This window comes from Streptomyces sp. NBC_00647, assembly GCF_045207245.1.
Lineage (GTDB): Bacteria > Actinomycetota > Actinomycetes > Streptomycetales > Streptomycetaceae > Streptomyces.
The window spans coordinates 4,530,012-4,645,354 of the sequence record NZ_CP109040.1 but is presented as its reverse complement, the minus strand read 5'-3'; the positions used below and the strand labels follow the sequence as shown (position 1 = coordinate 4,645,354).

The following is a 115,343-nucleotide window of genomic DNA, read 5'->3' as shown; positions in this document are numbered from 1 at the left end:
GTCCTGACCGAGCCCGAAGCGCTGCTGGGCCTCGTTGGTGAGCGAGTCGACCTTCACCTCGTCGGCGTAGTTCACGAACGCCGTGTTGCACGAGCGCGCGAAGCTGTCGGAGAGTGTGGCGTTCTCCTGCGGCTTCATGCCCGTGAGGTTGTGGAAGGTCTGGCTCTGCCACACCCCGGTGTCCGTGCAGGGAGCGGGACCGTTCGCCGTCGTGATGCCGTTGTCGATGAGGGTCGCCGCGCTGATGATCTTCATCGTGGAGCCGGGCGCGAGCTTGCCGAGGAAGGCCGCGTTGAAGCCGTCCTGACGGTGGTTGGCGACGGCCAGCACCTCGCCGGTGCTGGGCTTCACCGCCACCACGGAGGACTCGGCGTATCCCGTGACCGCCTTCTCGGCGGCGGCCTGCGCGCTCGCGCTGAGTGTCGTACGGACCTTGCCCGCCCGCCCCTTGGCGAGGGTGACCAGCGTCGTGTCGCCGTTTTCCTCGCCCCCGTGCCGGATCGCCAGCTCGATGCCGGGGGAGCCGCCCGCCGTGTCGCCGTACTTCTCGCGGAGCGCGTCCAGGATCGGCCCCAGCGACGGATACTTCGCCTTCGTCAGGACAACGTTGTTCCGGTCCACGGCCTCGATCGCCGGACTCGACGACTCGCCCGTGACCAGGGTGTCCCCGTCCTTCAGCTCCGGGTGGAGGACGGACGGCTTCCAGGCGACCAGCGCCTTCCCGGTGGTCTCTCCCCGAACGACGGTCAGTTCGGAGTCGTACGAGAAGGGCTTGCTCTTCCCGTCGTAGGAGACCTCGGCCTTGACGGAGAACGGCACGGTCGCCCCGGACGGCGTGCCCGGAGTGATCCTCACGTGGGTGAGGTGCGCGTCGTCGCGGTAACCGGTGAGCAGTTGCTCGGCGTTCGACGCGTAGTTCGTCCGGGCCGCGGCGTCGGCCGCGTCGCCCTTCTCCCAAGCCGCGAAGAACGCGCGGCTGGTCTCCTTGATCTCGGTGCCGCTCGGCGGTCCGGTCTCCACCGGAGCGGGCCCGTCGGCGCGACCGCCGCCGTCCCCGCTGATCGAGGTCACCACGTTGTAGGCGCCGTACCCGGCACCGCCCACCATCACTGCGAACACACTGCCGATGACGGCAGCTTTTGCCCCCTTGCGCATCGCGCGATCCCTCCCCGTGAACCCTTCTCCGAACTTCTGAACGCGTTCAGAAAAGCCGGTCCACCCCGCACTGTAGGCGCGCGTGGGGCTCATGGTGCAGACCTTCGCCGAATTGTTAGCCCCATGCATCGAGTCACATACGTGAAAATCATTCACCGATGAGTGTCGCGGCTCTTCGTGACCCTCCGTCCCGCCCCGGGCGGTGATCGCGTACCCGGATGCGGCCCTTGCGGGGAGCGCTCAGCATGAAGACGTGAACGAGCCGGTGGCCGTGGTCCGCCGAGCACGGCGAGCGCAGACGGGAGAGACATCGTGGCCAAGCCCGACGCAGTCTTCATCTACATCGGCACCTATCCGAGCGAAGCGGCGGCGCGAGCCGACTACGACATCGTCAAGGACCTTCACTCGGCCGGTGCGGTCGGCACCTACGACGCCTCCGTGGTCACCAAGGACGAAGCCGGCAAGGTCCATGTGAACAAGGACGAGACGGCCACGCGGCACGGGGCGTGGGGCGGAGCCGCCGCCGGAGCGGTCGTCGGCCTGCTCTTCCCGCCGGCGGTCATCGGCACCGCCCTCGTCGGCGCGGCCGCGGGAGGTGTGGGCGGCCACCTGTGGCGTGGCATGTCGCGCTCGGACGTCAAGGAGTTCGGCGAGATCATCGACGAGGGAGAAGCCGCCCTCGTCATCGTCGGCGCGAGCACACTCTCGCACGCCCTCGAGAAGGCCGAACTGAAGGCCGAGAAGCAGATCGCCAAGGAACTCGACGTGAGCCCGAGCGACATCGACAAGGCCGTCCAGCAGGCAGCCGGCGAGGTCGCCTGACCGCGGCATCGGCAGCCGCCGCCGGGCCGAGGGCGGCTCTACCGGTTGGTCAGGTCCACGAGGAGATCGCAGTGCGGGTCGTCCGGGGCCGGCCGTCGGTACTGCTCTTCCCCGAGGAGGGAAGGCACGGAGGCGATCAGCGCGGTGTGCGGTGTCTCGGTCAGGCGGATGTCCGCGCCGATGATGCCGGGCCGGTCGGGACGCTGCACGTACAGGCGCAACAGCCCGTCGCCGTGCATCAGGAAGCCGATCAGGAAGGGGTTCTCGTCGTCGCCGGGGTCGGACAGGGCGCGCACGACGGTGAGTGCCCGGCCCTGTTCGGGTTCCGGGTCCGGGGTGATCCCCTCCGGGCGGAGGCGGATGAGCGTCATCCCCATGACCTCGTCGACATCACTACTGCTGTAAATCTGGGGCCCGGTCAGGACAGTACGCAGCAGGCCGGGGATCCAGTAAGGGGTCACCGTGTCGTTGGGAATCTCGTAGAGCAGGTTCATGACGTGCTCGCCCTCTCCGGCACGGATGGCGATCCGTACGGCGCCGGGCGCGGGCAGGACACCGAGCAGGCGGCAATGTTCTGCGATCGGGGCATTCAGGTGGTACAGAAGTTGGCGGGTGACATCCGCCTGCTGCGCTCGGTCTTCCGGATCTGTCACGGATGCATCCATAGGCACCTGCTGTTTTAGCTATGGGCGAGGATCGGTGAGCGTAACGAGTTGCTCACGGCTCCGGACAGCCTCCCGCGAATAGCTCCACATGATTCTCGGTGGGAGTTGCCGCCCTTGCGGCAACGGTCCTGGCGGCCACTCCGGCGGCGGCCGCGCTCCACAGCTTGGGCTGGCACGTGAACAAGTCTGTCGCCTACTGTGACTCGCTGCCCCAACGCACAACGGTGGAGCAGATGAAGAAGGCGTCTTGCGACTCCCAGGTCATCACCCTGCAGCAGCTCGTCGTCTCGCAGGCAATCTCCCAAGGTATGTCTCAAGCCTCCGTCGCGGCGGGCAAGAACTGGCCCGGCCCTGGCCACTGAACTTCGGCCGATCACGCAATCGGAACGAATTCATATTCTCGGATCGCCAACGACGCGGCCCCGCTCTGAATTCCATGCCAAAGAGGGCCCGGCGGGTTGCCGGGCCCTCTTGGTGTGTCCGTACGGCTAGACCCAGGTGTCCAGCCACATCCGGGATCTCCATTGGTCGATGGGGATAGCGGTGCCGGTGTAGATGGGCCAGAAGTAGATGAAGTTCCAGGCGATCAGCAGGACCAGGACGCCCGCTCCCGCGGCGCCGACGACCCGGCGGCGTTCTCCGGAGCCGGGTGGGCCGAGGATCGCGCCGATCATCATCGTGACGGCGAGACAGAGGAACGGCACGAAGACGACGGCGTAGAAGAAGAAGATCGTGCGCTCCTGGTACATGAACCAGGGCAGATAGCCGGCCACGATGCCGCAGGCGATCGCGCCCGCCCGCCAGTCGCGGCGGAAGGCCCAGCGCCACAGCACGTAGAGGACCGCGAAGCAGGCGGCCCACCACAGCAGGGGCGTGCCGAGCGCCAGCACCTCACGGGCGCACTTGTCACCCGCGTCGGCGGGGCAGCCGTCCTTGCCGGGCAGCGGGGACTCGTAGAAGTACGAGACCGGGCGGCCGAGGACGAGCCAGCTCCACGGGTTGGACTGGTAGGTGTGCGGCGACGACAGCCCGACGTGGAACTTGTAGACCTCGTGCTCGTAGTGCCACAGGCTGCGCAGCCAGTCCGGGAGGAAGGCGAAGGAGCCGCCCTTGCCGTCCGTGACGGCCCAGTTGCGGAAGTAGCCGCCCTTGCCGTTGTCCGGCGACAGGATCCAGCCGGTCCAGGAGATCAGGTAGACCGACAGGGCGACCGGGACCGTCGCCAGGAACGTGATGCCCGTGTCGTGCTTGAGGGCCGCCAGGTAGGGGTGGCGGGCGCCCGCGACCCGGCGCGAGGCCACGTCCCACAGGACCGCCATCACACAGAACGCGGCGAGGATGTACAGCCCGTTCCACTTGGTGCCGATGGCCAGGCCCAGCATGAGGCCCGCCACCCAGCGCCAGGGCCGCCATCCCAGGCGGGTGGTCTCGGCGGTGTGCGCGTCGGGGTGGGCCACGCCGTCCGCGTCGGTGGGCAGCGCCGCCGCCAGCCTGGCCCGCGCCTTGTCGCGGTCGACGACGAGCGCGCCGAAGGCCGCCAGCACGAAGAACATCAGCACACCGTCGAGCAGCGAGGTGCGGCTCATCACGAAGTGCAGACCGTCCACCGCCATCAGCGTGCCCGCGAGACAGCCGAGGAAGGTCGAACGGAACAGCCGCCGCCCGATCCGGCACAGCAGCAGCACCGACAGCGTGCCGAGCAGCGCCGTCATGAACCGCCAGCCGAAGGGATTGAACCCGAACATCCATTCGCCGAGCCCGATGACGTACTTGCCGACCGGCGGATGCACGACATAGGCGGCGTCGGTCGGGATCCGAACGTTCCCGTTGCCCTGGAGGATCAGGTCGTTGGCGTCCTTCGCCCAGTTCACCTCGTACCCGCGGTGAATGAGCGCCCAGGCGTCCTTCGCGTAATACGTCTCGTCGAATATCACCGCCTTCGGGCTGCCCAGGTTCCAGAAGCGCATCAGCCCGGCGAGCAGGGTCACCAGGATCGGGCCGCCCCAGCCCGACCAGCGGTTGAACCGGTCGGCGACCTCCCGGCGCAGCCCGAGAGCGGCCCAGATCCGGGGGCCGGGCTCGGCGTACGGCGGTACGAGCCGGTCGCGCACATCACTTCTGGGCGGCGCCGTGTAGCGGAATCGGCGCAGCCGCTGCTGCCACGACGGCCGCTGCTCATCGGCGGCCTGGCCCTGCCGGGTGTCCGTGGAGGACGCGGTACTGGTCACCGCGCCATCGTAGGGAACACGTCTGTGGGAGTCCCGTGCCCGGGCCCTTCCGGTCGGATGAGCTTGTCGGGCCGCGCCCCTGCGAGGATGGAACCGTGACAGGAATCCTTGTGTTGGCAGGCACCCCCATCGGCGACATCTCCGACGCTCCGCCACGGCTCGCCGCGGAACTGACCGGGGCCGATGTCATCGCCGCCGAGGACACCCGCAGGCTCCGCCGGCTCACCCAGGCCCTGGGTGTCCAGCCGACAGGACGCGTCGTGTCGTACTTCGAGGGGAACGAGGCCGCCCGGACCCCGGAACTCGTCGAGGCGCTGGCCGGCGGGGCGCGGGTGCTGCTGGTCACCGACGCCGGGATGCCGTCCGTGTCGGACCCCGGTTACCGGCTGGTCGCGGCCGCGGTCGAGAAGGACATCAAGGTCACCGCCGTACCGGGCCCGTCCGCCGTGCTCACCGCGCTCGCGCTGTCCGGCCTGCCCGTCGACCGCTTCTGCTTCGAGGGCTTCCTGCCCCGGAAGGCCGGCGAGCGGCTGTCCCGGCTGCGCGAGGTCGCCGAGGAGCGCCGGACGCTGGTCTACTTCGAGGCGCCCCACCGGCTCGACGACACGCTCGCCGCCATGGCGGAGGTCCTCGGCACCCAGCGCCGCGCCGCCGTCTGCCGCGAGCTGACCAAGACGTACGAGGAGATCAAGCGAGGCCCGCTGGGCGAGCTGGCCGTCTGGGCCGCCGAGGGTGTCCGTGGCGAGATCACCCTCGTCGTCGAGGGCGCCCCCGACAAGGGCGCCGAGGAACTGGACGCCGACGAGCTGGTCCGCAGGGTGCAGGTGCGCGAGGAGGCGGGGGAGCGGCGCAAGGAGGCGATCGCCGCCGTCGCCGCGGAGGCCGGAATTCCCAAGAGGGACGTCTTCGATGCGGTCGTCGCGGCAAAGAACGCCGCACGAAGCGCCCCATAGAAGGGCAAAGGACTATCGTGAAAAGCAAAGCTCAGGCCGGGTAGACAGAGCCTTCCGACAAGGAAAGGCCAAAACGCCTCCAACACTCGACAGGCCTGATGCTTTCGCGCCGGGAGAAGCGTCCACTGGAAGCAGGGACGCACCCGTCCCTCGCCTTCGGCGGCGATGGAATTTCCGGGGGAAATTCCGTCGACGAAGGCGCTTGTCCAGCGGACAAGAGGAGCTGGCATGAGTGAGACCACAGGACGGACCGGCGGTATCGCCGCTGGTCAGGTCACCGAACAGACCGGGCATCGCAGCGTGGCGACGGCCGTAGTCCACGAATCGTATTCCTTCGCCTGCATGCGCTGCGGGCACGGCTGGGAACAGTCGTACGACATCGAGCACCACCGCGACGCGGAAGGTGGCGAGTTCGTGATGTACGTGGCGAACGGGCATGTCGTGCCGTCGCCGCTCAGCCGGCCCACCTGCCTGAACTGCGACAGCCACGTGGTGCGCATCATGCGCGCCGGCCAGGTGTCCTCCGTTCTCGACTCCATGCACTCCATGACGCACCGGCAACCTCGCCCGGCAGCGCCCCGGCGGTCCGGGAAGGGCCCCGAGGAGGCCGCTCCGGCCGAGTCCTCCGCCACCCCCGAGGAGCCGCACCACTGGCATCTGTCGGATCTCCTGCACCCGTTCCAGCACCGCAAGGCGGGCTGACCCGCGAGGTGAGGCCGGGCATGCCCCCTTCGTAGGATCGGGGCATGCCTTCCTCCGCTTCCGCCGCCCCCGACAAGAACGCCGCGCCCCCGCTCCCCGAGCCCCTGCGTGTTCCCGTCGCCGACTCGCACACCCACCTCGACATGCAGTCCGGCACGGTCGAGGAGGGCCTCGCCAAGGCCGCGTCCGTCGGTGTGACGACGGTCGTCCAGGTCGGCTGCGACGTGAACGGCTCCCGCTGGGCGGCCGAGACGGCGGCGGCGTACGACGCCGTCCACGCCACCGTCGCCCTGCACCCCAACGAAGCGCCCCGGATCGTGCACGGCGACCCCGACGGCTGGTCCCGGCAGGGGGCCCGGCAGCCGGGTGGCGACGCCGCGCTGGACGAGGCACTCGCGGAGATCGACCGTCTCGCCGCCCTTCCCCAGGTCAAGGGTGTCGGCGAGACCGGCCTGGACTACTTCCGCACGGGCCCCGAGGGCAAGGAGGCGCAGGAGCGCTCCTTCCGCGCCCACATCGAGATCGCCAAGCGGCACGGCAAGGCCCTGGTCATCCACGACCGCGACGCCCACACCGACGTCCTGCGCGTCCTCAAGGAGGAGGGCGCCCCCGAGCGGACCGTCTTCCACTGCTACTCCGGCGACGCCGACATGGCCGAGATCTGCGCCCGCGCCGGTTACTTCATGTCCTTCGCCGGCAACATGACCTTCAAGAACGCCCAGCCCCTGCGCGACGCGCTGGCCGTGGCCCCGCTCGGTCTCGTCCTCGTCGAGACCGACGCGCCCTTCCTGACCCCCGCGCCGTACCGCGGACGGCCCAACGCGCCGTATCTCATTCCGGTCACGGTGCGCGCCATGGCCGCGGTGCGCGGAATCGACGAAGACACGCTGGCGACCTCGCTCTCCGCCAACACCGCGCGCGCTTTCGATTACTGACCGATAACGGTCCCCGGGGTTCTCCCTGGTCGAACGAGCGCCTTTCGCAGGGGAGTGTCGCGACACAGCGTAGTCGCGTTGCTTGGGAGAGTGACGGCCGCTCCGCTAGGTTCTGGTCGCCCGATCCGGACCCCTGGAGCGTGTCGTCGTGAGCAGCTCGCGGTACGAGCAGTACGAGACGTACGGACCGACCGGTGGCGCCGAAGCCACCACGGTCGTCGTCGGTGTCACCGGCGTGGCCCCCGTCACCGGCGCGCCGGACGCCCCGACCGTGCCCCTCGGGCCCCTCGGGCTCGGCGGGCTCGGCGGGCTCGGCGGGGACGGCGTGGTCCGTGCGCCCGAGGCGGCCGGTGTGACGGCGGCTGCTTACGCGGAACGCTCCGGCTACCAGGAGTACTCCGGCCCCGCGGACCACGCGCGCTACGAGCCGTACGGCCAGGGACCCCCGGACCCCTACCGCCCGGGCTACGAATCGCGCACACCCGAGCCCGCCGTGTCCGACGGGCCCCCCGCGCCGGGAGTACCCGGCGTACTCGGTGCACGCGGTGCGTTCGCCGTGCGCCGAATGCGTGGCGCGCCCGACGCGCCGACCGAGCCCCGCCTCCCGCGGCAGTCGGCGGACACCGTGGCCGCCGCGACCTCCGCGGGCGGAGACACCCTGCCGGGGCCGCGTGAGGCGTACGCGGATACCGGGAGTCCTGACGGCACGGACAGGCCCGACGGTGCGCCCGCGACCGGCGGGCGGGCCGAGGCGCGCCGCGCGGCCCGCCGCAAGCGCGCCACCGAGCGCCCGGACGCCCTGCGCCGGCTGCTCCCGCAGGCTCTGGTCGTGGCCTTCCTGGCCGGCGGCACCTCCGCCTTCGTCGCCAACGACAAGGCGATCGAGCTCAGCGTCGACGGCAGGCCGCGCACGTTGCACACCTTCGCGGACGACGTGACGGAACTGCTCGCCGACGAAGGCGTGAAGGTGGGGCCGCACGACGTCGTCGCGCCCACCCCCGGCACGGCCCTCGCCAGCGGGGACGAGGTCGCGGTGCGTTACGGGCGCCCGGTGCACCTCACGCTCGACGGAGACCGGCGCAGGGTGTGGACGACCGCGCACACCGTGGAGGGAGCGCTCAGACAACTGGGGGTGCGGGCCGAGGGCGCGTACGTGTCCACCTCGCGCTCCCAGCGGATCGGACGCGAGGGCCTGGCGCTCGACGTGCGGACCGAGCGCACGGTCACGATCATGGCCGACGGCCGGGCGCGGACGATCCGCACGAACGCCTCGAGCGTCGGGGAGGCCATCGAGGAGGCCGGGATCGCCCTGCACGGACAGGACACGACCTCCGTGCCGGCCGGGAGCTTCCCGCGGGACGGCCAGACGGTCACCGTCCTGCGCGTCACCGGGACCAGAGAGGTCCGCGAGGAGCCGATCCCGTTCGAGGTGCGGAGGACGGACGACTCCTCGCTGTTCAAGGGCCTCGAGGTCGTCGAGCGCCCAGGCCGCTTCGGAGCGCGGCGCGTCACGTACACCCTGCGGACCGTCAACGGTGTCCGGCAGAGGCCGCGCCGCGTCCGGTCCGAGGTGGTGCGGGAGCCGCAGGTCCAGCTGGTCAGGGTCGGTACGAAGCCCCATCCCGTGTCCGTCGACGGCGCCGACCACCTGGACTGGTCCGGCCTCGCCGCGTGCGAGTCGGGCGGCCGCCCCGGTGCGGTGGACCCGTCCGGCACGTACGGCGGCCTCTACCAGTTCGACACCCACACCTGGCACGCCCTGGGCGGCAGCGGGCGCCCCCAGGACGCCCCGGCCGCGGAACAGACCCTCCGGGCGAAGAAGCTGTACGTGCGGCGCGGGGCGAGTCCCTGGCCGCACTGCGGGCCACGGCTGCACGGCTGACCCGAGTCCCCCCGTACCCTGGGCAGGTGACCAGCCCCACCCCCGACGCCCTCCTGGGCCCCGCCGACATCCGCGAACTCGCGGCAGCCCTCGGCGTACGGCCCACCAAGCAGCGCGGCCAGAACTTTGTGATCGACGCGAACACGGTGCGCCGCATCGTGCGGACCGCGGAGGTGCGGCCCGACGACGTGGTCGTGGAGGTGGGACCCGGCCTCGGCTCACTGACGCTGGGCCTGCTGGAGACGGCGGACCGGGTCGTCGCCGTCGAGATCGACGACGTCCTCGCGAGCGCGCTCCCCGCCACGGTGGCGGCGCGCATGCCGGACCGGGCCGAGCGGTTCTCGCTCGTGCACTCGGACGCGATGCACGTCCAGGAGCTGCCGGGCCCGCCCCCGACCGCGCTGGTCGCGAACCTCCCGTACAACGTCGCCGTGCCCGTCCTGCTGCACATGCTCGACACCTTCCCGACCATCGAGCGCACCCTCGTGATGGTCCAGGCGGAGGTCGCCGACCGGCTCGCCGCGGCGCCCGGTTCGAAGGTGTACGGCGTGCCGTCCGTGAAGGCGAACTGGTACGCCGAGGTGAAGCGGGCCGGCTCCATCGGGCGCAACGTCTTCTGGCCGGCCCCCAACGTCGACAGCGGGCTCGTGGCGCTCACCCGGCGCGCCGAGCCGATCTCCACGACCGCGGCGAAGAGCGAGGTGTTCGCGGCGGTGGACGCGGCCTTCGCGCAGCGCCGCAAGACCCTGCGCGCCGCCCTCGCCGGATGGGCCGGTTCGGCCCCCGCCGCCGAGGCCGCGCTCGTCGCCGCCGGTGTCTCCCCGCAGGCACGTGGCGAGTCCCTGACGGTCGAGGAGTTCGCCCGGATCGCGGAGAACCGCGGCGAGGCGAACGGCGCGAACACCAAGGGCGCCCGCCGGTACCGCGACGCGAACGCCGACGCCAGCGCCGCCGAGAACACCGAGAACACCGAGAACACCGAGCACAAGGAGTCGACCCAGCCGTGACGGTGACGGTACGCGTCCCTGCCAAGGTCAACGTCCAGCTCGCGGTGGGCGGCGCACGCCCCGACGGCTTCCACGACCTGGCCAACGTGTTTCTCGCGGTCGGCCTGTACGACGAGGTCACGGTCACTCAGGCCGACGAGCTGCGCGTCACCTGCGCGGGCCCGGACGCCGCCCAGGTGCCTCTCGACCGGACCAACCTCGCGGCCCGCGCGGCCCTCGAACTCGCCCGCCGGTACGGCCTCGACCCCGCCGTCCACCTCCACATCGCCAAGGACATCCCCGTCGCCGGCGGCATGGCGGGCGGCAGCGCGGACGGAGCGGGCGCGCTGCTCGCCTGCGACGCGCTGTGGGGCACGAACGCCTCGCGCGACGAACTCCTCGACATCTGCGCCGAATTGGGCAGTGATGTGCCGTTCTCCCTGGTGGGCGGTGCGGCGCTCGGCACCGGGCGCGGTGAGCAGCTGCGTGCCCTGGAGGTCGGCGGGACCTTCCACTGGGTCTTCGCGATGGCCGAGCGCGGGCTGTCGACCCCGGCGGTCTTCCGGGAGTTCGACCGGATGAACGAGGGCGTACGCGTCCCGGAGCCGGTCGCCTCGCAGGACCTGCTGGACGCGTTGGCGAAGGGGGACGCGGGGGCCCTCGCGCGCACCGTCTCCAACGACCTCCAGCCCGCGGCCCTCTCCCTTTTCCCGGCCCTCGCCGACACCCTCGCGGCGGGCCGCACGGCCGGTGCCCTCGCCGCGCTCGTCTCCGGCTCGGGCCCGACCACGGCGTTCCTCGCCGCTGACGCGGCGTCCGCGAAGAGCATCGCCGAGGCACTGCTCACGTCGGGCACCTGCCGTTCCGCCCGCGTCACCCGGAGCCCGGCGCCCGGCGCGACGGTGCTCTGACGTCGGCCGGACGTCCGCCCTGGTCACCGGCCCCGGCTTCCTTGACGCACCGGCTCCGGCCTCCCTGGGGCACCACCCCGCCCCCCTGGGCGTGCGGCCGGGACGGGGCGGCGTACGCCACGGCTCGGTGCCCCCGTGGCGCGGACTACTCTTGAGGGTCGATCGTCCCCCTTGTCAGGAGAGAAATGGCCGTCAACCTGGTCAATGTCGAGTCCGTCAGCAAGGTGTACGGCACCCGTGCACTGCTCGACGGAGTCTCCCTCGGCGTCAGCGAGGGGGACCGGATCGGCGTGGTCGGCCGGAACGGCGACGGCAAGACGACCCTGATCCGCATGCTCGCCAAGCTGGAGGAGCCCGACACCGGCCGCGTCACGCACTCCGGCGGCCTGCACGTCGGCGTGCTGACCCAGCACGACTCGCTCGACCCCACGGCCACCGTCCGCCACGAGGTCATCCGCGACATGGCCGACCACGAGTGGGCGGGCAACGCCAAGATCAGGGACGTACTGACGGGCCTCTTCGGCGGTCTCGACCTGCCCGGGTTCCCGCAGGGGCTCGACACGGTGATCGCCCCGCTCTCCGGTGGCGAACGGCGCCGTATCGCGCTGGCGAAGCTGCTCATCGAGGAGCAGGACCTGATCATCCTCGACGAGCCCACCAACCATCTGGACGTCGAGGGCATCGCCTGGCTCGCCAAGCACCTGCGCGAGCGCCGTTCCGCGCTCGTCTGCGTGACGCACGACCGGTGGTTCCTCGACCAGGTCTGCACCCAGATGTGGGACGTGCAGAAGGGCTCGGTGTACGAGTACGAGGGCGGCTACTCCGACTACGTGTTCGCCCGGGCCGAGCGCGAGCGCATCGCCGCGACCGAAGAGGTCAAGCGGCAGAACCTGGTCCGCAAGGAGCTGGCGTGGCTGCGGCGCGGAGCACCCGCCCGTACCTCCAAGCCGCGCTTCCGCGTCGAGGCCGCCAACGAGCTGATCGCCGATGTGCCGCCGCCCCGCGACAAGAGCGAACTGATGAAGTTCGCCAACTCGCGGCTCGGCAGGACCGTCTTCGATCTGGAGGACGTGACCGTGCAGGCCGGGCCCAAGGTGCTGCTCAAGCACCTGACCTGGCAGCTCGGCCCCGGCGACCGCGTCGGCCTCGTCGGTGTGAACGGCGCGGGCAAGACCTCCCTCCTGCGCGCCCTGGCCGAGGCCGCCCGCAGCGAGGGCGAACAGCAGCCCGCCGCCGGCCGGATCGTCACCGGCAAGACCGTCAAGCTCGCCTACCTCTCCCAAGAGGTCGGCGAACTCGACCCGAACTGGCGCGTGCTCCAAGCCGTCCAGGCCGTCCGTGACCGGGTGGACCTCGGCAAGGGGCGCGAGATGACCGCCGGGCAGCTCTGTGAGACGTTCGGCTTCAACAAGGAGAAGCAGTGGACGCCGGTTGGGGACCTCAGCGGTGGTGAGCGCCGGCGGCTCCAGATCCTGCGCCTGCTGATGGACGAGCCCAACGTCCTCTTCCTCGACGAGCCCACCAACGACCTCGACATCGAGACACTCACCCAGCTCGAGGACCTCCTCGACGGCTGGCCCGGCTCCATGATCGTGATCTCCCACGACCGCTTCTTCATCGAGCGCACCACGGACAACGTGTTCGCGCTCCTCGGCGACAGCACCCTGCGGATGCTCCCGCGCGGGATCGACGAGTACCTGGAGCGGCGCCGGAAGATGGAGGAGGTGGCCGCGGCCGCCGTGCTCGCCGCCGCCCCGGCCCCGGTCAAGGCCGCCTCCTCCGCCGACGCCCGCGCCGCCAAGAAGGAACTCCAGAAGATCGAGCGGCAGCTGGACAAGATCTCCGAGAAGGAGACCAAGCTGCACGCCCAGATCGCCGACAACGCGACCGACTTCGGGAAGGTCGCCCAACTCGACGCCGGACTGCGCGAGTTGGCCGGGGAGCGCGAGGAACTGGAAATGCGCTGGCTGGAGCTGGCGGAGGACGCGTAACGGAGTCGGGCGCACAGCCCTCCTCGACCGGGGTGCCCTCTCGCGGGAGCGGAGGCACCCCGGCGGTGGTTCATGGGGCGCTCACCGGGCGCGCTCAACGGGCGCACACAGCCCGTCAGGAGGGCGTGCGCCTCGTGCTCGACGCTCCGGCGTTCCATGACGCGCCCCTCGTCACGGCAGCCCTCGTGGCGATGAACGCACGGTGCGCGCCCGGCGTGAAGGGCGCGTGAAGGCGCGTAACGACGGCATCACAGCCCGGTCCTCCCTTGGGAACAGGGCGCGCACCGGCCCCCTGCCCGCGCCCCCCCAAGTGATAGAAAGAGCCGTCTGAGAACAGTCTGAGAACCACCCGGAGCGGCGCGAATCCAGCGCCCCCGGTGGGGCGCCACATCAGTGAAGAGGGGGAAGCGCTGATGAGTCAGCCGCCGAATCAGCCGCCGCAGGGCGGTTTCGGAGCACCGCAGGACCAGCCGCCGACGGGCGGTGCGAACCCGCCGCAGGACCCGCGGTCGCAGGGTGGTTTCGGCGCGCCCCAGGGCGTACCGCAGGGCGCGTCCCAGGACCCGCGTCCACAGGGCACGCCCCCCGACACGCCTCCCGCGCCGCAGGGCACACCCCCTCCTCCCGCGGGCCCGCCCCAGCCCACTCCGCCCGCCGGGGCCCCGCAGCCCGGCTACGGATACCCCCAGCAGCCCGGCCCCTACACCCAGCCGGGCCCGTACGGCCAGCCGCAGCAGCCGGGCCCCTACGGCCAGCCCGGGCCGTACGGATACGGGCAGCAGCAGCCGGGGTACGGGTATCCGTCCCAGGCGCCGTACCCGGGCGCGCCCGGCACCCCGCCGCCCGGCGGTCCGGGCGGGGGCTCGAAGAACCCGTTCAAGGGCCGGCCCGCGCTCGTCATCGCCGCGGCGGTGGCCGGACTCCTCGTCGTCGGCGGCACCGTATGGGCCGTCACCAGCGGGGGTGACGACGGGAAGAAGCCTGTCGCGAAGGAGTCCCCGAGCCAGAGCCCGAAGGAGTCCGCGTCGGACGACCCGGTCAACCCCGGTGACGGCAGCGGTGACGGCGGCGAGGACGAGGAGAACCTCAACGCGGGCCGCAAGGCGGGCGAGGCGAAGGTGCTCTGGTATAAGTCGGCGCCCGACGCGCCCGGTTCCGGCGCCGACGCCCCCGGCCTGTGGGTCACCGACAAAGCGGCGGTGAAGGCGGCGTACAAGCAGCTCTTCGCGTTCGATGTCGGGGACGGCAAGCCCGCGTGGGACGCGCTGACGTTCCCGCAGAAGATCTGCGCGGTCACCCCGCAGAAGACGGCCGACGACAAGGTCGTCATCGCGTACATGAGCGGCTCCAGCAGCAGCGCCAAGTGCAACCAGCTCCAGCAGATCGACCTGAACACCGGCGCCAAGGGCTGGACCGGGAAGGTCGAGGACGGCGCCCTGTTCGACAGCGCGATCTCGATCGACCTGGCTATCTCCGGCGACACGTTGACGGTCGGCCGCTCGATGTCGGGAACGGGGTACGACGTCTCCAGCGGCAAGAAGCTGTGGGACAAGGAGAAGTACGGGGCCAGCTGCTACCCGGCGGGATTCGCGGGCGGCTCCAAGCTGGTGGCCGTCTCGTCCTGCGGGGCCGGCAGCGACACCGAGCACGACGAGGTGCAGGAGCTGGACCCGGCCACCGGCAAGGCCAAGTGGACGACGAAGATCCCCAAGGGCTGGCGGGTCGAGCGCGCCTACTCCGTGGACCCGGTCGTGATCTACATGACCAACGAGAAGAAGAAGACCGTCAACGTCACCACGCTGAAGGACAACGGCGACCTGCGCTCGCAGCTCAAGAGCGACGACGGCTTCGCGCCCGAGTGCGGCTTCGCGATCCTCAGCCGTGACCTGACCGGATGCTTCGGCGCCGTCGCCGACACCGACACGCTCTACCTGCCGACCGACGAGAAGACCGGCGCCAACCAGATCGTCGCGTTCGACCTGGCGACCGGCAAGGAGAAGTGGCGCGTCAAGTCCCCCGTGGACGCGGCGATGATGCCGCTGAAGATGGACGGCACGAACCTCATCGCCTATGTCGAGGCGTCCTACGACGGCGGCGGCCGCATCGTGTCGGTCCCGACGACCGGCGGCAGCCACACGCTCACCAAGCTGCTCCAGAACCCGCAGGGAACCGCGAACATCGAGAACGGCTTCTACTCGAAGGCCGTCGACTACGTGGACGGACGCTTCTACATCTCCACCACCCGGCTGACGGGCAATGACGAGGCGAAGGAGAAGCTGATGCTGGCCTACGGCAAGTGACCCTCGCCCAGACCCAGTTCCTTCGCGCCCCGCACGCACACCGGCCCGCCGTCCCAACGCATCCCGAGGTACTCACGTCATGAGCCAGCCGCCCCCGCCACCGCCGAACCAGCCCCCGTCCGGCGGCTTCGGCGCACCGCAGGACCCGCCGCCCGGTGGTTTCGGCGCACCGCAGGACCCGCCCTCCGGCGGTTTCGGCGCACCGCAGGATCCGCCCCCGGGCGGTTTCGGCGCGCCGACGCCCCCGCCGCCCGCGCAGGGTCCCGGCTACGGCTACCCGCAGACGCCCCCGCCCCCGCAGACCGCTCCGCCCACGGCCCCGCCGCAGCAGCCGTACGGCTACCCGCAGACGCCGCCCCCGGCCCAGCCGGGCTACGGCTACCCGGGCCAGCCGCAGGCCCCGTACGGCGCCCCGGGTCAGCAGCCGTACGGCTACCCGCAGCCGCAGACCATGCCGATGCAGCCGCAGGCTCCGAAGGGCGGCGGGCGGAAGGTCAACAGCCAGTTGCTCATCATCGTGGCGGCCGTGGTCGCCGTCGCGCTGATCGTCGGCGGCGGCGTCCTGTACGCGAACTCCTCCGGCAAGGACGACAAGAACAACTCCGGGGGATCGAGCGGCGGCACCGGCGGCAAGGGCGGTGACGGCAAGGGCGGTGACGACAAGAGTTCCGGCGGCAAGGAGAAGGCGCCGGCCAACACCAGTTCCTCGCTGCTGTTCCAGATCCCCTCGCCGGCCGTGCCCAAGGACGACACGAGCGTGACCACGGCCGGCTCCTGGCTCACCGACAAGGTGTACGCCAAGACCGGCGTGGCCGAGATCAACGGCTACGACCCGGACTCGGGCGCCAAGAACTGGACGCTCGAGCTCCCCGGCCCGGTGTGCCAGGCGAGCCGTCACACCACGGAGGCCGACCGTACGGCGATCATCTACGAGCCGGACATGCCCACCAAGGCGCAGCCCTCGCACGGATGCAGCCAGCTCGCCGCCATCGACCTCGACACCGGCAAGAAGCTGTGGACCCGGACGATCAAGTCCGGTGACGAGCCGATCAACATCGACAACGTGACGGTCAGCGGCAACACGGTCGCCGCGGGCAGCACCAGCGGCGGCGGCGCGTTCGACATCTCCACCGGCAAGGCCTTGTGGGCCCCGAAGTCGGGCGACAGCTGCTACGACTCCGGTTACGGCGGCGGTGAGAAGCTGGTCGCGGTCCGCAAGTGCGGCGAGTACGGCAGCACGCGCCAGCTCCACATCCAGACCATCGACCCGAAGACCGGGAAGGTGATCTCCGAGTACAAGATGTCGCCCGGTATCGAGTACGCCAGCGTCGTCTCCACCGACCCGCTGGTCGTGGCCGCCGACGTCGGCGACTCCGCCGGTGACGGCAGCGGCATCTCGGACTTCTTCTCCATCGACAACAAGACCGGCAAGCTGCGGTCGAAGATCTCCGCGCCCGGCAAGACGTACGCGGCCCGCTGCGACGGCATCACGCGGATCGAGTACTGCTCCTCGCTCGCCGTCGGCAACGACAAGCTGTACATCCCGACGGAGGAGCACGACGGCACCGGCGAATACAGCCGGACCAACGAGATCGTCTCCTTCGACCTGGCCACCGGAAAGCAGACCGGCCAGCGCGCGGACGCGGGCGACGGCTACACCATCACCCCGCTGCGCATGGACGGCACCAGCCTTCTCGCGTACAAGCGGCCGCCGTACGACAAGGGCGGACAGATCGTCTCGATCGACGGGACCTCCTTCAAGGCGACCAAGCTCATGGAGAACCCGGCGACCGAGGCGACGCGCGACGCGGAGTCCAGCATGCTCCCGGAGTACGCCGAGATCCTCTACGGCGACGGTCACCTGTACATGTCCCAGGTCTACGCGGACAAGCCGTCCTCCGCGGACGACAAGGAGTACCTGGCGATCGCCTTCGGAACGAAGTAGGCGGTCCTTTCGGGGAGTTCGCCTTCGAAATGATCACCATGGAGCGATCATCTGTGGAGTGAAGTAAGGCGATCATCTTCGAAAGAATGCGGTGATCGACTTCCGACTGAATTCTTTCGGCCCGAGACATCGTGTGCGGCCCCGTCCCTGCTCAGGGGCGGGGCCGCACACGTACCCCTCATCACTCCCTAATGGGAGGGATTTCGATATTCCGGGGCACTTCTCTCCAGTAGGGGAAGCGCAACGTCGAACAAGCGTGTAGCTTCCGGGGGATGGAGAGCCGGGGGGCTCCTAATCCACGGGGAACCAGTGGGGATGCTTGGGGGGACTGGGGGGTTGCCTGATGGGAGTCCGGCTCATGGTGGTCGACGACCACCGACTGCTCGCCGAGGCGTTGGCCTCGGCACTGAAGCTGCGCGGGCACCGGGTGCTCGCCGCGGCGGCACCTGCCGCGGGGGCGGCGGAGCTGGTGATCACACGGGCACCCGAGGTGTGCCTGATCGGCACGGCGACACCCGCCGAGCCGGGAATATTCGACCCGGTCGTGCGGATCAAACGGGAGCGCCCCCAGGTGGCGGTCCTGGTGCTCGGCCCGGTGCCGAACCCGCGCGGTATCGCCGCCGCGTTCGCCGCCGGCGCCTCCGGTTACGTCCGCCATGACGAACGCATAGAGGGCGTCGAGCGCGCGATCATGAAGGCGAGGGCGGGCGAGGCCGCGGTGGCCCCGCAACTGCTCCAGGGCGCCTTCAGCGAGCTGCTCAACCCCGCCGCCCAGCCCGACGACGAGGGCCAGCGGCTGCTCCAGATGCTCACACCCCGCGAGGTGGAGGTCCTGGTACGGGTCGCCGACGGCGAGGACACCCGGCTCATCGCGGCCGGTATGGGCATCGCCCCGTCGACCGCCCGCACCCATGTCCAGCGGGTCCTGATGAAACTGGGCGTGGGCTCCCGTCTCGAAGCGGCGGCACTCGCGGCCCGCACGGGACTGCTGGACCGGGCGGGCCCGCTCCCGGCGCCGGCACCGCACGGGGACACGGACGACTCCCTCTGAGGCGTATCCCTCCGAGAAGTACGGCGCGCACGGGCCCCTGAGCCTCCGGGGCGTCCACCGGTCTTCAGGGTCTACGAGGAGGGGGGCTTCCCCTCCTCGAAGCTCGCGAAGTACGCGGCGGCCATGTCCTCGTCCCCGTGGCCCAGGGCGCCGGCGCGGCCGAAGCGCTCGGCGGCGGCTTCGGCGACGTCGAGGCGGACGCCGTGCCGCTGCCCGGCCCGCACGATCAGGCGGGCGTCCTTCTCTGCGGTGGTGACGGCGAAGCTGGCCGGGGAAAGCCGGTCCTCCAGGACGAGGGCCGCCTTCGCGTGCAGATACCCCATGTCGAGCGGGCCGCCGGCGATGAGGTCGAAGAAGCTCCTCGGGTCCACGCCGAGGCCCTGCGCCAGTGCGAGGACTTCACCGGTCGCGGCGGTGGCGGCCAGGACCCAGCTGTTGGCGACGAGCTTGAGCCGGGTGGCGCTGCCCGCCGAGCCGTCCTCGCCGGTCCACACGGTACGGGCGCCGACGGCGTCGAAGACGGGTGTCACGGTGTCCCGCGCCGCGCTCGGACCGGCGGCGAGCACGGTCAGCTGCCCGGCCTCGGCGGGTGCGCGCGTCCCGAGGACGGGAGCGTCGAAGAAGACGAGCCCGTGCGCGCGGGCGAAGTCGGCGAGCTCGCCGAGGGCCTCGGTCCCGGCGGTCGTGGACTGCACCCAGGCGGCCCCGGCGCGCAGCCCGGGTGCCGCCCGGCGCATGACGTCGAGGGCGGCGGGGCCGTCGTGCAGCATGGTCAGGACGACATCGGCGCCCTGTACGGCCTCCTCCGGGGTGTCCGCGACGTACGCGCCCTCGGCGGCCAGCGGCTCGGCCTTGGCGCGGCTGCGGTTCCAGGCGCGGACGCCGTGTCCGGCGCGGGCGAGGTTACGGGCCATGGCGGCACCCATGATTCCGGTGCCGAGGACGCTGACGGTGAGTGTGTCGGTCATGGGGTCAGCCTTCCCCCGCGTCCGCCGTTTCGCGACAGGTCGGGCAAGCTCTTCGTGCCGGTGCCACCGGCCGTCAGCCGTCGAAGCCGTCCCGGATGATCCGCCGGGCGACCTTCGCTCGCGCGTCGGCGAGCTCCTCGGCGATCCGGCTCTCCCGGGCCTCGCCGGGCACGACCGCCGGGGGCGTGGGCGCTCCGATCAGCAGGCACGCGTGGCGCAGATGGGTGGGCGGATGTGTCGCGTCGACGCTGTGTCCCCGCAGGGCACCGGCCCGGCGCTGACGTTCGCGCTCGTGCTCGGGGACCGACGCCAGGTCCGCGGCGAGCCGCTCCCACAGGCCGTCCGTCCGGGTGTCGTTCCGGGCGCCGCGGGGTCCCCTCAGGGCGGCCGTGTTGACCTCGCGGTGCAGCACGACGGCGGCCGAGTCCGAGACCAGCAGCCGGTCCATGAGCTCGACCGCGGCCTGGGTGGATCCGACGCGGGCGGCCATGCGGTCGGCGAGGTACTCGGCCCGCTGAGTGGCGCGCAGGGTCAGCCGGTCGAGGAGCATCAGCGTGCCGAGGACAAGCCAACGGGGCACGACGTAGAACAGGTTGACGACCACTTCGAGTGGTTCGGGATCGGCGATGGGCAGGAAGAAGTAGTGCCAGGTGGTCAGGGAACGCAGTGCGCCGGCGACGACCCGCCCATGGCGCGTGTCCCCATTGCTGTAGTGGCCCAGCTCATGGCCCAGCAGGGCGATCCGCTGCTGCGGCGTCAGGGTCTCCCACAAGGGCAGCCCCAGTGTGAGCCGTCGGCGGCCGCGCACGCCGTAGCTCATGACGCTCGCGTTGAAACGTCCGTCGACGACGATCGCGTCGACACCACGGGTACCGGCCACGTGGGCGACCTCGTCGACGAGCGCGAAGAGTTCGGGTGCGTCGGCGCGCGTCAGGACGGGCCCGTCCTCCGGCAGCCGGGGCAGCCGGGGCCGGAGCGACCACCCCAGGGCGAGGAGGAACACGCCCGGCACCATTCCCCAGCCGCCCCATCCCTCGATGACCAACCAGATCCCGCCTGCGGCCAGTGCCAGGGTCAGCGCGTGCACGGCGAGAGCGAACGCGTAGGCGAGGAGCGAAGAGGCGTCCCTCCGGGGGCGCAGGGTCCCGCCAGCGGTCAACTCGGCCAGCAGCTTCTCTCCGTGGCGCCTGGCCAGTGCGCGCTGCGCCCTGGCCAGGCGGCTCAGCTTCTCCCGCGACTGTTCCGGATCGACGTTCCAGTCGCAGCCGGCGCACCAGACGGTGAACCGGCCGTCCATACGGATCTCGGTCCCGCATTCCGGGCACGCCTGAACCGTTTCCCCCGCGACGGTGCTCATCGTCGGCTCTCCCCTGCCCCCACGGCCCCTCCCCAGAGGCCGTCCGTACATGACAGGGCGAAGCTGATCACACAGGGGTGCTCGCGTAAAGGCCGTTCTTTATGTGGTGCAGGAAGTGGGCGAAGGGGCCGGGGGCGGTCGAGAGGTGGGTTGCCGGGGTGTCGCTCTCGCGGAGGTGGATCGTGCCGGGGCCGGCGGCGAGTTCGACGCAGTCGTTGCCTTCACCGCCGCCGGAGAAGGATGACTTCTGCCAGTTGGCGGGGATGGTCATGGCGTCGCCTCACAGTTCCTTGGCCATCTTCCGGATGAAGTCGCGTGAGTGCCCGGGGCTCAGCGATGCTTCCTCAACTTTACGGAAGAGTGTTCGGAAGTGGGCCAGTTGGGCCTCGGAATCGACGAACGCGGTGCCGTGTGGTGCGTCGCGTACGACGGTGTCCAGGCGGGGCACGGGACCTCCGAGGTAACCCATCGCGCTGCCACCGCCCGCGAAGCCGTCCATGTCGAAGGGGATGACCCGAACGGTGACGTGCTCCTGTTCGGAGTACTCCAGGATGCGTTCCAACTGGGCTCGTGAGACCGGACGGTCGCCCACCCGGATCCGCAGCGCGGCCTCATGGATCACGGCTTCGTACGTGATCGGGCCGGGTCGTTCGATGACCACGCGTCGTCGCATCCGGTGGCTCACCCGAGGGTCGACCTCGCTCTGAGGCAGCTCGGGTGCCATGTACGAGAAGAGAGCGCGCGCGTAGTCCTCAGTCTGGAGAAGTCCCGGAACGTGGATGACGGCCACGTCGTGCCGGAACGCCGCGTGGTGGTCGAGCTCGGACAGGTCGAGGAAGGGCGTGGGCAGCACGCCTCGGTACTCCTCCCACCAGCCCCGCGTACGGTCGGCCGCCATCCCGACCAGTGCCTCGATCAATTCCTGGTCCGTACAGGTGCAGTGAGCCGCCAGCCTGCGCAGGCGTTCCTCGCCGATACCGGAGCTGCCCGCTTCGATCTGGCTCATGTGGGTCGAGCTGGAGCCGAGCAGCCCCGCCACCTCCCGCGCCGACTTGCCTGCGGCCTCCCGCAGTCTGCGCAGCTCGGTGCCCAGACGTACCTGTCGTGCCGTGGGCTGGTTCCGCATCGTCATCCGGTGCCGCCTCCTCAACGACCCTGAGAACGGGTGGGGTTGACCTCCCCGTTCGGGTGTCAGATTACGCGAGCGGCTTGCAGGGGTAGGAATTTCTACCCTACCGTCGGTGACGCGACGCACACACTGCGGAATCCCGGGGATCCGGAAGCGCACCACTCCGTCCTGCCACGACGGCTGTGACACTGCCACCGCCCGCGGCCGCGGCGACCTCTCGACTCCCCACACCAGAACCGGAGTTCACGCATGTCCACATCCGAACCCTGGGAATACGCGCTCCACATCCCCCAGGAGGCCCGCGCGGTGACCGTCTGCCGTCGAACCGTCCGTCTGATCCTGACCCTGCACGGCCTGATCCGCCTCGCGGACGTCGCCGAGCTGCTGGCGGCGGAGCTGGTCTCCAATGCCGTACGGCATACGCAAGGGCCCGCGGCCCTGAAGATGCGCCGGCGGGACGGGGTGCTGCGGATCGGCGCCTGGGACGCGAGCCCGGTGCCGCCGCCGTACGACCTGCCCGTCGCCGCCGGGGCGGAAGCGGGCCGGGGCCTCTTCCTCGTCCGGGCCTGCGCCGACGACTGGGGCTGGCATCCAGTGCGGCAGGGCGGCGACATCGGCAAGTACGTGTGGTGCGACCTCGCTGCCGCCTAGGTGCGAAGGGCCGGAGTCCCCGTAGTGAACCCCGGCCCCCTGTAAGCGTGTTACTCCACCGGCCCCTCGTCCTCGGGCGTCGGCGGTACCGGTACCACCAGGGGCCGCAGCCGCAGCCACACCAGGAAGAACAGGCCGAGGGCGAGCATGCCGAGGCCGGTCCAGAGGTTGATGTTGACGCCGTCCGCCTTGGCGAGGGCGGCGTCGGAGGCCGTGATGCCGGCGATGGTGACGATGATGCCGTAGATCACGAACAGGCCGCCGATGATGCGGCGGATGTCGAACAGGCTGGCGGCGGTCGCGGACTTCTTCTCGAGTTCCGAGACGTCGCGCTGGGCGTCGCTTTCCGAATAGTCGGACATGGTTTCTTGATTCTCCCTCGTCGGAACGGGTCGGGACTCGTCAGAACGAGAACGGGATGTAGCAGGCGGTCGCCAGGATCAGCGCGCCCCAGCCCAGCAGAGCGGGCTTGCGGTACCAGGCGTCGTCACCGGGGGCCGGCGGCTCGGCCATGCCGGGGGACACGGTGCCGTAGACCAGGCCCTGCAATTCCTCCGCCGGCTTCGGGGCGGTGAAGAGCGAGACCCCGACCATCACGACGCCGCCGGCCACGAAGGCGACGATCGCGGAGACGAAGTTGGCGCCCTGGTCGGAGGGGAAGCCGATGATGTCCTGCTTGTAGAGAACGAAGTAGTTCACCATCGCCGCCGTGGTGCCGGCCAGCAGGCCCCAGAAGCCCGACTTCACCGAGGCCCGCTTCCAGAACATGCCGATGATGAAGACCGCGAACATCGGCACGTTGAAGAAGGAGAAGAGCGTCTGGAGGTAGCTCATGATGTTGGAGAAGGACGAGGCCAGGAAGGCCGTGCCGATCGACGCCAGGACGCCGATCACCGTGATGAGACGGCCGAAGCGGATGTAGTAGGAGTCCTCGCGGTCCGTCACCACGTACTTCGCCCAGATGTCCGTGGTGAACACCGTGTTGAAGGACGAGACGTTGGCCGCCATGCCCGCCATGAAGGCGGCCAGCAGACCGGTCACCGCGATGCCGAGGACACCGTTCGGCAGCAACTCCTGCATCAGGTAGGGGATCGCGTCGTTGTACTGGAGGTCCGAGCCGCTCGTGCCGATCTTCGGGACCAGGACGGCCGCCACCAGGCCCGGGATCATCACCAGGAAGACGATGAAGATCTTCGGGTAGGCCGCGATGAGCGGGGTGCGCTGGGCCGCGGAGAGGTTCTTGGCCGACAGCGCGCGCTGCACCTCGGCGAAGTTCGTCGTCCAGTAGCCGAAGGACAGCACGAAGCCCAGACCGAGCACGATGGTCAGCCAGTTGGCGCCGAGCGGGTTGTCGCTGCCGATGCCCGTGCCGCCCCAGGCTGTCGTGAAGTCGGCGCCGTGGGTCTTGTCCAGGGAGTCCGTCAGGCCGTCCCAGCCGCCCACCCGGTTCAGGCCGAGCGCGGCGATCGGGATCAGCGCCGCGAGGATCACGAAGAACTGGAGCACTTCGTTGTAGATCGCGGAGGAGAGACCGCCGAGGGTGATGTAGGCGAGGACGAAGAAGCCGGCGACCACGATCGCGACCCATTGCGGCCAGCCGAGCAGGGCCTCGACGACGATCGCGAGCGAGTAGAGGTTGACGCCGGCGATGAGGACGGCGGCGAAGGCGAACAGGATCGAACTCAGCAGGTGCGCCCATTTGTCGAAGCGCAGGAGCAGGAACTCCGGCACCGAACGGACCTTGGAGCCGTAGTAGAACGGCATCATCACCAGGCCCAGGAAGACCATCGCCGGGATGGCGCCGATCCAGTACCAGTGCACGGTATAGACGCCGTACTGGGCGCTGTTGGCGGCCATGCCGAGGATCTCGGTGGCGCCCAGGTTGGCCGAGATGAAGGCCAGGCCGGTGATCCAGGCAGGCAGTGAGCGCCCCGACAGGAAGAAGTCGAGGCTCGTCTTCACCGAGCGTCGGGCCGCGAAGCCGATGCCCAGGACGACCACGAAGTAGATGCCGAGGATCGTGTAGTCGAGTGCGTTCGTGGGGAGACGCAGCTCGGCGGCGAGCAGGGTGCCCGGTTGTGGCAGGTGTGTGGGGGACTGCATCAGAACTCGCTTCGTCGCGTGAACGTATCGGACCGGAACCTATGCCTCCGCATCTAAGAAATGAACACTTCTGATGGTGTCCTTTGTTTGATTGTGATGTTGACTGCGGTGGTGGCTTGTGGTTTGTTGTGTTCGGTTATGTTTGAAGGTTCGGGTGTGGATGGGGAGTCCGACTGTGAAGAAGACCTCGACCCGGCTGGCCGACGGTCGTGAGCTCATCTACTACGACGCGGGCGACGACAAGGTGCGCGACGCGGTGGACCGGCGCCCGCTCGACCCGACCGTCACCACTTCGGAGGTGCGCCGCGACCCGCTCCTCGGCGACTCGGTGGCGATCGCCTCGCACCGGCAGGGGCGCATCTACCATCCGCCGGCGAACGAGTGCCCGCTGTGCCCGTCCTCCGGCGACCGGCTGAGCGAGATCCCCGACTCCTCGTACGACGTCGTGGTCTTCGAGAATCGTTTCCCCTCGCTGGCCGGCGACTCCGGCCGCTGTGAGGTCGTCTGCTTCACCTCCGACCACGACGCGTCCTTCGCCGATCTGACGGAGGAACAGGCCGGACTGGTCCTGGAGGCGTGGACCGACCGCACCGCCGAACTGTCGCATCTGCCCTCCGTCCAGCAGGTCTTCTGCTTCGAGAACCGTGGCGCCGAGATCGGTGTGACACTCGGTCACCCGCACGGGCAGATCTACGGCTACCCCTTCACCACCCCCCGTACCGCACTGATGCTGCGCTCGCTCGCCGCGCACAAGGAGGCGACCGGCGGCGCGAACCTGTTCGACGAGGTCGTCGCGCGGGAGCTGGCGGACGGCTCACGGGTCGTCCTGTCGAGTGACCACTGGGTCGCCTTCGTTCCGTACGCCGCCCACTGGCCGTACGAGGTCCACCTCTACCCGCGCCGCCGCGTGCCCGATCTGCTCGGCCTCGACGAGGACGCGCGCACAGAGTTTCCCCAGGTCTATCTGGAACTCTTGAGGCGCTTCGACCGGATCTTCGACGGCCCGGACGGTGGAAAGGAAGGGGCGGGCGAGCCACCGACTCCGTACATCGCGGCGTGGCACCAGGCGCCCTTCGGCCCGCTGGAGGAGTTCGAGGGCGTCAACCGGGACGACTTCGCGCTCCACCTCGAGCTTTTCACCATTCGCCGCACTTCCGGCAAGCTGAAGTTCCTCGCGGGTTCCGAGTCCGGCATGAACGTGTTCATCAACGACGTGCCGCCGGAGACCGCGGCTCAGCGACTGCGAGAGGTAGCGAGTTCATGAGTGGGAAGTACCTGGTCACCGGTGGAGCCGGCTATGTGGGCAGCGTGGTCGCGCGCCACCTGCTCGAGGCGGGCCACGAGGTGACCGTCCTCGACAACCTCTCGACCGGATTCCGCGAGGGCGTCCCCGCCGGTGCCGCCTTCGTCGAGGGCGACATCCGCGACGCCGCCAAGTGGCTGGACTCCTCGTACGACGCCGTCCTGCACTTCGCCGCCTTCTCGCAGGTCGGCGAGTCCGTGGTGAAGCCCGAGAAGTACTGGGACAACAACGTCGGCGGCACCATGGCGCTGCTCGCCGCGATGCGCGAGGCCGGCGTGCGCAAGCTGGTCTTCTCCTCCACCGCCGCGACGTACGGCGAACCCGAGACCACCCCGATCGTGGAGTCCGCGCCGACCCGGCCGACCAACCCCTACGGCGCCTCCAAGCTCGCCGTCGACCACATGATCACCGGCGAGGCGGCGGCGCACGGACTCGGCGCCGTCTCCCTTCGGTACTTCAACGTGGCGGGCGCGTACGGAGAGAGCGGTGAGCGGCACGACCCCGAGTCGCACCTCATCCCGCTCGTCCTCCAGGTCGCCCAGGGCCGCCGCGACGCGATCTCCGTCTACGGCGACGACTACCCGACCCCGGACGGCACCTGCATCCGGGACTACATCCACGTCGCGGACCTCGCCGAGGCGCACCTGCTGGCGGTCGCCGCCGCGACCCCCGGCGAGCACCTGATCTGCAACCTCGGCAACGGCAACGGCTTCTCCGTCCGCGAGGTCATCGAAACGGTGCGCCGGGTGACCGGGTACCCGATCCCCGAGGTCGTGGCACCGCGCCGCGGCGGGGACCCGGCGGTGCTGGTCGCCTCGGCCGACGCCGCCCGGGAACGGCTCGGCTGGAACCCGTCCCGCGCGGATCTCGCGGGGATCGTCGCGGACGCGTGGGAGTTCGCACAGAACGTAGCGAAGGGGTAGCAGGTGGAGCAGGTGGGGGTACGTGAGGGCTTCGAGGAGCTGTACGGTGCCGCGCCCGAGGGTGTCTGGGCGGCGCCGGGCCGGGTCAACCTGATCGGCGAGTACACGGACTTCAACGAGGGGTTCGTGATGCCGCTCGCGCTGCCGCACACGGCGGTCGCGGCGGTGTCCCGCCGGTCCGACGGGGTGCTGCGGCTGCACTCGGCGGACATCGACGGACCGGTCGTCGAACTGCGCGTCGACGAACTGGTGCCCCGGTCGGACACCGGCTGGGCCGCGTACCCGGCGGGTGTGGTGTGGGCGCTGCGCGAGGCGGGCCACGTCATCGGCGGCGCGGACATCCATCTGGCCTCCACGGTCCCCACCGGCGCCGGGCTGTCCTCCTCGGCGGCCCTGGAGGTCGTCACGGCTCTCGCCCTCGCCGACCTGTACGAACTCGGGCTCACCCGCCCCGAACTGGCACGCCTGGCACAGCGTGCCGAGAACGACTTCGTCGGTGTGCCGTGCGGTGTCATGGACCAGACGGCGTCGGCGTGCTGCACCGAGGGCCACGCCCTGCACCTCGACTGCCGCGATCTGTCCATCCGTCAGGTCCCGTTCGACCTCGCCTCCCAGGGCCTCGAACTCCTGGTCGTCGACACCCGGGTGAAGCACGCGCTCGGGGACGGGGCCTACGCGGAGCGGCGCGCGGGCTGCGAGGAGGGGGCGCGTCAACTGGGCGTGTCCCATCTGCGTGATGTCGCGTACGAGGACCTCGACGCGGCCCTCGCCCGGCTCTCCGACGAGCGCGTCCGCCGTTACGTCCGCCATGTCGTCTCCGACGACCACCGGGTGGACCGGGTCATCACGCTGCTGGACGCGGGCGATGTCCGGGCGATCGGGCCCGTCCTGACGGACGGTCACGCCTCGCTGCGCGACGATCTGCGGATCTCGTGTCCCGAGCTGGACCTCGCGGTTTCGGCGGCCAACTCCGCGGGTGCGCTGGGTGCGCGGATGACCGGTGGTGGTTTCGGGGGCTCCGCGATCGTGCTGCTGGAATCCACCGACGTGGACTCCATCAGCAAGGCGATCGCGGAGGCGTTCACGTCGGCGGGTTTCACTGCCCCGCGGATCTTCCCGGCGGTTCCTTCGGCGGGGGCCCGGCGTATCGGCTGACCTCCGGGCTTGTTTCGCCCCCTCCGCCCCTGCCCGTCCCGCGCTCGGGGGGCTCCGCCCCCCGAACCCCCCGCTCCTCAAACGCCGGAGGGGCTGAATTTCTCGGGCGCGGGAGGGGCTGAGACTTCAGGGGCCGAGTAGATGCTTCGTCAGCGTGTACTCCGTGATCCCCGGCGGGTAGTCGGGGATCACGCACACCACCTCGTAGCCCTGCTTCCGGTAGAAGTCCGGGGCCTGGAAGTCCCAGGTCTCCAGGCGGGCGGCGTGGCAGCCCCGCTCCTCGCGTGCGACGCGCTCGGCCTCCGCCAGGAGGAGGCTGCCGAGACCCGTGCCCCGGGTCCGGGCGTCGACCCACAGGTACGTCACGTGGAGCCAGGTCGTCCAGGTGTGGCCCACCAGGCCGCCGGCCAGCTCGCCGGCCTCGTCCAAGGCCCAGAGGTGGAGCGGACGTTCACGTTCCCCCGGGGTTCCGCGCAGGGCGCGCAGCACCGGGGACGCCGCCGTGTTCGTGTCCAGCAAGTGTCTGCGGAGCAGATCCCGACGGTCTTTGTCGTCTCCTGTCTCGATACGAAACATACGGCTCACCATAAACGCGCTGGCCAACCAGTTCTGCAAATTACCTTCCGCTCCCCGCCCCCGGCCGTACCCTGATGAACAGTGCCGGTGGGGGCCGGTGCTGATCAGGGGGCGAGACGGTCGGGTACGACGCCCGAAGTGGGGGTAGCACTTCCAGCACGGCGGCGGCCGTGCGGCTGCGGCACCCCGTTTTCCGGGTCGCAAGCGGGCTCGGGATCACTTCGGGCGCCGTACCTGCACGGACCGTCCCCCGACAGTGGGGGTTTCAGTGGTTCGCATCCGAGTACTGGTCGTCGACGACCATCGCATCTTCGCCGAGTCGCTCGCCGCCGCTCTCGCGGCCGAGCCCGACGTCGACGTGTCCGCGGCGGGCAGCGGCCCCGCCGCGCTGCGCTGCCTCGAGCGCGCGGCGGCGGAGGGCCGCCGCTTCGACGTGCTGCTCGTCGACGCGGACCTGGGCGGCAATCTGCCCGGCATGCGTCCGGCGGTGCCCGTGCAGGAAAGCAACGAGGACGGCCTGGTGGACGGCATCTCGCTGGTGGCCGGGGTGCGCTCCGGGCAGCCGAGCGTACGGATCGTCGTGCTGGCCGAGAAGGACGATCCGCGCCGGGCCGCGCTCGCCCTGCAGGCCGGGGCCTCGGGGTGGGTCGCCAAGGACTGTTCGCTGTCGCGGCTGCTCACCGTCATAAGGGGTGTGCTGCGCGACGAGACCCATCTGCCGCCCGCCCTGCTCACGGGGGTGCTCCGGGAGCTCACCGCCGCGCGCAAGCACCGGACCGAGAGCGAGCGGCTCGTCGAGTCGCTGACGCCCCGGGAGCGTGAGGTGCTGCGGTGCATGGTCGCCGGACTGGGGCGCAAGGCGGTGGCCGAGCGGCTCTTCCTCTCGCCGCACACCGTCCGCACGCATATGCAGAACGTCCTCGGGAAGCTCGGGGTGCACTCCACCCTCGCCGCCGTGGCACTGGCCAGGCGCGCCGGGGTCGGGCCCGTCGACCTAACCGGGGATGTTGTCGAACGGGGCGGTCAACTGGCGTAGCAGACCGGCCAGTTCACCACGCTGCGCCCGGCTCAGTTCCGCGAGGATCGCCCGCTCCTGGTCGAGCAGACCGGCCAGCGCCTGGTCGGCGCGGTCGCGTCCCTCGTCCGTGAGGCGTACGAGCACGCCCCTGCGGTCGCTCGGGTCCGGGAGGCGCTCCACCAGGCCCTTCGTGGTCAGGCGGTCGATGCGGTTCGTCATCGTGCCCGAGGTGACGAGCGTCTGGGTCAGCAGTTGTCCGGGGGAGAGCTGGTACGGGGATCCCGCGCGCCGCAGCGCCGTCAGGACGTCGAACTCCCAGGGCTCCAGGCTGTGCTCGGCGAACGCCAGCCGGCGCGCGCGGTCCAGATGCCGGGCCAGCCTGCTCACCCGGCTCAGCACCTCGAGCGGTTCCACGTCGAGGTCCGGGCGCTCCCGGCGCCACGCAGCGACCAGCCGATCGACCTCGTCCTCCATGACGATCAGTGTAGTGGTTGTGTCGACGTGAAGTCTCTTGATGTGGAGTTTCTTGACGTCGAGATACTTTGTCTGTGAGGCTGGAGATCCAGAACGGTCCGGCCGGCGCCGCCCTTTCGGCGGTCCGCGACCTCTCCGGCGACTATCGAGGAGGCCACCCATGGCTGCCGCCACCACCCCCACCTGGGACCCCGGCCAGTATCTGCGCCACTCCCGGCACCGAGCCCGCCCGTTCGCCGACCTCCTCGCCCAGGTCCCGGAACTCCCCGGCGACCCGGCCCGCATCGCCGACCTCGGCTGCGGTCCCGGCAACGTCACCACCCAGCTCGCCGCCCGCTGGCCCACCGCCCGCATCACCGGCTACGACAACTCCGCCGAGATGCTCGCCCGGACCGAGGAACACGCCGGTCCCACGGCCGGCGGCGGACGGCTCGACTTCGCCCACGCCGACCTCACCGACTGGACCCCCACCGAGACGTACGACCTGATCGCCTCGAACGCCGCTCTCCAGTGGGTACCGGGACACCTGGAGTCGCTCCCCGGCTGGCTCGACGCCCTCGCACCCGGCGGCACCCTCGCGTTCCAGATGCCCCACAACATCGACGCCCCGCTGCACGTCCTGATGCGTGAACTCGCCGGCTCCGCCCGCTGGAAGGACCTCCTCGGCGACGCCCTGCGCCCCACGGACTCGGTCCACGACCCGCTCGTCTACCTGGACCGTCTCGAGGCCCTCGGCTGCGCGACGGACGTCTGGGAGACGACGTACATGCAGCTGCTGACCGGGCAGGACGCGGTGCTCGACTGGGTGAAGGGCACCGGACTGCGGCCCGTTCTCACCGCCCTCGCGGACGATCCCGAGGCCCGGGACGCCTTCGTCGCCGCCTACCGGGACCTGCTGCGCGACGCCTACCCGGCGAAGCCGTACGGCACGGTGCTGCCGTTCCGCCGGCTGTTCGCCGTGGCCCGGAAGAAGGCCTGATGCTCGCCGCCGTCGACCATGTCCAGCTCGCCGCCCCACCGGGCTCCGAGGACCTCCTGCGCGCGTACTACACCGACGCCCTCGGGATGACCGAGGTGCCCAAGCCACCCGTCCTCGCCGCCCGCGGCGGCTGCTGGTTCCGGGCGGGAACCGTCCAGCTGCACCTCGGGATCGAGACCGGCTTCCGGCCCGCGAAGAAGGCCCACCCCGGACTGCGCGTCACCGGCATCGACGCCTGCGCCGCGCGGATCGCCGCGACCGGCGCACCCGTCATCTGGGACGACGACCTGCCGGGCCACCGGCGCTTCTACTCCGAGGACCCCGTCGGCAACCGCCTCGAATTCCTGGAACCGCTCCCCGGCCCGGACTGAGCCCGAGCGGGGAGCGACAGCGACGGGGCGCTAGGCCTTGCGATGCCCTATCAAGCGCGGCTTCGGCTCCAGCCCGTCCAGGCCGTGCCACGCCAGATTCACCAGGTGCGCGGCCACCTCCGCCTTGCGCGGCTTGCGGACGTCCAGCCACCACTGGCCCGTCAGCGCGACCATGCCGACCAGGGCCTGGGCGTACAGCGGCGCCAGCTTCGAGTCGAAGCCGCGGCTCTTGAACTCGCGGCCCAGGATGTCCTCCACCTGGGTGGCGATGTCCGAGATGAGCGACGCGAAGGACCCCGTCGACTGAGGGATCGGGGAGTCCCGCACCAGGATGCGGAAACCGTCCGTGTACTCCTCGATGTAGTCGAGGAGAGCGAACGCGGCCTGCTCGCACAGCTCGCGCGGATGGCCCGCCGTCAGCGAGCTGGTCACCATGTCCAGCAGCCGGCGCATCTCGCGGTCCACCACCACCGCGTACAGACCCTCCTTGCCGCCGAAGTGCTCATAGACCACCGGTTTGGAGACGCCGGCCTTCGCCGCGATCTCCTCCACCGACGTGCCCTCGAACCCCTTGGCCGCGAACAGGGTGCGGCCGATCTCCAGCAGCTGCTGACGGCGCTCGGCGCCGGTCATGCGGGTGCGGCGCGCGCGCCGCGGCTTTTCATTGCTGCTCGGGGTGCTGCTGGAGTCGGTCGCCACGCCGTCAATCATGCCGCTTCAGCGGTTTCCGTCTTGCCTCGGGAGCCGTTCCCGTCGGCGTTCCGGCGGGAATCGATACGAGAGCGTGACGGCCAGCGCACGTCGTACGCCCAGCCGAGCTGCTCGCACCAGCGGATGATCCGGGCCGACGAGTCGATCTGACCCCGGTCCACACCGTGCCGGGCGGACGTCGGGTCGGCGTGGTGCAGGTTGTGCCAGGACTCGCCGCACGAGAGCACGGCCAGCCACCACACGTTGCCCGAGCGGTCACGCGACTTGAACGGGTGCTTGCCGACCGCGTGGCAGATCGAGTTGATCGACCAGGTCACATGGTGCAACAGGGCCACCCGGACCAGGGAGCCCCAGAAGAATCCGGTGAACGCGCCCCACCACGACATCGTCACCAGACCGCCGATCAGCGGCGGCAGAGCCAGCGAGAGCAGCGTCCAGAGGATGAACTGACGCGAGATCGCACGGATCACCGGGTCCCTGACCAGATCCGGCGCGTACTTCTCCTGCGGAGTCCGCTCCTCGTCGAACATCCAGCCGATGTGCGCCCACCACAGGCCCTTCAACAGCGCCGGAACCGTCTCGCCGTAACGCCAAGGCGAATGCGGGTCACCCTCCGCGTCGGAGAACTTGTGGTGCTTGCGGTGGTCGGCGACCCAGCGCACGAGAGGGCCCTCGACCGCCATGGATCCCGCGATCGCGATCGCGATCCGCAACGGGCGCTTCGCCTTGAAGGAACCATGCGTGAAGTAGCGGTGGTAGCCGATCGTGATGCCGTGGCAGCCCAGGTAGTAGAAGAAGACCATCAGGCCGAGATCCAGCCAGCTCACCCCCCATCCCCAGACCAGCGGCACAGCCGCCAGCAGCGCGAGGAACGGAACGGCGATGAAGAGGAGAAGCGTGATCTGTTCGAGTGACCCCTTCTTCTCCCCGCCGAGCGTGGCGGCGGGCAGCCGGGTGTCGTCGTTGTCCGCCTGCGGGGCGTCGTCGATCACATCGGAACTCGTGGTCATGGGCGTCCCCTGTGGGGTTCGAGGGTGAGGAAGCGTGGGGAAGAGTGACCGGGTGCGGCCCTCAGAGTTCCCCCGTCGTCCGACGGGAATCCCTACGGGTCCGTAACCTACGGCGTCGTAAGTATGTCAGCGCGTCGCCCGGCGGCAAGAGCCCGAGAGCCTGCGCGTCCGCGAGGACACCTATCCTTGGAGTCGGTCGGACAGCGCGGTCCGTTCTGATTTCTTCCCGGATGCCACCTCCCTAAGCGGCACCCGCCGCGCGCGGTCGCCACCCGGGTTCCCTCCCAGACGAGCTTCAGACGAGATTCCCCACTCTTCAGACGAGCTTCAACACTGCAAGGAGCCGCACCTGTGAGCAGTGCCGACGACCAGACCACGACGACCAGCAGCGAGCTGCGCGCCGACATCCGCCGCCTGGGCGATCTGCTCGGTGAGACCCTCGTTCGACAGGAGGGCCCCGAGCTCCTGGAACTGGTCGAGAAGGTCCGCCGCCTGACCCGCGAGGACGGCGAGGCCGCCGCCGAGCTGCTGCGCGGCACCGAACTGGAGACCGCTGCCAAGCTGGTCCGCGCCTTCTCGACGTACTTCCACCTCGCCAACGTCACCGAGCAGGTGCACCGCGGCCGCGAGCTGCGCGCCAAGCGCGCCGCCGAGGGCGGCCTCCTCGCCCGCACGGCCGACCGGCTCAAGGACGCCGACCCCGAGCACCTGCGCCAGACGGTCAAGAACCTCAACGTCCGCCCGGTGTTCACCGCCCACCCCACCGAGGCGGCCCGGCGTTCGGTCCTCAACAAGCTGCGGCGCATCGCCGCGCTCCTGGAGACCCCGGTCATCGAGGCCGACCGCCGCCGCCACGACACCCGCCTCGCCGAGAACATCGACCTGGTGTGGCAGACCGACGAGCTCCGGGTCGTCCGCCCCGAGCCCGCCGACGAGGCCCGCAACGCCATCTACTACCTGGACGAGCTGCACGCCGGCGCCGTCGGCGACGTCCTCGAGGACCTCACCGCCGAACTCGAACGCGTCGGCGTCGTCCTCCCGGACGAGACCCGGCCCCTCACCTTCGGCACCTGGATCGGCGGCGACCGCGACGGCAACCCGAACGTCACCCCCGACGTCACCTGGGACGTCCTGATCCTCCAGCACGAGCACGGCATCAACGACGCCCTGGAACTCATCGACGAACTCCGCGGCTTCCTGTCGAACTCCATCCGCTACACGGGCGCCACCGAGGACCTGCTGGAATCCCTCCAGAGCGACCTGGAGCGCCTGCCGGAGATCAGCCCCCGCTACAAGCGCCTCAACGCCGAGGAGCCCTACCGCCTCAAGGCCACCTGCGTCCGGCAGAAGCTGGAGAACACCAAGCAGCGCCTGGCCAAGGGCACACCCCACGAGGACGGCCGCGACTACCTCGGCACCGCCGAACTGCTCCGCGACCTCACCCTCATCCAGACCTCGCTGCGCGAGCACCGCGGCGGCCTGATCGCCGACGGCCGGATGAACCGCACCATCCGTACCCTCGCCGCGTTCGGCCTCCAGCTCGCCACCATGGACGTACGCGAGCACGCGGACGCCCACCACCACGCCCTCGGCCAGCTCTTCGACCGCCTCGGCGAGGAGTCGTGGCGCTACGTGGACATGCCGCGCGACTACCGCGCGAAGCTCCTCGCCAAGGAACTGCGGTCCCGGCGCCCCCTCGGCCCGACCCCCGCGCCGCTCGACGCCGCCGGCCAGAAGACCCTCGGCGTCTTCGAGACCGTCAAGAGGGCCCTGAAGATCTTCGGGCCCGAGGTCATCGAGTCGTACATCATCTCCATGTGCCAGGGCGCCGACGACGTCTTCGCCGCCGCCGTCCTCGCCCGCGAGGCCGGACTGCTCGACCTGCACGCCGGCTGGGCCAAGATCGGCATCGTCCCGCTCCTGGAGACCACCGACGAGCTCAAGGCCGCGGACACGATCCTGGAGGACATGCTCTCCGACCCCTCGTACCGCCGCCTCGTTGCGCTGCGCGGGGACGTCCAGGAGGTCATGCTCGGCTACTCCGACTCCTCCAAGTTCGGCGGCATCACCACCTCGCAGTGGGAGATCCACCGCGCCCAGCGCCGCCTGCGCGACGTCGCCCACCGCTACGGCGTCCGCCTGCGCCTCTTCCACGGCCGCGGCGGCACCGTCGGCCGCGGCGGCGGCCCCTCGCACGACGCGATCCTCGCGCAGCCCTGGGGCACCCTGGAGGGCGAGATCAAGGTGACCGAGCAGGGCGAGGTCATCTCCGACAAGTACCTGGTCCCCTCGCTGGCCCGCGAGAACCTCGAACTGACGGTCGCGGCCACCCTCCAGGCGTCCGCCCTGCACACCGCGCCCCGCCAGTCCGACGAGGCGCTCGCCCGCTGGGACGCGGCGATGGACGTGGTCTCCGACGCCGCCCACTCCGCCTACCGCAGGCTCGTCGAGGACCCCGACCTGCCGACGTACTTCCTCGCCTCCACGCCGGTCGACCAGCTCGCCGACCTGCACCTGGGCTCGCGGCCCTCCCGCCGCCCCGGCTCGGGCGTCTCGCTCGACGGACTGCGCGCCATCCCGTGGGTCTTCGGCTGGACCCAGTCCCGGCAGATCGTGCCCGGCTGGTTCGGCGTCGGCTCCGGCCTCAAGGCACTGCGCGAGGCCGGCCTGGACACCGTGCTCGACGAGATGCACGAGCAGTGGCACTTCTTCCGGAACTTCCTCTCGAACGTCGAGATGACCCTCGCGAAGACCGATCTGCGGATCGCCCGCCACTACGTCGACACCCTCGTCCCCGACGAGCTCAAGCACGTGTTCGCCGTCATCGAGGCCGAGCACGAGCTCACCGTGCGCGAGGTGCTGCGCATCACCGGCGGCGACAAGCTGCTCGACTCCAACCCGGTGCTCCAGCAGACCTTCTCCATCCGCGACGCCTACCTGGACCCGATCTCCTACCTCCAGGTCGCCCTCCTCAAGCGCCAGCGCGACGAGGCAGCCGCCGGCCAGGAAGCGGACCCGCTGCTCTCCCGGGCCCTGCTCCTGACGGTCAACGGTGTGGCGGCGGGACTGCGCAACACCGGCTGAGCATGCGAGAAGGCGCCCTCCGCGCTCGTACGAGTACGAGCGCGGAGGGCGCCTTCATGTCTGGAGGGCCACGCGAGGGTTGTCTACAGGGCCACGAAGGTGAGCGTCAGCAGCGCGAGCCCCGTCCCCGCCATCAGCCACGCCGTCCGCGTCAGCCGCAGACCGCCCGCGACCACCACCGAGGCCAGCAGCAGAGCACCGGCGAGAGGGACCCAGGCGTAGAGCAGACCGGCCGGACCACTGCGCACGACCTCGTCGCTGCCGGGCTTCACCGTGACCGTGTACGTCCCGCCCTTCCTGACCGCCACCGACTGCTCGATGACGACCCGGGTCCGCGCCCGCGAACCGTGCGACGCAGGCGTGTACGCCCCCGTGCACGCCCCGTCCGAGCACGCCGTCACCGCGATCGTGCCGTGCTCCCGGCCCTTGCCGAGCATGACGTGCTGCGCGGTGCCCCAGGAGGCCCAGACGCCCGCGATCAGGATGAGCCCGGTCACCACACCCATCGCCGCGAGCCGCCCGAACCGCAGCGCCGCGTACGCGCTCTGACTGGAGGTGACGGCCCGCATGGCGGGGATCATTGGCCATGGCCACGCGCTCGGTCAACCCCGACGGGGGACAAGTCAGGAGTTGTGCGCGTACATCGCCCCTCAGGAGTTGTACGTGCCCTGGGCCCGCTCCAAGCCCTCGATCACCAGACACTCCACCGCGTCCGCCGCCCGGTCCACGAAGTAGTCCAGCTCCTTGCGCTCGGCCGACGCGAAGTCCTTCAGCACGAAATCCGCGACCTGCATACGGCCCGGCGGACGCCCGATACCGAACCGCACCCGGTGATAGTCCGCGCCCATCGCCTTCGTCATGGACTTCAGCCCGTTGTGGCCGTTGTCGCCACCGCCCAGCTTCAGCCGCAGCACGCCGTAGTCGATGTCGAGCTCGTCATGGACCGCCACGATGTTCGCCGTCGGCACCTTGTAGAAGTCCCGCAGCGCGGTCACCGGACCACCCGACAGGTTCATGTACGACATCGGCTTCGCCAGGATCACCCGGCGGTTCGCCGGACCGGGCGGCCCGATCCGCCCCTCGATCACCTGAGCCTGCGCCTTGCCCGCCCGCTTGAACTTCCCGCCGACCCGCTCCGCCAGCAGATCGGCCACCATGAAGCCCACGTTGTGCCGGTTCATGGCGTACTCCGGGCCCGGGTTGCCGAGGCCCACGATCAGCCAGGGCGCGTTGGCGTCGGTCGTCACGTCCGTGTCTCCCATGTGTCCTTGATACGCGGCAGCCGCCGCCCCTGACAGGAGCGGCGGCTGACACAGATGAAGAGATTCCGGGGAATCAGGCCTCGGCGGCCGCGTCGCCCGCAGCCTCGCCCTCGGCGGCCGGCTCCTCGGCCTGCGCCGACAGGACCTGGATGACGACCGCGTCCTCGTCGATCGCCAGCGTCGTGCCCTTGGGGAGCTTGATGTCCTTGGCGTGGATGGAGGCACCGGCCTCCAGGCCCGCGATGGAGACCGTGACCGACTCCGGGATGTGCGTGGCCTCGGCCTCGACCGTCAGGGTGTTCAGCACGTTCTCGACGAGGAAGCTGCCCGGGGCCAGCTCGCCCTCGGTCTGCACGAAGACCTCGACGGTGACCTTCTCGCCGCGCTTCACGAGGAGCAGGTCGACGTGCTCGAGGAAGCCCTTGATGGCGTCACGCTGGACGGCCTTCGGGATCGCCAGCTCGGTCTTGCCCTCGATGTCCAGGGTGAGCAGGACGTTCGGGGTACGCAGGGCGAGCTGCAGCTCGTGGCCCGGCAGCGTGATGTGGACCGGCTCGGTGCCGTGGCCGTAGACGACCGCGGGGACCTTGCTCTCGCGGCGGATGCGGCGGGCGGCGCCCTTGCCGAACTCCGTGCGGGACTCGGCGGCGAGCTTGACCTCGGACATATTCACTCCTCGTAGAACTGGGGAAAGAGGTCACCCGGCCAAACCATCGGCCTGCTACGAAGAGCGCGTCGATAACGGACCGCCGCACAAAAAAGTGCGGCCTCCCTCGCCGAGCAACTTTCGCAGTCTACTCGGCAGGGAGGCCACACCCAAAAGGATCTCTACTGCTCCTCGAACAGGCTCGTCACCGAGCCGTCCTCGAAGACCTCACGCACCGCGTTCGCGATGGTCGGCGCGATCGACAGCACCGTGATCTTGTCGAGCTCCAGCTCGCCCGGCGTCGGCAGGGTGTCCGTGAAGATGAACTCGCTGACCTTGGAGTTCTTCAGACGGTCGGCCGCGGGGCCGGAGAGCACACCGTGCGTGGCCGTCACGATGACGTCCTCCGCACCGTGCGCGAACAGCGCGTCGGCGGCGGCGCAGATGGTGCCACCGGTGTCGATCATGTCGTCGACGAGCACACAGACGCGGCCCTTCACGTCACCGACCACCTCGTGGACCGTGACCTGGTTCGCGACGTCCTTGTCGCGGCGCTTGTGCACGATCGCCAGCGGAGCGTCGAGACGGTCGCACCAGCGGTCGGCCACACGCACCCGGCCAGCGTCCGGGGACACGACCGTGAGCTTGGACTTGTCGACCTTGGCGCCCACGTAGTCGGCGAGGATCGGCAGCGCGAACAGGTGGTCCACCGGGCCGTCGAAGAAGCCCTGGATCTGGTCCGTGTGCAGATCGACCGTGAGGATGCGGTCCGCACCGGCCGTCGCCATCAGGTCGGCGACCAGACGCGCCGAGATCGGTTCACGTCCACGGTGCTTCTTGTCCTGACGGGCGTAACCGTAGAAGGGCACGATCACCGTGATGCTCCGAGCGGAGGCCCGCTTCAGAGCGTCGATCATGATCAGCTGCTCCATGATCCACTTGTTGATCGGAGCCGTGTGGCTCTGCATCAGGAAGCAGTCGGCGCCGCGGGCGGACTCCTGATAGCGGATGTAGATCTCGCCGTTCGCGAAGTCGAAGGCCTTCGTCGGGACGACCCCGACACCCAGCTTGTGGGCGACCTCCTCGGCAAGCTCGGGGTGGGCGCGGCCGGAGAAGAACATCATCTTCTTCTCGCCGGTCGTCTTGATCCCGGTCACAGCACTGTCTCCTCAGAGGTCTACTCAGTGGGCATGAGAGGTCTTCTCGGCTGGGTTCCGAGAGGGCTCTCAGCTGGGGTGCGGGTGTGCACTTATCACGGTACGCCGTCCCAGACGCCCCGCTTTCCGGTCAGCCTTCGCTTTCCGTCACCCGGGAAGCCGTCTCCGCGGCCTTGGCCGCCGCGCTTCCCGGACGCTTGCGAGCCACCCAGCCCTCGATATTCCTTTGCTGGCCACGGGCCACGGCCAGCGAGCCGGGCGGCACGTCCTTGGTGATGACCGAGCCCGCCGCGGTGTACGCGCCGTCCCCGACCGTGACAGGAGCCACAAACATGTTGTCCGAACCCGTACGGCAGTGCGAGCCGATCGTCGTGTGGTGCTTGTCCTGCCCGTCATAGTTCACGAAGACACTCGCGGCACCGATGTTCGAGTACTCGCCGATCGTCGCGTCACCCACGTACGACAGGTGCGGGATCTTCGTGCCCTCGCCGATCGTGGCGTTCTTCGTCTCGACGTACGTACCGACCTTGGCCTTCAAGCCGATCCGCGTGCCAGGACGCAGGTAGGCGAACGGGCCGACCTTCGCCTGCGGACCCACCTCCGCGGTGTCGGCCACGGTGTTGTCGACGCGGGCACCGGCACCCACCCGGGTGTCCTTCAGACGGCAGTTGGGCCCCACCTCGGCACCCTCGGCGAGATGCGTGGCGCCCTGGAGCTGCGTCCCCGGGTGCACGATCGCGTCCTGCTCGAAGGTGACCGTCACGTCGACCCAGGTCGTCGCCGGGTCGATGACACTGACGCCGGCCAGCATGGCCCCGGTGAGCAGCCGGTCGTTCAGGATGCGGCGCGCCTCGGCGAGCTGCACACGGTTGTTGATACCGGCGATCTCGCGGTGGTCGGCGGCGACGGCCGCACCGACGCGGTGCCCGGCCTCGCGCAGGATGCCGAGGACGTCCGTCAGGTACTCCTCGCCCTGGCTGTTGTCCGTGCGGACCTTGCCGAGCGCGTCCGCGAGCAGCTGCCCGTCGAAGGCGAAGACACCCGAGTTGATCTCACGGATCGCGCGCTGCGCCTCGCTCGCGTCCTTGTGCTCGACGATCGCGGTGACCGCGCCGCTGGCGCCGTCCCGCACGATGCGGCCGTAACCGGTGGCGTCGGGGACCTCGGCGGTCAGCACGGTGACGGCGTTGCCGTCGGCGGCGTGGGTCGAGGCGAGCGCGCGCAGGGTCTCGCCGCTGAGCAGGGGGGTGTCGCCGCAGACCACCACGACGGTGCCGTCCACACGGTCGCCGAGTTCCTCGAGGGCCATCCGTACGGCGTGCCCGGTGCCGTTCTGCTCGGCCTGCACCGCGGTCCGGACGCCCGGGTCGATCTCCGCGAGGTGCGCGACGACCTTCTCGCGGGCGTGCCCCACGACGACGACCAGGTTCTCGGGGTCCAACTCGCGTGCGGCGGTGAGCACATGACCGACGAGGGAGCGTCCGCAGAGGTCGTGCAGGACCTTGGGTGTGGCCGATTTCATACGGGTGCCCTCACCCGCTGCAAGAACGACGACGGCTGCCGGGCGATTGGCGCTCACGGGGTATGCCCTTCGGCTTCGGATGACTGGGGTGTGGACATCCGCAGGATACCGGGGCGAATCAGGAGAGATATGGGAGAGGGCCCTGACAGAGCTGTCAGGGCCCAGGCTACGCAGCTCCGCCGGCTGGATTCGAACCAGCGTCTCAAGGCTCCAAAGGCCTGCGGGATGCCGCTACCCCACGGCGGATTGCTGCTTCAAACCTTACCGGAGGAGGGACGGCGCATGATCCGTCCTGGCGCAGTCCACCATGCCGGACCACCATCCTTCGATGCGGCGGTACAGCTCGGCTCCGTTTGATACACGGATGACGAGGCAGCCTCGGTAGTTCTCGCCCACATTCTTTCGGATGGTTTTGGGGTTGTGTTTCTTGATGGTCGTCTTCTGGAACGTGGAGGCGTCGACGCCGGCCAGGTCGGCCCAGTAGCGCTCGGCGGCCTCCGTGTCGGCTGTCATGTGGATCATGACTCGGTACTTGAGGCGCTCGGACTCGATGCCGAGCAGGGCCAGCCATGCCAAGTAGAGCTGGATGACGCCCGGATCGCTATTGACGAAGGTGACTGTCTCTCGCCGGTCGTACGTCTTGTCCTTGGTGCCTTCTGCCCAGTACAGAGCTACCCCGGCGAAGAGCAACTCCCGGTCCGTCATCGCGCCGATCTCGCGGGCGGCAGCCTCTTTGGTTCGCTTGCGTGCGATGTCTCGGACTGCCAGCTCGTGTTCCCAGCGCCTTCTCGCTGCGAGCTGCGCCTGCTCCGTCGGGTCTCGTCGCTCCGGCTTCGGCAGGTCCCGTACCCAGAGCGAGATCGAGCTCTTCGAGCAGCCCAGTTCGATCTGGATCCGGTCGTACGTCCACCCCTGGATGCGTAGCTCGCGGGCCCTGTCGCGGAGGTCGTCCTTCGCTCGCGGGCGCTTGGTCCAGTCCGGGGGCGGCTCGCCCTGGAAGAGGCGGTTGAGGATGTCGTTGTTGTAGATGTGGAGACGGTCGCGGATCTGGCGGCGGCTGTGTCCCGCCCGGCGCAGCGTGACCGCCTGTCCCCGCAGGGTTTCGAAATCTGCGTACTTGCTCGGTGAATGTGCCATAGGCATACCGTCCGACCGGAATGCGGGCTTCCGGGGTCGAACGGTGATCGATTCAGCAGTTCGAGGGATATCGGTCGGTTTCGCTTCTGTTCGAGAGTGGGGTGTGGTGTAGGCCAGTAGCGAAAACTCACCGGAAATGGGCCGGGGGGCGACCGTAGGCTGGAGCCATGACCACGACGGGGGAAGAGCACACCGCGGCCGGGACCGGCCCGTGGTGGTGGGTCGGATGGCGAAGTGCGGTGCTGGACGCGGGGCTCGCTCTGGCGTCCGCGGTCGAGTGCGGTGCCGAAGGGGTCCGGTTCGCTCACGACGCGGGGCTGCCCGTTCCGGTGGGCGTCGGGTTCGGGATGATCGCCGGGTCCGTGCTGCTGGTACGGCGGAAGTGGCCGATCGCGGTCGTCCTGGTGTCCATCGCGATCACACCCGCCCAGATGGGCTACCTGATGGGACTCGTCGGGCTGTACACGCTCGCCGCGTCCGAGCTGCCGCGGCGCATCATCGCGGCGCTGGCGGGGATGTCCTTCGCCGGCATGCTGATCGTCACGTTCGTCCGGGCGCACCAGGGTGTGGTGCGCGGGGATGTGCCGATGGGGGACTGGCTGGTCCCGTTCGCCTCGATCACCACGGCGATCGGGATGACCGCGCCCCCGGTGCTGCTCGGGCTGTACATGGGGGCACGGCGGCGGTTGATGGAGAGCCTGCGGGAGCGGGCGGACTCGCTGGAGCGGGAGTTGCAGCTGCTCGCCGAGCGGGCGGAGGAGCGGGCGGAGTGGGCGCGGAACGAGGAGCGCACCCGGATCGCGCGTGAGATGCACGACGTCGTCGCGCACCGGGTCTCTCTGATGGTCGTGCATGCGGCGGCGCTTCAGGCGATCGCCCGGAAGGACCCCGAGAAGGCCGTGAAGAACGCCGCGCTGGTGGGGGACATGGGGCGCCAGGCGCTCACGGAGCTGCGGGAGATGCTGGGCGTGCTGCGTACCGGGGACGGGCTGGGCGTGCGGGTGCCGTCGGTGCCGCTGGCGGCGGTGGGGGCGGCCGCGGCCGCGGCGGCGTCGCGGGCCGCGGACGATTTCGGGGCCGGTGAGGGGCCGTGTCTGGCGGAGATCGATGAGCTGATCGGGCAGTCGGCCGCCGCGGGGATGGTCGTGGACCTGTCGGTCGAGGGGGACACGCGTGCGTACGCCCAGGAGATCGAGCAGACCGCCTACCGGGTGGTGCAGGAGGCGTTGACGAACGTCCACAAGCACGCGGCGGGGGCGAAGACGTACGTCCGGGTGGCGCATCGGGTGTCCGAGATCGCGATGCAGGTGGAGAACGAGTGTCCGCCGGAGGTGGGGGCGGGGTCGTCCGTGCGGTTGCCCAGTGGGGGGAACGGGTTGCTGGGGATGAAGGAGCGGGTGGCGGCGTTGGGGGGTGTGTTCGTGTCGGGGCCCACGGATGCGGGTGGGTTCCGGGTGTCGGCGGTGATACCGGCGTAGCTCTCTCGGGGCTTTTCCGGGCGCCGGGTCCGGTGGGTGCCTGCGGGCCGGTGGGTGGGCGGGGCCGTGCCGGTACATCCCAGTCCGTCGCCGTTGGATCAGACGTGAGTTCTGAACGGGAGCCGCTGCTCGATCCGAACGTAAGCGACGGACATCAGGGATGTACCGGCACGGCCCCTCCCGTGCAAGATCCAGCCCCTCCGGCGTTTGAGGAGCGGGGTCCGGGGCGGAGGGGTGAGAACCGGCCCGGGGGCGTCAGGTGGAGGTGAGGCGGGTGGGGGGCGTGCCGGTGAGGAGGGTGGTGATGGCGGCGTCGATGTGGGGGCCCAGGAACCAGTCGCCTGTGTGGTCCAGGGTGTAGACCCGGCCCTCGGCGTCGATGGCGAGCAGGGCGTGGGAGTCGGACTCCTCGCCCAGGGGGCAGACCTCCGTGTCGAGGGCGCGGCCGAGGTCGCCGAGGGTGCGGGCCATGTGCAGCCCGTGCAGTGGGTCGAGATGGAGCAGGGCGGGGGCGAGCTGGCGCCCGGGCCCCGTGGCGCCGACGCGCAGACCCCCGAACTCCGCCCATGCCTCGACCGCCGCGGGGAACACGGCGTGTCGGTGTCCGGCCGGCGACGCGTGTCCGCGCAGCGCGTCGGCCCAGTACTCGGCCTGCTTTATGTCCCAGCGTCCGGGCTGCCATCCGGCGGTGCGCAGTGCGGCGTCAACGGGTTCGGAGAAGCGTGACGTGGGTGCCCCCTGCCCGGGTGGAGAGGGGAGCTTGGTGGAGGAGCGGTCGGAGTGCATCTGCCCTTCGTTCGTCGAGGGATGGGACATCGGCGTCGCGGGACGCCGTCAGAGGTGCGTGTGCGGGGATGGGGGAGTTCAGGCGTCCGGTGCGGCCGGGTCGACGATGCGTACGCCGAAGTGGTCGCTGAGTGCCGTGCAGGAGCGGCAGGGCGCGGCGAAGCTGCCGTGCAGCGGGTCGCCGTCCTCGCGGATGCGGCGCGCGGTGAGCTTGGCCTGCTTGAGGGCTTTGCGGGCCTCGCCGTTGGTCATCGGTTTGCGGGCCGCGCGCTTGCTGCGTTCGGCGTCGATGGTGGCGATGTGCCGGGAGATCAGGATGGCCTCGGCGCAGCGGCCGGTGAAGCGGTCGCGTTGGGCGTTCGTGAGGGTGTCGAGGAAGTCCTGGACGAGTGGGTGAAGGGCGGGGGGCTGGTCGCCGCGGGCGGCGGTGCCGGTGAGGGTGGCGCCGCGGACGGAGAGGGCGGCGGCGACGGTGGGGAGTATGCCGTCGCGGCGGTGCAGCAGGATGGGGGCGTGGGTCGCCTCGGTGCTGCTCCAGCCGACCCGGGGGTCCCCGGACGTGCCCGTATGCGTCGCATTCATGATCGTTTTTCCCTCCCGTGCATCCCCCGGTGCGGAGACAGACTGCCAAATGCCGTGGCGGGAGCGGAAGCTGGGGCGCCGCGACACGCCAGGTCTTCGGCTTACGGTCACGGCGGGGTGACGGCAGGTCACGGAACCGGAGGCCCGGTGACCGGTGTCGTACAACCGAATAGGCTGTCGACATCCGCGCTCCATCCAGCTACTGAGAACGCCGCAGGGGGCAACCGCCATGACGACAGGTCGGCTCGGGCAACAAGCCGCGCCGCCGAACGCGGCCTACGCCGGGCAAGTCGTGCACTTCCCGGATCCGGTCCGGGCCGCCCGGCACCCCAGAGGTGTGCGGATCGACGAGCGTGGCTATCCGGACTTCTCGCTCTACGCGCGCGGCGCTGCGGAGATCGCGGAGCCGCCGGAGGGTTTCGGCGTCGACGAGTTGCGGTTGACGGACTACGTCTCCGCGAACGCCGCTCTCGCCGCGTCCGGGCACGAGCTGTGGGACACGATCCCGTCGGTGGCGACGCCGCACGGCTGGACGTGGCATCACGTGGCGGGTACCCGGCGGCTGGAGTTGGTGCCCGTCGAGGTGAAGGCGTTGCTGCGGCATCACGGTGGTGTCGCGACCACGGCTGTCGACCATTCCAAGCGGGGGACGCGGCCGTTGCAGGAGACGCGGCCCGCGCACTTCGGGTTGCCGAGGTCGTCGGTCGCGGTGACCGAGCAGCAGGTGCTGGGGGTCGAGGAGGATCTCGGCTACCGGCTGCCGGGTGCCTATCGGTCGTTCCTGAAGGCGGCGGGCGGGTGCGCGCCGGTCGGCGCGGCGCTCGACGCCGAATTGGGGCTGCTGGTGGACCAGCCGTTCTTCACCGTGCGCGACGAGGCGGCCGTCAATGACCTCGTGTACGTCAACAAGTGTCTGCGCGACCATCTGACCAAGGATTACCTGGGTGTCGGGTTCGTGCAGGGCGGTCTGCTCGCCGTGAAGGTGAAGGGCGACGCGATCGGTTCGGTCTGGTTCTGCGCGTTCGACGACGCCCGTGACCAGGACGCCTGGCCGCCGGCCGAGCGGGTGCAGCGGCTGCTGCTGCCGTGCGGTGACGACTTCGACCAGTTCCTGTCCCGGCTGGCCGGCAATCCGCCGGAGTTGGAGACGGTGGCGAATCTGATGGTGGACGGCGGTTTCGCGTACGCCGTGCCCGTCTCTTCGGTGTCTTCGGTGTCTTCGGTGGGGGAGTGAGGTTGCGATGGTGACCTTCGCGCAGGCGCAGGAGCGCGCGGAAGAGTGGATCAACGGGGATGTGCCCGGGTATCAGCACCGTGAGGTGCGGGTGCGCGAGTTCGAACTCGGGTTTGTCGTGTGGGCGGAGGACCGTGCCGAGGGGCCGCGTTCCGACGGGGGCGGGCAGCGGCTCGTCATCGCGCGGGACAGCGGGGAGGCCACGCTGTGGCCCGCCCTGCCGGTGGGTGAGGTCATCCGCCGGTACGAGGAGGAGTACGGGGTGCCGGACGGGCCCCCGGAACCGGCGCCCGCGCCCGCGGCCCGGGTCGACCTGAATCAGACGTCGTTCCTGTTGAGTCCTCCGGAGTGGTTGCAGGAGGCCGCGGACCGGATGGGGATTCCGGACCGGCGCACGGGTTCGGGATCGTCCGCCTCCGACGGGGAGGGATCGCGTCCGGCCGCCGCTTCGAACGGAGCTTCCGGGAGCGGGAGTTCGCTTCCGGGTGCGCCGGGAGACTCGGGGGCGCACGCGGTGCCGTCCGCTCCGTTCTCGGACACTCCCGCGCCGGGTGTGCCGTCGGCTCCCGGTGGGGCCACGCCGTGGCCCGCCGCCGCGACCGACGACGACGTGGTCCCTGTTCCGCGGGACGCGCGGCCTGACGTACCCGCGGACGCGACCCCGTGGGCGGGGACGGACACGAACGGCGATGCCGGTGACGACCGTTCCGTACCGCTGCCGGCGACCGTGTTCGCTCCGCCGCTGACGGATGTAGGCGACTCCGACACCCCGCCGCCGGCCGCGGCACCGGACGCCAAGACCGCCCTGATCTCCGGGGGCAGCCAACTCCCGCGTACGACGCTGTCCCCGGTGGCCGGCGACCCGAATTCTCCCGCGCCGTCCGGTGCTTCGCAGGGCCATGGCCTGCCCGGCGGTCCGCCGCCCGCGCAGGGGTCCGGCGCCCACCAGGGCACACCGCCGCCCGGTGCGTCTTCGTACGGCTATCCGCAGGGTCCGGACGCGGGTCCGGGGACGCCTCCGCCCGGTGCGCCCGTTCCCGGCGGCCCGCAGGGGACGCCTCCTCCGGGAGCGTCCGGGTACGGCTTCCCCCAGGGGCCCGGCACGCCGCCGCCCGCCGCTCCGGGTGTCCCCGGGACGCCGCCGCCCCCCGCGCCTTCGCGCCCGCTGCCTCCCAACGCCGGTGACATCGCCGACGCCGCGACCAGCAAGGCGCAGGCGCCGCCCCGCGGGGCTCGCGGGGGTGGGGCGAGTGCTCCGCATCCGCCGAGCGCCCCCGGGGTGCCGGGTGCGCGGCCGGGCAGCACGCCTCCGCCGTCCGCGCCGGGTGCCCCGGGTACGCCCGCGGGCGGCTATGTGCCGACGCAGCTGGTTTCGCAGCTCGGGCCGGACGGGGTCCCGGGTGCGCCCGGTACCCCTGACGCTCCCCAGCCGCCCGGCGCCACGCCGCCGGGCGGTGGAGTCCACCACGCCGCGACGATGCTCGCGGGACCGTCGGTGGGCGGTCCTGGCGCGCCGCAGCCTCCGGGTGCGCCGTGGCAGCAGGGCGCTCCGGTCGGCCCGAACCCGCCGGGTGGCACGCCTCCGGGTGAAGTCCACCATGCCGCGACGATGCTCGCGGGGCCGTCGGTGGGCGGTCCCGGTGCGCCGCAGCCTCCGGGTGCCCCTGGCGCACCCGGTGCGCCGCAGCCTCCCGGGGGCACGCCTCCCGGTGGGGTGCACCATGCCGCGACGATGCTGGCGGGGCCGTCGGTGGGCGGTCCCGGTGCGCCGCAGCCTCCGCAGGCTCCCGGTATGCCGTCGGGCGTGCCTCAGCCGATGCCGGGCCAGCCGATGCCGGGGCAGCAGCCGCCGGCGTACGGCTATCCGCAGGGCGGGCTGCCGACCGTCGGGCCCGGCTACCAGGCGGTGTTGCGCTACCGGGCGCACGACGGGTCGGAGCAGCAGCTGATCCGGCGGTCCGCGCCGGGCACTCCGCATCCGGAGTGGCAGATCCTGCACGAGCTGCGCGCGATGAACGTGCCGCCGCAGCAGGTGCTGGAGCTGCACACGGAGTTGGAGTCCTGTGAGCTGCCGGGCGCGTACTGCGCGCGGATGATCAGGGAGACCTTCCCGCAGGCGCGGATCACGAGCATCGCGCCGTACGGCACGGACCACGCGAGCCGGCAGCAGGGGATGCATCAGCTCCTCGCGCACCAGGGCGAGTTGCACCAGGTGGCGGACGGGCCGGCGCGTCCGGCGCCGGTACGGGCACCGATTCCGCCGGTGCAGCCCGCGCCGCCGATCCCGCCGGAGGCGATCGGGCAGGAGCTGGCGGCGGCGTTCGGGCCGGGGCTGTTCCGGTTCGACCAGGCGGCCGTGTCGCGGCAGGGGGTGCCCAACATCGTGGCGCACACCCTGGTCGTGGCGGGACTGCCGGTCGACATGGGGCCGTTCTTCTGGGCGCAGGCCCAGCCGGGCCGTCCGGTGCCGACGCTCGCCGAGCTGGCGCAGGAGCGTGGCGTGGCGGCGGCCCCGGACGCGGGCTCCTACCTCGTCATGGGCAGCGACTTCGGCAAGGCGATCTGTGTGCAGTACGGGACGGCGAACATCGTCGCCGTGCCGGTGGAGGCCGGTCCCGGTGGTGCGCCGGTGCCGCCGCAGTTCGTGAACACCGGACTGCCCGAGTTCGCGCGCTGTCTCGCGCTGCTCGGCCGGATGTGGCGGCTGCGGTTCGGCCTCAACCAGGAGCAGGCGGGCCGCTGGACCGTCGACTTCCAGGCGCAGCTCGCCGCGCTCGACCCGGCGGCGCTCGGTTCCCCGGAGAGCTGGTGGTCGGTCCTGCTGGAGGAGATGTGGGACGGCCTGCTCTAGGACCTGTCCCGGCCGCGGTCCGGTAGGGGAGCGGCGGGACGACCAGGACGACGGCTGGACGGATGAGGCGCTCGACCCGTGTGACGGGTCGGGCGCCTCGTCCGTGTGTGCGGCGCGTGCTGCACGTACACCGTCGAAGGTGTGGTCGAGCGGGACCGTACGAAGGGCCGGACCGTGTTTCTCCGGGCGTCGCGCCGGCACCGTACTTCGGGCTTCTGACCTCAAATGACTCGCGTGAGATCCATCTCTGGCCGAACGGGTGGGCGGAGTGTCGCGTTATGAACACTTCCGTGTGATCCATCAAGATGTGCGCGAAATCGTCTTTTCGTGTGTGTCGGGCGGAGAGGGGTCCAAGGATGAGCAGCACACCGGTGTCGCCACACGGCTTCGTGGCCGTACGGGGGCGCGGCTACCGTCCCGAGCAGGTCGACGCGTACGCCGCGGCGCTCTCCCGGGACCGTGACGCCGCGTGGGAGCGGGCCGCCCGGCTCACCGTGCTGGCGAAGGACATGGAGGCGGAGTCGGAGCGGCTGCGGGAGGCCGTGACACGGCTCGCGCCGCAGACGTACGAGGAGCTCGGCGAGCGGGCGCGGCGGATCTTCCAGCTCGGCGAGGAGGAGGCCGAGGCCCTGCGGGACGAGGCGCGGCGGGAGGCCCGGGCGGCCGTGGAGGAGGCCGAGGCCGCGGGGCGCGAGGTGCGGGAGGCCGCGCGGGAGTACGCCGACGAGGTGCGCGGGGAGGCCGAGGAGCTGGCCCGGCGGCGGCTGCTCGCCGCGCGCGGTGAGGCCGACGAGGTGCGGATCTCCGCGCGGCGGGACGTCAAGGAGAACCGGGGAGAGGTGCTGGCCGCGCTGCGCGAGGTGCGCGGGCGCACGGAGGCGCTGCTCACCGGCCAGGACAAGGAGCACACGGGGCGGTGGGCGGAGGCCGAGCGGGCCGCCGCCGAGCGCGAGGCCGCGTTCGACGCGCACCACGCCGAACGCGTGGCGCGCGCCGAGGAGTCGGTCGCCGAGGCCGAGCGGGCCCTCGCCGAGGCCGCGGAGTCGGACCGCCACCGGCAGGAGGACGCGGCGGCGCGGGCCGCCCAGCTGCTTGCCGAGGCCCGGGTCCAGGAGGAGCGGATCGCCCGGGAGACCGAGCGGGTGCTGCGGGAGCACGGGGAGCGGTGGGACGACGTACGGGCCCATATGGACCACGTACGCAGCAGTCTCACGTCGCTCACGGGGAGGGCCCCCGCGGAGTAGGGAGCGGGTCTCCGCCCGTCAGCGTCCTCTGCGCACCGCCCCCGCCAGGATCCATCCCTCCACCGCCTCGTACTGCCTGCGCTGTTCCTCCGCCTTGCGGCGGCCCGAGACCACGGTTCCGAGCCACCCGTAGGCGAACCCCAGCGGGATCGACACGAGGCCGGTCGTGGTGAACGGGAACCAGTTGAAGTCGGCGTCCGGGAACGCGGCACCGGGGGAGCCGGAGACGAGGTTGGTGCCGGGCATGAGGAGGAGGACCGTGAGGGTGCCGCCGATGAGGGTGGCGAGAAGGCCGGTGCGGGTGTAGCGGCGCCAGAAGAGGCTGTAGACCAGCGCGGGCGCTATCGCGGAGGCGCCGATGCAGAAGGACAGGGTGACCAGGGGCTGCAGGCTGCGGTGTTGGGCGAGGGTGGCGAGCAGGATGGCGGGCGCCCCCACGGCCAGTGCCGAGATGCGGGCGAGGAGCATCTCGCGGCGCGGCGACATGCGGTCGTCGTGGCGGCGGCCCCGGAAGAGCCGGCTGTGCGCGAACACGTCGTGGGCGAGGGAGTTGGCACAGGCGAGGATCATCCCGGCGACGGAGGCGAGCAGCGTCAGGAAGATCGCTGTCGTCACGGTGGTGAACAGGAGCGTCTCGGCCGTGGAGACGGACGCGCCGAAGGCGGCCTTGGAGCCCAGCAGGTAGGCCGTGTTGCCCTGTGGATCGGCCGCGGCGATCACATCGCGGCCGATCATGGCCGTGGCGCCGAAGCCGACGACGCTGATGATCAGCACGAACAGTGCCACGCACGGCACTGCCCAGGACAGGGACCGGCGCACCTGTCGGGCGCTGTCCGCCGTGTACATGCGCATGGTGATGTGGGGGAGGCAGGCGCCGCCGAGGACGACCGTCAGCTCCGAGGTGATCATGTCCAGGCGGGGGCTGGCGCCGCCGGTGAACTGGAGTCCCGACTGCAGGAAGGCGGGGCCCACGCCGCTGTGTCCGGCGGCGGCGTCGAGGAGCGCGCCGGGGTTCCAGTCGAAGCGCTGCAGGACGAGCACGGCGACCACCGCGCCCGAGCCGAGCAGCATCACGATCTTCAGGATCTGGATGAGTGCGGTGCCCTTCATGCCGCCGATCGCCGCGTAGCTGATCATCAGCGCGCCGAGGCCGATGACGCAGCCGGTCTTGAGGGAGTCGTTGGAGAAGCCGAGGATGAAGGCCAGCAGGTCGCCCGCGCCCGCCAGTTGGACCAGCATCAGCGGCAGCAGCGCCACGATGGTCACCGCGCAGGCCGTGTTGCGGACGGCGCGGCCCGGTGTCCGGCGCGCGAGCGCGTCGCCCATGGTGAACCGGCCCGCGTTGCGCAGCGGTTCGGCCAGCAGGAACATGAGCAGCATCAGGGACAGGGCCGTGCTGAGGGCGAGGACGACGCCGTCGTAGCCGGCCAGCGCGATGACGCCGCCGGTGCCGAGCACGGTCGCCGCGGAGATGTAGTCCCCGGCGATGGCGAGGCCGTTGCGCATCGGTGAGAGCGATCCGTAGCCGGTGTAGAACTCGTCGAGGTCGTCACGGTCCGGGCCGGTCATCACGCACAGCAGCAGGGTGATCGTGGCCACGGCCGTGAACGCCACGAGTGACATGGTCTGCGCGGAACTGGTGAATCCCGTCATCGCGCCGCCTCCCGCTTCGCGTCCAGTTCGGCCTGCTTGCGGATCCGGTCCGCGATCGGGTCGACGCGCCTGCGCGCGGTGTGCTCGTACAGCCCGATGGCCAGGCAGGTGACGGGTACCTGGAGCAGGCCGAGGAGCAGGCCGGTCGACAGTCCGCCGGACACCGTGCTCGTCATCAGCGCCGGGGCGAAGGCCGACAGGAGGAGGAAGAGGGTGAAGTAGCCGAGCGCGGTGAGGGTCGCGACGCGCCGCTGCCAGCGGTAGGCGCCGCGCAGGAGTCTGATGTCGCTGTGCTGTCCGAGCGGTTGGTGACGCGGCATCCGGCGCGGCGCGGGCTCGGGTGGCCGGGGCTGGGGTTGCCAGGGGTAGGTCAGCCGGGAGGGGTCGGGGCCGGGCGGCGGATATCCGTGCTGCTGGGGCGGCTGGGTGTACGGCGGGTACGGGGGGTTCCGCGGGGCCTGCGGTGGCGGGTACTCCCGGGCCTGCGGTGGCGGGTACTGCGGGGCCTGCGGCGGTGGGTACGGGGGCTGGTGCGGGTGCTGCTGACGTGGCCTTGGGTGCTCGGGGGACGAGAACGCGTCTGGCATCCCGGTTCTCCTTGCGTGGCTCGGGTCCGGTGCGGGACCGCAGGGAGCGGGGGGTGAGCAGCGCACGCTACTCGTAGGTAGCAGGAGCGCGCGAGCGTTTCACCAAACTGGGCGGTCGGTACGCGCTTATTTCGTTGACCTGGGGTGTTACCCGCGTTTACCTGTGGAGTTCCCCTGGAGTTCGCGTGGGGGAAGGGAGTGGTCGCGGTGACCGATGAGTGGTCTTCGTGCCGGGGTCAGTCCGTGGGGTCCTCGAGCACCGGGAAGCGGCGCGGTGCGACGAACAGCAGGACCAGGAAGGCGAGGGCGGCGGCGCACGCGGCCCCCAGATAGACCGCGTGGACCGCGTCCGCGACCGCGTGGCGCAGATGCCCGGCCGGCGCGCCCGCGTCCAGGGCGCGGGTCACCGCGTCGAGGTCCCCGGCGCCGCCGAGCCGCGCGGCCAGTACCCCGTTGGCGACGGCGCCGAACAGGGCGGCGCCCATGGTCTGTCCGGTCTGCCGGCAGAAGAGGACGGAGGCGGTGGCCGTGCCGCGTTCGGCCCACCCGACGGACGACTGGACGCCGATGATCAGGGGGAGCTGGAAGAGTCCGAGCGCGCCGCCCAGCAGCAGCATCAGCAGGGCGGGCTGCCACGGCTCGCCCGGATAGGGCAGGAAGGGGAAGGCGAGCAGGAGCAGGCTCGCCGTGCCGATGCCGAGCATGGCGGTGTTGCGGAAGCCGATGCGGCGGTAGACGTGCTGGCTGAGTGCCGCGGACACCGGCCAGCTCAACGTCCATACGGAGAGCACGAATCCGGCGGCGACCGGGGCGAGGCCGAGGACCGCCTGCGCGTAGGTGGGCAGGAAGACGGTCGGCGCGACCATGAGCAGGCCCAGCGCGCCGAGCGCCAGATTGACCGCGGCGATCGTCCGGCGGCGCCACACCCAGCCCGGGATGATGGGCTCGGTGGCCCGCCGCTCGACGGCCACGACGACCGCGACGAGGACAAGTCCCGTCCCGAACAGGGCGACCGAGGGTGCCGAGAGCCAGTCCCAGGCGACGCCGCCCTGCACCAGGGCGGTCAGCAGGACGCCGCCGCAGGCGAACACGGCGAGGGCGCCCGCCCAGTCGATCCGTGGCCGCCGGGTGAGCGGGGCCCGCTGCGGTTCGTGCAGATGACGGGCGATCAGCCACAGGGCGAGGGCGCCGACCGGCAGGTTGATGAGGAAGATCCACCGCCAGTCGGCGTACGCCGCGAGGACTCCGCCCAGGGCGGGACCCGCGATCGCCGAGGTCGCCCACACCGTGGACAGCTTGGCCTGGATCTTCGGGCGCTCCTCCAGCGGGTACAGGTCGGCGGCGAGTGTCTGCACGGTGCCCTGGAGGGCGCCGCCGCCCAGGCCCTGCACGACGCGGAAGGCGATGAGCGCGGCCATGTTCCAGGCGGTGGCGCAGAGCAGTGAGCCGAGGAGGAAGACGGCGGCGCCGGCCACCAGGACCGGTTTGCGGCCGAAGGTGTCGGAGAGCTTGCCGTAGACGGGGAGCGTGACCGTGACGGCCAGCAGGTAGCCCGAGAACAGCCAGGAGAAGACGGAGAATCCGCCGAGGTCGCCGACGATCTGCGGAACGGCGGTCGACACGATGGTGGAGTCCAGCGCGGCCAGACCCATCGCCAGCATGAGCGCCGCGACGACGGCGCGGCGCCGCCGGGTCTCGGTGCGGGCCGCTCGGGGCGGGTTCTCCCGCACGACCGGTATCTCGGTGTCCCCCTCGCCCACGGGATTCCTTCCCCCTGCATCTATCTGCCGGGACCAGCTTCCCACTTGAGCCTCACCTTGGGGGAGGGTGGACGCTGAGTGGGCCCGGAGGTGGACGTGACCCTGGGGAGGTGTCCACCGAAGGGTGGAGGACCCCTAGGGGGATCTCCGTACTACGGCTCGGGGAGGGTTCGTCCCACCGGAGGACGAGGCGGGGCGGTGGCCGTCCTTAACCTGGCTTTACGCCGTCGGGAGCGCGTCCGGTCGTACGGACCGCACCCACGGGGGTGGGGTTTTCCCCAGCAGAAGACGGGGCCGTGCACCAGCGCGTCCGACCCCCTCCCGGCACCAGACTTACGGACGTGGCCGACGCACCGCGCCCGAAGGGGCGCGGGCCTTCCGGCCCTTCGCAACCGCTCGCAGACGTTCGCAGCCCAGCAGTTTCCCTTGCTGACCGACTTAGGAGACATACCGTGACATCGGCTGTAAGCATTCCCAGGCACGAGAGCACTGGAGGGCGTACGGCCGTTGCCGCGCGGGCGCGGCAGGTCGTCAAGGCGTACGGGTCCGGAGAGACCCGTGTCGTCGCCCTCGACCATGTCGACGTGGACATCGCGCGAGGGCGGTTCACCGCGATCATGGGCCCCTCGGGGTCCGGCAAGTCCACGCTGATGCACTGCCTCGCCGGGCTCGACACCGTCACCTCCGGCCAGATCTTCCTCGACGAGACCGAGATCACCGGGCTCAAGGACAAGAAGCTGACGCAGCTGCGCCGGGACCGGATCGGCTTCATCTTCCAGGCGTTCAACCTGCTGCCGACGCTGAACGCCCTGGAGAACATCACGCTCCCGATGGACATCGCGGGCCGCAAGCCCGACCGGGCCTGGCTGGACCAGGTCGTCACGACCGTCGGGCTCGCGGACCGGCTCAAGCACCGCCCGAACCAGCTCTCCGGCGGCCAGCAGCAGCGCGTCGCGGTGGCCCGCGCCCTGGCGGCCCGCCCCGAGATCATCTTCGGCGACGAGCCGACCGGAAACCTCGACTCCCGGGCCGGCTCCGAGGTGCTGGGCTTCCTGCGCCGCTCGGTGGACGAGCTCGGCCAGACCATCGTGATGGTCACGCACGACCCGGTGGCGGCCTCGTACGCGGACCGCGTGCTGTATCTCGCGGACGGCCGGATCGTCGACGAGATGCATCAGCCGACGGCCGATCAGGTCCTGGACCGCATGAAGGACTTCGACTCCCGCGGGCGGACGTCATGACCGTCCTCAGGACCTCGATGCGCAACTTCTTCGCGCACAAGGGGCGCATGGCGCTCTCCGCCGTGGCGGTCCTGCTGTCGGTGGCCTTCGTCTGCGGCACGCTCGTGTTCACCGACACGATGAACACGACCTTCGACAAGCTCTTCGCGGCCACCTCCTCCGATGTGACGGTGAGCGCGAAGAGCGCCTCGGACACCGGTGAGACGACCTCCGGGAACGGCAAGCCGCCGGTCATGCCGGCCTCCGTGCTCGCCGAGGTCCGCGCGGCGCAGGGCGTGAAGTCGGCGGAAGGCGCTGTCTTCTCCAGCGCGGTGACCGTCGTCGACGCCGACAAGGACAACCTGTCGCCCTCCAGCGGCGCACCCACCATCGTGGGCAGCTGGAACGCCAACGAAGCGCGCACCATGAAGATCACCTCCGGTGCGGCGCCGAAGGGCTCCGGCCAGGTGATGGTCGACGAGGACACCGCCGACAAGCACCACCTGAAGCTCGGCGACGAGATCGGCGTGATCAGCGCCGTCGGCACGCACACCGCGAAGATCTCCGGCATCGCCCACTTCACCGTCACCAACCCGGGCGCGGCGATCTTCTACCTGGACACCAGGACCGCCCAGCGGGCACTCGTCGGGCAGACCGGCGTCTACACGAACGTCAACGTCACCGCCGCCGCCGGAGTCGCCGACGCCCAGCTGAAGAAGAACGTGAGCGCCGAGATCGGCGGCGACTACAAGGTGCAGACCGCCAAGGAGACCGCCGACGCCAACCGCCAGGACGTGGGCGACTTCCTGAACGTGATGAAGTACGCGATGCTCGGCTTCGCCGGGATCGCCTTCCTCGTCGGCATCTTCCTGATCATCAACACCTTCTCGATGCTGGTCGCCCAGCGCACCCGCGAGATCGGTCTGATGCGCGCCATCGGCTCCAGCCGCAAGCAGGTCAACCGGTCGGTCCTGGCCGAGGCGCTGTTCCTCGGCACGGCCGGCTCGGTCCTCGGCGTCGGCGCGGGCGTCGGCATCGCCGTCGGCCTGATGAAGCTCATGGGCATGACCGGTATGAACCTCTCCACCGACGACCTGACGGTCGCCTGGACGACCCCGGTGATCGGCATGGTGCTGGGGGTCGTCGTCACCGTCCTGGCCGCCTACCTGCCGGCCCGTCGGGCCGGCAAGGTCTCCCCGATGGCCGCCCTGCGCGACGCCGGCGCCCCCGCCGACGCCAAGGCCGGAGCCGTGCGGGCCGTGCTCGGCCTGCTCCTGACCGGCGCCGGCGGCTACGGCCTCTACCTCGCGGCCGAGGCCGACAAGGCGAGCGAGGGCTCGATGTGGCTCGGTCTCGGCGTGGTCCTGAGCCTGCTCGGGTTCGTGGTGATCGGCCCGCTGCTCGCGAGCGGCGTGGTGCGCGTGCTGGGCGCGGTCCTGCTGCGGGCGTTCGGCCCGGTGGGACGCATGGCCGAACGCAACGCCCTGCGCAATCCGCGCCGTACGGGGGCCACGGGCGCCGCCCTGATGATCGGCCTCGCGCTGGTGGCCTGCCTTTCGGTGGTCGGCTCCTCCATGGTCGCCTCCGCGTCCGACGAGCTCGACAAATCCGTCGGCACCGACTTCATCATCCAGAACGACGGCGGTCAGCCGATCACCCAGCAGGCCGTGCGGGCCGTGAAGTCGACGCCGGGCCTGGCGCGGGTCACCGAGTACCGGGTCACGGAGGCCGACTACACGACTCCCGACGGAAAGACGCTCAAGAAGACGGACATCACGGCTGCCGACCCGTCGTACGCCACCGACCTGCGTACCAAGACCGTCGCCGGGGACCTGAAGGACGCCTACCGGCCCGACTCGATGTCCGTGCACGAGAAGTTCGCCAAGGCGCACGACATCCACCTCGGCTCGAAGATCAAGGTCGCCTTCAAGGACGGTGCCACCGCCGATCTGACGGTCCGGGCCATCACCAGCAGCGACGTCGTCATCGACGCCGGCTCGAAATACATCTCCATCGCCACGCTCGCCAAGTACGTGCCCGCAGAGAAGATGCCGCTCGACGAGCTGGTCTTCGCCTCGGCGAAGGACGGGCAGCAGGCGGCCGCGTACAAGTCGCTGAAGTCGGCGCTGCACGACTACCCGCAGTACACCGTCCGCGACCAGACCGACTACAAGCAGGCCATGAAGGACCAGATCGGGCAGATGCTGAACCTGATCTACGGCCTGCTGGCGCTCGCGATCATCGTCGCCGTCCTCGGCGTGGTGAACACCCTCGCCCTGTCCGTGGTCGAGCGCACCAGGGAGATCGGCCTGATGCGGGCCATCGGCCTCTCGAGGCGCCAGCTGCGCCGGATGATCCGCATGGAGTCGGTGGTCATCGCCCTCTTCGGTGCCCTGCTGGGCCTCGGCCTGGGCATGGGCTGGGGCGCGACCGCCCAGCAGCTCCTCGCCCTGGAGGGCCTGAAAGTCCTCGACATCCCGTGGCCGACGATCATCGCGGTGTTCATCGGCTCGGCCTTCGTGGGCCTGTTCGCCGCCCTGATCCCGGCGTTCCGGGCGGGCCGGATGAACGTACTGAACGCGATCGCCACCGACTAGCCACGGCGGACGGTCGGAACGAGCCACCGCGTACGGGGGTTGCGGGGGACGGGGCCCGGCCCGAGGAGAGTCACTCTCCCCGGGCCGGGCCCGCGGCATGTCCGGGGCCGTCCCCGGAATGCCCGTCCCGGCCGTCCCCGGAATGCCCCTCCCGGGCGTCCCCGGAGTGCCCGCATGGGGCGGACTCGGAGTACCGGCATCGGGCGTCCTCGGAGTGCCCGTCCTGGCCGTTCCCGGAGCGCCGGGTTCAGGCCGGCGGCGGGCGCCGGAGCGGCGCCGGACCTACGACGGGCGGCGCGGGCGGCGTGTGCGGAGGGTCACCGGGGCGGGGCCGGGCCCTCGGTGGACGGCCACGCGCGAGCGGGCGCGGAGTCGTAGGCTGGGTTACCCCCGGCCCGTCCCACGTGTCGGGCGTCTCGCGTTGCCCACTCCCCGGGATGGAAGCCCTTCATGAGCCTGCACGGTCTGCTCGACGCCGTCGTCAAGGACGCCGCCCTCAAGGAAGCGGTGAAGGCCGCCGCCGACGGCAACCGGATGTACGTCGACCTGGTCGGCCCACCCGCGGCGCGCCCCTTCGCCATCGCCGCGCTCGCCCGCGAGACCGGCCGCACGGTGCTGGCGGTGACGGCCACGGGACGCGAGGCCGAGGACCTGGCCGCGGCCCTGCGCTCCCTGCTCCCGCCGGACGGCGTGGCGGAGTACCCGTCGTGGGAGACGCTGCCGCACGAGCGGCTCTCGCCCCGGTCCGACACCGTCGGCCGGCGCCTCGCCGTGCTGCGGCGCCTTTCCCACCCCCGCCCCGACGACCCCGAGACCGGCCCGGTGTCCGTCGTCGTCGCTCCCGTCCGCTCGGTCCTCCAGCCGCAGGTCAAGGGCCTCGGCGACCTGGAACCCGTCGTCCTGCGCACCGGCAGTACGGCCGACCTGGGCGAGACCGTCGCGGCGCTCGCGGCAGCCGCGTACTCCCGCGTCGAACTCGTCGAGAAGCGCGGCGAGTTCGCCGTCCGCGGCGGCATCCTGGATGTCTTCCCGCCCACCGAGGAGCACCCGCTCCGGGTGGAGTTCTGGGGCGACGACATCGAGGAGATCCGGTACTTCAAGATCGCGGACCAGCGCTCCCTTGAGGTCGCCGACCACGGTCTATGGGCCCCGCCCTGCCGCGAACTGCTGCTCACCGAGGACGTGCGGGCGAGGGCCGCGGCACTCGCCGAGGCCCACCCGGAGCTGGGCGAGCTCCTCGGCAAGATCGCCGAGGGCATCGCCGTGGAAGGCATGGAATCGCTCGCCCCGGTCCTCGTCGACGACATGGAGCTGCTGCTCGACGTCCTGCCCAAGAGCGCGATGGCCGTCGTCTGCGATCCGGAGCGGGTACGGACGCGGGCGTCGGACCTGGTGGCGACCTCACAGGAGTTCCTTCAGGCGTCCTGGGCCGCGACGGCCGGGGGCGGCGAGGCGCCCATCGACGTCGGCGCCGCCTCCCTGTGGTCCATCGCGGACGTACGGGACCGGGCGCGCGAGCTGGACATGATGTGGTGGTCGGTGTCGCCGTTCGCCGCGGACGGGGAGCTCACGGACAGCTATGCCGGGGGCGTGGGAGACACCCTCAAGCTGGGCATGCACGCACCCGAGACCTACCGGGGCGACACCGCCCGCGCGCTCGCCGACACCAAGGGATGGCTGGCCGACGGCTGGCACACGGTCTACGTCACCGAGGCGCACGGCCCGGCGGCACGCACCGTCGAGGTGCTGGGCGGCGAGGGCATCGCCGCCCGCCTGGACACCGACCTCACCGAGATCGGCCCCTCCGTCGTGCACGTGGCGTGCGGCTCCATCGACTACGGCTTCGTCGACCCGGCGCTCAGACTCGCTGTCCTGACGGAGACCGACCTCTCCGGCCAGAAGGCGGCGGGCAAGGACGGCGTCCGGATGCCGGCCCGCCGCCGCAAGACGATCGACCCGCTGACCCTGGAGACCGGCGACTACATCGTGCACGAACAGCACGGTGTCGGCCGCTACATCGAGATGGTGCAGCGCACCGTCCAGACCGCGACCCGCGAGTACCTGGTCGTCGAGTACGCCCCCGCCAAGCGCGGCCAGCCCGGCGACCGCCTCTACATCCCCACCGACCAGCTGGAGCAGATCACCAAGTACGTCGGCGGCGAGGCCCCGACGATGCACCGCCTGGGCGGCGCCGACTGGACCAAGACCAAGGCGCGCGCGAAGAAGGCGGTCAAGGAGATCGCCGCCGACCTGATCAAGCTGTACTCGGCGCGGATGGCGGCCCCGGGCCACGCGTTCGGCGCCGACACGCCCTGGCAGCGCGAGCTGGAGGACGCGTTCCCGTACGCGGAGACGCCCGACCAGCTGACCACGATCGCCGAGGTCAAGGACGACATGGAGAAGACGGTCCCGATGGACCGCCTGATCTGCGGCGACGTCGGCTACGGCAAGACGGAGATCGCCGTCCGCGCCGCGTTCAAGGCGGTGCAGGACGGCAAGCAGGTGGCGGTCCTGGTCCCCACCACCCTGCTGGTGCAGCAGCACTTCGGCACCTTCTCCGAGCGCTACTCGCAGTTCCCGGTCAACGTCCGTGCCCTGTCCCGCTTCCAGACGGACACCGAGGCCAAGGCGGTCCTGGAAGGGCTGCGCGAGGGCTCGGTGGACCTCGTCATCGGCACCCACCGCCTGTTCTCCTCGGAGACGAAGTTCAAGGACCTGGGCCTGGTCATCGTCGACGAGGAGCAGCGCTTCGGCGTCGAGCACAAGGAGCAGCTGAAGAAGCTGCGCGCCAACGTCGACGTCCTGACGATGTCGGCGACGCCGATCCCCCGCACCCTGGAGATGGCGGTCACCGGCATCCGCGAGATGTCGACGATCACCACCCCGCCGGAGGAACGGCACCCGGTGCTCACCTTCGTCGGCCCGTACGAGGAGAAGCAGATCGGCGCGGCGATCCGCCGTGAACTGCTGCGCGAGGGCCAGGTCTTCTACATCCACAACCGGGTCGAGTCCATCGACCGGGCGGCCGCCCGCCTCAGGGAGATCGTCCCGGAGGCGCGGATCGCCACGGCCCACGGCCAGATGTCGGAACAGGCGCTGGAGCAGGTGGTCGTCGACTTCTGGGAGAAGAAGTTCGACGTGCTGGTCTCCACGACGATCGTCGAGTCGGGCATCGACATCTCGAACGCGAACACGCTGATCGTGGAGCGCGGCGACAACTTCGGTCTGTCGCAGCTGCACCAGCTGCGCGGCCGCGTCGGCCGCGGTAGGGAGCGCGGCTACGCCTACTTCCTGTATCCGCCGGAGAAGCCGCTGACGGAGACGGCGCACGAGCGGCTCGCGACGATCGCCCAGCACACCGAGATGGGCGCGGGCATGTATGTGGCGATGAAGGACCTGGAGATCCGCGGCGCGGGCAATCTGCTCGGCGGCGAACAGTCGGGTCACATCGCCGGCGTGGGCTTCGACCTGTACGTACGCATGGTGGGCGAGGCGGTCGCGGACTACCGCGCCTCGCTGGAGGGCGGGGTGCAGGAGGAGCCGCCGCTCGAGGTCAAGATCGAGCTGCCGGTCGACGCGCACGTCCCGCACGACTACGCGCCGGGCGAGCGGCTGCGCCTCGCCGCGTACCGGTCCATCGCCTCCGCGAACACGGAGGAGGACGTCAAGGCCGTACGGGAGGAACTCGTCGACCGCTACGGCAAGCTCCCCGAGCCGGTCGAGAACCTGCTCCTCGTGGCGGGCCTGCGGATGCTCGCGCGCGCCTGCGAGGTCGGCGACATCGTCCTGCAGGGCAACAACATCCGCTTCGCGCCGGTGGAGTTGAGGGAGTCCCAGGAGCTGCGCCTGAAGCGTCTGTACCCGGGAACCGTCATCAAGCCGGCCGCCCATCAGATCCTCGTCCCCCGCCCGAAGACCGCGAAGGTCGGCGGAAAGCCCCTGGTCGGGAGGGAACTGCTGGGCTGGACCGGAGAGTTCCTGGCTTCGATCCTGGGCTCTTAGGCCCTGGGGCCGTCCGGCACCCGGCCACGGGGATGGCCGGCTCCGGGCAGCCGCCGGCCGCCGGCCGTCCGGGCTCTCGGGCGGACCGGCTCCGGTGGGGTGGGACCTCCGTCCCGGAGCCTTCCGCCGGTCAGGGCCGCGGGGAGCGGAACAGCATGCCCGTCAGGGCGTGGAAGACCTCGTCCGGGTCCTGCTCGCCCACCTGGGCGTCCAGATTGTGGCTGAGCAGGAGCGTGGCGAAGCCGTGGGCGAGGGACCAGGCCGCGACGCCGGCGAGGCGGGCGTCGGGGCCGCGGCCGTCCGAGGGGAGCGCGGAGACGGCGGCGCGCAGACGCTCGCCCGCGAGCGCTCTCGCCGCGGTGAGCTCCACGTCGTTCTCCCGGAGCAGCTCCGGGGAGAACATGACCTGGAAGTGGGCGGGATGCTCCCGCGCGAAACGTACGTAACGCACGCCCGCGTCACGCAGGTCGTCGGCCGCGTCGAGCGCGGTCGCCAGGAGGCCGTAGCCCTCCGCCGCGATGGCGGTGAGCAGGCCGGTGCGGTCCTTGAAGTGGTGGGCCGGGGCGGCGTGCGAGACGCCCGCGCGGCGGGCCAGGTCGCGCAGGCTGAGCGCGGAGGGCCCCTCGACGGCGATGACGTCGAGAGCGGCGCCGAGGATGGCGCGGCGCAGGTCCCCGTGGTGGTACGGGCGCGCGGAGCCGCTGGTCTTCGCGGGATTCATGAGAGCAGCGTACGCCGAATCTAGGCATTGCCAAGTTCAAGGGGCCCGGTCCGGCCCGGGGAATCTAGTCATTGACAAGTTGGGTCGGGTCGGGCAATCTTGGCAGTGTCAAGTTGTGGAGCGTGTCGTTACGTGACGAGGGGTGGAGTCATGTCGGGGAACGTCGACGAGACAGGCGGGGCCGGCGGGGCGAGCGTGGCGGAGGAGGGCGCGGGCGTCGAGCTCGGCCGGGTGCGTCAGCTCTGGCATCTGCTGGAACCCCTGCACGCCGTGCTGTACTACGCGCCGGAGGCCTTCGAGGAGGCGGCGGCTCTCGGATACGGGATCGAGGAGCGCTGGCCCAGCTACTTCCCCTACCGCGCGGCGCCGTTGGGGGCCGTCGGCGGTGGGCGAGTGGCCTCCGCCTTCTACAGCTTCAGCCCGCGCATGGTCGACGAGCACATCAAGTCGGCGTGGGAGAAGGCGAGTCCGGATCAGGTGCTCGCGGCGCGCGAGCGGGCCGTCGACCGGGCGTACCGGGCGATATTCGGCGACCGTGTCACCAGCCCCGAGCTGGCCGAGGCCGCGGCGCTGGCCCGCCGCGCAGCCGAGGCCGTGAACACGGCGGGGCGTCAACTCGCCGCCGCGAACGTGGACGTGGCATGGCCGGAGGCCCCGCACCTCCAGCTGTGGCATGCGGCGACGATCCTGCGCGAACACCGCGGCGACGGCCACCTCGCGGCCCTGCTGGTCGCCGGGCTGGACCCGGTCGAGTCCCTGGTCTCCTTCGCGGCGACAGGTGCGGCCTCCGTGGAGCGTTTCGAGAGCCGCGGCTGGAGCCCCGAGGAGTGGAGAGCGGGGAGGGGCCGTCTGATCGCCCGTGGCCTGGTGGACGAGGACGGTATCGCCACGGACGCCGGCCGTGAGCTGCGCCGCCAGGTCGAGCAGCACACCGACCAACTCGCCGCCGCCCCATGGCAGTCGCTCGGCCCGGACGCCGTCGCCCGCCTCGCCGACCTGCTCGGTGAATTCTGGGTCGCGGTGCTGGGCTCGGGACTGCTGCCGCCGGAGACGACGCTGGGGATCGGCAAGGTCTGACGGTCGATCGGCAAGGTCTGGCAGCGGCGGCGGCGGTGGCAGCGGCGGCGCTCGGCCGGTCGGGAAGGAGCGGGGCGAGGGCCGGGAGCACTCGATGCCCTGGCCTGCCCGGCGAGCGAGCGATGGCGGCTCCTGGTGAGGGTGCGACGACCTCAGGGTTCACCCGGTGAGGATGTGACTCCCCAGCCCGCCCGGCGAGGGTGCGACGCCCCCGGTCCCAGCCGGGTGAGGGTGTCACGGCCTCAGGCTTCACCCGGCGAGGGTGCGGCTCCCTCAGCCCGCCCGGTGAGGATGCGACGCCCCCGGTCCCAGCCGGTGAAGGTGTCACGGCCTCAGGCCCTTCACCCCGTGAGGATGCGACTCCCCAGCCCGCTCGGCGAGGGTGCGGACGGCGTCAGGCTTCATCCCGCGGAGGGTGCGAGGCCCCAGCCCCGGTCGACGGAGGCGCAACGACTCCGGCCCCACCCGGCGAGGAGCCGTGATGGGGCTGAAGTGGACGTACTGGGCGTACCGACCGCACCGCGCTCGCCGCCACTGACCGGCTTCATCGGCCGGTCGGTGGGCCTGTTGGGCGAGCCGACCTGCCTCCTCGTTTCCGAGTGGAGTGGCTCGGCGCCTTCACACGGCACCTCGGGCGCGGTGCGCGGCGGCCGACGGTGGGCCGATCTGCGCGTTCTCGGATCGCTCCGGCTATGGCTGTCCGGGCCGGTCACGGTTGCGGTCCATGCCCATCGCGCCTTCGGCCTTCTGTTGCGCGTCGTCGACCTTGTCCGTGTATTTGTCGCCGGTCTTCTTGTTGACCTGCTTCTCTGCGGCGTCGGACATGTCTCCTGCCTTGTCCTGTGCCGCCCGGCTGCTCTTGAACCTGTCGAAGATGCCCATCCAGAGCTCCTTCCGGGGGTGACTCACGACCGACAATACGCCCGGCATGCCCTGATTGCCCATCGACGCCTGGTAGGGCCGAGGAATGGCGGCCGCTACCTTGGGCAGACGGAAAACACGCCCGAGCAGGGCGGATCCGGGGAGGCGAAGGGGAGGGGCGTCGTGGCGCGTCTGAGGGGTGGGGCGGCTGCTGCCGCGGTGGTGCTGGTCGTCATCGGGGCCGGAGTCAGCGGCTGCAAGAAGGATGCCATCGGTTCCGCGGGACCGGAGGAGACGACGGCCGGCGGCGGTGGCGCCGCGCTCACCGCCGTGGACTCACTGACCGTCAAGGGGCGCGCGCCCAAGACTGGTTACAGCAGAGAGCGGTTCGGTACGGCGTGGGCCGACACCGACTCGAACCACTGCGACACCCGCGACGACATCCTCAAGCGGGACCTGAAGGAAGTGAAGTTCAGCGACGGCGCGTGCAGGGTCTCCCGCGGAGTCCTCGAACCGGATCCGTACGGCGGCAAGGACGTCACCTTCACCCGCGGGCGCAGCCTGGTCGACATCGACCACCTCGTCGCGCTCTCGGACGCCTGGCAGAAGGGCGCCAAGTACTGGGACGCGAGCAAGCGGATCGCCCTGGCCAACGACCCGCTCAATCTCCGCGCCGTCGGCGCCAGCGCCAACCGCAGCAAGGGCGACGGCGACACGGCGACCTGGCTCCCGCCGAACAAGGCGTACCGCTGCACGTATGTCGCCGCGCAGGTGGCCGTGAAGAAGAAGTACGGGCTGTGGGTCACCGGCGCCGAGAAGGCGGCCATGAAGAAGGTGCTGGCCGGCTGCCCGGGCCAGAAGCTCCCCTCGGGCGGCAACTCGACGGCCGCGCCGGAGAGGTTCCACGCGAACTAGGCGTAAGAGGAAGCGCGTTGACGGATGGCGTGTGTGATCCGGGCGGGGTGCGCGAGTCGGCTGTGAACCGTGGGACGCCGAGGGCCGGCCTGGTCCTGCCCCGCGTGCCGGCCGGATACGGAAAACCGTTTCATCCGGGTCGGGTCGGCGCCTACCGTGTCGGGCATGGAGCTGAAGGTGTCGTGCCTCGCCGAGCGTCCGGAAATGCTGCGGGACGTGGTCGGGATGGCCGACAGCTGGCCGGAGTTCCTGCTCCACGACCCGGTGGGGAACGCGCACTACGGCCGGATCGCCTCCGAGCTTCCGGAGTATGTGCTCTTCGCCGAGGACGAACGCGGGCGGGTCGTCGCGCACGCCTACAGCGTGCCGTTCGCGCTCGCGGACGAGGAGGGGGACGAACTGCCCGCGCGGGGCTGGGACGAGGTGCTGGCCCGGGCCTTCTCCGACCGCCGCCGCGGCACACCGCCCGATACGGTCAGTGCCATCTCGATCGTCGTCGCCCCGCACGCCCAGGGCGGCGGCCTGTCGGCCCGGATGCTCTCCGCGATGCGGGACAACGCCCGGGCACGCGGCTTCGACGAGGTCGTCGCCCCCGTCCGCCCCAGCGCCAAGCATCTGGAACCGGCCACCCCGATGCGGGAGTACGCCTTCCGGGAGCGTTCCGACGGGCTGCCGCACGATCCGTGGCTGCGCGTGCATGTGAGGGCGGGCGGCCGGATCGAGGCGGTGGCGCCGGCGTCCATGACGGTGGCGGCTTCGCTGGAGGAGTGGCGCGACTGGACCGGGCTGCCCTTCGACACGGAGGGTCTGGTCGAGGTGCCCGGCGCGCTGGTGCCGGTTCACTGCGAACCGGGTCGCGGCTATGCCGTGTACGTCGAGCCCAACGTGTGGGTGCGGCACTCCGTCTGAGCTCGACGCGGGGGTGGTGAACGGCGGGTCGTCAGCTGCCCAGCTTGTCCAGGTCGAGGATCTTCCCGGCGGGCTTGTCGGCGGCGACCGGCTTGTCGTACTCGCTGAAGGTGATCGTGCCCGGGTCCTTGGCGGAGGTGCTGTCGACCCGCAGCAGATAGGGCTTGCCCTGGGTGGCGACGTACAGGGTGTACCGGTCCTTGCCGTCCTTCTCGTGCAGGACGATGGCCGGGGTCCCGTCGACGGTGGTCGTTTTGCCGCGGGTGGCATCGGAGTTCATGTTCTCCGCGTCCGCGAGCACGGAGTCGAGGTCGCAGAAGCCCGCGATGTCCTTCGCGTCGGAACCGGTCGCGGCCATCTTGGTCCACTTGCCGGCCAGCATGTCCACGACCCCGTCCGTCTCGGCCTTGGAGTCGCTCCCGGCCTGGGCGCGGAGGAACGCCTCGTCGTACTTCATGTAGACGGTGTCGCCGGTCTTGATGAGGTCGGCCTTGCCCTGGCCCTTCATGTTCATCGTTCCGGCGCACTCGCCCTTCTTGTCGAGCGCCATGTCGATCCGGATGGTGCCGCCGTCCTCGTCGTCGGGTACGTCGCCCTTCATCCGGAGCGAGGTGGCACCCGTGGTGGCCTTCACGGCCCGGTCGGCGATCTCGCCCCCGGACAGCCCGGCGAACGGTCCCTTCGGCTTGCTGTCCGCTTTGGTCTCGCCGGGCAGGCAGCCGGTGAGGCCCGCGGTGGCCGCGGCGGCGAGGCAGAGAGCGGCAAGTGCGGTGCGACGCATGAGAGTTCCTTGGCGTGGTGTCGGGTGATGGAGAGGGTGGGGGGAGCGGTTTCCGGAGTGGCGGGACGGCGTCAGCCCGTCTTCTTCCAGTCCCCGCAGCCCGCCGTCTTGAAGTAGGCGTCGCCGGCGCCGATGGTGACGACGGCGGTGCCGGACACGTTGTTGTTGGCCACGATGGAGTTCATGGAGTGCGAGGCGTCCTTGTCGCGCTCCCAGTAGCAGGAGTCGTCGGCGTTGCCGTTGGACTTGTAGGTGCCGGGGGCGATGTCCGCGCCGACTCTGTACATGCCGCCGTCGCCCTTCATCCGCGTGGCGGGCGATCCGGACGCCTTCGCGTCGACGGCCTCCCAGTCCTCGCAGCCCTTGGTCTGGAAGAGCTTGTCGCTCGCCTTGACGGTCACGTAACTGGTGCCGCTGACATTGTCGTTGGCGATCAGGGAGTCCATCTCGCCCGAGGCGTCCTTGGCGCGCGCCCAGTAGCACATGCCGTCGGTGTTGCCCGTGGTCCGGTAGGTGCCGGGCTTGATGTCGCTGCCGACCTGGAAGTCGCCGCTCCCCTTGAAGGCGACCTTCTTCGCGGCCTTGTCCGCCGTGCCGCCCTTCTTTGTGTCCGCCTTCTTGCCGGACTCGTGCTGGGCGGAGGAGGTGTCCTTGCCGTTGTCGCCGGAACCGCTGTCTCCGTTGTTGCCCGCGTTCGCCGACACGGCGCCGATGACGACGATGCCGACCACGGCCCCCAGCCCCAGCTTGCCCTTGATGCCCATGACTGTGCCCTCCCCTGGCTGTGAACAGATTGCGTGAACACGCACGGCGACCGGTTCGTTCCGGCGACTTGCCCGTTCGATGGGTCAATAACAGCAGAGCGTGTGAACCGAGTCAACACGATGCGCGAGAAACGCTGTGTACACGTGCGTGAAGGGGTAGATCTTGCATTCGTCGGTATGCTCGGCGTCACAGGCCGGGACGGTGGGCCAGGGGTGTCACGAGCCGTGTGGTGCGCCCGGGCCGGACCGGCGCCACGGGTGCCACGAACACCCGGACGCCGCAGCGGGAACGGATGTCTCGGGCCGCAGGTGTGCCACAGGGGCCCACCGGGGTCGCCGACCAGAACGAGGGGAGCCGGGCGGGTGCAGCACAACGCGACAGAGGTGACCGCCGCCGGAATCGCACGGCTCGCCGGGGTCGGCCGCGCCGCCGTCAGCAACTGGCGCCGCCGGCACGCCGACTTCCCCAAACCGGTCGGCGGCACCGAGACCAGCCCCTCCTTCGCGCTCGCCGAGGTCGAGTCCTGGCTGCGCGACCAGGGCAAACTCGCCGAGGTCCCGCTGCGCGAACGCGTCTGGCAGCAGCTCGCCGGCCACCCCGAAGGCCCGGTCACCGCACTCGTCCACGCCGGATGCGTGCTCCTGCTCATCCACGACCGGCCCACCGACTGGCTGGAGCTGAGCGCGGGCTCCGACGAACGGCTCGCCTCCCTGCTGCCCGCCGCCCTCGACCAGGTGATCACCCCGCGCTTCGGCGCCCCGCGCGAGCGCGCTGTGAACACACCGGCCGGCCCCGCGCTGCTCACCTCCGCCCCGCTGCTGCGCGGGGCCGCCGAGCTCGCCGCGGAGCTGGGCGCCCGGCAGACGTACGAGTTCCTGCTCGGGCGCCACCTCGACGCCAACCCGCGCCAGTACACGCTCACGCCGGGTGACCTCGCAGCGCTGATGGCCGAGCTCGTCGGACCGGCACGCACGGCGCTCGATCCGGCGTGCGGTACCGGGGCGCTCCTGCGTGCCGTGGCACCCCGGCCGGACCAGGAGCTCTACGGCCAGGACAGCGCGCCCGAGCTCGCGGCGCTCTCCGGGCTGCGGCTCGCGCTCCAGGGGAAGGCCGCCGTCCGCACCGCCGCCGGCGACAGCCTCCGCGCGGACGCGTACCCCGTGCTCAAGGCGGACGTCGTCCTGTGCCACCCGCCGTTCAACGAGCGCAACTGGGGGCACGACGAGCTCGCCTACGACGCCCGCTGGGAGTACGGCTTCCCGGCCCGTACGGAGTCCGAACTGGCCTGGGTGCAGCACGCGCTGGCCCACCTCAGGGACGGCGGCGCCGCCGCCGTCCTCATGCCGCCGGCCGCCGCCTCGCGCCGCTCGGGCCGCCGTATCCGCGCCGACCTGCTGCGCCGCGGTGCCCTGCGGGCCGTGATCGCCCTGCCGGTCGGCGCGGCGCCCCCGTACAACATCCCGCTGCACATCTGGGTGCTGCGCCGCCCCGAGAAGGCGCCCGCGCAGCCCGAGCTGCTCGTCGTCGACAGCGGCGCGTCGGCCGGGGAGGGCCGCGGCGGCCTCGACTGGGCGGCCGTTCGCAGCGCGGTGCTCGATGCGTGGCGGCCCTTCGAGCGGACCGGCACCGCGCCGGAGCGGCCGGGCTTCAGCCGTTCGGTTCCGGTCATCGAGCTCCTCGACGACGACGTCGACCTGGCACCCGCGCGCCATCTGCCGCCGGCCGCCGCAGGAGGCGGCACCGAGCGGCTCGCGAGCGTGCGGGAGCACCTCGGCGACACCCTGCGCCTGACCGCCGATCTCACGCCCGCCGAGGCGCGGCGCATGCCCCCCGTGCGCTGGCCGCTGATCACCGTCGGTGAACTCGCGCGCGGGGGAGCCCTCTTGCTGCGCACGGGCGGAAACAGCGCCCCCGGGCGCGCGGCGGTGCTCACCGACCACGACGTGCTCGCCGGAACCGCGCCGTCCGGAAGCCTCCCCGAGGGGGAGGAGGAAGCCGTCCTCGTCGAGGCGGGGGATGTCGTGGTCCCTGTGCTGGGCGGCGGCTCCATGGCGCGCGTGGTCGACGAGGACACGGCGGGCGCCGTCCTGGGGCGCAATCTCACGCTCCTGCGCCCCGATCCGGCCTCCCTGGACCCGTGGTTCCTCGCGGGCTTCCTGCGCGGCACCGCGAACAACCGGCAGGCCAGCAGCTACGCGTCCACCGCCACCCGGCTCGACGTGCGGCGCCTGCAACTGCCCCGGCTCGCGCTGGACGACCAGCGCCGCTACGGGGAACGCTTCCGCGCGCTCGCCGAGTTCGAGGACGCGCTGCGGCGCGCGGGGCGGCTCGGGGAGCAGCTCGTGCGGGGGATGTACGACGGTCTGACGGACGGGACGGTCACACCCGGCTGAGGGAACGGGTGTTCCCGCGGGGGCTCCCGGAGCCGGCCGGGGCACGCGAAGCGATCAGCACGACAACGGTTCGGTACAACCCGGGACCGGTTGTCCTCGTCGGCCTATACGCTCGGACTCCCAACTCGTACGTCCGTCCCCATCAGGCCTCCAGGAGCAGTCATGCACGGCCACGGCTACGCGCCGCCTCCGCCGAAGCGACCCTCGACCGGGGTGCTGGTCGTGCTGCGCGTGATCTTCGCAGCGGTGCCGCTCCTGAGCATCGGCTTCCTGGCGTGGGTCGCCACGCTGCGCGTGGCGCTCGTGACCCGCAAGGCCGCCGACTGGTGGATCTTCGTGGGTTCGCTCGCGGCCATGGGGATCAGCTTCGGCTACCTCAGCACCGACCACACCGACGACTTCAGCAGCCCGAACGGCAACGTCGGGATGATCATCCTGCTGCTGAACGCCGCTGCCTGCACGGGCTACTTCCTGTTCGCGGACATCCGCCACTACAGCAGGCCGAGCCCCTTCGGGTATCCGCAGGCCGCCCACCCGGCCGAGCGCTACGGGTACCCGCAGCCCGCGTCCCCGTACGCGACCCCGGTCCCTCAGCAGCCGGTGGCGCCCGTGCAGCAGGTCCCCGTGATGCCGCCTCCGCCGCAGCGGCCCGCGCCCGCGCGGATCGACCAGGTGCGTGCCGAGCTCGACGAACTCAGTGACTATCTCCGTAAGCGCGACGGTCAGCACGAAGACGGCAGGGACGGCAGGGACGGCAGATGAGTGTGGCGACGAGCCGTGTGATCGCGGACCGCTACGAACTGTCCACGCTCATCGGGCAGGGCGGCATGGGCCAGGTCTGGACCGCCTACGACCAGCGCCTGGACCGGCGGGTCGCGGTCAAGCTGCTGCGTCCCGACAAGGTCGCGGGCCAGGAGGCGGACGAGCTGCGCCGTCGCTTCGTGCGGGAGTGCAGGGTGACCGCGCAGGTCGACCACCCCGGTCTGGTCACCGTCCACGACGCGGGCAGCGTGGGCGAGGAACTGTTCCTGGTCATGCAGTACGTGGACGGGGCGGACCTCTCCGACCATCTCGCCGAGCACGACCCGTACCCCTGGCAGTGGGCCGTCGCGGTCGCGGCCCAACTGTGCGCCGTGCTGAGCGCGGTGCACGCCGTGCCGATCGTGCACCGCGACCTCAAGCCGCGGAACGTGATGGTCAAGCAGGACGGCACGGTCACCGTGCTCGACCTGGGCGTCGCCTCCGTCATGGACACCGACACCACCCGGCTGACCCACACCGGCTCGCCCATCGGCAGCCCCGCCTACATGGCCCCCGAGCAGGCGATGGGCGGCGCGGTCGGCCCGTACACCGACCTGTACGCGCTCGGTGTGCTGCTGCACGAACTCCTCAGCGGTGACGTGCCGTTCTCCGGTTCGACAGCGCTCGGCGTGCTGCACCGGCACCTCTACGAGCCGCCGCTCCCGGTGCGCCGGCTGCGCTCCGAGGTGCCTCCCGCGCTGGAGGACCTCGTGCTGCGCCTGCTCTCCAAGGACCCGCAGCACCGGCCGGCGTCCGCGCAGGAGACGTACGAGCAACTGCTCCCGCTGCTGCCGGCCCGCGGCATGCCCACGGGTGCCCCGCTGGACCCCACGCGCCCCTTCCTGCGCCCGCACGCGCCGTGGCCGGACCGGGCGCGCACGCCGGCGCCCCAGCCGCAGGCCGCGCCCGCGGTGGAGAAGCCCGATGTCGCGGGCGCCGTCGACGAGGTCAAGCGGCTGCTGGGCGAGGGCCGCATCACGCAGGCCGTGGACATCCTCGGTTCGATCCTCCCGGCGGCCGCCGCCGAGCACGGGGAGCACTCGCCCGTCGTGCGCACCCTGCGCAAGCAGTACGCGGCCACGCTCATGGACGACGGGCAGTACCGCCGCGCGCTGCCCGAACTGCGCCGTCTCGCCGACGAGCGCGCCGCCGAGGCGGGCCAGGCCGACCCGCAGTCCCTGCGCTTCCGCTACGACGCGGCCCAGTGCCTGGAACAGCTAGGCGAACCCGCCGCCGCGCTGGCGGAGTACCGCGCCCTGCTGCCGTACTACGAGAACCAGTACGTCGCCGGAGACCCGGAGATCTCCCTCGAAGTCCGCCGCAGGATGGGCCACTTGCTGCTCGCCCTCGGTGACCGCGGTGCCGCCCACGACACGCTGGCCAGACTCCTGCACGACGTGGAACGGCTGCGCGGACCCGGGTATCCCATGGCGGCGGAGATCCGGCGGACCCTCCAGTGGCTGGGGCAGGTGAGGGGCTAGAGGCCCGGCGCGGGCGCTCCTGCCGCTCGGGCCTCGAAAGTTTTGCGCCGGCTTGGCCGAAGCTTGTGATGATCAAGATGCGCTGTTTCCCGAACCGGGGCGGCGCGCTCGGTACGGTGCGATCCGCATTCGTGCGCCACACGCGCGCGGCGCCCACTCGATGCGCGCCGCACGCCCGCGTGACCCGCGCACCCGACACACGTGAACCATGGGGTGGGGATTTTTCATGTCCAGCCATCGGCATTCCAAGAAGCGCAGATACGTGGCGTGGGCCGCGGCGGGCGCCGCCGTGATCGCCGGAGCCGGGATCGCCGCGCAGACCTCGATGGCCACCACCACATGGCCCGCGCAGAAGACCTTCACGGGCCGCGCCTTCGACACCTGCGCGGCTCCCTCGCTGAACGCGATGAAGGCCTGGCACACCGGCTTCTACGGAGCGGCCGCCGTGTACATCGGCGGCAAGAACCGCGGGTGCAGCCAGCCCAACCTGACCGCGTCCTGGGTGAAGTCGGTCAGCGCCGTGGGCTGGAAGCTCATCCCGCTGTACGTCGGCGCCCAGCCGTCCTGCCAGACCGGGAGCAGCCCCGAGAAGCTCACCGCCGCGACCGCCGCGTCCCTGGGCGCGACCGACGGCGCGGACGCGGTCGCCAAGGCCTCCGCCCTCGGCATGAAGGCCGGCAGCCCGATCTACCTCGACATGGAGTCGTACGACGTCACGGACAAGGCGTGCAACGACGCCGTGCTGACGTACGTGCGCGCCTTCGACAAGACCCTGCACGCCAAGACGTACCGCACCGGGTACTACGGCTTCACCAGTTCCAGCGCCAAGGCCGTCGCGACGGCGACCGACAAGACGGATCTGCCGGGCAACCTCTGGTACGCGCTGTGGGACAGGACGAACACCACGACCACCGACTGGCCGTGGGGCGCCACCCAGTTCACCGGCCACAGCCGCGCCCACCAGTACATGGTCAACAGCAAGGAGTCCCGAGGCGGTTACACGATCACCGTGGACCGGGACGCGTGGGACGCGCCCGTGGCGATCACGGGCTGAGGACGATGTGACGTGCGGCGGTGCCCGAACTCGTCGCGAATCGTTGGTCGAATGGCTGGCCGAGAGGCGGGCCACTGCCTACCATCGATCACCGCAAGACTTTGTGCACCGCCGCACAATCTCCTCGGGAGGCTTCCTTGCACCGCCGCCGTCGCACCGCGCTCGTTCTCTCCGCCGCGATCGTCGCGGCGGCACCTCTCCTCACCGGCTGTGGCAGTGAGGCCCATCCGGGCGCCGCGGCCGTCGTCGACGGCCGGCGGATCACCGTCGCGCAGCTGGAGAGCCGGGTGAACGAGGTGCGCTCGGCGCAGCGGGCCGCCAGCAAGGACGACGCCCAGTACGAGCAGGTCATCGCCAACACCGGCACCCTCACCCGCGACACCCTGCACGGCATGGTCCTGGACCGGGTGCTGGACCGGGCGGCGAAGAACGCCGGAGTGGGCGTGACCCGCAAGGACTCCCAGCAGATGCGGGCGGCCCTCGAACAGCAGGCGGGCGGCTCGGAAGCGCTGGAGGCGGCCTGGCTGACGAACTACGGCGTGGCACCGCAGCGCCTCGACGACAGCCTGCGCACCGAGATCGAGGCCCGGAAGCTCGCCTCCGCACTCGGCGCCGACATGAACACCACCGACGGCAAGGCCGCCTTCTGGAAGGCGATGTCCGCCGCCTCCAAGCAGCTCGACGTCGACCTGAACCCGCGTTACGGCACCTGGGACGTCCAGAAGAGCAGCCGCGTCGACGCGAAGACGCCGTGGCTGCGGGAGGTCACGGCGACGGGGACCCAGCAGACGGCGTGACCGTCTCCGGGCCGTTCGCGGACCGGCGGTGCCCCCGGGCCTGTGGACGGCTTCGGGGGCTGTCGGCGGTGTGGGTTACGTTCGAGGGGTGAACGCAACCAGCAGCTTCGACGGCGACGAGCGGACCGCTGCCGACGCGACCGTCGTGGGCCCCGGCCCCGGCCGTATCGTCCTGCTCACCACCAGCCACCGAGTCGCGCCCGGGCTGTTGTCCTGGCCCGCCTGGCAGGCGCTGCACGGCGCCGACCGGGTCCTGTGCGCGGACGGCGCGCACCCGCAGGTGCCGTATCTGCGCGAGGCCGGCATCACCGTCGACGAGGAGTCCCCGACCGCGGAGGACCTGGTCGACGCGTGCGCAGGCGGCCGTTCGCTGGTCGTCGTGGCCACGGGCGAGGGCGAGCCCCGCCTCACCGACGGCCTGGCCCGGCTGGCGGGCTCCGGCCGCGTACAGATGCCGGACCTGGAACTGCTCCCCGCCTCGTACGACCTGCCGGGTGCCCGTCTGCTCGACCTCGTCCAGGTGATGGACCGCATCCGTGCCGAGTGCCCCTGGTCGTCGCAGCAGACCCACAAGGGCCTGGCGAAGTACGGCATCGAGGAGGCGTACGAACTCGTCGAGGCCATCGAGGAGGGCGACCGGGACGAGCTGCGTGAGGAGCTCGGTGACGTCCTGCTCCAGGTCGTGTTCCACTCCCGGATCGCCGAGGACGACGAGGAGGCCCCCTTCTCGATCGACGACGTGGCCGGTGGCATCGTCGCCAAGCTGATCCACCGTCACCCCCATGTCTTCGGCGACGAGACGGCGACGACGCCCGAGGAGGTCAAGGCGCACTGGCTGCGCACCAAGGCCGAGGAGAAGCGGCGCACCTCGGTCACCGAGGGCGTCCCGCTGGGTCAGCCCGGCCTGGCCCTGGCGGCCAAGTTGTCGTCCCGGGTGCGTACGGCGGGACTCGAGGTCCCGCTGCCCGCCGGGGAGGGCGTGGGGTACGAGCTGCTGGCGATGGCCGCGCGCGCGGAGGCCGAGGGCGTGGACCCGGAGGCGGCGCTGCGGGCGGCGGCCCGGGCGTACCGGGACGCGATCCGCGTGGCGGAGGGCTTCGTGGGGACGGAGCAGGACCGGCACGGAGACCAGGGTGGGGACCAGCGCGGGGACCAGGACGAGGAGGAGTGAGGGGCGGCGCAGGGTGAGGGGCGGAGAAGGGGAAGGCGCAGGGGAGGACTGACGGCGGCCGGAGTCACGCCCCCGTGGCGCGGTCCGCCGGGTTGTGCCAGTTCGGCACGGGTCGGTCGAGCAGCCACTCCGCCGCTCCCAGCGGGCGGGGCCGGCTCTCTCCGGTCGGCGGCAGCAGGTCGTGGAAGACACGGTCGGCCGGTGCACCGAGGGCGGGAAGGGCCTCGCCGACCTCCTCGACGAGATCGGGCGGACCGGCGAGGTAGACGTCGTGCCGGGTCCAGCCGGCCCGGTTGCCCAGAGCGGTGAGCAGCCGTTCCGTCGCCTGTGCCTTGGGGCGGCCGGGCGCGGGCGTGATGAAGGTGACGGCGAGCCGGGGGAGCCGGGCCCGCAGGCGTTCGACGGCGGGCCGGTCGTAGAGGTACGCGATGTCGCGGGCGACGAGGAACAGGCGGGCCTCGTGGGCTGTGTCGAGCTGTTCCAGCATGGCCTTCACCGGTGCCCAGCCCGTGCCGGCCGCGATGAGGGTCAGGGGCCGGTCGGCCGGTGTCCGCAGGGTGAGGCCGCCGCCGGGCGCGCCGAGCCGCAGTACGTCGCCCACGCGGGTCTGCCGGACGAGCGCGGTGGAGAGCACCCCGCCCTCGACGCGGCTGATGTGCAGGTCGACGGTGCGGTCGGCGCGGGGCGCGTTGGCGAGGGAGTAGGGGCGCCAGACGCACGGCAGTTGGGGCATGTTGACGCTGACGTACTGACCGGGGGAGTAGGTGAGCCGCTGCCGTGGCCGCAGGCTGAGGACGACGAGGTCGTCGCCGTGCCGGGTGCGGGCGACGACCTCCGCGTCCCACCAGCGGGGCTCGCCGTGGTGCTGGGCCTCCCAGGCTCCCTGCAGCATGAGGTGGGTGATCGTCCCGTACGCCTCGGCCCAGGCCTTCTCGGCCTCGGCGCTCCAGGCGGAGCCCGCGACGAAGGCGAAGGCGGCGATCAGGCTCGCCCCCACGGCCGCGTAGTGGTCCGGCTGCGCCAGGTACTTCCTGTGGTCCCGCCCGAGATCCCTCAGGTACCGGGGCAGTTCCGGATCCTCCAGCCCGTCCATGACGAACGTGAGCGCCGCGAAGAGCCGGTCCCGCTGCCGCTCCATGTCCTGCGGGAGGTCCGCCGGGAACAGCCCGCGGAGCTCCGGGTTGTGGCGGAACAGATGCGAGTAGAAGTACTTGACCGCGAACTCGGCCCGTCGTTCCACGACCGCGAAGCTGGATCTGAGTATTTCGGGGTCCACTGCGTGAATGTAGGGAGGTGCCGAGCGGCCGAGTCAAACAGCCGGCCATGTCTGGACAGCCTGGGGTGAAAAGGGCAGGGTGCTCCCGGTCGCCGCCGGGCGTCCCGGGTACCGTCCCGATCGCCGGTCGGCCCGGGCGTCCTCGTGTCCTGCGGATACCGTCGAGGGGTGACCGAGCACGAATCCCCCGCCAGCGCCGCCCCCGAACTCTTCACCTGGGAGTTCGCCACCGATCCCTACCCGGCCTACGCCTGGCTGAGGGAGCACGCGCCGGTGCACCGCACCCGGCTGCCCAGCGGAGTGGAGGCCTGGCTCGTCACGCGGTACGCCGACGCCAAGCAGACGCTCGCCGACCAGCGGCTGTCCAAGAATCCCGCGCATCACGACGAACCCGCGCACGCGAAGGGCAGGACCGGGATTCCCGGGGAGCGCAAGGCCGAGCTGATGACGCATCTGCTGAACATCGATCCGCCGGACCACACCCGGTTGCGGCGGCTCGTCAGCAAGGCCTTCACCCCCCGGCGTGTCGCCGAGTTCACCGCGCGGGTGCAGGAGTTGACGGATCAGCTCATCGACCAGTTCGCGGCCAGGGGCTCGGCCGACCTCATCCACGAGTTCGCCTTCCCGCTCCCCATCTACGCCATCTGCGACATGCTGGGCGTCCCGCGCGAGGACCAGGACGACTTCCGGGACTGGGCGGGGATGATGATCCGGCACGGCGGCGGGCCGCGGGGCGGGGTCGCGCGGTCCGTTAAGAAGATGCGCGGCTATCTCGCCGAGCTCATCCACCGCAAGCGCGAGGCACTGTCCGATGTGCCCGGGCCCGGCGAGGACCTCATCTCCGGACTCATCCGCGCCTCCGACCACGGCGAGCACCTGACCGAGAACGAGGCCGCCGCCATGGCCTTCATCCTGCTCTTCGCCGGTTTCGAGACCACGGTCAATCTCATCGGGAACGGGATGCACGCCCTGCTCACCCACCCCGAGCAGCGGGCCCTTCTCCAGGCCTCCCTCGCGGCCGGGGAGAGCGGACTGCTCGAGACGGGCGTCGAGGAACTCCTGCGCTACGACGGGCCCGTCGAGCTGGCCACCTGGCGGTTCGCGACCGAGGACGTGCGGATCGGCGGGCAGGACATCGCGGCCGGCGATCCCGTGCTCGTGGTCCTCGCCGCCGCGGACCGCGACCCCGAGCGGTTCGAGCAGCCGGACACGCTCGATCTCGCACGGCGTGACAATCAGCACGTGGGCTACGGCCACGGCATCCACTACTGCCTGGGCGCGCCGCTGGCCCGTCTGGAGGGGCAGACCGCGCTCGGCACGCTTCTCACTCGCCTCCCGGACCTCCGACTTGGGGGAGATCCGGCCGATTTGCGTTGGCGTGGAGGGCTCATTATGCGCGGATTGCGCACGCTTCCAGTGGAGTTCACCCCGGTCAAATAGTCCTTGATCGGTCCATCGGCGACCCTTCGCCACCCCTGTCGAAGAGGTTCTTCCGAATACCGGAAAGAGCACCCTTCCGGCTACCGGAACATGACGATCCATCAAATCTGTGATCTTCACGTGATCTGTACTGCATCGACTTGTGACAAGCGTTCGAGTCCGGCTACGTTCACCCATCAACGCGGCACCTGCGCTTCTTACTTCGCAGGATGCCCGTAGTCACCTGCTGTCACGCGAAAGGCTTCCGCATGCTCTCCGGGAACGGCCGTCACCGTCGCCCCCGTCAGGCCCCGGCCCTCATCGTCGCCGCAGGGGTGACCGGATCGGCGATCGCCATCCCGTTGCTCGGCGCGACGAGTGCGAGCGCGGCCGACGGAACCACCTGGGACCGGGTGGCACAGTGCGAGAGCGGCGGCGCGTGGAGCGCCGACAACAGCAACGGGTACTACGGCGGGCTGCAGCTGACCCAGGACGACTGGGAGGCGTACGGCGGTCTCGAGTACGCCCCGAGAGCCGACCAGGCCAGCCGTTCGCAGCAGATAGCCGTGGCCGAGAAGGTGCTCGACGACCAGGGGCTCGCGGCCTGGCCGACCTGCGGACCGCTCTCCGGGCTCAGCGCGGACTCGGGCGAGGTGCATGTCGACACGGGTGTGGCTGACGACTCGTCGGCCGACGACGGCGACTCGGGCGACTCGATCAGCCCCGGTTCGTCCGGATTGTCGATTACGCCCAACTCGCGCCCTTCCTCCACCCCGTCCGGTTCGTCCGATTCGGGCGACTCTCCGGACGTGACGGACAACACCGCGAAGCCCCGCGCCTCACAGGATTCCGACAGCTCGGACAAGGTGAAAGCCAAGGGCGGCAAGTCGGACAAGTCGGGGCAGAGCGGCACCTCTTCGGATGCCTCCGACGACACGAGCTCCAGTGCCGGGCGGCACCGCGGCGACAGTGCCGACGAGGACGCGACGGCCGGTGCAGCCGACGACCGCACGGACAGCGCCTCGGGGCGGCACGCCTCGCGCGGCTCGAGTGCCTCGCGCGACGCCACGGACGGCTCGTACGTCGTGCGCACCGGGGACAACCTCTGGAGCATCGCCGACGCCCTTGACCTCGAAGGCGGATGGTCCGACCTGTACGTCGCGAACGAGGACACGGTCGGCGCCGATCCCGACCTCATCGTTCCCGGTCAGAGCCTGTCTGTTGCTACCGAAACGGTCGAAAAGTAGCGGGAGTTCACGTCACGGTTCGCTGTGGAATGTCCGGTTTGGCGCGAGTGAGAGATGGGTCTCAGAAGCCCTGATCGTCTTTGAAAATCCGCCGATCGACTGCTTACGGTCGTGACCGCTCGCCACAGCGGGCCCCGACGGTCACAACGCCGAATCCTGCCAGCGGCCGTACGGGAACAGTCGTCGCGTCATGCGCCGTAGGCAGGAGCGGGGGACCCAAGGTAAGCGCCGCGTCCGGGAGTTGAGAGACATCCGGAACGGCTTGGGGTTAAGTCGCGTGTCGGACGTCCTGGAGAAGGGGCCGAAGGCGCGCGGCCGGGCAACTCAACCGGCCCGAACCCGACAGCTCACCTCGCAGGCGTCGGTGAGGGGATCACTCCATGCTGTTTTCCAGCAAGGGCAAGCACCGCCGTCCGAACAAGGCCACCCGCGTCGCCACGCTCGCCGGTGTCACCGGTGTCGCCATCGCCGCTCCGCTGATGGCGGCCGGCAACGCCTCCGCCGCCACCGCTTCCGAGTGGGACGCCGTCGCCCAGTGCGAGGCCGGCGGCAACTGGTCGATCAACACCGGCAACGGCTACTACGGCGGCCTGCAGTTCTCGGCCTCCACCTGGGCCGCGTACGGCGGCACCGCCTACGCCTCCACCGCCGACCAGGCCTCGAAGTCGCAGCAGATCGCCATCGGCGAGAAGGTCCTCGCCGGACAGGGCAAGGGCGCCTGGCCGACCTGCGGCGTCGGCCTGTCGAGCGCCGCGTACGGCGGCGACACCTCGACCCCGTCGACCCCCTCCGGCTCCTCCTCGCCGAGCGCCTCGCAGGGCACCACCACCCGTACGACGGAGCAGCCCGCCTCCCGTTCCGCGGAGCGTCCGGCCGCCCAGAAGACCGTCACCACCCCGACCGGCAAGAAGGTCAAGAAGGGTGACGGCGAGTACAAGGTCGTCAAGGGTGACACCCTCAGCTCGATCGCCGAGAAGAAGCACGTCAAGGGCGGCTGGCAGAAGCTGTTCAAGCTGAACAAGGACATCGTCGCCGACGCCGACTTCATCTACCCGGGCCAGCAGCTGCACCTCGGCTGATCGGGGCCGCGCACCGGCCCCACGTGGTCGCCCTCGGCGGACGGCGACCGCATCCGGTCCGCGCGCGCAGCCCCAGTCGCGCTGAATGACAGCTCCCCTCGCAGGCCGGGCCTCCATCCGGAAGGCCTGGTGAGGGTCCCCGTCCCCACGGGCTCCCCGCTCCGGTGCTTGTTCCCCCGCATGCACCGGAGCGGGGTTTTTCATTTCTTTTTTTGTTCCGTTCAGGAACAATATGTACCCTCAGTTCTGCCCAAGGGGTGGTCGATCGGCTGGCCGATCCCCCCGGGCCGGTTAGGCTCATCCCGCAGGGCTGGCAAGTCCTGCGTACCCGCGTCACATCCCAGAAGGAGATGCTCGTGCCGTCCATCGACGTCGTCGTAGCCCGGGAAATCCTGGACTCCCGAGGCAACCCCACGGTCGAGGTCGAGGTCGGCCTCGACGACGGCAGCACGGGTCGTGCCGCCGTTCCGTCCGGCGCCTCCACCGGAGCCTTCGAGGCCATCGAGCTCCGCGACGGTGACCCGAACCGCTACCAGGGCAAGGGTGTCGAGAAGGCCGTCCTCGCCGTCATCGAGCAGATCGGCCCGGAGCTCGTCGGCTACGACGCCACCGAGCAGCGGCTGATCGACCAGGCGATGTTCGACCTGGACGCCACCGACAACAAGGGCTCGCTCGGCGCCAACGCCATCCTCGGCGTCTCGCTCGCCGTCGCGCACGCCGCTTCCGAGGCGTCCGACCTGCCGCTCTTCCGCTACCTGGGCGGCCCGAACGCGCACCTGCTGCCCGTTCCGATGATGAACATCCTGAACGGCGGCTCGCACGCCGACTCGAACGTGGACATCCAGGAGTTCATGATCGCCCCGATCGGCGCGGAGTCCTTCTCCGAGGCCCTGCGCTGGGGCACCGAGGTCTACCACACCCTCAAGTCCGTCCTGAAGTCCAAGGGCCTGTCCACCGGCCTCGGCGACGAGGGCGGCTTCGCCCCGAACCTGGACTCCAACCGCGCCGCGCTGGACCTCATCCTCGAGGCCATCAAGCAGGCCGGTTACGTCCCCGGCGAGCAGATCGCGCTCGCCCTCGACGTCGCCGCGTCCGAGTTCTACAAGGACGGCAAGTACGAGTTCGAGGGCAAGTCCCGCTCGGCCGCCGAGATGACCGAGTACTACGAGGAGCTCGTGGCGGCGTACCCGCTCGTCTCCATCGAGGACCCGCTCTTCGAGGACGACTGGGCCGGCTGGAAGGTCCTCACCGACAAGCTCGGCCACCAGGTCCAGATCGTCGGCGACGACCTGTTCGTCACCAACCCGGAGCGTCTGGCCCGCGGCATCGAGGACGGCGCCGCCAACGCGCTGCTCGTCAAGGTCAACCAGATCGGTTCGCTGACCGAGACCCTGGACGCCGTCGAGATGGCCCAGCGCAACGGCTTCAAGTGCATGATGTCCCACCGCTCCGGCGAGACCGAGGACGTCACGATCGCCGACCTCGCCGTCGCCACCAACTGCGGCCAGATCAAGACCGGCGCCCCGGCCCGCTCCGAGCGCGTCGCCAAGTACAACCAGCTGCTGCGCATCGAGGAGATCCTCGACGACGCCGCGGTGTACGCCGGCCGCTCGGCGTTCCCCCGGTTCAAGGACTGACCCCGCAAGGCTCAGGAAGCGTCGTCCGTACGTCCCCGCACTCGGTCCCGTACCGTGTGCGGGGACGTACGCGCGTGACGGCCCCTACCGGCGGGCCAGTACTGGGGAGGCGGGACTCATGGCCGTGAAGGACCGGGACCGGTTCTCCACCTCGACCAGGCTGAAGCTGCTCGGCGAGCAGACGGCGGCCCGGGTCTACCGCTCCCAGACCAAGCGGCAGGCGCGCCGCTCCCGGCTGACCGGCCGGGCCGCGCTGCTGGCCCTCGTCCTGTGCTCCCTGATCGTCGCCCTCGCCTACCCGATGCGGCAGTACGTCTCGCAGCGCGCGGAGGTCGCCGACCTGGAGCGGCAGCGGGAGCAGGCCCGGCAGCGGGTCGAGCAGCTGCGCGACCTCAAGGCACGCTGGCAGGACGACGCGTACGCCGAGCAGCAGATCCGGCAGCGGCTGCACTATGTGATGCCGGGCGAGACCGGCTATGTCGTGATCGACCCGGACGCGGCGAAGCAGGCCCGCGCACACAAGGGCACCACCGACCGCCCTTGGTACACCAATGTCTGGGACGGCGTGGACAAGTCCGACGCCGCCGACCAGTGACGAACCCCTGAACTGACCAGAAAGACACGTGACTCACGGCATGGAAACGCCACCGCCCACCACCCCGCGCACCGAGCCCACCGACGCCGACGTCGAGGCCTTCAAGCAGCAGCTCGGCCGGCCGCCGCGCGGGCTGCGCGCGATCGCGCACCGCTGCCCCTGCGGTCAGCCGGACGTGGTGGAGACGGCCCCCCGCCTCCCCGACGGGACGCCGTTCCCGACCACGTACTACCTGACGTGCCCGCGGGCCGCGTCGGCGATCGGGACGCTGGAGGCCAACGGGGTCATGAAGGAGATGACCGACCGGCTGGCCACCGACCCCGAGCTGGCCGCGGCCTACCGCGCCGCCCACGAGGACTACATCGCGCGCCGGGACGCCATCGAGGTCCTGGCGGGCTTCCCGAGCGCGGGCGGCATGCCGGACCGGGTGAAGTGCCTGCACGTCCTGGTCGCCCACTCGCTGGCCGCGGGGCCGGGCGTGAACCCGCTCGGCGACGAGGCGATCGCGATGCTGCCGGAGTGGTGGCGCAAGGGAGCGTGCGTGACGCTCCCCGCGGAGGGCGGCTCGAAGAGCGAGGCGAAGGACTCCGGGGACGCCGAGGGCGCCGCGCAGGACGTCGTGCGGGGTGAGGGCGGGTGACCCGGGTCGCCGCCGTCGACTGCGGTACGAACTCGATCCGGCTCCTCGTCGCGGACGCGGACCCGCGGACCGGGGAACTCGTCGAGCTGGACCGCAGGATGATCATCGTGCGGCTCGGCCAGGGCGTCGACCGCACCGGCCGGCTCGCCCCCGAGGCGCTGGAGCGGACGTTCGCCGCGTGCCGCGAGTACGCGGCGGCCGTCAAGGAGCACGGCGCCGAGCGGCTGCGGTTCGTGGCCACCTCCGCCTCCCGGGACGCCGAGAACCGGGACGAGTTCGTGCGCGGGGTGCTGGACATCCTCGGCGTCGAACCGGAGGTCATCACCGGGGACCAGGAGGCGGAGTTCTCCTTCACCGGGGCGACCAAGGAGCTGACCGGGCGCGACGACCTGGCCAAGCCCTACCTGGTCGTGGACATCGGCGGCGGTTCGACCGAGTTCGTCGTCGGGGCCGACCGGGTGGACGCGGCACGCTCGGTGGACATCGGCTGCGTACGGATGACGGAACGGCACCTCGTGCACGACGGTGCCGTGACCGACCCGCCCACCGCGGAGCAGATCGCGACCATGCGCGCCGACATCGAGACGGCCCTCGACCTCGCCGGGGAGACGGTCCCGCTGCGCGAGGCGCGCACGCTGGTGGGGCTGGCCGGCTCGGTCACCACGATCGCGGCGATCGCGCTGGGCCTCGACGCGTACGACTCCGCGAGGATCCACCACTCCCGGGTCTCCGTCGACCGGGTCCGCGAGATCACCGCATGGCTGCTGCGCTCCACCCACGCCGAGCGCGCGGCCGTCCCCTCCATGCATCCGGGGCGCGTCGACGTGATCGCCGCGGGTGCCCTCGTGCTGCTCTCGATCATGGAGCGGACCGGGGCCCGGGAGGTCGTCGTGAGTGAGCACGACATCCTCGACGGCATCGCGTGGTCGGTGGCCTAGGTCTCGTTCGCTACCGATCAGTAGCCTCGGCTGAGCAGGTCGGATAACGTATGAGCGCGCCTGAGGGGGTTGTGGAACCTCTTCGGCGGGGCCTCTCCGGGAAAGTTCGTGAAGTTCTTCACAAGGAAAAGGGCCCTGCTGGGCGAGGAAGGGGCCACTTGGGCCCTTCCCCGGCGCTCGGGCGGTCCGGGAGCATGCTCGACAGAGCACGGCGACCGTGTTTCCGGGCGGTGGGACAGAGGTGTGGTCCGCTCGGCTGAACGGGTTGGACCGCAGCTCACGCGGTGTTGACAACGGTACGAACCGTACGGTGGTTCCCCCGGGTCACCATGACCTCGATCACGTGGGCGGCGGAGTGTAGCAGAGCCCCTGCCCAAGCTTGTGAAGGGGCGCACGAGCGACCCCCCGGGAGCGGGTGGATACTCGATGGCATGAGCACCACGGAGCGTCCCAGGATCCTCGTAGTAGGCGGTGGGTACGTAGGCCTGTACGCAGCTCGGCGCATCCTCAAGCAGATGCGCTACGGAGAGGCGACCGTCACGGTCGTCGACCCCCGGTCGTACATGACCTACCAGCCCTTCCTCCCCGAAGCCGCCGCAGGCAGCATCTCGCCGCGGCATGTCGTCGTCCCGCTGCGACGTGTACTTCCCAAGGCGGAGGTCGTCACGGGCCGGGTCACCACCATCGACCAGGACCGCAAGGTCGCCACGGTCGCCCCCCTCGTGGGCGAGGCGTACGAGCTGCCCTTCGACTACCTCGTCATCGCGATGGGCGCGGTCTCCCGCACCTTCCCGATCCCCGGCCTCGCCGAGCAGGGCATCGGCATGAAGGGCATCGAGGAGGCCATCGGCCTGCGCAACCACGTCCTCGAGCAGCTCGACAAGGCCGACTCCACCACGGACGAGGACGTCCGCCGCAAGGCGCTGACCTTCGTCTTCGTGGGTGGCGGCTTCGCCGGCGCCGAGACCATCGGTGAAGTCGAGGACATGGCCCGCGACGCGGCCAAGTACTACACCAGCGTCTCCCGCGAGGACATGCGCTTCATCCTCGTCGACGCCGCGGACAAGATCCTTCCCGAGGTCGGCCCCAAGCTCGGCCAGTACGGCAAGGAGCACCTGGAGAGCCGCGGTGTGGAGATCTACCTCTCCACCTCGATGGACTCCTGCGTCGACGGTCACGTGGTGCTGAAGAACGGCCTCGAGGTCGACTCCAACACGATCGTCTGGACGGCCGGCGTCAAGCCGAACCCCGTTCTCTCCCGCTTCGGTCTGCCGCTCGGCCCGCGCGGCCACGTGGACACCCAGACCACCCTCCAGGTGCAGGGCACGGACTACATCTGGGCCGCGGGCGACAACGCCCAGGTGCCGGACGTCGCCGCCCGCAAGGCCGGTGTCGAGAACGCCTGGTGCCCGCCGAACGCCCAGCACGCGCTGCGTCAGGCCAAGATCCTCGGCGACAACGTGATCTCCGGTATGCGGGGCTTCCCGCAGAAGGAGTACGCGCACGCCAACAAGGGCGCCGTGGCCGGTCTCGGCCTGCACAAGGGCGTCGCGATGATCGTCATGGGCAAGATGAAGATCAAGCTCAAGGGCCGTCTCGCCTGGTACATGCACCGTGGCTACCACGGTCTGGCCATGCCGACCTGGAACCGCAAGATCCGCGTCTTCGCGGACTGGACGCTCGCGATGTTCCTCAAGCGCGAGGTCGTCTCTCTCGGCGCCATGGAGTCTCCTCGCGAGGAGTTCTACGAGGCCGCCAAGCCGGCCCCGGCCCCGGCCGCCCCGGCGCCCGCAGTCAAGACCGAGGAGAAGGCCAAGGCCTCCTGACCTCCGGTCACCGAACGCCCCGAAGGGGCCGCCCGCCATCCGTGGTGCGGGCGGCCCCTTCGGCGTTCCCCCGGCACGAAAAGCGTGTCGAGTACACGTATTTTGCGAATCCGTAACGCGGAAGGGGGGACTGCGCGCGGGGCGGGTAGATGTTTACGTGGTGTCGGAGCGTTCGGGAGTGTCGTCTCGGAGGTGTAGGCCATGCAGGAAGCCGCGCCGCGGCTGAACAGCCTTGTCGAACAGTTGCTGGGAGCCCCGCTCCCCTTGCGCATCCGCGCCTGGGACGGTTCGGAAGCGGGCCCGCCGGGAGCTCCGGCGCTCGTCGTCCGCAATCGGCGAGCCCTGCGCCGTCTCCTGTGGAAACCGGGCGAGTTGGGTCTCGCGCGCGCCTGGGTCTCCGGCGACCTGGGCGTCGAGGGCGATCTCTACACCGCCCTGGACCTGATCTCCGGGCTCGTCTGGGACCGCGGCGAGGACGCCCGGGGGCTCAGGGAGGCGCTGCGCGACCCCGAGGTACGCGCAGCGGTGCGCGGGCTGGTGAGGATGGCCGGACCGCCGCTGCCGCCGGCCCCGCCCGTCGAGGAGGTGCGCAGACGCCGCCACCTGCACACCAAGCGCAGCGACCGGCGGGCCATCAGCCACCACTACGACGTCGGCAACGACTTCTACGAGATCGTCCTCGGCCCGTCCATGGTCTACTCGTGCGCCTACTGGGACGAGGACGGCACCCTGGAGGAGGCCCAGCGCGACAAGCTCGAACTCGTCGCGGGGAAGCTGGCCCTGAAGCCCGGTCAGCGGCTCCTCGACGTCGGCTGCGGCTGGGGCTCGATGGCCATCCACGCCGCCCGTGATCACGGCGCGACCGTGGTCGGGGTGACGCTGTCCCAGGAACAGGCCGCGTACGCCCGTAAACGGGTCGCCGACGAGGGCCTGACCGACAAGGTGGAGATCCGGGTCCAGGACTACCGGGACGTCGTCGACGGGCCCTACGACGCGATCTCCTCCATCGGGATGGCCGAACACGTCGGCGCCGAGCGCTACCTGGAGTACGCCGAGGTGCTGAACCGCCTGCTCAAGCCCGGCGGGCGGCTGCTCAACCACCAGATCGCTCGACGGCCGCAGCACGACGAATCGACGTACTCCGTCGACGAGTTCATCGACGCCTACGTCTTCCCCGACGGCGAGCTCGCGCCCATCGGGACGACCGTGACGCAGTTGGAACGGGCCGGCTTCGAGGTGCGCGACGTCGAATCCCTCCGCGAGCACTACGCGCTCACTCTGCGCGGCTGGGTCGCCAACCTGGAGGCCGGGTGGTCCCGCGCCGTCCGGCTCACCAGCCCCGGCCGGGCCCGTGTCTGGCGCCTCTACATGGCGGCCAGCGCGGTCGCCTTCGAACGCAACAACATCGGCGTCAACCAGGTCCTGGCGGTGAAGGCCCCGGGCGGAAGCGGCGCGTCCGGGATGCCGCTGCGGGCGAGAACCTGGAACTGACGCGGGACAGCCGGAGACAGGGAAGGGGCCCCGTTCCGTCCGGAACGGGGCCCCTTCGCTGCGCGACCGGGCCGCTGGTCCGGCCCGCCGCTCGGTCCCGCTACTCCGACTTGATCGCCGTCAGCATGTTCAGGCGGGCCGCCCGGCGGGCAGGCCACAGCGCCGCGAGGACGCCGACCGCCGCCGCGAGGAGCAGGAAGACCGCCATCCGGCCCCAGGGCAGGACCAGTTCGTACGTCGACATCCTGCTGCCCAGCAGCTCACCGGCCGCCCAGCCGAAGAACACGCCGAGAGCGATGCCGAGGACACCGCCGAAGAGCGAGATGACCAGGGACTCCAGCCGGACCATCCGCTTGATGCCCTTGCGGTCCAGGCCGATCGCGCGGAGCATCCCGATCTCCTGCGAGCGCTCGAAGACCGACATCGCGAGGGTGTTGATGACACCGAGGACGGCGACGATCACCGCCATCGCCAGCAGCCCGTAGAGCATGTTCAGCATCAGCGTGAACATCTGCGCGATGCTGTCGGAGAGGTCCTGCTTGTCCTGGACCTTGATCGCCGGGTTGTCGCCGAGGGCCTTCTCCAGCTTGTCCTTGGCCGCGGCCGAGGCACCGCCCGCCGTCTTCACCATGACCTGCATGTCGGCGGCCTCGCTCTGGTGCGGGGCGAGCGTGGCGTTGTCCAGGATGATGCCCTGGATCATCTCGTTGCCCTCGTACACCCCGGCGACGGTCAGGCTCCCCTTCCTGCCGTCCTCGTAGGAGACCTGGAAGTCCGAACCGGCCTTCCAGCCGTGGGACTCGGCGGTGTCCGCGTCCACCACGACCCGGGCGCCGCCGACCTCGAAGGAACCGTCCGTGACGGCGAGATCGGTCAGTTCGCGGATGGCCGCGCCGTTGACGCCGGTGAGGAACTCGGTCCGACGGTCGATGCGGGAGGGCGCGTTGCGCAGCGAACTGGCGTCGGTGACCCCGTCGACCGCGGTGAGCTTCTTCTCGACGTCCGGGGAGAGCGAGTTGCCGTTCGCCATCGAGACGACGTAGTCCGCCTTGATCGCCGAACTGGCCATCTTGTCGATCGACTTCTGCAGGCTGCCCGCCATCACCGTCATGCCGGTGATCAGGGTGAGCCCGATCATCAGCGCCGAGGCGGTGGCGGCCGTACGGCGCGGGTTGCGCACCGAGTTCTGCCGCGCCAGCTTGCCGGAGATCCCGAAGACACGCAGGACGGGAGCCGCCGCGGCGATCAGCGGGCGGGACAGCAGCGGGGTGAGGACGAAGACGCCGATGATGAGCAGTACCGCGCCGAGGCCCATCGGGGCCTGGCCGTCCGAGCCGTCCATCGTCGTCGCGTAGAGGACCACGGCGACACCGGCGGCCGCGAACAGGGCGCCGATCGAGTTCCGCAGGACCAGGGACTTCGTCGTCGCCTTCGCGTGGACGCTGCTCATCGCGGCGACCGGCGGGATCTTCGCGGCGCGGCGGCCCGGCAGCCAGGCGGCCAGCATGGTGATGAGGACGCCGACGAGCAGCGCCGTGGCGATCGTGCCGGGTGAGACGACCAGCGGGCCGTCCGGCACCGTGGCGCCGAGCGTGCCCATCAGGGAGCGCATGCCGGCGCCGATGCCGATGCCCGCCGCGAGCCCGCCGACGGCGGCGACCGCGCCGACCACGAACGCCTCGATCAGCACCGACCGGGTGACCTGGCGGCGGGAGGCGCCGACGGCGCGCAGCAGCGCCAGCTCCTTGGTGCGCTGGGCGACCAGCATGGTGAAGGTGTTGGCGATGATGAACGTGCCCACGAACAGCGCGATCCCGGCGAATACCAGCAGGCCCGTCTTCATGCCGCTCATCGCCGAGGAGATCTGCTCGGCCTGGTCGTCGGCGAGCTGCCGGCCGGTGGTGGTGGAGGCGACGTCCTTCGGCAACACGTCGTCGAGGGCGTCGCGCAGGGCGGCCTGGCTGGTGCCCGGTGCGGCCTTCACGTCGATCTCGTCGTAGGAGCCGACCGAGTGGAACAGCCGCTGCGCGGTCGCCGTGTCGAACAGGGTGAGGCTGCCGCCCGCGGCCACATTGCCGTCGTCGGTGGTGAAGATGCCGGTCACGACCGGCTTCAGGACGGGGCCGTCGACCGACAGGCGCACGGTGTCGCCGACCTTGTAGCCGGCCCGCTTCGCGGTCTCGGCGTCGATCGCGACCTCGCCCGTGCCGCGGGGCGCGTGCCCGGTCGTCAGCGGGTAGCGGGGGTCCTTCCCGCCTTCCTTCCCGCTCCAGTAGTTGCCGCCCTGCGACTGGAAGCCGCCGCCGATGAGCTTGCCGTTCTTGTCGGCCATGGCGGTGAAGCCGTTGACGACGCCGATCGCGGAGGCGGCTCCCGGCACTCCGGCGGCCTTGTCGAGCAGCGGTGGCGTCAGCTTGTGCGTCGTGCCGAGGGTGTCGCCGGTGTCCGCCGCGCTCTCCGGCCGGATGGCGACGTCGACCTGGCCGAAGCCCTTGGCGGAGCTCTTCTGGTAGGCGTCCGAGATGGTGTTGGTGAAGACCAGGGTCCCTGACACGAACGCCACGCCGAGCAGCACGGCGAGCACGGTCATCAGGAGCCTGGCCTTGTGCGCGAACACGTTGCGCAAGGCGGTACGGAACATGGGTCTTCTCAGTCCAGGAGTCGCAGGAGGGGCGCGGGAAGCCGCGGGAGGCGGCGCCCGGAGGGCGCGCGAGACCGCGGGCGGGCACGGGGAGCGTGCGTCGCCCGGAGCACCACGGGTGCGGGGCGAGGGCGGGGCGAGGGCGCGGGACGAGGGTGCCGGCGTCAGCGGTCCGGCGGGGGTGTCAGCTGGTGCCGCGGCCCTTGCCGTCGAACTCGGGGGGCTGGGGGCTTCCCCCGGGAAGATTCCGCATGCGGTCCAGGACGGAGGCCGCGGTCGGCTCGTGGACCTCGTCGACGATCCGTCCGTCGGCGAGGAAGACGACCCGGTCCGCGTAGGCGGCGGCCACCGGGTCGTGGGTCACCATCACCACGGTCTGGCCCAGCTCGCGTACGGAGTTGCGCAGGAAGCCGAGGACCTCCGCGCCCGAGCGCGAGTCGAGGTTTCCGGTCGGCTCGTCGCCGAAGATGATGTCGGGGCGGGAGGCGAGGGCGCGGGCCACGGCGACGCGCTGCTGCTGGCCGCCGGAGAGCTGGGAGGGCCGGTGGCTCAGACGGTCGGCGAGGCCGATCATCTTGATGACGGTGTCCAGCCACTCCTTGTCGGGCTTGCGGCCCGCGATGTCCATCGGGAGCGTGATGTTCTCCAGGGCCGTCAGGGTCGGCAGCAGGTTGAACGCCTGGAAGATGAAGCCGATCTTGTCCCGGCGCAGCTTGGTGAGCTGCTTGTCCTTCAGGGAACCGAGCTCGGTGTCGCCGATGCGCACCGATCCTGAGGAGAAGCTGTCCAGTCCCGCCACACAGTGCATCAGCGTGGACTTGCCGGACCCGGAGGGGCCCATGATCGCGGTGAACTCGGCCTGCCGGAAGCCGACGCTGACCCGGTCGAGGGCGACCACCTGGGTCTCGCCCTGCCCGTAGACCTTCGACAGTTCCGTGGCGCGGGCTGCGACCGCGGTGCTTGTGCCGGCGAGGGGAGTGGTGGTCACGGGAGGGTGCTCCTGTCGGTACGACGACGTCGATGACGTTGATGGGGTCGTGTTCCATCGTCCGTGCCGATCCGTGGCATGTAGTCAGCCGCTGTTCCGGTTCCGGGGGCAGACTGCGGTCGGACCGGGAGCCGTTGCGTCATACCTGGGGATGACGGACCTCCCCTGAGGGCCCTCCGGGTAGGGAGCGCCGCGAAGCCCGGTCCCCGAGCCCTTCGGAGGTCCTTCGGGCGGAGCGCCCGGGAGGCCTTCGGGGTCCTTCGGGGAGGGGTCGCGGAGGCTCGGGGAACGTGCGTCGCGCGGGTCGCTCTCCCGGGAGTTCGCCGGGGGCGTCGTCCGTGGCTCGTCCCGACCGTGTTCGGACGGTGAAATTCCGTCAATCCGCGTACACGGGCCCCGCGCGTCCGAAAGGCTGTTGGCAAGTGCTGATGGCCCGTACCGGGTACTGATGCACCCTCAGACATCAATAAAATAAGACAACATCGGTCCGCCTGCCCGCTGTTCGGGGGAAGCACCCCGATAGGCTCGGGACTTCGATGCGGAGCCCATGGCCTGCCCGGATGGTGGAATGCAGACACGGCGAGCTTAAACCTCGCTGCCCCTCGCGGGCGTACCGGTTCAAGTCCGGTTCCGGGCACTCCGATCTTCACCGACGCGTACCACCCGGTCGTCACCGGCGTGCACGACCTGCACCCCGCCCGCCGCGGCCGCACGCTGATCCCATGAACGACAGCACTCCGTCCGGCCCTCCTGGGCGACCCCTCGCGCAGGACGCGCGGCCACGCCCGGGGAGCGCGTCCCGACGCATGCCGCCACCGGGTGCGAGGTCTGGCCGCAGGCCGGCTGAGGGTCCGGTCGCCCGGGCGTCGTGGGCGCCCGACCGTTGACAGTGGCTTCGTGGCGGCGGAGACTCGCGGGGCTGAATCGGTGAAAGAAATTTCACTGGGCGAACATTGAGAAGGGGCAGTGGTGATGCGTACCACCGTGGGGATCATCGGGGCCGGGCCGGCCGGGTTGCTGCTGGCCCGGCTGCTGCACCGCGCCGGGTTCGCGTGCGTGGTCCTGGAGAGCCGGGACCGCGCGTACGTGGAGCAGCGGCAGCGGGCCGGGATCCTGGAGCAGGGGACCGTGGACGTGCTGCGGGCCGCCGGAGCCGGGGAGCGGATGGACCGGGAGGGGCTTCGGCACGACGGCATCGAGCTCCGGTACCGGGGTGAGCGGCACCGGATCGACTTCCCGGCGCTCACCGGCGGGCGCTCCGTGATGGTGTACGCGCAGACCGAGGTGTGCAAGGACCTCATCGCGTTGCAGCTCAAGGAGGGCGGGCCGCTGCTCTTCGGGGCCGAGGCGCTGGCCGTCGAGGGCGCCGAGGGGGACCGGCCCCGCGTGCGGTTCACGTACGAGGGGCGCGAGGACGTCCTGGAGTGCGACTACGTCGTCGGGTGCGACGGCTTCTGGGGCGTCGCCCGCAAGGCGGTGCCCGCCGAGCTCTCCCGCACCTTCGAGCGGTCGTACCCCTTCGGCTGGCTCGGCATCCTCGCCGACGTCCCGCCCTCGCACGACGAACTCGTCTACGCCCGCCACGACCGCGGCTTCGCCCTGCTCAGCATGCGGTCTCCCGCCGTCTCCCGCCTCTACCTCCAGGTGCCCGAGGGTACGGACGCCCGGGCGTGGAGCGACGAGGAGATCTGGGACGAGCTGGAGCGGCGCCTGGAGACAGCGGACGACTGGCGGCTGGCGCGGGGCCCCATCACCGCCAAGTCCGTCACGCCCATGCGGAGCCACGTCCACGAGCCGATGCGGCACGGCCGGCTCTTCCTTGCCGGGGACGCCGCCCACATCGTGCCGCCGACCGGCGCCAAGGGCCTCAACCTCGCCGTCGGCGACGTCGTCACCTTCGCCGGCGCCCTGATCCACCTCAGGGACACCGGATCGGCCGAGCGGCTCGACGCCTACTCCCAGACCTGTCTGCGCCGGGTCTGGCAGGCCGAGCGGTTCTCGTACGACATGACGACCCTGCTGCACCGCGACCCCGCCGCGACCCCCTTCGAGGACCGGATCCAGCTGGCCCGCCTGGAGCGGATCGCGAGCTCGCGCGCGGCCGCGACGGACCTCGCGGAGGCGTACACGGGGTTTCCCCTCGGGGGCCGGGAGTAGACGACAGGAATAAGAAGGGATCAAGGCCGCTTGAGAGGGCACGAGAGCTCTCGGAAGCCGGTGTCACGGCTTCGTACCAGTGCGGGCGTACCTGGGGGCACGCGCGTACGGTGGCACAACAAGGGAAAGATCCTCCCCAAGCACTAGGGTCAATCCTTTGCCTACCTATTACTCTTGAGCCAAGGCCACGAGGGTGGCCATGGAGGAGTGAAATGAGGAGCAGTAACCCGGTCTTCTCGCGACGGGGGTTCAGCCGCGACAACGGCTACGCGGGCTTCAACGCGGCGCCGCAGGCCGGGGGACCCGCTGTCGGCACGCAGGGCAACCCGTACGCCCAGCAGGGCGGCAACCCCTACGCGCAGAACCCGTACGCACAGCAGGACCTTCAGCACGGCGCTCCGCCGCAGGCCCCGGTCACCACCGGCCGTATGACGATGGACGACGTCGTCATGCGCTCGGCCATGACGCTCGGCACCGTCGTCGTCGGGGCCGTCCTGGCCTGGGCGCTGCTGCCGGTCTCGTCCACGAGCTACGGCCTGGCCATCGGCTCCGCGCTGATCGCCTTCGTCCTCGCGATGGTGCAGTCCTTCAAGCGCACCGCGACACCCGCGCTGATCCTCGGTTACGCCGCCTTCGAAGGCGTCTTCCTCGGGGTCATCAGCGAGATGTACAACGCGCAGTGGAACGGCGCGCCCTTCCAGGCGGTGCTCGGCACCATGGCGGTCACCGGCGCGACCCTGCTCGTCTACAAGGCGGGCTGGATCCGGGTCACCGCGCGGTACGCGCGTATCGGCCTGACCATCGCCATCGCCTTCATCGTCGTCATGGCGGTGAACCTGCTGCTGGTCGCCTTCGGTGTCGCACCGGACGGCGGACTGCGCAGCAACGGCCCGCTGGGCGCGATCGTCGGCATCCTGGCGATCCTGATCGGCGCGTTCTTCCTGACCCTGGACTTCAAGCAGATCCAGGACGGCATCGCCTACGGCGCGCCGAAGGAAGAGGCCTGGCTGGCCGCGTTCGGCCTGACCATGACCCTCGTGTGGATCTACGTCGAGATGCTGCGGCTGGTCGCCATCTTCAGCGGCGACGACTAGAGGTACCCGGCGGCCGGACAGGCCGTCAGGTGACCCGGTCATGTGACCTGAAGGGCCCGCGAACCACTGGTTCGCGGGCCCTTCGTCGTCGGGTGCCGGTCTCTCGGTGGTGCGCGCTCACAGCAGTTTGCGCGCGGCCCTCCTCAGGTCGTACTCGTGAATGATCGCCTTGGCGTGGCCGTACGCGAGATCGTGCTCGGCGCGGAGCCAGCTGACCTTTTCCTCGAAGCGGAAGAGGGCGGGTCCTTCGTCGACGGTGCGAAGCCAGTCGGAGATCTCACGACCGGTGCAATGAGGGATGCGGGCGAGCAGGTTGCGATGGGTCTCCTCGGAGAAGACTTGGGACATCGGCGCCTCCGAACGCAAAGGGGATGTAAGCCGGTCCTTCACGCCACCGTGCCTGAGGGTTGGGTTGTTGGCAACAGTCCCGCAGCTGCGCGTAGTCTCGCGGCGTGCTGGATACAACGCCGTTGACCCGTGCCGTGGACCACTTCGCCGACCGGTTGCGGGCCGCACCGCAGAGCCGTCTGCAACGAGGTGCCGCGGCGGAGGCACTAGGGCTGGCCAGGGAGTTCGCGCTGCGCACCCAGCGGGTCGAGGACCCGTCCGGGGAGCCCCGGGAGATGCCCGACGCCGGGATGTTCGCCGCCGCCGATCAAATCACGGTCGCCGCGCACGACTTGGCGCTCGTACTCAAGAACGAGGAGGAACTGGCGGAAGCGGTCACGCTCGTGGCGGAGGCACAGAAACGCGCCGGGGTCTGATCCGTCGATCGACTCCGGCGCGGTCGCCCGGTTCCCAGGTGTGTCGGCCCGCCGCTGCGGGCCGACGGTCAGCCCCTTCGGCGGCCCGGGCCGCCGATTCGGGGCGCGGGTCACGGCGACATCGTGACGCCGTGGGTCACAGCGACGCTATGACGCGGTCCGCCAGGATGTACACGTTCTCCTCGCCGAAGGCGAAGGTCAGGGCGTACGCGCCCGAGACACCGGAGCCGCCGAGCAGGACCGGGGTCTCGCCGGCGTCCAGAGCCGCGGCGAGCCGCTCCGCGGTCTCGCGGTGGCCCGGGGTCATGCACAGCGTCGTGCCGTCGGCGAAGACGTAGACGTCGAGGGTGCCGAGCGGGCCGGGGCGGACGTCCGCCAGCTCCGTGCAGGACTCGGCGAGCTCCTCCAGGCAGGCCACCGTGCGTTCGTGGTCGTTGACCACAGGTGACTGGACCGGGACGAAGTCCGGGTGCGAGGGGTGGCGGCGGCGGGCCGCGGCGAGTTCGGGGGAGTCTCCGGCGGTGCCGGTCTGGAGGAACTCCTCGGCGTCCGGCTCGGCGAGTGCCTCGGCCACCGGCTCCAGGTGCTCCAGGCCCACGAAGTCCGAGTGACGCGGCAGGAACAGTTCGCTGTCGGGGAGCCCGAGCAGAGACGGCGCGTCCGAGGCGTCGCGCGCCTCCTGGGCGGCCCAGAAGGCCCGCGCCTCCGCGAGCTCCCGCTCCCGCTCCTCGGCGAGCGCCTCGGCCACGGCCATGCGTATCTCGTCCGCGTCGGCGGCTCCGCGCGCCGCGGGCACGAGACCCCGCGCGTCACCGACACGGCTCTCGGCGAGTTCGCTGTGCAGGGCCGCGACCTGGCGTCGCAGACCCTGCAGGGTGCGCAGAACGGCGACGCCCACGGCCGCTGTGGCGGCGACGGCGAGCAGCAAAGCAATCGGCATGGCGCTCACTGACGTACTCCCGGTTCAAAGTCGGCCCCCGACTTCCTACATCAGCTTGAAGGGAGAACCATCAAACTGTCAGTGCGTAACGTCACGAATAGGACAGGACTTTGGGCCTGGGGTTTAGCTGCTCAACCACTCTGACCTGCTGGAATGCCCTTCCGAAGGGACATAGGTCACATCTTGGAACGGATTGGATCACAAATCGGCCCAGAGTCCCGGTGGTTACGGGCTTCTGGGCCGATTCGGTCACGGAGGGTTCAACTCCCGTTACGGGAGCGGGTCGTCGTTCTCAGCTGAGGCGCTCGATGACCATCGCCATGCCCTGGCCGCCGCCGACGCACATGGTCTCCAGGCCGAACTGCTTGTCGTGGAACTGGAGGCTGTTGATCAGCGTGCCGGTGATGCGGGCGCCGGTCATGCCGAAGGGGTGGCCGACCGCGATGGCGCCGCCGTTCACGTTCAGCTTGTCCAGCGGGATGTTCAGGTCGCGGTAGCTCGGGATCACCTGGGCGGCGAAGGCCTCGTTGATCTCGAACAGGTCGATGTCGTCCACCGTGAGACCGGCGCGGCGCAGCGCCTGCTTGCTGGCCTCCACCGGGCCGAGGCCCATGATCTCGGGGGACAGGCCGGTGACACCGGTCGAGACGATGCGGGCGAGCGGGGTCAGGCCGAGCTCGCGGGCCTTAGTGTCGGACATGATCACGAGGGCGGCGGCGCCGTCGTTCAGCGGGCAGCAGTTGGCCGCGGTGACCATGCCGTCGGGGCGGAAGACCGGCTTGAGGCCCTGGACGCCCTCCAGCGTCACGCCCGCGCGCGGGCCGTCGTCCTTGCTGACGACCGTCCCGTCCGGGGTCGTGATCGGGGTGATCTCGCGCTCCCAGAAGCCGTTCTTGACGGCTTCCTCGGCGAGGTTCTGCGAGCGGACGCCGAACTCGTCCATGTCCTGGCGGGTGACGCCCTTGAGGCGGGCCAGGTTCTCGGCGGTCTGACCCATCGCGATGTACGCGTCCGGGATCAGGCCGTCCTCACGCGGGTCGTGCCACGCGGAACCCTCCGACTGCGCGACCTCGAGCGTGCGGGCCTCGGCGTCGGCGAAGAGGGGGTTGTGGGTGTCGGGCATGCCGTCGGAGGTGCCCTTGATCGACCGCGACACCATCTCGACGCCCGCCGAGATGAAGACGTCGCCCTCGCCGGCCTTGATGGCGTGCAGGGCCATGCGGGAGGTCTGCAGGGAGGAGGAACAGTAACGGGTGATGGTGCAGCCCGGGAGGTGGTCCATTCCCATCTGCACGGCCACGATGCGGCCGAGGTTGTGGCCCTGCTCGCCGCCGGGGAGGCCGCAGCCGAGCATCAGGTCGTCGATGAGCTTCGGGTCCAGCTCGGGGACCTTGGCGAGGGCGGCCTCGATGATCGTGGCGGTCAGGTCGTCGGGGCGCACATCCTTCAGGGAGCCCTTGAAGGCGCGGCCGATCGGGGAGCGGGTGGCTGAGACGATCACGGCTTCGGGCATCACGGCTCCATTGGCGTACGGGAAGTGTGCAGGGCTGGTTGGGAAGTTACCCGTACGTACCGTCGAGGTCACCGGTCTGGGTGTGTGACACCGGCCGCACTTTTCTAAGCGCTTGCTTTTTGCTGGCGGGGGCGCCTTGGGGGTGGGTGCGTTTCCCTTGGCCGGGGGGCCGGGTCCCCGGGGGTGGGGGGCCGTCCACGGGGCTCCGCCCCGGACCCCGCTCCTCAAAAAACGCCGGAGGGGCTGAAATCCTGCCCCGCTCCGCGAACACCGGAGGGGCTGAATTCTGACCCCGCCGGAGTGGCTGGCTTTCGGTCTGCCGGGGCTGGACTCCGACGGGGCTGGATTCTTGGCGCCGGCCGGGGTGAGACGCCCAGGGGCGCGGGGAACTGCGCGACCAGCCCCCACCGGCTCGCACCCGGGGACGCGCCTCGGGGAATGCCCCCGGAACCCTGGGGCCCGGCCCCCGAGGGGGCCGGATTCTTGGTGCCGGCCGGGGTGGCAGGCCCAGGGGCGCGGGGAACCGCGCGGCCCGCCCCCGCGTACCCGCGCCCGGGTACGGGCCCCGGTCCGGCACCCCGCCGGGGTCAGTTGAGCGGGGTCGGGGCCGGGTCCGTCGCCGGGAGGCGTTGGCGTCGGCGGCGTTTGAGGAGGGCCCAGGGGCCGCGAGGGCCCGTGGGCATGGCGGCGGCGACCTCGGTGCCGGGCTCGGACGCGGCCTCGGCGGCCGCCCGGGCGACCGGCAGGAACCCCTCGTGGCGCGAGACGTCCGGACGCTCCTCCTCCGCCGGCCAGAGGCCCAGCGCCGCGCAGACCGTGGGCAGCAGAGCCATGGCCGCCGTGGCGTACCCCTCCGCCGAGGGGTGGTAGTGGTCGGGACCGAACAGCTCGCGCGGGTTCGCCGCGAACTCCGGACCCAGCAGGTCGCCCAGCGACACCGTACGGCCGCCCTGCTCGACCGTTCCGATCGTCTGGGCGGCGGCCAGCTGACGGGACGCGCGCCGGGCCAGCCAGCGCAGCGGCTGCTGGACCTGCTCGACCGTGCCCAGGTCGGGACAAGTGCCGACGACGACCTCCGCACCGGCCGTGCGCAGCCGGCGTACCGCCGCGGACAGGTGACGTACGGAGCGCGTCGGCGGCATCCGGTGCGTGACGTCGTTCGCCCCGATCATGATCACGCAGATGTCGGGCAGCCGGGCGGTGTCGGTGACGGCGAGCGCGACCTGGCGGTCCAGGTCGTCCGACTGGGCACCGGGCAGCGCAACATTGCACAGCTCCACCGGCCGCTCGGCCACCGCCGCGAGCCCGGAGGCCAGCAGCGCGCCCGGCGTCTGGCGGGCCCGGCGCACCCCCTGGCCCGCGGCCGTGGAGTCGCCGAGCATCGTCAGGCGCAGCGGGGGTTCGTCAGGGGAGGCGCCGGCGTAGTCGTACCCGTAGAGACCGTCCGCGCGCGGAGCGTAGGGAGCGTGCCCGTTGCCCACATGCCGTTTCACCATCTGCACCTCGGCCAGCACCAGGCCGACGGCCGCCGCACCCACCAGCCCGACCCCGCCACCGCCGTACGCCGCTCCCGCAGCGATCCGCCGGGCCACCCTCGCCCTCGACAAGCTCGACATCCGTCGCCGCCACCTCCTTGTAGCCGTACAACCACTGCTTGCCCCGAAGGGCGGGTCGGCCAATCTCAACGGCGCGTGAACGGCTGCGCAGGGCCGTAGGCTGACGGGACCATTCCTGTTGAAAACGCAGCTCCGGAGACAACGGTGCAATTCCACGACTCGATGATCAGTCTCGTCGGCAACACCCCGCTGGTGAGGCTCAACAACGTGACCGCGGGCATCCAGGCGACCGTCCTGGCAAAGGTCGAATACTTCAACCCCGGCGGATCCGTGAAGGACCGCATCGCCCTGCGCATGATCGAGGCCGCGGAGGAGAGCGGCGCCCTCAAGTCCGGCGGCACGATCGTCGAGCCGACCAGTGGGAACACCGGTGTGGGGCTCGCCATAGTGGCGCAGCAGAAGGGGTACAAGTGCATCTTCGTGTGCCCCGACAAGGTCTCCACCGACAAGATCAACGTGCTGCGCGCGTACGGGGCCGAAGTCGTGGTCTGCCCCACCGCCGTCGACCCGGAGCACCCGGACTCGTACTACAACGTCTCCGACCGGCTGGTGCGGGAGACCCCGGGAGCCTGGAAGCCCGACCAGTACTCCAACCCCAACAACCCCCTCTCGCACTATCACTCGACCGGTCCCGAGCTGTGGGAGCAGACGGAGGGGAAGATCACCCACTTCGTCGCGGGTGTGGGGACCGGCGGCACGATCTCCGGTACCGGCCGGTATCTGAAGGACGCCAGTGACGGCAAGGTGCAGGTCGTCGGCGCCGACCCCGAGGGGTCCGTGTACTCCGGCGGTTCCGGCCGGCCCTACCTGGTCGAGGGCGTCGGCGAGGACTTCTGGCCGACCGCGTACGACCGTACGGTCGCGGACGAGATCGTCGCCGTGTCCGACAAGGACTCCTTCCAGATGACGCGCCGGCTGGCCAAGGAGGAGGGGCTGCTCGTCGGCGGTTCCTGCGGCATGGCCGTGGTCGCCGCGCTGCGCGTCGCCGAGCGTCTGGGCCCCGACGACGTCGTCGTCGTGCTGCTTCCCGACAGCGGGCGCGGCTACCTCAGCAAGATCTTCAACGACGAGTGGATGGCCGACTACGGCTTCCTGGAGGACACCGGCCCGAGCGCCCGTGTCGCCGACGTGCTGAACGACAAGGCGGGCGGCTCCATCCCCTCGCTCGTCCACATGCACCCCGAGGAGACCGTCGGCGAGGCCATCGAGGTGCTGCGCGAGTACGGCGTCTCGCAGATGCCGATCGTCAAGCCGGGCGCCGGTCACCCGGACGTGATGGCCGCCGAGGTCATCGGGTCGGTCGTGGAGCGGGAGCTCCTCGACGCGCTGTTCACCAAGCGGGCCTCCCTGGAGGACCCGCTGGAGAAGCACATGTCGTCGCCGCTGCCCCAGGTCGGTTCCGGTGAGCCGGTCGGCGACCTGATGTCCGTGCTCGGTGGCGCCGACGCCGCGATCGTGCTCGTCGAGGGCAAGCCCACCGGTGTCGTCAGCCGGCAGGACCTGTTGTCCTTCCTGGCCAAGGGCGGCACCAGGGCGTAGCCGGGTGCGCGGGCGCCGCCGGGGGCGGCGTCCGACGAGGCCCCGGGGCGCACGGGTGACGGCCGGGGGCGGCGCCGGGCGCACAACATCCGGCTGTCCGCGCCTGCGGCAGGATATTTGTTCGAACTGTCGGATCCGTGGTGGATCTTCCGGCTCGGTCCGGGGTGAACTTCGCGGAAGTGGTACGAGCGCGTCACGTCCACGCAGCACCCGCTTAACACGGGTCCGGCACATTGGTGGATGTCGGCAGGGCGGGAGCGGCTCCCCGCCCCGGCCGACGCCAGACGGCGCCAAGGACCTCCGGAGCGGCTCCCGGACCTCCATGGACGCCTAGGACGCGCAAGCCCGGTCCTGACCCGGCCCGCGTCCCTCGCGGGGACCGCCGTCGTCCCGCCCCCCGGTAACGGGGGTGCGGCGGTCCCCGCGCAACACGTCGAAGGGCCCGGCACTTGTCTCAAGTGCCGGGCCCTTTCGTGTGTCCTGTGCAGTCGTCCCGCGCTGTCGTCCCGCGCTGTCGTCCCGCGCTGTCGTCCGGCTCCCGTGCGGACGGCGCCGCCCGTTCCCCCGTGACGTCCGTTCCGGCAGCCGCTAGTCCTCCCAGTCCGACTCCGGCCGGGTCTTGCGGCGGCCGAAGAAGTTCGGGGAGAGGCGCGCGGCCTGGACCACGTTCACCCCGACGATGCCGGCCCAGGCGACGAGCAGTCCGGGCAGGTGCGCGACTCCGCCGCCGATCGCGGACAGCGGGATCGCGAGGACGAGTGAGACGATCCCGAAGCCGAAACGCTCGCCCCAGGAGTCGGACGACTGGGGTGACCGCGCTCCGCGCGCCACCACCATCTGCTGTTCGGCGAGCTGGCGCCGCACCCGGCGGTCGACCGCGCCGTCGAGGCGCTGCTCGACCTTCTCCAGGAACGAGTCGACCAGCGCGGACTCGTACTCGTCGCCGAGCTCCCTGCGCGCGTGCAAGGTGGCGTCGAGTTCCTTCTTCAGTTCGGCGTCGCCGTGGCGGGCTTCCATACCGGTCATGCCCTTCACGTTAGGCAGCCGCGGCCCGTGGGGCACTGGGGATATCCCCCCTCTTGCGGCTGGGCCGAGCCCCCGGGCAGGTGCCGGAAGATGTCCCTTGCCCGCCCTGCATACCGTCATGCAGAGTTGTCGGTACGTGAATAGATTGCCGATGGCCGGCCTCGATGGCCAGGACCTGGGGCCCCCGGGCAGGATCCCGTGTTCGGACGGAGGAGTCGGGACAGAGGAGCGCGGACCGAGGGGTCCGGACGGAGAAGGGTGTGCGAGTGGTGTCGTCTCGGAGTGTGGACCCGTCGCGTGCCGTGACGCTTCCGGTGCCCGTCGCGCTCGTGGTCCTGGACGGCCGCAGCATCGGTGTCGACGACGTCGTACGGCTCGCGGACGGTGCCGCTCGGCCGGTTCCCGGCACCGAGGCGATGAAGCGGGTCGAGGACGCCTGGCGCGCCGCCCTGGAGATCGCCGCCACCGGCCGCGTCTACGGCCGCTCCACCGGCGTCGGCGCGAACCGCAACGTGGACGTGCCCTCCCCCGAGTTCTCGGCTTCGCTCGAACAGGGGGGACCCCCACCGGCGGCCGCCGACCACGGCCTGCGCCTGCTGCGCAGCCATGCCGGAGCCATCGGGGAGGAACTGCCCGCCCGCCAGGTCCGCGCGATGCTCGCCGTCCGCGCGAACCAGCTCCTGGCGGGCGGCGCCGGACTGCGGCCCACCGTCGTGACGGCGCTGTGCGAGGCGCTGGAGATTGGCGCGTACCCGGTCGTCAACGAGTTCGGCTCGGTCGGCACCGGGGACATCGCCGCACTGGCCCAGGTGGGCCTGGCCCTCGCGGGGGAGCACCCCTGGCGGGGTCCGGACGGTTCGGTGTCCGGCGGAGCGGGGGTGAACGGGTCGGTGATGGAGGGACGGCCGGCGGAAGAGGACGCCCGGCGGGGCGCGGACAGCCCGGCATCCGGTGGGGCAGGGGTGCGGGCGCCGCGGGCGGGGGAGCGGTCCCGGCGCGGGGCGGAGGGTACGGCGGGGGCGGGGGAGAGGTCCCGGCGGCCCGCGGAGGGTCCGGCGGTGCCGGGCGCGCGGTCCGGTGGGCGGGCCGCTCCGGAGGCGCAGCCGCTCGACAACAACGACGCGCTCGCGCTCATCAGCAGCAACGCGCTCACCCTCGGACAGGCCGCGCTCGCGCTGCACGAACTGCGCGGGCTGATCGGCGCCACACAGGTCGTCGCCGCCCTGTCGCTGCTGGCGGTCGACGGGTCCCACGAGGCGTACGCGGCGCCCGTGCACGAGGCCCGGCCGCACCGGGGCTCCATCGAAGCGGCGCGCCGTATGCGGGAGTTGATCGGGGCCGCGGACCGGCCCACGCCACCGCTCGGGCGGATCCAGGACCCGTACGGCTTCCGCTGCCTCCCGCAGATACACGGCCCCGCGCACGACGCGGCGGACGCGCTGGAGGCGGTCCTCGCGGTGGAGATCAACGCCGCCGCCGAGAACCCGCTCATCTCCCCCGAGGACATGGCCGCGTACCACCACGGCGGCTTCTACCAGGCTCAACTCGCCCTCGCCCTGGACCACTTCAGACTCGCCGTCACCCAGGTGGCGCGCCTGTCCACCTCCCGGCTGTCCAGCCTGAACGAACCCGCCTACACACGGCTGCGCCCGTTCCTCGCCGACCACGAGCCGGCGTCCTCCGGCGTGATGATCCTGGAGTACGCCGCCGGTGCCGCACTCGGTGACCTGCGGGCCTTCTCCGCGCCCGCGTCGCTCGGCCACGCTGTACTCTCCCGGGGCGTCGAGGAACAGGCGAGCTTCGCCTCGCTCGCCGCACGCCAGACGCTGAGGGCGTGCGGTGCGTACCGTCTCGTCGTCGGCTGCGAACTGGTCGCCGCGGTACGGGCGCTGCGCCAGCGGGATCTGCGGCCCGACCCGGAGCTGCCGGCCGGGCGGGCACTGGAACTGGCCGAGGCGGTGCTCGACGCGGGGCAGGCCGACCGGCCGCTCACGGACGACGTGACGGCGGCCGCCGCACTGCTCGACCGGTTCACGGACATCTGGAGGGGGAGCACGTCATGAGCGCGGGCACAGACAGGAACGCGGGCGGAAGCGCGGACGTGGACGGCATCGCGAACAGGGACGCGAACAAGGACGCGAACAAGGACGGGAACAGGGACGTGAAGGTGAACGGGGACGTGATCGGGGGCGCCGCCGTGGAGAGTGGCGCGACGGTGAGCGACAGCCCCGCCGGGCGTCTCCAGGCTCTCTTCGAAGGGCGCCGGCTCACCCCGACCCAGCGGCGCATCGCGCACAGCATGGTGCGGCGCGCCGCCGACGTGCCGTTCCTGTCCAGCGTCGAACTCGCCGAACTCGCCGGAGTCAGCCAGCCCTCCGTCACCCGCTTCGCGGTCGCCCTCGGCTTCGACGGCTACCCGGCGCTGCGCAAGCACCTGCGCGAGGTCGCGCCCGCCGAAACGGCCACCGACACCGCCTCGTACAACGAGTACCAGCAGGCCGTCGAGGCCGAGATCGAGAACCTGCGTCACCTCGCCGAGGTGCTCGCCGATCCCCGGCCGGTCGCGAGGGCGGGGCGTCTGCTGGCCGCGTCCCGTCCGCTGCCCGTCCTCGGACTGCGCGCCGCCGCCTCCCAGGCCTACGGCTTCGCCTACTTCGCCGCCAAGGTCCACCCCGACGTACGGCTGCTGCACGAGGGCGGCACGATGCTCCAGGACCGCGTCGACGCGGCCGTCCGGGCCGGGGCCACCGCCCTGCTGTGCTTCGCGCTGCCCCGGCATCCGCGCGAGGTCGTCGACGCCCTCGGCTACGCGAAGGAGGCCGGGCTGAGCGTCGTCACGGTCGCCGACTCGGCGTTCGCGCCGGTGGCGAAGGTGTCCGACCTGCTGCTCCCCGCCGCCGTCGGCACCGGTCTCGCCTTCGACACGGCCTGCGCGCCGATGCTGCTGGGCCGCGTCCTGCTGGAGGCCATGTGCGACGACCTGCCGGACGCGCAGGCGCGGCTGGAGCAGTTCGACGCGCGGGCCGCGGTGCGGGGACTGTTCGTGGAGTAGGCGAGGCGCGGACCGCCGCCCGGGGCGCCGTGGAGCAGGTGCCGGGGCCGGATTTCGGCGTTTCTCAGACTCGTCTCACCTTCCGTGGCTAGCCTGCGCGCCCAGAGACACACGGGCGCGGCGGTGGTCGGCGACGGGCCCGTGGACGCGAAGGCGCTGAGACGGGAGGCAGATCGTGGCGCGCGGAGGACAGGGCTTGGCCCGGATGGCCGTCGTGGTGAGGGCCGGGGCCGCACCGCTGTGGTGGTGCGGGGTGGTGGCCGCCGGAGTCGGGGTACTGGTCCCCGGACTGACCGGGCGCAGGATCGGCGTCCTGGCGGGCGCCGCGCTGTTCATCGGCGCGGCGGCCGTGGTGGCGTACGGGCGCAGGAAGCGGTACGCCGCCCTGGTCCGCTCCGCCGACCGCGCCGGAAAGCACGATGTGCTCCAGGACCGTGCCGTGACGCTTCGCAACTGGCGCCGGGGCCACCGCTGGTGGCTCCTCCTCGCCTTCTCGGCAGCGCTGGGCAGTTCGTTCGCCGTGCCCGCCGCGGGCGGCATGCTGCTCGCCGGCGCGGGCGTCGGACTGTGGCTGAAGGCCCGTCGGCTCGGGCGTCTCGAACATGCCGAGCAGGCGCTGATCTGGGTGCGCGTCGACTGGCTCGGCCCGCGTGCCGGTGCCCCCGTGGGCAAGCCGGTCCGGGCCGTCCGGGCCACCGGGGTGGCAGCGGGCGACGCCGCGCCCGGTGGGGCGCGGCGTCGCTGACCGGGCCGGAACTAAACCTCCAGGTCGGCCTCGATCCTCTTCAGTTGGTGTCGGGCCATCGCCAGGTTGGCGCGCTTCTGGTCGAGCACGAGGTACAGGAAGAGGCCGTTCCCGCCGCGCCCCTTGATCAGCCGGATCAGGTGGTACTGGTCGGAGAGCGTGATCAGGATGTCCTCGATGTCGCCCTTCAGCCCCAGGTGCTCCATGGTGCGGAGCTTGGCGCGGACGACGTCGGTGTTGCCGGCGGCCGCGACAGTGAGGTCGAAGCTCTTGCTGCCACCGATCGTGCCCAGCGCCATTCCGCTGGTGTAGTCGACGAGGGCGGCTCCGGTCGCGCCCTCGATGGCCGCCAGCGCCTCTTTGAGCGCGGTCTCGGTGTTCGTCATGGTGCGGTGCTCCTTCAACTCTCTGATGTTCTCGGGTGGTTGGTGGCAGGAGTGGATGTGGTGCGCGCGGCGGCGGTGCCGCGCGCGGTGCGCGTGCGCGAAGTGCCCGGCGAGGTCTTCGCGGGCGCCTTGGGCGGTTCGGCGACCGGCTCGCCGCGCGCCGTGGCGGCGTCGACGAGCTCGCCGATCCGGGTGCTGGAACGCCGCCCCTCCAGGTGCAGCCGGCCGACGTTGACACGGTCCTGGGCCAGCAGCGTCAGGACGGCGGAGCCGCCTGCCGCGTAGGTCGCCACGTAGCCGTGCACGCCGCGTACCAGCAGCTCACGCAGGTCGCCGTGCCCGGTGGACTCGGCCATGCGGATGGCGACCCCCAGGGCGGCCGCGGTGAGCGCGGCCAGGCCGTCCGGCTCCACACCGGGCGTGTCGTGGGCGAGGACGAGACCGTCGGCGCTGGCCGCGAGCGCTCCGGTCAGCTGGGGCACACGGGCCCTCAACCGATGGAGTTCGTCGAGGACTTCGGGCTCCGCCGCCATCAGCAGTCTCCTCTCGGCACGCTGTCGTAGCGCGCGGATCACAAGGCCTCCCGCGGGTTGGGACTCACAAGGCCTCCAGCGCGTCTCTGAGTCGTCGCAGCAACGCGACGTCGGGATCGGCGGAGGTCTGGGTGAGCACGCTGGGAGGGGGAAGCGGCTGCGGCGCGGGCGCGGCCGTCACGAGCCCGGCGGCGGCGAGTCGGCGCAGGTCGACGAGCGTGTGGAAGGCGGGCCGCCCCAGCGCGAGGGAGACGTCCGCCGCCGTGCGGACGCCGTCCACCCGGCCGAGGACGGCCTCCTGGCGCTGCGGCACCTTCGGCCCCGCGGCGAGCGCGGCACGCCGAAGCGGTGCGGTGTCGGTCGCGGGGTCGGGCCATATGCGATGCAGCAGTTCGCGCCGGCGCACCGTCTCGCGCTCCAGCGCGGCCACGGGGACGGGGCGAAGCGGGCCGAACCAGTGCGCGGCGCCGTACCGGAAGCGGGTCGGGGTGCTGCTCGGTCCGAGGACGAAGTAGGCGGCGTCGTACAGCGAGCCGAGGTGGCACAGCTCCAGCGCGCCCTCCGCTATCCGCCCGCTGTCGATCAGGAACCGGCCGACCCGGCGGCGCGCTCCGGCCGCGGCGACCGCCTCCCGCCACACCTCGGCGTCCAGCACCCCGCGGACGGAGAACAGCACGTCGAGTCCGGGCGTGGCCGGGCTCTCGGCGTGCACCACCTCGCCGTCGGCGAGGTAGAGGGTGCCGCGCTCCCGGATGAGGACGCCGGTGGCCCGCTCGTCGGCGAGCCGGCTGAGCATCGGCGAGACGCCGGCGGCGGCGCTCGGTGCCCTGTCCCGGACCGGGAGCCGGGGCGGGGGAGGTGTCCTGACCGTCGTCATACGAGCACCAGCCGTCCGGCCATCTCGCCGAGCCGGATGCGTGCCAGGGCGAGATTGCCGTCCGAGCGGCCCAGCCACAGGTGCAGGAACACGCTGCTGTCGAAGGTGGTCCGGACGAACCGCAGGACGTGATAGCTGTCGCGGTTGCTGATGATCAAGTCCTCGATGGGGGTCTCCTGGTCGGACCACTCGGACCAGTCGGAGCCGTCCTTCGGGGCGAACGAGCGGTTCTCCGCGGCGAGCCGGGCCAGCTCGGCGGCCTCCGCCGCGGTCGTCTCGTGGTCGCCGCCCGGTGCGTCGCCGACCGTGCCCAGGGCCAGGCCGCTGGTCCAGTCGACCACCGAGGCACCCCGCGCACCGGGCAGTGTCATGGCTTCCAGTAGGCACTCGTCGATTCCGGGCACCGTGTCTCCCCTCCCGCCAAGGGTTCGGCCGAGTGACGCCGAAGTTACGCACTGTGCGCACGGGTGGGGAGTGATCGGGCATTTTCCTGTGGAACATGCCCCTGATGGCTAAGGTGGGTCAACTGACCACATTTTCCGGCGTGCGGAAAGCGCCGGTGGCCGATTTGTGCTGCCCCGGTGTGCGTGACAGGGGCGCCCATGAGTGCGCTGAGGCGCACGCGGCATGCGGATGCGCCCCTGGCCCCTGGCGAGCGCCTGCCCGCCCCCGCGGCGCCGGCGGTGGCTACAGCGCGGTGAGCGACGGCCCGTGTGCGCCGCCCGACTCCGCGACGATCTCGTCGAGCGTCTGCGGCTCCCGTACGACCGCGAAGCGCACGCCGTCCGCGCCGTCGCCGGCCGGCGCGAAGCCGTAGATGCCGGGCCGGGCAAGGGAGTTGTACGCGTAGTGGTGGGCGAAGTAGTACGCGCCGGTGTCCAGCGCGGCCACGTGGTCGCCCTGTTCGAGCAGCGGCAGCGCGCGGCCCTTCGCGAGCAGGTCGCCCGCGAAGCAGGCGGGGCCCGCGACGTCCTGGACGACGTCCGGCCCGGTCCTGGGGCGGCCCTTCGCGTCGTACGCGGCGATCCGTAGCGGCCAGGCCTCCGGCGCGTACACCGTGCGGGCCGCCACCTGCACCCCCGCGTGGGTGACCGCGACCGGCCGGCCCCCGGCGGACTTCGCGTACTCGACCCGCGCCAGTACCGTCCCGTGCTTGGCGAGCAGTGACCGCCCGAACTCGGTGACCAGCCCGTACCGCCCGTCGAACAGTCCCGGCACCACTTCCGAGAGCAGCCGCGCGTACTGCGCGTACGTCGGGGCCGTCGCGTCGGAGGCGAAGTCGACCGGCAGCCCGCCGCCGATGTCGATCGTGTCGATCTGCCGCCGACCGATCCGCCGGTTGATCTCCTCCGCCAGCGCGTACGTCTCCGCCACGCCCTGTGCCATCAGCGAGAGCGGCATGCCCTGCGAGCCCGAGTGCGCGTGCAGCCGGGTCAGCCAGGGGCGGTCGGCGTACGCCCGCACGATCCACGCGCGGGCCCCCTCGTCCCGGAGCGCGACCCCGAACTTGGAGGTCGCGGTGGCCGTCGACAGCGCCTCGATCGAACCCCCGCCGACCTGCGGGTTCACCCGGAGCCCGATGGGGGACTCGGTGGCCGTCGAGCGCACCATGGCGTCGATGCGGTCCAGCTCCTGCGGATTGTCCGCGTTGACCGCGATGCCCAGCGCCAGCGCCTCGCGCAGTTCGCCGGGCGTCTTGGCGGGCGAGTCGAGCACGGTCAGGGCGGGCGGTATCCCGGCCGCCCGGGCGAGCGCGAGCTCTCCGGGGCTCGCCACCTCCGCGCCGACGCCCTGCTCGCGCAGCAGCCGCAGTACGGGCACCAGGGGTGTCGCCTTCACCGCGAAGGCGTGCAGCACGGGAGTGCCGGGAGCGGTCACCGCCTCGAAGGCTCCGCGCAGCGCGGCGGCCGAGGCCCGGATGCCGGGGACGTCGAGGAGCGCGACGATGGGGTGACCCGGGGTGAGGAGGCCCTGTTCCACGGCGGCACGCACGGCGTCGTCCCGCCGGGAGACCCGCTCGGAGTCCGGCTCGCCCCCGCCCGCGTTCGCCGCCCGGCCCCTGCCTGCCGCCCGGCCCCTGCCCGCTGTCCCGCCGCCGCTCGCCGTCGCCCCGGCCCCGTCCGTCGTCCCGCCCTCGCTTGCCGTGGTCCTGCCCCCGTCCGTCGTCCCGCCGCCGGTCGCCGTCGTCCCGTCCCCCTGTGCCGTCGAGCCGCCCGGAGGCGCACCCGAAGCCCCTGCCGAAGACATCGCAGCCCCACTCGCCCCGTCGCCCGCCGGATCTCCTGCCCTGTCCATGTCTGCGCCCATACATCCCAGCCAAACATCGCTGAGGAGCGCGTGCGGGCCCGTCCCGCTATTGACTAGCTCTATTCAAAGAGCCAGGATGTGAATATCTACAGCAACAGTCCGCTAGGAGGCAGACCATGTCAGGACCCCGCCCCGTCCGAGCGCCGCGCGGTACGGAACTGAGCGCCCTGGGATGGCAGCAGGAAGCCGCCCTCCGGATGCTGCAGAACAACCTCGACCCCGAGGTCGCCGAGCACCCCGACAAGCTCGTCGTCTACGGCGGCACCGGCAAGGCCGCCCGTGACTGGCGCTCCTTCGACGCCATGGTGCGCACGCTCCGGACGCTGAAGCAGGACGAGACGATGCTCGTCCAGTCCGGCCGCCCCGTCGGCGTCATGCAGACCCACGAGTGGGCCCCGCGCGTCCTCATCGCCAACTCCAACCTGGTCGGCGACTGGGCGAACTGGGAGGAGTTCCGGCGCCTCGAGGCCCTCGGCCTCACCATGTACGGCCAGATGACCGCCGGTTCCTGGATCTACATCGGCACCCAGGGCATCCTCCAGGGCACCTACGAGACGTTCTCCGCCGTCGCCGCGAAGAAGTTCGGCGGCACCCTCGCCGGGACGATCACGCTGACCGCCGGCCTCGGCGGCATGGGCGGCGCCCAGCCGCTCGCCGTGACGATGAACGACGGCGTCGCCATCTGCATCGACGTCGACCCGCGCGCCATCGAGCGCCGTATCGAGCACCGCTACCTGGACGTGAAGGCCGACTCCCTGGAGCACGCCCTCCAGCTCGCCGTCGAGGCCCGTGACCAGCGCAAGCCGCTCTCCATCGGCCTGCTCGGCAACGCGGCGGAGCTGTTGCCCCGCATGCTCGCCGAGGGCGCGCCCATCGACATCGTGACCGACCAGACCTCGGCCCACGACCCGCTCGCCTACCTCCCCGTCGGCATCGACTTCGACGACATGGCCGACGCGGCCGCCAAGGACCCGGCGGGCTTCACCACCCGCGCCCGCGAGTCCATGGCGAAGCACGTCGAGGCCATGGTCGGCTTCATGGACGCGGGCGCCGAGGTCTTCGACTACGGCAACTCCATCCGCGGCGAGGCCCAGCTCGCCGGGTACGACCGCGCCTTCGCCTTCCCCGGCTTCGTCCCCGCCTACATCCGCCCGCTCTTCTCCGAGGGCAAGGGCCCCTTCCGCTGGGCGGCCCTGTCCGGCGAGGCCTCCGACATCCACAAGACGGACAAGGCGATCCTCGACCTCTTCCCGGAGAACGAGTCGCTGCACCGCTGGATCAAGCTGGCCGGCGAGCGCGTCCACTTCCAGGGCCTGCCCGCCCGTATCTGCTGGCTCGGCTACGGCGAGCGCGACAAGGCCGGCGAGCGCTTCAACGACATGGTGGCCTCCGGTGAACTCGCCGCCCCCCTCGCCATCGGCCGCGACCACCTCGACTGCGGCTCCGTCGCCTCCCCGTACCGCGAGACCGAGGCCATGCTCGACGGCTCCGACGCGATCGCCGACTGGCCGCTGCTGAACGCCATGGTGAACGTCGCCTCCGGTGCCTCCTGGGTCTCCATCCACCACGGCGGCGGCGTCGGCATGGGCCGCTCCATCCACGCGGGCCAGGTCTCTGTCGCCGACGGCACCAAGCTCGCCGGCGAGAAGATCCGCCGCGTCCTGACGAACGACCCCGGCATGGGCGTCATCCGTCACGTCGACGCCGGCTACGACATCGCCGAGTCCGTCGCGGACGAGCGCGGTGTGCGCATCCCGATGCGCGAAGGTGACGACGCGTGACCTTCCACAGCATGTGGGCGGAGCTGCTGCCGATCGGCCGCAGCTCCGCCTCCGGCGGCTACCGCCGGTTCGCCTGGAGCGGCGCCGACACCGAGTGCCGTGCCTGGTTCCGGCAGCAGGCCGAGTCCCGCGGGCTCACCTACGAGCTCGACCGCAACGGCAACCAGTGGGCCTGGCTCGGCGACCCCGCCGCCAGGGACGCCGTGGTCACCGGGTCGCACCTGGACTCCGTGCCCGACGGCGGCGCCTTCGACGGCCCCCTCGGCGTCGTCTCCTCCTTCGCCGCCCTCGACGAACTCCGCGCCCGTGGAGCGCAGTTCACCAAGCCCCTCGCCATCGTCAACTTCGGCGACGAGGAGGGCGCCCGGTTCGGGCTCGCCTGCGTCGGCTCCCGGCTGGCCGCCGGGCAGCTCACGGTCGAGCAGGCGCACCGGCTCACCGACGCCGACGGCGTCACCCTGCCGCAGGCCATGGAGCGCGCCGGGTACGACCCCGGCACCCTCGGCCCCGACCCCGAGCGGCTGGGCCGGATCGGCGCCTTCGTCGAGCTGCACGTCGAGCAGGGCCGCGCCCTCGACATCGGCGGCGACCAGGTCGGCATCGCCAGCGCCATCTGGCCGCACGGCCGCTGGCGCTTCGACTTCCGGGGCGAGGCCAACCACGCGGGCACGACCCGGCTCGTGGACCGCCACGACCCGATGCTGCCGTACGCCGAGACCGTCCTCGCCGCCCGCCGCGAGGCCCGGCTCGCGGGCGCCGTCGCCACCTTCGGCAAGATCGCGGTCGAGCCGAACGGCGTGAACGCCATCCCCTCCCTCGTCCGCGGCTGGCTCGACTCCCGCGCCGCCGACCAGGCGACCCTCGACACGGTCGTCACCGGCGTCGAGAAGGCGGCCCGCGAGTACGCGGACGCCCAGGGCGTCGAACTCGACGTGATCCGCGAGTCGTTCACCCCCGTCGTCGAGTTCGAGCACGCCCTGCGCGACGAACTCGCCCGCATCCTGGGCAAGGAACGGGACGCCGTGCTGAGCGTCCCCGTTCTCGGGACGGGCGCCGGACACGACGCCGGAATCCTCTCCGGCACCGTCCCGACCGCCATGCTGTTCGTACGCAACCCCACGGGTGTCTCGCACTCCCCGGCCGAGTTCGCCGCCGAGGACGACTGCGTGGCCGGGGTGACCGCACTCGCCGACGTACTCGAAGGGCTGGCCTGCAGGTGACGCAGACGTACTGGCTGGAACACGCCTGGCTCGACACGAACGTCGAGCCGGGCGTCGCCGTGACCGTGTCGACCGGCGGCTCCGGGGCCGGGACGGACGGCCGCGTCACCGATGTCCGTAGGGGCGTCGACACCCCGCCGCCGGGCGCCGAGATCCTCCGCGGACTCACCCTCCCCGGCCTCGCCAACGCCCACTCGCACGCCTTCCACCGCGCCCTGCGCGGCACCGTCCAGGTCGGCTCCGGCACCTTCTGGACCTGGCGCGAGATCATGTACTCCTTCGCCGACCGGCTGACCCCGGAGACCTACCACGCGCTCGCCCGCGCGGTGTACGCGGAGATGGCGCTCGCCGGAGTCACCGCCGTCGGCGAGTTCCACTACGTGCACCACTCGCACGACGGCACCCCGTACGCCGACCCCAACGCCATGGGCGAGGCGCTCATCGCCGCCGCCGCCGAGGCCGGGATCCGCATCACCCTGCTCGACACGGCCTACCTCTCCTCCGGCTTCGGGCAGCCGCCCAACCCGCACCAGCGGCGCTTCTCCGACGGCACCGCCGAGGCCTGGGCGGAACGCTCTTCACTTCTCAAGGACCGGGATCACGCACGGATCGGCGCGGCGATCCACTCCGTACGGGCCGTGCCCGCCGGACAGCTCGCCACCGTGGCACGCTGGGCCGAGGAGCGGCGCGCCCCGCTCCATGTGCACCTGTCCGAGCAGACGGCGGAGAACGAGGCCTGCCAGGCCACCCACGGCCGCACGCCCACCCGCCTGCTCGCCGACCACGGCGTCCTCGGCCCGCGCACCACCGGTGTCCACAACACGCACCTCACGGACGAGGACATCGCCCTGATCGGCGGCTCCGGCACTGGCACCTGCATGTGCCCGACGACCGAACGCGACCTCGCCGACGGCATCGGCCCCGCCGTCGCCCTCCAGCGCGCGGGCTCACCCCTCTCGCTCGGCTCCGACAGCCACGCCGTCATCGACCTGCTCGAAGAGGCCCGCGCGATGGAGCTGAACGAGCGGCTGCGCACCCGCACCCGCGGTCACTGGACGGCCGCCTCCCTGCTGCGCGCCGCCTCCGCCGACGGCCACGCGGCCCTCGGCTGGGACGACGCGGGCACCATCGGGACGGGCGCGCTCGCCGACTTCACGACGATCGCCCTCGACTCGGTCAGAACAGCGGGACCGGTGCCACGCCTCGGCGCCGAGACGGCCGTATTCGCGGCCACGGCCGCCGATGTCCGGCACACGGTCGTGGCGGGCCGGCATGTCGTACGCGACGGCGCGCACACCCTCGTACCGGATGTGCCGGCAGCTCTCGCGGACGCCGTCGAGGCACTGCGCGCCTGACCCCCGCACACGGGCGAAGCCCCGCGCGCCCGACGCCCCCCACCAGCAGTCCCGCCACCCCTGAGGACGCCATGAGCAGCACGACCGTCATCACCAACATCGCCAGTCTGGTCACCAACGATCCCTCCCTCGGCGACGGCTCTCCCCTCGGTCTGATCCAGGACGCGGCCGTCGTCATCGACGGCGACCGCGTCGCGTGGACCGGTGAATCAAGCAAAGCACCCGCCACTGACAACCGGGTCGACGCCGGTGGCCGCGCGGTGATCCCGGGCTTCGTCGACTCCCACTCGCACCTGGTCTTCGCCGGTGACCGCACCCAGGAGTTCAACGCCCGGATGTCGGGCCGGGCGTACAGCGCGGGCGGTATCCGCACCACCGTCGCCGCCACCCGCGCCGCCTCCGACGAGGAGCTGGAGCGCAACCTCACGCGCTACCTGCGCGAGGCGCTCCGCCAGGGCACCACGACCTTCGAGACCAAGTCGGGCTACGGCCTGACCGTCGAGGACGAGGCCCGTGCGCTGCGCATCGCCGCGTCGCACACCGACGAGGTGACCTACCTCGGCGCGCACATCGTCTCGCCGGACTACGCCGACGACCCGGCCGGCTATGTCGCCCTGGTGACCGGCGAGATGCTCGACGCCTGTGCCCCGTACGCCCGTTGGGTGGACGTCTTCTGCGAGAAGGGCGCCTTCGACGGAGACCAGGCGCGGGCGATCCTCACGGCGGGCAAGGCGAAGGGCCTGCACCCGCGCGTGCACGCCAACCAGCTCTCCTACGGCCCCGGAGTCCAGCTCGCCGTCGAGCTGGACGCGGCGAGCGCCGACCACTGCACGCACCTGACGGACGCGGACGTCGACGCCCTCGCGAGCGGCGACACCG

Annotated in this window: 97 protein-coding genes, 2 tRNA genes and 1 riboswitch (2 of these 100 cut by a window edge); of the genes, 57 read left to right on the top strand and 42 right to left on the bottom strand. The window is 71.1% G+C overall.

All coding sequences use genetic code 11. The annotated features are described in order from the left end of the window. On the bottom strand, positions 1–1,155 hold the 5' portion of the coding sequence (locus OG788_RS20215; RefSeq protein ID WP_406372521.1) for a penicillin-binding transpeptidase domain-containing protein. Its footprint begins 474 nt before the window's first position; 1,155 of the gene's 1,629 nt are visible here — the first part of the coding sequence; the start codon lies at positions 1,153–1,155; its stop codon lies off the left edge, out of view. Between the two features lie 312 nt (positions 1,156–1,467). Between OG788_RS20215 and OG788_RS20210 the strand changes: the two genes are divergently transcribed. Further along, positions 1,468–1,977 (top strand): DUF1269 domain-containing protein, encoded by a 510-nt coding sequence (locus OG788_RS20210; protein WP_406372520.1) that lies wholly within the window; start codon positions 1,468–1,470, stop codon positions 1,975–1,977. A 38-nt stretch (positions 1,978–2,015) separates the two neighbouring features. Here OG788_RS20210 and OG788_RS20205 read toward each other — a convergent pair whose 3' ends face one another. After that, on the bottom strand, positions 2,016–2,630 hold the full coding sequence (locus OG788_RS20205; protein ID WP_406372518.1) for a hypothetical protein: 615 nt from the start codon (positions 2,628–2,630) through the stop codon (positions 2,016–2,018). A gap of 245 nt (positions 2,631–2,875) precedes the next feature. Between OG788_RS20205 and OG788_RS20200 the strand changes: the two genes are divergently transcribed. Then, entirely contained in the window at positions 2,876–3,004 is a 129-nt protein-coding gene (locus OG788_RS20200; RefSeq protein WP_351547641.1) for a hypothetical protein, read from the top strand. 126 nt (positions 3,005–3,130) lie between these two features. On the opposite strand, the gene OG788_RS20195 is transcribed toward OG788_RS20200, so the two are convergent. Then, positions 3,131–4,870 carry a dolichyl-phosphate-mannose--protein mannosyltransferase gene (locus tag OG788_RS20195; protein ID WP_406372515.1) on the bottom strand — a complete coding sequence of 580 codons (1,740 nt, stop codon included), beginning with the start codon at positions 4,868–4,870 and terminating at the stop codon, positions 3,131–3,133. A 95-nt stretch (positions 4,871–4,965) separates the two neighbouring features. Here OG788_RS20195 and rsmI point away from each other — a divergent pair, with 95 nt between their 5' ends. From rsmI to OG788_RS20145, 10 genes are all read left to right on the top strand, one after another. Then, the gene (gene rsmI / locus OG788_RS20190; RefSeq protein ID WP_406372513.1) at positions 4,966–5,823 is read left to right on the top strand and encodes a 16S rRNA (cytidine(1402)-2'-O)-methyltransferase; all 858 of its coding nucleotides are present in this window, start codon (positions 4,966–4,968) and stop codon (positions 5,821–5,823) included. A 228-nt stretch (positions 5,824–6,051) separates the two neighbouring features. Further along, positions 6,052–6,525 carry a hypothetical protein gene (locus tag OG788_RS20185; RefSeq protein WP_406372511.1) on the top strand — a complete coding sequence of 158 codons (474 nt, stop codon included), beginning with the start codon at positions 6,052–6,054 and terminating at the stop codon, positions 6,523–6,525. Between the two features lie 44 nt (positions 6,526–6,569). Next, positions 6,570–7,460 (top strand): TatD family hydrolase, encoded by an 891-nt coding sequence (locus OG788_RS20180; protein ID WP_406372509.1) that lies wholly within the window; start codon positions 6,570–6,572, stop codon positions 7,458–7,460. A 565-nt stretch (positions 7,461–8,025) separates the two neighbouring features. Beyond that, positions 8,026–9,342: a ubiquitin-like domain-containing protein gene (locus tag OG788_RS20175; protein WP_406376795.1), complete on the top strand. Its 1,317-nt coding sequence runs from the start codon at positions 8,026–8,028 to the stop codon at positions 9,340–9,342. Positions 9,343–9,368: 26 nt separating this feature from the next. After that, positions 9,369–10,349, top strand: a complete 981-nt coding sequence (gene rsmA, locus OG788_RS20170; RefSeq protein ID WP_406372507.1) for a 16S rRNA (adenine(1518)-N(6)/adenine(1519)-N(6))-dimethyltransferase RsmA — start codon at positions 9,369–9,371, stop codon at positions 10,347–10,349. Next, entirely contained in the window at positions 10,346–11,239 is an 894-nt protein-coding gene (locus OG788_RS20165) for a 4-(cytidine 5'-diphospho)-2-C-methyl-D-erythritol kinase (RefSeq protein ID WP_351547623.1), read from the top strand. Before rsmA ends, OG788_RS20165 begins: the two co-directional genes overlap by 4 nt. 185 nt (positions 11,240–11,424) lie before the next feature. Then, a complete protein-coding gene (locus OG788_RS20160; RefSeq protein WP_406372505.1) occupies positions 11,425–13,230 on the top strand; it encodes an ABC-F family ATP-binding cassette domain-containing protein in 1,806 nt (601 codons plus the stop codon). A 413-nt stretch (positions 13,231–13,643) separates the two neighbouring features. Beyond that, the gene (locus tag OG788_RS20155; RefSeq protein WP_406372503.1) at positions 13,644–15,530 is read left to right on the top strand and encodes a PQQ-binding-like beta-propeller repeat protein; all 1,887 of its coding nucleotides are present in this window, start codon (positions 13,644–13,646) and stop codon (positions 15,528–15,530) included. 79 nt (positions 15,531–15,609) lie between these two features. Beyond that, the gene (locus tag OG788_RS20150) at positions 15,610–17,475 is read left to right on the top strand and encodes a PQQ-binding-like beta-propeller repeat protein (protein ID WP_406372501.1); all 1,866 of its coding nucleotides are present in this window, start codon (positions 15,610–15,612) and stop codon (positions 17,473–17,475) included. A 343-nt stretch (positions 17,476–17,818) separates the two neighbouring features. Then, entirely contained in the window at positions 17,819–18,526 is a 708-nt protein-coding gene (locus OG788_RS20145) for a response regulator transcription factor (protein WP_351547611.1), read from the top strand. 71 nt (positions 18,527–18,597) lie between these two features. On the opposite strand, the gene OG788_RS20140 is transcribed toward OG788_RS20145, so the two are convergent. The 4 genes from OG788_RS20140 to OG788_RS20125 all read right to left on the bottom strand — a co-directional run bounded on the left by OG788_RS20140 (position 18,598) and on the right by OG788_RS20125 (position 21,983). Then, positions 18,598–19,494 (bottom strand): NAD(P)-dependent oxidoreductase, encoded by an 897-nt coding sequence (locus tag OG788_RS20140; protein WP_406372499.1) that lies wholly within the window; start codon positions 19,492–19,494, stop codon positions 18,598–18,600. Between the two features lie 73 nt (positions 19,495–19,567). Further along, positions 19,568–20,851, bottom strand: coding sequence for a M48 family metallopeptidase (locus OG788_RS20135; RefSeq protein WP_406372497.1), 1,284 nt, complete (start codon positions 20,849–20,851; stop codon positions 19,568–19,570). A 67-nt stretch (positions 20,852–20,918) separates the two neighbouring features. Next, positions 20,919–21,122 (bottom strand): DUF397 domain-containing protein, encoded by a 204-nt coding sequence (locus OG788_RS20130; protein WP_406372496.1) that lies wholly within the window; start codon positions 21,120–21,122, stop codon positions 20,919–20,921. 9 nt (positions 21,123–21,131) lie between these two features. Beyond that, positions 21,132–21,983, bottom strand: a complete 852-nt coding sequence (locus tag OG788_RS20125; protein WP_406372495.1) for a helix-turn-helix domain-containing protein — start codon at positions 21,981–21,983, stop codon at positions 21,132–21,134. A 246-nt stretch (positions 21,984–22,229) separates the two neighbouring features. On the opposite strand from OG788_RS20125, the gene OG788_RS20120 reads away from it, so the two are divergent. Continuing rightward, positions 22,230–22,631: an ATP-binding protein gene (locus OG788_RS20120; RefSeq protein ID WP_406372493.1), complete on the top strand. Its 402-nt coding sequence runs from the start codon at positions 22,230–22,232 to the stop codon at positions 22,629–22,631. 50 nt (positions 22,632–22,681) lie between these two features. On the opposite strand, the gene OG788_RS20115 is transcribed toward OG788_RS20120, so the two are convergent. Both OG788_RS20115 and OG788_RS20110 read right to left on the bottom strand, forming a co-directional pair. Beyond that, entirely contained in the window at positions 22,682–22,993 is a 312-nt protein-coding gene (locus OG788_RS20115; RefSeq protein ID WP_406372492.1) for a hypothetical protein, read from the bottom strand. Positions 22,994–23,033: 40 nt separating this feature from the next. Next, a complete protein-coding gene (locus tag OG788_RS20110) occupies positions 23,034–24,734 on the bottom strand; it encodes a sodium:solute symporter family protein (RefSeq protein ID WP_406372490.1) in 1,701 nt (566 codons plus the stop codon). A gap of 175 nt (positions 24,735–24,909) precedes the next feature. Between OG788_RS20110 and galT the strand changes: the two genes are divergently transcribed. Genes galT through galK form a run of 3 tightly spaced genes read left to right on the top strand, consistent with a single transcriptional unit; the run spans position 24,910 to position 28,115 of the window. After that, the gene (gene galT, locus OG788_RS20105) at positions 24,910–25,998 is read left to right on the top strand and encodes a galactose-1-phosphate uridylyltransferase (RefSeq protein ID WP_351547732.1); all 1,089 of its coding nucleotides are present in this window, start codon (positions 24,910–24,912) and stop codon (positions 25,996–25,998) included. Next, positions 25,995–26,960, top strand: a complete 966-nt coding sequence (gene galE / locus OG788_RS20100; protein ID WP_351547588.1) for a UDP-glucose 4-epimerase GalE — start codon at positions 25,995–25,997, stop codon at positions 26,958–26,960. Before galT ends, galE begins: the two co-directional genes overlap by 4 nt. A gap of 12 nt (positions 26,961–26,972) precedes the next feature. Next, entirely contained in the window at positions 26,973–28,115 is a 1,143-nt protein-coding gene (gene galK, locus OG788_RS20095; protein WP_406376794.1) for a galactokinase, read from the top strand. A 126-nt stretch (positions 28,116–28,241) separates the two neighbouring features. On the opposite strand, the gene OG788_RS20090 is transcribed toward galK, so the two are convergent. Further along, the gene (locus tag OG788_RS20090; protein ID WP_406376793.1) at positions 28,242–28,703 is read right to left on the bottom strand and encodes a GNAT family N-acetyltransferase; all 462 of its coding nucleotides are present in this window, start codon (positions 28,701–28,703) and stop codon (positions 28,242–28,244) included. A 256-nt stretch (positions 28,704–28,959) separates the two neighbouring features. On the opposite strand from OG788_RS20090, the gene OG788_RS20085 reads away from it, so the two are divergent. Continuing rightward, positions 28,960–29,727, top strand: coding sequence for a response regulator transcription factor (locus OG788_RS20085; protein ID WP_261703947.1), 768 nt, complete (start codon positions 28,960–28,962; stop codon positions 29,725–29,727). Here the strand turns inward: OG788_RS20085 and OG788_RS20080 are convergent. Further along, positions 29,686–30,183 carry a MarR family transcriptional regulator gene (locus OG788_RS20080; RefSeq protein WP_351547585.1) on the bottom strand — a complete coding sequence of 166 codons (498 nt, stop codon included), beginning with the start codon at positions 30,181–30,183 and terminating at the stop codon, positions 29,686–29,688. The genes OG788_RS20085 and OG788_RS20080 overlap by 42 nt on opposite strands. A gap of 160 nt (positions 30,184–30,343) precedes the next feature. Between OG788_RS20080 and OG788_RS20075 the strand changes: the two genes are divergently transcribed. After that, the gene (locus OG788_RS20075; protein ID WP_351547582.1) at positions 30,344–31,162 is read left to right on the top strand and encodes a trans-aconitate 2-methyltransferase; all 819 of its coding nucleotides are present in this window, start codon (positions 30,344–30,346) and stop codon (positions 31,160–31,162) included. Continuing rightward, a complete protein-coding gene (locus tag OG788_RS20070; protein WP_406372487.1) occupies positions 31,162–31,533 on the top strand; it encodes a VOC family protein in 372 nt (123 codons plus the stop codon). Before OG788_RS20075 ends, OG788_RS20070 begins: the two co-directional genes overlap by 1 nt. Positions 31,534–31,563: 30 nt before the next feature. On the opposite strand, the gene OG788_RS20065 is transcribed toward OG788_RS20070, so the two are convergent. After that, entirely contained in the window at positions 31,564–32,244 is a 681-nt protein-coding gene (locus OG788_RS20065) for a TetR/AcrR family transcriptional regulator (RefSeq protein ID WP_261703951.1), read from the bottom strand. Beyond that, a complete protein-coding gene (locus tag OG788_RS20060; protein WP_406372486.1) occupies positions 32,241–33,254 on the bottom strand; it encodes an acyl-CoA desaturase in 1,014 nt (337 codons plus the stop codon). The genes OG788_RS20065 and OG788_RS20060 overlap by 4 nt, the downstream gene beginning before the upstream one ends. 351 nt (positions 33,255–33,605) lie before the next feature. Here OG788_RS20060 and ppc point away from each other — a divergent pair, with 351 nt between their 5' ends. Continuing rightward, the gene (gene ppc / locus OG788_RS20055; protein WP_351547575.1) at positions 33,606–36,338 is read left to right on the top strand and encodes a phosphoenolpyruvate carboxylase; all 2,733 of its coding nucleotides are present in this window, start codon (positions 33,606–33,608) and stop codon (positions 36,336–36,338) included. Positions 36,339–36,421: 83 nt separating this feature from the next. Here ppc and OG788_RS20050 read toward each other — a convergent pair whose 3' ends face one another. From OG788_RS20050 to OG788_RS20020, 7 genes are all read right to left on the bottom strand, one after another. Further along, positions 36,422–36,919 carry a hypothetical protein gene (locus tag OG788_RS20050; RefSeq protein ID WP_406372484.1) on the bottom strand — a complete coding sequence of 166 codons (498 nt, stop codon included), beginning with the start codon at positions 36,917–36,919 and terminating at the stop codon, positions 36,422–36,424. 69 nt (positions 36,920–36,988) lie between these two features. Next, positions 36,989–37,600 carry an aminoacyl-tRNA hydrolase gene (pth, locus tag OG788_RS20045; RefSeq protein ID WP_351547569.1) on the bottom strand — a complete coding sequence of 204 codons (612 nt, stop codon included), beginning with the start codon at positions 37,598–37,600 and terminating at the stop codon, positions 36,989–36,991. Positions 37,601–37,673: 73 nt separating this feature from the next. Then, positions 37,674–38,267 (bottom strand): 50S ribosomal protein L25/general stress protein Ctc, encoded by a 594-nt coding sequence (locus OG788_RS20040; protein WP_351547566.1) that lies wholly within the window; start codon positions 38,265–38,267, stop codon positions 37,674–37,676. Positions 38,268–38,428: 161 nt separating this feature from the next. Then, a complete protein-coding gene (locus tag OG788_RS20035; protein WP_266759609.1) occupies positions 38,429–39,403 on the bottom strand; it encodes a ribose-phosphate diphosphokinase in 975 nt (324 codons plus the stop codon). A gap of 130 nt (positions 39,404–39,533) precedes the next feature. Continuing rightward, positions 39,534–40,982 (bottom strand): bifunctional UDP-N-acetylglucosamine diphosphorylase/glucosamine-1-phosphate N-acetyltransferase GlmU, encoded by a 1,449-nt coding sequence (gene glmU, locus OG788_RS20030; RefSeq protein WP_406372481.1) that lies wholly within the window; start codon positions 40,980–40,982, stop codon positions 39,534–39,536. Between the two features lie 117 nt (positions 40,983–41,099). After that, positions 41,100–41,171: transfer RNA gene (locus OG788_RS20025), tRNA-Gln, on the bottom strand. A gap of 15 nt (positions 41,172–41,186) precedes the next feature. After that, positions 41,187–42,062, bottom strand: coding sequence for a hypothetical protein (locus tag OG788_RS20020; protein WP_406372479.1), 876 nt, complete (start codon positions 42,060–42,062; stop codon positions 41,187–41,189). Positions 42,063–42,229: 167 nt separating this feature from the next. Here OG788_RS20020 and OG788_RS20015 point away from each other — a divergent pair, with 167 nt between their 5' ends. After that, the gene (locus tag OG788_RS20015; RefSeq protein ID WP_406372477.1) at positions 42,230–43,540 is read left to right on the top strand and encodes a sensor histidine kinase; all 1,311 of its coding nucleotides are present in this window, start codon (positions 42,230–42,232) and stop codon (positions 43,538–43,540) included. Positions 43,541–43,795: 255 nt separating this feature from the next. On the opposite strand, the gene OG788_RS20010 is transcribed toward OG788_RS20015, so the two are convergent. Then, positions 43,796–44,326 (bottom strand): SUKH-3 domain-containing protein, encoded by a 531-nt coding sequence (locus OG788_RS20010; protein WP_351549596.1) that lies wholly within the window; start codon positions 44,324–44,326, stop codon positions 43,796–43,798. A gap of 78 nt (positions 44,327–44,404) precedes the next feature. Then, a complete protein-coding gene (locus OG788_RS20005; protein WP_266759602.1) occupies positions 44,405–44,908 on the bottom strand; it encodes a YwqJ-related putative deaminase in 504 nt (167 codons plus the stop codon). 229 nt (positions 44,909–45,137) lie between these two features. Between OG788_RS20005 and OG788_RS20000 the strand changes: the two genes are divergently transcribed. The 3 genes from OG788_RS20000 to OG788_RS19990 all read left to right on the top strand — a co-directional run bounded on the left by OG788_RS20000 (position 45,138) and on the right by OG788_RS19990 (position 50,237). Beyond that, the gene (locus OG788_RS20000) at positions 45,138–46,142 is read left to right on the top strand and encodes an SMI1/KNR4 family protein (protein WP_406366274.1); all 1,005 of its coding nucleotides are present in this window, start codon (positions 45,138–45,140) and stop codon (positions 46,140–46,142) included. A 7-nt stretch (positions 46,143–46,149) separates the two neighbouring features. Then, a complete protein-coding gene (locus tag OG788_RS19995; protein ID WP_406372475.1) occupies positions 46,150–48,993 on the top strand; it encodes an SUKH-4 family immunity protein in 2,844 nt (947 codons plus the stop codon). A 356-nt stretch (positions 48,994–49,349) separates the two neighbouring features. Next, positions 49,350–50,237: a cellulose-binding protein gene (locus tag OG788_RS19990; protein ID WP_406372473.1), complete on the top strand. Its 888-nt coding sequence runs from the start codon at positions 49,350–49,352 to the stop codon at positions 50,235–50,237. An 18-nt stretch (positions 50,238–50,255) separates the two neighbouring features. Here OG788_RS19990 and OG788_RS19985 read toward each other — a convergent pair whose 3' ends face one another. The 3 genes from OG788_RS19985 to OG788_RS19975 all read right to left on the bottom strand — a co-directional run bounded on the left by OG788_RS19985 (position 50,256) and on the right by OG788_RS19975 (position 54,237). Next, complete coding sequence (locus OG788_RS19985) at positions 50,256–51,890, bottom strand: cation acetate symporter (RefSeq protein ID WP_351549605.1); 1,635 nt, start codon at positions 51,888–51,890, stop codon at positions 50,256–50,258. Next, the gene (locus OG788_RS19980) at positions 51,887–52,477 is read right to left on the bottom strand and encodes a DUF485 domain-containing protein (RefSeq protein WP_406372470.1); all 591 of its coding nucleotides are present in this window, start codon (positions 52,475–52,477) and stop codon (positions 51,887–51,889) included. The genes OG788_RS19985 and OG788_RS19980 overlap by 4 nt, the downstream gene beginning before the upstream one ends. Positions 52,478–52,713: 236 nt before the next feature. After that, entirely contained in the window at positions 52,714–54,237 is a 1,524-nt protein-coding gene (locus OG788_RS19975) for an MFS transporter (RefSeq protein ID WP_406372469.1), read from the bottom strand. A 452-nt stretch (positions 54,238–54,689) separates the two neighbouring features. Here OG788_RS19975 and OG788_RS19970 point away from each other — a divergent pair, with 452 nt between their 5' ends. From OG788_RS19970 to mfd, 3 genes are all read left to right on the top strand, one after another. Further along, a complete protein-coding gene (locus OG788_RS19970) occupies positions 54,690–55,478 on the top strand; it encodes an ABC transporter ATP-binding protein (protein WP_351549608.1) in 789 nt (262 codons plus the stop codon). After that, entirely contained in the window at positions 55,475–58,054 is a 2,580-nt protein-coding gene (locus tag OG788_RS19965; RefSeq protein ID WP_356752870.1) for an FtsX-like permease family protein, read from the top strand. Before OG788_RS19970 ends, OG788_RS19965 begins: the two co-directional genes overlap by 4 nt. 450 nt (positions 58,055–58,504) lie before the next feature. Continuing rightward, entirely contained in the window at positions 58,505–62,056 is a 3,552-nt protein-coding gene (gene mfd / locus OG788_RS19960; RefSeq protein ID WP_406372467.1) for a transcription-repair coupling factor, read from the top strand. 130 nt (positions 62,057–62,186) lie between these two features. Here mfd and OG788_RS19955 read toward each other — a convergent pair whose 3' ends face one another. Next, positions 62,187–62,777 carry a TetR/AcrR family transcriptional regulator gene (locus tag OG788_RS19955; protein WP_406372465.1) on the bottom strand — a complete coding sequence of 197 codons (591 nt, stop codon included), beginning with the start codon at positions 62,775–62,777 and terminating at the stop codon, positions 62,187–62,189. Positions 62,778–62,927: 150 nt separating this feature from the next. On the opposite strand from OG788_RS19955, the gene OG788_RS19950 reads away from it, so the two are divergent. Next, a complete protein-coding gene (locus tag OG788_RS19950; protein ID WP_406372463.1) occupies positions 62,928–63,854 on the top strand; it encodes an SCO6745 family protein in 927 nt (308 codons plus the stop codon). A gap of 690 nt (positions 63,855–64,544) precedes the next feature. Here the strand turns inward: OG788_RS19950 and OG788_RS19945 are convergent. Then, entirely contained in the window at positions 64,545–64,736 is a 192-nt protein-coding gene (locus OG788_RS19945) for an antitoxin (protein WP_266759587.1), read from the bottom strand. Between the two features lie 162 nt (positions 64,737–64,898). Between OG788_RS19945 and OG788_RS19940 the strand changes: the two genes are divergently transcribed. Both OG788_RS19940 and OG788_RS19935 read left to right on the top strand, forming a co-directional pair. Further along, complete coding sequence (locus tag OG788_RS19940) at positions 64,899–65,630, top strand: HNH endonuclease family protein (RefSeq protein ID WP_406372462.1); 732 nt, start codon at positions 64,899–64,901, stop codon at positions 65,628–65,630. 165 nt (positions 65,631–65,795) lie between these two features. Continuing rightward, the gene (locus OG788_RS19935; RefSeq protein ID WP_406372460.1) at positions 65,796–66,539 is read left to right on the top strand and encodes an N-acetyltransferase; all 744 of its coding nucleotides are present in this window, start codon (positions 65,796–65,798) and stop codon (positions 66,537–66,539) included. Between the two features lie 31 nt (positions 66,540–66,570). Here OG788_RS19935 and OG788_RS19930 read toward each other — a convergent pair whose 3' ends face one another. Continuing rightward, positions 66,571–67,320, bottom strand: coding sequence for a hypothetical protein (locus tag OG788_RS19930; protein ID WP_351549635.1), 750 nt, complete (start codon positions 67,318–67,320; stop codon positions 66,571–66,573). 71 nt (positions 67,321–67,391) lie between these two features. After that, positions 67,392–68,084 (bottom strand): hypothetical protein, encoded by a 693-nt coding sequence (locus OG788_RS19925; protein WP_406372459.1) that lies wholly within the window; start codon positions 68,082–68,084, stop codon positions 67,392–67,394. A 363-nt stretch (positions 68,085–68,447) separates the two neighbouring features. On the opposite strand from OG788_RS19925, the gene OG788_RS19920 reads away from it, so the two are divergent. The 6 genes from OG788_RS19920 to OG788_RS19895 all read left to right on the top strand — a co-directional run bounded on the left by OG788_RS19920 (position 68,448) and on the right by OG788_RS19895 (position 75,782). Then, entirely contained in the window at positions 68,448–70,478 is a 2,031-nt protein-coding gene (locus OG788_RS19920) for an N-6 DNA methylase (RefSeq protein ID WP_406372457.1), read from the top strand. Between the two features lie 162 nt (positions 70,479–70,640). Further along, positions 70,641–71,240, top strand: coding sequence for a hypothetical protein (locus tag OG788_RS19915; RefSeq protein ID WP_406372456.1), 600 nt, complete (start codon positions 70,641–70,643; stop codon positions 71,238–71,240). Further along, a complete protein-coding gene (locus OG788_RS19910) occupies positions 71,237–72,760 on the top strand; it encodes a serine/threonine-protein kinase (protein ID WP_351549647.1) in 1,524 nt (507 codons plus the stop codon). Before OG788_RS19915 ends, OG788_RS19910 begins: the two co-directional genes overlap by 4 nt. Before the next feature lie 226 nt (positions 72,761–72,986). Next, positions 72,987–73,814 carry a glycoside hydrolase domain-containing protein gene (locus OG788_RS19905; protein WP_406372455.1) on the top strand — a complete coding sequence of 276 codons (828 nt, stop codon included), beginning with the start codon at positions 72,987–72,989 and terminating at the stop codon, positions 73,812–73,814. Between the two features lie 137 nt (positions 73,815–73,951). Continuing rightward, a complete protein-coding gene (locus tag OG788_RS19900) occupies positions 73,952–74,611 on the top strand; it encodes a SurA N-terminal domain-containing protein (RefSeq protein WP_406372453.1) in 660 nt (219 codons plus the stop codon). 145 nt (positions 74,612–74,756) lie between these two features. After that, positions 74,757–75,782, top strand: a complete 1,026-nt coding sequence (locus OG788_RS19895) for a nucleoside triphosphate pyrophosphohydrolase (protein WP_406376792.1) — start codon at positions 74,757–74,759, stop codon at positions 75,780–75,782. Between the two features lie 64 nt (positions 75,783–75,846). Here OG788_RS19895 and OG788_RS19890 read toward each other — a convergent pair whose 3' ends face one another. Next, positions 75,847–77,058 carry a globin domain-containing protein gene (locus OG788_RS19890; RefSeq protein ID WP_406372452.1) on the bottom strand — a complete coding sequence of 404 codons (1,212 nt, stop codon included), beginning with the start codon at positions 77,056–77,058 and terminating at the stop codon, positions 75,847–75,849. A 168-nt stretch (positions 77,059–77,226) separates the two neighbouring features. Here OG788_RS19890 and OG788_RS19885 point away from each other — a divergent pair, with 168 nt between their 5' ends. The 9 genes from OG788_RS19885 to OG788_RS19845 all read left to right on the top strand — a co-directional run bounded on the left by OG788_RS19885 (position 77,227) and on the right by OG788_RS19845 (position 87,930). Beyond that, positions 77,227–78,498 carry a cytochrome P450 gene (locus OG788_RS19885; protein WP_406372450.1) on the top strand — a complete coding sequence of 424 codons (1,272 nt, stop codon included), beginning with the start codon at positions 77,227–77,229 and terminating at the stop codon, positions 78,496–78,498. 248 nt (positions 78,499–78,746) lie between these two features. Beyond that, on the top strand, positions 78,747–79,724 hold the full coding sequence (locus tag OG788_RS19880; protein ID WP_406372449.1) for a transglycosylase family protein: 978 nt from the start codon (positions 78,747–78,749) through the stop codon (positions 79,722–79,724). A gap of 183 nt (positions 79,725–79,907) precedes the next feature. Then, positions 79,908–80,100: riboswitch (cyclic di-AMP (ydaO/yuaA leader) on the top strand. A gap of 4 nt (positions 80,101–80,104) precedes the next feature. Then, the gene (locus OG788_RS19875; RefSeq protein WP_406372448.1) at positions 80,105–80,803 is read left to right on the top strand and encodes a transglycosylase family protein; all 699 of its coding nucleotides are present in this window, start codon (positions 80,105–80,107) and stop codon (positions 80,801–80,803) included. A 350-nt stretch (positions 80,804–81,153) separates the two neighbouring features. Further along, on the top strand, positions 81,154–82,440 hold the full coding sequence (eno, locus tag OG788_RS19870) for a phosphopyruvate hydratase (RefSeq protein WP_406372444.1): 1,287 nt from the start codon (positions 81,154–81,156) through the stop codon (positions 82,438–82,440). Between the two features lie 118 nt (positions 82,441–82,558). Then, positions 82,559–83,035: a septum formation initiator family protein gene (locus OG788_RS19865; protein ID WP_356752836.1), complete on the top strand. Its 477-nt coding sequence runs from the start codon at positions 82,559–82,561 to the stop codon at positions 83,033–83,035. A gap of 40 nt (positions 83,036–83,075) precedes the next feature. Further along, positions 83,076–83,675, top strand: a complete 600-nt coding sequence (locus OG788_RS19860; protein ID WP_406372442.1) for a DUF501 domain-containing protein — start codon at positions 83,076–83,078, stop codon at positions 83,673–83,675. Further along, positions 83,672–84,613 carry an exopolyphosphatase gene (locus OG788_RS19855; protein WP_406372440.1) on the top strand — a complete coding sequence of 314 codons (942 nt, stop codon included), beginning with the start codon at positions 83,672–83,674 and terminating at the stop codon, positions 84,611–84,613. The genes OG788_RS19860 and OG788_RS19855 overlap by 4 nt, the downstream gene beginning before the upstream one ends. Before the next feature lie 431 nt (positions 84,614–85,044). Continuing rightward, positions 85,045–86,439 carry an NAD(P)/FAD-dependent oxidoreductase gene (locus OG788_RS19850; protein WP_351549677.1) on the top strand — a complete coding sequence of 465 codons (1,395 nt, stop codon included), beginning with the start codon at positions 85,045–85,047 and terminating at the stop codon, positions 86,437–86,439. A gap of 201 nt (positions 86,440–86,640) precedes the next feature. Further along, positions 86,641–87,930 carry a class I SAM-dependent methyltransferase gene (locus OG788_RS19845; RefSeq protein ID WP_406372438.1) on the top strand — a complete coding sequence of 430 codons (1,290 nt, stop codon included), beginning with the start codon at positions 86,641–86,643 and terminating at the stop codon, positions 87,928–87,930. A 100-nt stretch (positions 87,931–88,030) separates the two neighbouring features. Here the strand turns inward: OG788_RS19845 and OG788_RS19840 are convergent, their stop codons facing one another. Both OG788_RS19840 and OG788_RS19835 read right to left on the bottom strand, forming a co-directional pair. After that, entirely contained in the window at positions 88,031–90,571 is a 2,541-nt protein-coding gene (locus tag OG788_RS19840) for an ABC transporter permease (protein WP_406372436.1), read from the bottom strand. A gap of 184 nt (positions 90,572–90,755) precedes the next feature. Further along, on the bottom strand, positions 90,756–91,559 hold the full coding sequence (locus tag OG788_RS19835; protein WP_406372435.1) for an ABC transporter ATP-binding protein: 804 nt from the start codon (positions 91,557–91,559) through the stop codon (positions 90,756–90,758). A gap of 554 nt (positions 91,560–92,113) precedes the next feature. Between OG788_RS19835 and OG788_RS19830 the strand changes: the two genes are divergently transcribed. The 3 genes from OG788_RS19830 to OG788_RS19820 all read left to right on the top strand — a co-directional run bounded on the left by OG788_RS19830 (position 92,114) and on the right by OG788_RS19820 (position 94,810). Further along, positions 92,114–92,196, top strand: a tRNA-Leu gene (locus tag OG788_RS19830). A 335-nt stretch (positions 92,197–92,531) separates the two neighbouring features. Beyond that, positions 92,532–93,716 carry a 4-hydroxybenzoate 3-monooxygenase gene (locus tag OG788_RS19825; protein WP_406372433.1) on the top strand — a complete coding sequence of 395 codons (1,185 nt, stop codon included), beginning with the start codon at positions 92,532–92,534 and terminating at the stop codon, positions 93,714–93,716. A 212-nt stretch (positions 93,717–93,928) separates the two neighbouring features. Beyond that, a complete protein-coding gene (locus tag OG788_RS19820; protein WP_351549691.1) occupies positions 93,929–94,810 on the top strand; it encodes a Bax inhibitor-1/YccA family protein in 882 nt (293 codons plus the stop codon). Positions 94,811–94,927: 117 nt separating this feature from the next. Here OG788_RS19820 and OG788_RS19815 read toward each other — a convergent pair whose 3' ends face one another. After that, positions 94,928–95,158 carry a DUF4287 domain-containing protein gene (locus tag OG788_RS19815; RefSeq protein ID WP_103550712.1) on the bottom strand — a complete coding sequence of 77 codons (231 nt, stop codon included), beginning with the start codon at positions 95,156–95,158 and terminating at the stop codon, positions 94,928–94,930. Between the two features lie 104 nt (positions 95,159–95,262). Between OG788_RS19815 and OG788_RS19810 the strand changes: the two genes are divergently transcribed. Continuing rightward, positions 95,263–95,574: a hypothetical protein gene (locus OG788_RS19810; RefSeq protein WP_261704010.1), complete on the top strand. Its 312-nt coding sequence runs from the start codon at positions 95,263–95,265 to the stop codon at positions 95,572–95,574. Between the two features lie 136 nt (positions 95,575–95,710). Here the strand turns inward: OG788_RS19810 and OG788_RS19805 are convergent, their stop codons facing one another. The 3 genes from OG788_RS19805 to OG788_RS19795 form a co-directional block, all read right to left on the bottom strand. Further along, positions 95,711–96,514, bottom strand: coding sequence for a hypothetical protein (locus tag OG788_RS19805; RefSeq protein WP_351549694.1), 804 nt, complete (start codon positions 96,512–96,514; stop codon positions 95,711–95,713). 292 nt (positions 96,515–96,806) lie between these two features. Next, positions 96,807–98,027 (bottom strand): acetyl-CoA C-acetyltransferase, encoded by a 1,221-nt coding sequence (locus OG788_RS19800; RefSeq protein ID WP_351549697.1) that lies wholly within the window; start codon positions 98,025–98,027, stop codon positions 96,807–96,809. Positions 98,028–98,614: 587 nt separating this feature from the next. Then, positions 98,615–99,643, bottom strand: a complete 1,029-nt coding sequence (locus tag OG788_RS19795; protein WP_351549700.1) for an SGNH/GDSL hydrolase family protein — start codon at positions 99,641–99,643, stop codon at positions 98,615–98,617. A 144-nt stretch (positions 99,644–99,787) separates the two neighbouring features. Between OG788_RS19795 and OG788_RS19790 the strand changes: the two genes are divergently transcribed. Beyond that, positions 99,788–101,182 (top strand): cystathionine beta-synthase, encoded by a 1,395-nt coding sequence (locus tag OG788_RS19790; RefSeq protein ID WP_406372429.1) that lies wholly within the window; start codon positions 99,788–99,790, stop codon positions 101,180–101,182. A 588-nt stretch (positions 101,183–101,770) separates the two neighbouring features. Here the strand turns inward: OG788_RS19790 and OG788_RS19785 are convergent. Continuing rightward, complete coding sequence (locus tag OG788_RS19785; protein WP_356752815.1) at positions 101,771–102,208, bottom strand: hypothetical protein; 438 nt, start codon at positions 102,206–102,208, stop codon at positions 101,771–101,773. Between the two features lie 269 nt (positions 102,209–102,477). Here OG788_RS19785 and OG788_RS19780 point away from each other — a divergent pair, with 269 nt between their 5' ends. From OG788_RS19780 to OG788_RS19770, 3 genes are all read left to right on the top strand, one after another. Further along, positions 102,478–104,271 (top strand): aromatic amino acid ammonia-lyase, encoded by a 1,794-nt coding sequence (locus OG788_RS19780; protein ID WP_406372427.1) that lies wholly within the window; start codon positions 102,478–102,480, stop codon positions 104,269–104,271. A gap of 119 nt (positions 104,272–104,390) precedes the next feature. Further along, positions 104,391–105,260, top strand: coding sequence for a MurR/RpiR family transcriptional regulator (locus OG788_RS19775; RefSeq protein ID WP_406376791.1), 870 nt, complete (start codon positions 104,391–104,393; stop codon positions 105,258–105,260). A 175-nt stretch (positions 105,261–105,435) separates the two neighbouring features. Continuing rightward, positions 105,436–106,005 (top strand): hypothetical protein, encoded by a 570-nt coding sequence (locus OG788_RS19770; protein WP_356752811.1) that lies wholly within the window; start codon positions 105,436–105,438, stop codon positions 106,003–106,005. Between the two features lie 11 nt (positions 106,006–106,016). On the opposite strand, the gene OG788_RS19765 is transcribed toward OG788_RS19770, so the two are convergent. From OG788_RS19765 to OG788_RS19745, 5 genes are all read right to left on the bottom strand, one after another. Next, positions 106,017–106,391 carry a hypothetical protein gene (locus OG788_RS19765; RefSeq protein ID WP_326787344.1) on the bottom strand — a complete coding sequence of 125 codons (375 nt, stop codon included), beginning with the start codon at positions 106,389–106,391 and terminating at the stop codon, positions 106,017–106,019. A gap of 14 nt (positions 106,392–106,405) precedes the next feature. After that, positions 106,406–106,924, bottom strand: coding sequence for a roadblock/LC7 domain-containing protein (locus OG788_RS19760; protein WP_406372426.1), 519 nt, complete (start codon positions 106,922–106,924; stop codon positions 106,406–106,408). Between the two features lie 64 nt (positions 106,925–106,988). After that, a complete protein-coding gene (locus OG788_RS19755; RefSeq protein ID WP_406372424.1) occupies positions 106,989–107,801 on the bottom strand; it encodes a transcriptional regulator in 813 nt (270 codons plus the stop codon). Beyond that, entirely contained in the window at positions 107,798–108,205 is a 408-nt protein-coding gene (locus OG788_RS19750) for a hypothetical protein (protein ID WP_351555964.1), read from the bottom strand. The genes OG788_RS19755 and OG788_RS19750 overlap by 4 nt, the downstream gene beginning before the upstream one ends. Positions 108,206–108,488: 283 nt before the next feature. After that, positions 108,489–110,048: a diaminopimelate decarboxylase gene (locus OG788_RS19745; RefSeq protein WP_406372422.1), complete on the bottom strand. Its 1,560-nt coding sequence runs from the start codon at positions 110,046–110,048 to the stop codon at positions 108,489–108,491. A 176-nt stretch (positions 110,049–110,224) separates the two neighbouring features. Here OG788_RS19745 and hutU point away from each other — a divergent pair, with 176 nt between their 5' ends. The 4 genes from hutU to hutI form a co-directional block, all read left to right on the top strand. Further along, complete coding sequence (gene hutU, locus OG788_RS19740; protein ID WP_351555970.1) at positions 110,225–111,889, top strand: urocanate hydratase; 1,665 nt, start codon at positions 110,225–110,227, stop codon at positions 111,887–111,889. Next, complete coding sequence (locus tag OG788_RS19735; protein WP_406372420.1) at positions 111,886–113,109, top strand: allantoate amidohydrolase; 1,224 nt, start codon at positions 111,886–111,888, stop codon at positions 113,107–113,109. The genes hutU and OG788_RS19735 overlap by 4 nt, the downstream gene beginning before the upstream one ends. Then, positions 113,106–114,464: a formimidoylglutamate deiminase gene (locus OG788_RS19730; protein ID WP_406372418.1), complete on the top strand. Its 1,359-nt coding sequence runs from the start codon at positions 113,106–113,108 to the stop codon at positions 114,462–114,464. The genes OG788_RS19735 and OG788_RS19730 overlap by 4 nt, the downstream gene beginning before the upstream one ends. A 71-nt stretch (positions 114,465–114,535) precedes the next feature. Continuing rightward, positions 114,536–115,343, top strand: the 5' portion of a protein-coding gene (gene hutI / locus OG788_RS19725; protein WP_406372416.1) for an imidazolonepropionase. It continues 368 nt past the right edge of the window; the window shows 808 of its 1,176 coding nt (coding positions 1–808); it begins with the start codon at positions 114,536–114,538; its stop codon lies beyond the right edge, outside the window.

Coding starts and splice junctions, on each gene's coding strand:
- OG788_RS20200 (WP_351547641.1), top strand. CDS start 2,876: ATGAAGAAGGCGTCTTGCGACTCCCAGGTCATCACCCTGCAGCAGCTC.
- OG788_RS20185 (WP_406372511.1), top strand. CDS start 6,052: ATGAGTGAGACCACAGGACGGACCGGCGGTATCGCCGCTGGTCAGGTC.
- OG788_RS20180 (WP_406372509.1), top strand. CDS start 6,570: ATGCCTTCCTCCGCTTCCGCCGCCCCCGACAAGAACGCCGCGCCCCCG.
- OG788_RS20175 (WP_406376795.1), top strand. CDS start 8,026: ATGCGTGGCGCGCCCGACGCGCCGACCGAGCCCCGCCTCCCGCGGCAG.
- OG788_RS20160 (WP_406372505.1), top strand. CDS start 11,425: ATGGCCGTCAACCTGGTCAATGTCGAGTCCGTCAGCAAGGTGTACGGC.
- OG788_RS20155 (WP_406372503.1), top strand. CDS start 13,644: ATGAGTCAGCCGCCGAATCAGCCGCCGCAGGGCGGTTTCGGAGCACCG.
- OG788_RS20150 (WP_406372501.1), top strand. CDS start 15,610: ATGAGCCAGCCGCCCCCGCCACCGCCGAACCAGCCCCCGTCCGGCGGC.
- OG788_RS20145 (WP_351547611.1), top strand. CDS start 17,819: ATGGGAGTCCGGCTCATGGTGGTCGACGACCACCGACTGCTCGCCGAG.
- OG788_RS20140 (WP_406372499.1), bottom strand. CDS start 19,494: ATGACCGACACACTCACCGTCAGCGTCCTCGGCACCGGAATCATGGGT.
- OG788_RS20135 (WP_406372497.1), bottom strand. CDS start 20,851: ATGAGCACCGTCGCGGGGGAAACGGTTCAGGCGTGCCCGGAATGCGGG.
- OG788_RS20130 (WP_406372496.1), bottom strand. CDS start 21,122: ATGACCATCCCCGCCAACTGGCAGAAGTCATCCTTCTCCGGCGGCGGT.
- OG788_RS20125 (WP_406372495.1), bottom strand. CDS start 21,983: ATGACGATGCGGAACCAGCCCACGGCACGACAGGTACGTCTGGGCACC.
- OG788_RS20120 (WP_406372493.1), top strand. CDS start 22,230: ATGTCCACATCCGAACCCTGGGAATACGCGCTCCACATCCCCCAGGAG.
- OG788_RS20115 (WP_406372492.1), bottom strand. CDS start 22,993: ATGTCCGACTATTCGGAAAGCGACGCCCAGCGCGACGTCTCGGAACTC.
- OG788_RS20110 (WP_406372490.1), bottom strand. CDS start 24,734: ATGCAGTCCCCCACACACCTGCCACAACCGGGCACCCTGCTCGCCGCC.
- galE (WP_351547588.1), top strand. CDS start 25,995: ATGAGTGGGAAGTACCTGGTCACCGGTGGAGCCGGCTATGTGGGCAGC.
- OG788_RS20090 (WP_406376793.1), bottom strand. CDS start 28,703: ATGGTGAGCCGTATGTTTCGTATCGAGACAGGAGACGACAAAGACCGT.
- OG788_RS20080 (WP_351547585.1), bottom strand. CDS start 30,183: ATGGAGGACGAGGTCGATCGGCTGGTCGCTGCGTGGCGCCGGGAGCGC.
- OG788_RS20075 (WP_351547582.1), top strand. CDS start 30,344: ATGGCTGCCGCCACCACCCCCACCTGGGACCCCGGCCAGTATCTGCGC.
- OG788_RS20070 (WP_406372487.1), top strand. CDS start 31,162: ATGCTCGCCGCCGTCGACCATGTCCAGCTCGCCGCCCCACCGGGCTCC.
- OG788_RS20065 (WP_261703951.1), bottom strand. CDS start 32,244: ATGATTGACGGCGTGGCGACCGACTCCAGCAGCACCCCGAGCAGCAAT.
- OG788_RS20060 (WP_406372486.1), bottom strand. CDS start 33,254: ATGACCACGAGTTCCGATGTGATCGACGACGCCCCGCAGGCGGACAAC.
- OG788_RS20050 (WP_406372484.1), bottom strand. CDS start 36,919: ATGATCCCCGCCATGCGGGCCGTCACCTCCAGTCAGAGCGCGTACGCG.
- pth (WP_351547569.1), bottom strand. CDS start 37,600: ATGGGAGACACGGACGTGACGACCGACGCCAACGCGCCCTGGCTGATC.
- OG788_RS20040 (WP_351547566.1), bottom strand. CDS start 38,267: ATGTCCGAGGTCAAGCTCGCCGCCGAGTCCCGCACGGAGTTCGGCAAG.
- OG788_RS20020 (WP_406372479.1), bottom strand. CDS start 42,062: ATGGCACATTCACCGAGCAAGTACGCAGATTTCGAAACCCTGCGGGGA.
- OG788_RS20015 (WP_406372477.1), top strand. CDS start 42,230: ATGACCACGACGGGGGAAGAGCACACCGCGGCCGGGACCGGCCCGTGG.
- OG788_RS20010 (WP_351549596.1), bottom strand. CDS start 44,326: ATGCACTCCGACCGCTCCTCCACCAAGCTCCCCTCTCCACCCGGGCAG.
- OG788_RS20005 (WP_266759602.1), bottom strand. CDS start 44,908: ATGAATGCGACGCATACGGGCACGTCCGGGGACCCCCGGGTCGGCTGG.
- OG788_RS20000 (WP_406366274.1), top strand. CDS start 45,138: ATGACGACAGGTCGGCTCGGGCAACAAGCCGCGCCGCCGAACGCGGCC.
- OG788_RS19995 (WP_406372475.1), top strand. CDS start 46,150: ATGGTGACCTTCGCGCAGGCGCAGGAGCGCGCGGAAGAGTGGATCAAC.
- OG788_RS19990 (WP_406372473.1), top strand. CDS start 49,350: ATGAGCAGCACACCGGTGTCGCCACACGGCTTCGTGGCCGTACGGGGG.
- OG788_RS19985 (WP_351549605.1), bottom strand. CDS start 51,890: ATGACGGGATTCACCAGTTCCGCGCAGACCATGTCACTCGTGGCGTTC.
- OG788_RS19980 (WP_406372470.1), bottom strand. CDS start 52,477: ATGCCAGACGCGTTCTCGTCCCCCGAGCACCCAAGGCCACGTCAGCAG.
- OG788_RS19965 (WP_356752870.1), top strand. CDS start 55,475: ATGACCGTCCTCAGGACCTCGATGCGCAACTTCTTCGCGCACAAGGGG.
- mfd (WP_406372467.1), top strand. CDS start 58,505: ATGAGCCTGCACGGTCTGCTCGACGCCGTCGTCAAGGACGCCGCCCTC.
- OG788_RS19955 (WP_406372465.1), bottom strand. CDS start 62,777: ATGAATCCCGCGAAGACCAGCGGCTCCGCGCGCCCGTACCACCACGGG.
- OG788_RS19950 (WP_406372463.1), top strand. CDS start 62,928: ATGTCGGGGAACGTCGACGAGACAGGCGGGGCCGGCGGGGCGAGCGTG.
- OG788_RS19945 (WP_266759587.1), bottom strand. CDS start 64,736: ATGGGCATCTTCGACAGGTTCAAGAGCAGCCGGGCGGCACAGGACAAG.
- OG788_RS19935 (WP_406372460.1), top strand. CDS start 65,796: ATGGAGCTGAAGGTGTCGTGCCTCGCCGAGCGTCCGGAAATGCTGCGG.
- OG788_RS19930 (WP_351549635.1), bottom strand. CDS start 67,320: ATGCGTCGCACCGCACTTGCCGCTCTCTGCCTCGCCGCCGCGGCCACC.
- OG788_RS19925 (WP_406372459.1), bottom strand. CDS start 68,084: ATGGGCATCAAGGGCAAGCTGGGGCTGGGGGCCGTGGTCGGCATCGTC.
- OG788_RS19915 (WP_406372456.1), top strand. CDS start 70,641: ATGCACGGCCACGGCTACGCGCCGCCTCCGCCGAAGCGACCCTCGACC.
- OG788_RS19910 (WP_351549647.1), top strand. CDS start 71,237: ATGAGTGTGGCGACGAGCCGTGTGATCGCGGACCGCTACGAACTGTCC.
- OG788_RS19905 (WP_406372455.1), top strand. CDS start 72,987: ATGTCCAGCCATCGGCATTCCAAGAAGCGCAGATACGTGGCGTGGGCC.
- OG788_RS19880 (WP_406372449.1), top strand. CDS start 78,747: ATGCTCTCCGGGAACGGCCGTCACCGTCGCCCCCGTCAGGCCCCGGCC.
- OG788_RS19875 (WP_406372448.1), top strand. CDS start 80,105: ATGCTGTTTTCCAGCAAGGGCAAGCACCGCCGTCCGAACAAGGCCACC.
- eno (WP_406372444.1), top strand. CDS start 81,154: ATGCTCGTGCCGTCCATCGACGTCGTCGTAGCCCGGGAAATCCTGGAC.
- OG788_RS19865 (WP_356752836.1), top strand. CDS start 82,559: ATGGCCGTGAAGGACCGGGACCGGTTCTCCACCTCGACCAGGCTGAAG.
- OG788_RS19860 (WP_406372442.1), top strand. CDS start 83,076: ATGGAAACGCCACCGCCCACCACCCCGCGCACCGAGCCCACCGACGCC.
- OG788_RS19850 (WP_351549677.1), top strand. CDS start 85,045: ATGAGCACCACGGAGCGTCCCAGGATCCTCGTAGTAGGCGGTGGGTAC.
- OG788_RS19845 (WP_406372438.1), top strand. CDS start 86,641: ATGCAGGAAGCCGCGCCGCGGCTGAACAGCCTTGTCGAACAGTTGCTG.
- OG788_RS19840 (WP_406372436.1), bottom strand. CDS start 90,571: ATGTTCCGTACCGCCTTGCGCAACGTGTTCGCGCACAAGGCCAGGCTC.
- OG788_RS19825 (WP_406372433.1), top strand. CDS start 92,532: ATGCGTACCACCGTGGGGATCATCGGGGCCGGGCCGGCCGGGTTGCTG.
- OG788_RS19820 (WP_351549691.1), top strand. CDS start 93,929: ATGAGGAGCAGTAACCCGGTCTTCTCGCGACGGGGGTTCAGCCGCGAC.
- OG788_RS19815 (WP_103550712.1), bottom strand. CDS start 95,158: ATGTCCCAAGTCTTCTCCGAGGAGACCCATCGCAACCTGCTCGCCCGC.
- OG788_RS19805 (WP_351549694.1), bottom strand. CDS start 96,514: ATGCCGATTGCTTTGCTGCTCGCCGTCGCCGCCACAGCGGCCGTGGGC.
- OG788_RS19800 (WP_351549697.1), bottom strand. CDS start 98,027: ATGCCCGAAGCCGTGATCGTCTCAGCCACCCGCTCCCCGATCGGCCGC.
- OG788_RS19795 (WP_351549700.1), bottom strand. CDS start 99,643: ATGTCGAGCTTGTCGAGGGCGAGGGTGGCCCGGCGGATCGCTGCGGGA.
- OG788_RS19785 (WP_356752815.1), bottom strand. CDS start 102,208: ATGACCGGTATGGAAGCCCGCCACGGCGACGCCGAACTGAAGAAGGAA.
- OG788_RS19765 (WP_326787344.1), bottom strand. CDS start 106,391: ATGACGAACACCGAGACCGCGCTCAAAGAGGCGCTGGCGGCCATCGAG.
- OG788_RS19760 (WP_406372426.1), bottom strand. CDS start 106,924: ATGGCGGCGGAGCCCGAAGTCCTCGACGAACTCCATCGGTTGAGGGCC.
- OG788_RS19755 (WP_406372424.1), bottom strand. CDS start 107,801: ATGACGACGGTCAGGACACCTCCCCCGCCCCGGCTCCCGGTCCGGGAC.
- OG788_RS19745 (WP_406372422.1), bottom strand. CDS start 110,048: ATGTCTTCGGCAGGGGCTTCGGGTGCGCCTCCGGGCGGCTCGACGGCA.
- hutU (WP_351555970.1), top strand. CDS start 110,225: ATGTCAGGACCCCGCCCCGTCCGAGCGCCGCGCGGTACGGAACTGAGC.